Source organism: Phyllobacterium sp. OV277, assembly GCF_900104355.1.
GTDB lineage: Bacteria > Pseudomonadota > Alphaproteobacteria > Rhizobiales > Rhizobiaceae > Phyllobacterium.
The window spans coordinates 340,944-456,286 of sequence record NZ_FNIY01000002.1; the positions used below are offsets into that span (position 1 = coordinate 340,944).

A 115,343-nucleotide genomic window follows, 5' to 3' on the forward strand; every position below is an offset into this window, starting at 1 on the left:
GATCTATTCGGAAGTGTTCATCTCCACGGATCATGCCATCAGTGCCGGTCTGTCCCCTCGCGCCTATATCGAAGGGCTGGCGGAAGGTATGCGCCGCGCCAAAGCAGCCACCGGCATCGAATCACGGATGATCGCCACGGGCCTGCGGCATAAGGGGCCTGATGCTGTGATGCAGGCGGCAAATTATATCGCCGAGAACCCGCATCCGCTTGTAACAGGCTTTGGCATGGCGGGCGATGAGCGCATGCATCACCCCGAAGATTTCGCCAGGGCATTTAATGTTGCGCGCGATGCGGGGCTGGGGATCACCGTGCATGCGGGCGAACTCTCCGGATGGGAAAGTGTTGCCAGTGCGCTTGATGCTCTGAAGCCATCGCGTATCGGCCATGGTGTGCGGGCCATCGAGAATCCGGATCTGGTGCGGCGGCTGGCAGACGAACAAATTCTGCTGGAATGCTGCCCCGGATCGAATATTTCCCTGCAGGTTTACCCGGATTTCCCCTCCCATCCCTTTCCGGTTTTGGCCAAGGCGGGGGTGCCCGTAACGCTCAATTCTGACGATCCACCCTATTTCCATACGGACCTGACCCGGGAATATGAAATCGCCGCTGAGTTTTTCGGTTGTGATGATGAGACCCTGACTGAGATCACCAGAACGGCATTGAAAGCTGCCTATATCGACGAAACCACGCGAAACAGCCTGCTTGAACGCTTAAATACCGACAAAACTGTTAGTGCCTGAGTCACAGACTTTGCGGGATCGGTTGCAAGCCGTTAAGGTCGGATAAAATTTGAGTAGGAGTTTTCCCATGGGCGTTACGATCGTTTCCCACCCGCTTGTTCAGCACAAGCTTACCATCATGCGCGACAAGGATACGTCCACGGCCGGCTTCCGGCGGTTGCTCAAAGAGATTTCGCTGCTGCTCTGCTATGAGGTGACGCGCGATCTGGAATTGACCACAATCAAGATCCAGACGCCGATGATGGAAATGGAAGCGCCAGTGCTTGAGGGCAAAAAGCTGGTTTTCGCCTCCATCCTGCGGGCGGGTAATGGCCTGCTGGAGGGCATGCTTGATCTGGTGCCCGCAGCGCGTGTCGCGCATATTGGCCTCTACCGCGATCATGACACGTTGCAGCCGGTGGAATATTACTTCAAGGCGCCTGAGGATATCGTCAACCGGTTGATCATCGTGGTTGACCCAATGCTGGCAACTGCCAATTCAGCCATTGCGGCAATCCAGAAGCTGAAGGATCGCGGCGCTACAAACATTCGCTTCCTCTGCCTGCTTGCTGCGCCTGAAGGCATAGAGCGCTTCACCAAAGCCCACCCTGATGTGCCTGTATTCACGGCTGCCATCGACAGCCATCTGAATGAAAAGGGTTATATCATGCCGGGGCTTGGCGATGCCGGTGACCGGATGTACGGCACGAAGTAAGTTTGCATCATTATTGCATGAACATCGTGCGTGGTTCGACAAGCGCACCATGAGGGAGAGTGAGGATGCAACGCTAATCGCCTACGTTGCAGAATGAAATGCCCCTCATCCTGAGCTTGTCGAAGGGCCTCATGGTGAGCTTGTTGAACCACGCACGATGTTCATGCAAGGTGCTTTTTACCCACCAATGCGTCTTAGAATAGGTTTGATAGTCCTCGGCTTGCGGTCAGAAAAACCGTAAGCACCGAGGATCGCGCGGGCGGCGGTCTGTGCATCTGTTTCACCTCGGGCATGGATAAGGGCAATAGTATCGCCCTGTTCCATGCGCGCACCGATCGGCTGCAGGGCCGTGATACCAACCGCGTGATCAATCGGGTCCTGCGGGCGAATGCGCCCTCCGCCGAGCGTGACAACGGCAACACCAATCGCGCGGGTTTCTACCGATGACACATATCCTGTTTGCGGGGCTTTCACTTCCAATGTCACCGGCGCAACCGGCAGATAATGCCGGGCGCGCGATACGAAATCTGCCGGACCGCCAAGCCCTGTGACCATGCGGCCAAAGACTTCCGCTGCCTTGCCCGAGTTTAGTGCTTCCGTTGCCATATCCATCGCGGTTTTTGGGTTTGCAGCGAGCTTTGCCGAAACCAGCATTTCGGCGACCAGCGCCAGTGTTACTGCTTCAAGGCGGGAATCGCGGAGATCGCCGGTCAGGAAGTCGACTGCGTTCTGCACTTCGACGGCATTGCCCGCAGCCAGTGCCAGCGGCTCGTTCATGTCGGTAAGCAGAGCAGTCGTCGTCAGCCCGGCACCGCTGGCAACTGCAACAATGCTCTCGGCCAGAGCCACCGCATCGCGGCTGCGCGCCATGAATGCGCCATTGCCGGATTTCACATCGAGCACCAGTGCATTAAGCCCTGCAGATAATTTCTTCGACAGGATAGAGGCGGTGATCAACGGAATGGATTCCACCGTCGCTGTAACATCGCGGATGGAATAGAATCGCTTATCAGCAGGTGCGAGATTGGCGGTCTGGCCGATAATGGCACAGCCAACCTCATGCACGACTTTGCGAAACAGCGCATTGTCGGGCTGGCTGCGATAGCCCGGGATCGAATCCATCTTGTCGAGCGTGCCGCCCGTATGGCCAAGGCCACGTCCGGAGATCATCGGCACATAGGCACCGCATGCGGCGGCAATGGGGGCGAGCATCAGCGAGACATTATCGCCGACACCGCCGGTGGAATGTTTGTCGACAGCGGGACCCGGCAAATCCGACCAATCGAGAATGTCGCCGGAATCACGCATGGCAAGGGTCAAGGCAACCGCCTCATCACGCTTCATACCGTTAAAGAATACCGCCATGGCGAAGGCAGCAACCTGGCCTTCGGTGATGGCACCTGAACTCATCGCGTTGACAAAAGCCGTGATATCCGCAGCGTCGAGCGCATGACCGTCGCGTTTGCGACGAATGATTTCCTGAGGCAGCAACATGATCTAGCCGATCTCCCGAACCAGCGCCCGGATGATTTTCTGCAGGCGTGCACCGCCCTTCGGCGCAACATCCTTGGTCTCTTCATGTGAGAGCTCTGCCCCCGTCATACCAGCCCCGTAATTGGTAATTACCGAACAGGCCGCAACGCGCAGACCAAAGAAGCGCGCCAGAATAACCTCCGGCACGGTGGACATGCCCACCGCATCGGCACCAAGCGTGCGTGCCATGCGGATTTCCGCCGGTGTTTCGAATGACGGGCCGGAGAACCACATATAGACACCCATCGGCAGCTTTTCGCCGACTTCCCCCGCAGCAATGACAAAGGCGTCCTTGAGTTTTTTGTCATAGGCAGCCGTCATGCCGACAAAACGCTGGTCCGAAGCCTCGCCGATCAAGGGATTGAGCCCGGAATAATTGATGTGATCGTCAATCAGCATGACACTGCCGGGCGCCAGATCATGACGCACTGAACCAGCGGCATTGGTCAGAACAAGCATTTCAATGCCAAGATCCGCCAGCGCCGCCATAACAGGGCGCATAACCGCGGCATCGCCCATTTCATAATAATGGGCGCGGCCAGCCAGCATCAGCACAGGCTTGCCGGAAAGATATCCTGCAACCACTTCACCCGCATGGCCGGAAACACCACTATGGGGGAAGCCAGGCAAATCCGCATAGGGAATCCGGATAGCATCATCGACCGCATCAACAAGCGATCCAAGACCCGAGCCGAGGACCATTGCCACACGCGGCGCAAGGCCTTTCAATTTGTGGATGAGTGCTCCCGTGGCAGGCGCGATCATGCGGCGTTCCCTTTGCCAAGGACTTCCGCTTCGAAGCCATAGGGGAAAATGTCCCGCATGGTCAGCGTTTCGACAATGCCATCATTGTCACAAAGATGCAGGCGTGTATCGGGTCCGGCAAATTCGGCAAGCCGCTGGCGGCAGCCGCCGCAAGGGGTGCATTTTGCCTTCTTTTCCGCAACCACAACGATGTCTGTGATTGTACCGCCGCCGCCCATGACAAAATGCGACAGGGTTGTCGTTTCGGCGCACCAACCTTCCGGGTAGGAAATGACTTCAATGTTGCAACCGGAATAAATGCGGCCATCGCTGGTGCGCACCGCTGCACCCACCGGGAACTGCGAATAGGGCGCATGCGCTTTCTGCATTGCTGCAAATGCCGCGTCGAACAGGTCTTTACTCATTCTATCGCTCTTTCACATAAGCCACGCCGCCCGCCTTGGGCGGGATTGCCTTGCCGATGAAACCGGCAAGCAGCACGATGGTGAGAATGTAAGGCAGGGCCTGCATCAGCTGTACCGGAACTTCACCAATCAATGGCAAAGGATGGCCCTGATTGCGGATGGCAAAAGCATCAAGGAAACCGAAGAGCAGGCAGGCAAACATGGCCTGTACCGGACGCCACTTGGCAAAAATCAGCGCAGCCAGTGCGATGTAACCCTTGCCTGCGGTCATGTCCCGGCCAAACCCTGCGCCATCTGCCGTGGAGAGATAGGCACCGGCAATGCCACAAAGCAGGCCGCAGCAGATAACGGCCCGGTAGCGCAACCAAGGCACGGAAATACCGGCGGTATCAACGGCCGCAGGATTTTCGCCAACAGCGCGCAGACGCAGGCCAAAGCGCGTACGGTACAATACCCACCAGGTAAACGGGACAAGCAGGAAGGCCACATAAACAAGCAGGGGACGACCCGAAATGAACCCGGAATAGAACGGGCCAATCACGGGAATATCGCGCAATGCCTCTGCACCCGGAAGATCGATTGCATTGAATCTGGCCGCATCCGCAATCGGGGGTGTTCGCCCACCCTGCTTGAACCAGGCCTGCCCAAGCATCACTGTCGTTCCGGCGGCAATAAAATTGATGGCCATGCCGGATACAATCTGATTGCCGCGATGGGTGATCGAGGCAAAACCGTGTACCAGACCAAGCGCGACGGACACGAGCACGGCGGCAAGGAGACCAATATAGGCTGAGCCGGTATAGGCAGCAGTTGCAGCAGCAGCAAAAGCGCCTGCCAGCATCTTTCCTTCCAGGCCAATATCAAAAATACCGGCGCGTTCCGAATAAAGCCCGGCCAGACAGGCAAGCAAAAGCGGAACCGAAAGGCGGACTGTTGCATCCAATACCTGAGCCGTTGCTATCAAGAAGTCCATCATTGTCCCCCTCCTGTCGCTACCGCGGGTGTCGCTTGTTGTTTGGTCCGGGCCAAACGCTGGAAAAGACGCAACAGAGATGGCCGGAACATATGCTCCAACGCTCCGGCGAACAGAATGACCAGCCCCTGAATGATCACGATCATATCGCGGGAAATATTGGGCATGTCGAACGCGATTTCCGCGCCACCCTGATAGAGTACGCCAAAGAGGATTGCAGCCAGGACAATGCCCACCGGGTGCGAACGGCCCATAAGCGCGACGGCGATGCCAACGAAGCCGGCTCCGGCGACAAACTCAAGCTGCATACGATGCTGTGCACCCATGATCGGATTGATAGCCGCCATACCGGCAAGAGCACCCGAAATCAGCATTGTCACGATCGTGATGCGCACTTCACTGATACCAGCATAGCGCGCCGCCTTGGGACTGTGGCCCATGGTGCGGATTTCGTAGCCGAGCTTGGTCCGCCAGATCAGCAGCCAGACGACAAAGGCTGCGACCAAAGCCAAGAGAAAGCTGATATTGAGCGGCGCGGAGCGCATGTTGAGGCCGAACATACCGAGCAGCCAACCAAGATCCGGCAATTGACCGCCCGGACCAAAAACACGGGTTTCCGGCGCCTGTGTGCCCGGTGCTTTCAGAATGCCGACCAGCAGATAGACCATCAGGCTGGCACCGATAAAATTGAACATGATCGTGGTGATGACCACGTGCGAGCCACGCTTGGCCTGCAACCAAGCCGGAATGAAAGCCCAGAGCGCGCCAACAATAGCCGAGGCGATAATAGCCAGCGGAAAAGTCAGCCACCACGGCAGAACACTGCCAAGACCTAGCCCGACCAGAGCAACACCCAGCCCACCGACATAGGCCTGCCCTTCGCCGCCAATATTGAACAGGCCGCAATGGAAGGCCACGGCCACGCAAAGGCCGGTGAAAATGAAGTTGGTGGCGTAGTAAAGCGTGTAGCCAATACCATCGCCGGAGCCAAGCGCGCCCTTGACCATCAGGACGGCGGCATCGATTGGGCTTTCCCCGACCAGAAGAACAACAAGACCTGCAACGAAAAACGCCACGATCACATTGATCAACGGCAGGAGGCCGTAGTCAGCCCATGCGGGCAATTTGGCAAAAGGCTGGCTCATGGCAGGGCCTCAATGATGGCATCAGAAGTGGAAATTTTGGCATATTCGCCATCAAGAATGGAAAGCGTCAGGGCGTGGACATCTTCGGCAGACCAGTTTTTGCCTTGATGATCCTTGCGATCAATGCTCGCTACCGCATCCTCGGGGACGACCACCTCAAATCCGAGATTGGCGGCCATGCGCACAGTTGCGTCGACAGAATTCTCCAGCAAGACACCTGTGACCACCAAGCTACGCACCTGCAATTCATCAAGCACGTCCATCAGATCAGTACCGATAAAGGCATTATTGGTGCGCTTGTCGACAACCGGTTCTCCGACCTGCGGAGCGACTTCGGATTTGAACTCATTGCCCTCGGTTCCGGGACGATAGGGCGATTGCGGATCGGTGGAATCATGCTTGATGTGGACAATGGGCAGGCGGCGCTCGCGCCAGGCACCCAGCAGGCGGGCAATATGCTGTTCCGCTTCGGGCTGGCCACGGCGACCCCATTTGGGATCATCGATTGCATGTTGTACGTCAATCACAAGAAGCGCCTGGGTAACGCTCATTCTGCGGCCTCCTGCTGTTCGACACCTGCCATGAGGAGACCGAGTTCACCTTCGCTTGCATCCGAATCCCGCTCGCCGACGATGCGACCGGCGAACATCACCAGAATGCGATCCGACAATGAACGGATTTCATCCAGTTCCACGGAAACGAGCAGAACCGCCTTTCCCGCATCGCGCATTTCGATGATGCGCTTGTGGATGAACTCAATCGCACCCACGTCAACACCGCGCGTCGGCTGGCCAATAATCAGCACACCCGGATCGCGCTCGATCTCACGCGCCAAAACGATCTTCTGCTGATTGCCGCCGGAAAAATTGGCGGTTTTCAAACGCGGATCGCTGGGGCGGATATCGTATTTCTCAATCTTCTTGCGGGCATCGGCCTGTATGGCCTGAATGTCGAGAAATGGTCCATTGAGATAGAGCGGATCATCATGATAACCGAGAATGGAATTCTCATATTCTTCAAAGGCCAGAACGAGGCCCATATGGTGACGATCTTCAGGAACATGGGCGAGACCGCGATCGCGCAATTCACCCGGATCAGCAGCACCTGTTATATCGATGACCTGACCATCGAGAAGCACCCGGCCGGAGACCGCAGTGCGAATACCCGCAACCGTTTCGATGAGCTGCGACTGGCCATTGCCTGCCACCCCGGCGATGCCGACGATCTCACCGGCCCGGACGGTGAAGGATGCATTGTCCACCATGATAACGCCGCGACTGTCGCGCACGGTGAGATTTTCCACCGAGAGCTTCACCTCACCCGGCTTGGCTTCGCCCTTCTGCACACGCAGAAGCACCCGGCGGCCAACCATCAACTCAGCCAGTTCCTCGACCGTTGTTTCGGTTGTCTTGCGGGTTGCCACCATGGAGCCCTGCCGCATCACAGACACATTGTCGGTAACAGCCATGATCTCGCGCAATTTATGCGTGATGAGGACAATGGTTTTGCCCTGCGCCTTCAACTGCTCCAAAATCCGGAACAGGTGATCAGCTTCAGCGGGTGTCAAAACACCTGTTGGTTCATCCAGCACGAGAATTTCCGCGCCGCGATACAGCGCTTTCAAGATTTCCACACGCTGCTGCAAACCAACCGGCAATTCTTCAATCAGCGCGTCGGGATCGACATCAAGCTGATATTCCTGTTCCAGCCGTTTCAGTTCGGCACGGGCTTTGGCGATACCGCGCTTGAGGAGTGGCGCGCCTTCTACACCGAGCATGACATTTTCAAGCACAGTGAAATTTTCCACCAGCATGAAGTGCTGATGCACCATGCCAATGCCAAGCGCGATGGCGGTATTGGGATCGCTGATCCGGGCAGGCGCCCCATTAATGCGGATTTCTCCATTATCGGCTTGATAGAAGCCATAGAGAATGGACATCAGCGTGGACTTGCCAGCGCCATTCTCCCCAATGATGCCGTGAATAGTGCCTTTTTCAACGCGCAAATGGATATCACGATTGGCATGAACGGCACCAAAACGCTTATCAATCCCCACAAGTTCAATTGCCGATTCTGCCATGTCCCCATCCGCTGTTGATCAGCTTTTTACGTCTTTTCGAACTTTCGACCCTAACACGGGATTATTTTCTTTCCAGTCAAGAATTACACGATTCACATTCCATCGCGGCTCTCGACAAGCTTACCCCTGCTCTGGCAATCTCCTGATATGACCGACCAGATTGCTCCCTTTGCCTTCCATACCACGCCGCGCATCGTCTTTGCGGCTGGCGCCAGCGGTGATGTCGCCACCCATCTGCGCATACAGCCCAAAGACCGGCTGCTTATCGTCACAGACGCAACCATCCTTGCCTTGGGACTGGCGCAACCAGCCATCGCCAGTCTGCAAGCCGCCGGAGCGGATATCACGGTGTTCGGCGAGGTGGAAGCGGACCCATCGCTAAAAACACTGTTAAGTGCGGTCGAAATGGCCCGTGAGAACAGTGTGAACCATGTTCTCGGATTTGGCGGCGGTTCGTCGCTTGACGTGGCCAAACTGGTAGCGCTGCTGGCTGGCTCCAATGAGAATTTCGATGACGCCTGGGGCGTTGGAAACGCCAAGGGCCCGCGCCTGAAACTGACACTGATCCCAACCACGGCGGGAACGGGTTCCGAGGTGACACCCGTCTCCATTATTACCGTGAGCGGCAGCGAAAAACGCGGCGTGTCGTCACCGCTGATCCTGCCGGACGTGGCTTTGCTTGATCCTGATCTTACCCTCGGTCTTCCGCCGCATGTTACCGCAGCCACCGGTATTGATGCCATGGTGCATGCCATTGAGGCCTACGCGTCAAAGAATGCCAATAATAATCCTGTCTCACGCGCACTTGCTGTGGAAGCGCTGCGCCTGCTTGGGGCGAACATCGAAACGGCGGTCTTTAACGGCAAGGACAAGGCTGCGCGTTCAGCCATGCTGCTCGGTTCAATGCTGGCAGGACAAGCCTTTGCCAATTCGCCCGTCGCCGCCGTCCATGCCCTCGCCTATCCCATCGGTGGGACGTTCCATGTGCCGCATGGTTTGTCCAATGCCTTGGTTTTGCCCCATGTGCTGCGTTACAACGCCGCCGAATCCACAAACGGGGCGGCGGGGCTTTATGCAGCACTGGCACCTCATGCATTTGCAGATATCAATGTGAGCGGGGGAATACAGCTCATTTGCAACAGCTTTATTGATCGCTTGGCCGAACTCTCGGCAAAACTCGGGCTTCAGACCCGGTTGCGGGATGTTGGCATTGGCGAGGGCGATCTGGCCTTCATGGCTACTGATGCCATGAAACAGGGGCGGCTTCTGGTCAACAATCCACGCGACGTGACTGAGGCCGATGCCTTGGCGATCTATAGAACGGCCTGGTAACGGAGACAGGGATGACTGCTGATACGGACCGCGTCACCAAGCTTGAAATTCTTGTGACGGAACAGGAAAAGACCATTGAGGAGCTTTCCACCCAAATTGCCGAGCAATGGAGGGTGATCGAGGGTATGCGCCGCAAGCTTGATGCCTTGACGGACCGCTTCCTCGTTCTGGAAGAGCAAACTGCGCCGGACGTTCCGGTGACCAAACCACCCCACTGGTAGGCACAAATCCCAATGATCACTGTTGAACCTCTGGAAAATCGTCCCGAACTTGTTCCCGTGTGCGCACGCTGGAATTTCCATGAATGGGGGCAGGCCTATGGCAGGACCATGGAGCAGACGGTCGACGCCCTGATGCCCATGCTCGATCCGGATAGCCGGCAAAAGGCGTTTGTTGCACTCGTATCCGGGATACCATCAGGCCTTGTGCTTTTGATCGATAATGATCTGGACAGCCACGAACATCTGACGCCATGGCTTGCCAGCCTTTACGTTGCCCCCGCCTTCCGCAACAAAGGCATTGGAAAGCAATTGATAGCAGCCGCGGAAGAAGCCGCCAGAAGTCAGGGCCACGAAGAACTATACCTCTATACGGACAAACCCGATTATTACCGGTCCGTTGGCTGGCAACCGCATGAAGAGCTTGCCGGTGAAAATCAGGGTATGACGATTCTCAACCGCAATCTTTGATCAGATCCGGTGCGCCTTGAATGCTTCCACAATCAGCTTCAAGCCGAGCGCACCCATAACCGCCCCCGCACCACGATCAATCCACGCCTTGAAACCGGCATAGGTAGCGCGGGCTCTGGCCGTCGAAAACATGGTGGCGACGAACATGTACCAGCCCGTTTCAATGAGAAACACCATGGGCGGCAGGGCGAGCAAAAGCCAAAGGGGCGCATTGGCTGGTAAAAGTGCAGCAAACAGGCTGGCATAAACAATTGCCGTTTTTGGATTGCTCAGCTGTGTCATCAACGCAAACGAAAAAGACCGGGTCACGGACATCCGCGCGCCGGTTCCCGGCAGGGCCAAGGGCTCGGAAGCGCTGTTCCAGATGCGGATGGCGACATAAACCAGATAGGCTCCACCAGCCACTTTCAGGATCAGATAAAGCCATTCGACCTGCATCAACAAAGCAGTCAGCCCCAGAACGGCAAGACAGCTGAAGATCGTACCGCCAATGCCCATGCCAAGTGCTGCCGCAAGTCCATGCAGGCGCGGCGAGGTGATGGCGATACGGGAAACGAGAACAAAGCTCGGGCCGGGGCTCATGGCTCCCAGCAGCAGAACTCCAAGAATACTGAAGAAAACGGCTATCGCAGACATAGGGCATCCTCCTTGGATTGGAACAAGCTGCCCAGGCGCGCGGCATTTTAAATCTGCGCTTCCCGATGGTGCCCCATCTCAATGCGCCAGTTGCGCAGGTGGGCATAATCTCACAATCCGACGGGAAGACAAGCAGACGTTGGTGGCAAAAAACAAAGCCGCCGGTCATGCAACCGGCGGCTCGTCAAATAATTAGAGAATCAGCCCTTGTAAGGGCAGAAAAATCAGCCCTTGTAAGGGCAGGCATTGTCCGTGTTGTAGTTGTGAACCTTGACCTTGCCCGAGATAATGTCGGCCTTGGCGGTTTCCACTGCCTTCTTGACATCATCGGTCAGAAGTTTGGCGTTGTTTTCGTCTGCGGCATAGTCAACACCGCCTTCCTTGACGCCGAGAACATTGACGCCCGCTGTGAACTTGCCATCCGCGCCATCCTTGAAAGCATTATATGTGGCAACATCGACACGCTTCAACATGGAGGTCAGAACCTTGCCCGGATGCAGGCCGTTCTGGTTGGAGTCAACGCCAATGCTAAGCTTGTTCAAATCAGCAGCCTTTTGCAATACACCGATGCCGGTACCGCCAGCCGCAGCGAAGATTACGTCCGAACCCTGATCGATCTGAGACTTGGCAATTTCACCGCCCTTGGCAGGATCATTCCACGCAGCGGGTGTATCGCCAGTCATGTTCTGGATAACCTTGGCATCCGGATTGGTTGCCTTGACCCCGCCGACATAGCCGCAGGCGAAGTTGCGGATCAATGGAACGTCCATACCGCCAACGAAACTGACAGTGCCTGTTTTTGACGACTTGGCGGCGATGACGCCGACAAGATAAGAACCTTCATTGTCGTTGAAGACAACCGAGCGCACATTCGGCTTGTCAACGACAGCATCGATGATGACGAACTTGGTATCGGGAAATTCCGTCGATACTTTTTCAATCGCCGCAGCGGCGGAGAAACCGGCAATCACGATCGGTGAATTGCCATCGGAAGCGAATTTGCGCAGAGCCTGCTCGCGCTGTGCTTCATTCTGGATTTCGAACTCGCGGAATTTTACACCGGATTCCTTGGTGTATTTTTCCGCGCCGTGAAATGCAGCCTCATTGAAGGATTTATCGAATTTGCCGCCGAGATCAAAGATCAAGGCAGGTTTATTGTCCGCAGCATAGGCCGAAACGGACATGGCTGTGGCAGCCAGCAGACCAAGAACAATACGCTTCATTTGATACCAACCCTCTGGATTTTGTTAACGAGGACCAACATTCTGCTGGTTCCGGAATTCGTTGCGACCTATCCCATTATGGCCGCCCCAAAAAGCAATCTTGCACGGCTCCGGGCAAAATTCACGCGGAATTTTGCCTCCCGGTCAAATATCAAAGAATAATACAATTTTAACAGAGGCTTAAATGGATTTTACCTGTGGAATAGGACAGGAATATCCATCTTGGATAGACCCTAGCTCACCCCTGTCAACGGGCCGCAAAGCGCCCTACCCGGTTCTCGCGGCGATATCCCAGCGCATATAGAAGAAAAGCCAGAATGGCGAAAACAACGAAGGTTGGGGTTTCAAGCACCCAGAGCATCAGGGGATTCCACAAAATGGGATAAAGATGAGCGTTGAAGTAGGTTTCAACGAGGGTAAGCGATGAAGCGGACAGGGATTGCCAGCTTTCGCGCAAGGATGTGGTGACCAGATGGGACGCGCCGACAGACCGGGCAGCGTCGAGAACCGCCGCAATGATCGCCATGGCAAGAGCTATATAGGCAAAAAGCCTCAAAACGGGTCGGATCACATCACTCTCCAAAATCATGATTCAGCGTCGCGCCAGCAACGCAAAAATCGCATTCTAGCGCGGAACATTGCCCGATTGAATGCGGATTTGGCGATAGTCTGATCCCGGAATGTGAAATTTCCCTGAAAATTCCCAACAATTTCAGAGGCAAACACATGAAAATGCGTCAAAGCGCAATTATGTTGAAATAGGTGTTGAACAAGTGCTTGTTCTGACTATAGTGCGCGCCGCACAGGGTCGTTGTTGGCTAACCATCTTCAAGTGACTCGCGCAAATTCCAAAGACTGAGTGACCGATGGTTGACGGTGCTCCTGAGCCGGTTTTTCCGGCTGAGAATGACCAACCCGACCGGCCCCATGCCGGATGATCTGCGGAGAGGTGGCCGAGTGGTTGAAGGCGCACGCCTGGAAAGTGTGTTTACGTCAAAAGCGTAACGCGGGTTCGAATCCCGCTCTCTCCGCCAGTCCTTCTATAATTCCTTATTTCCATTGTGATTCAATGCCTTAAGTGCATTTGCACCTGCGCCAAATTTCGTGTTACGCGCCTATGCCGTTGCAGCGACCATCAAGCCAACGTAGCAAGGGAGCCGTACTGCTGTCATAGTGTTAATGTCCTTGACTTACGGGGCGAGGACTTTGCACACGCGCAACGGCACGGGAAAACCTCATGTTTGATCACGTTAAATTCGGAGTCAGAGACTTTGCGGCAAGCAAGGCGTTCTACCTTGAAGCACTCAAGCCGCTCGGCGTCGCTGTTATCGCTGAGGGCCCGCCAACCTATGGCGTCGAGCTTAGCCCAGAGGGTAAGGCTTCATTATGCCTGTATCAATCCGAGGAGAAGCCGGCGCATCTGCATCTAGCGTTTACAGCCGAGAATCGCCAGCAAGTCGATGCATTTTACCGCGCCGCTCTGGAGGCAGGTGGCAAAGACAATGGTGGTCCCGGTCTGCGCCCGCACTACCATGCCAACTACTATGCAGCCTTTGTGATTGACCCTGATGGCCATAACATCGAAGTGGTTTGCCACGTGCCCGCAGCGTAACGGGCCTTATCGGAAACGGTTCAAGTAACGCGTACCGCATCATTTGTGCCTTCGAGATTGGAGCATTCCAACAGCAGCTCACGGAACTCTTTGAAAGCGGGCGTTCCGAAGCCCGGCCGGCTGGCGACCCATGTGTCGACCCGCATCAACGGCTTGATTGTGAAACGTGCAGCATCGGGCACGAGATCGAGCACGCTGCGTGGCAAGATGGAGAAACACGACCCGGCCGCGGTACACGCTACCATGGCATGATAGGACCCCACTTCCTGTATCCGCAGCGCCGTCCTTTTTGAACCAAAGTCCATGGCCCACTCTTCGGCCAGCATGCGGTAGGTGCAACCGGGCGCGAAAGCGGCAAGGGCACGCGGCTTGATCTCTTGCGAATGCTGGATCTCGGGATGCCCCGGCGGCAGCAGCAATACCAATTCCTCACGAAATACCGGAACCTTATCCAAGACATTTGGCGCGAGCCACCACTCACCTTCAGGCACCGCGATCAGCGCACAGTCGATTTGGTGAGCAAGGAGCGCGTCGATGAGCTGCCGGGTTGGTGCTGTCGAAAGGTCGATGGTGACCTGCGGCCATCGCATGTTGAACGCGGCGAGCGGCATGGGCAAACGCGTGGCGGCGGTTGACTCCATCGAACCGAGGCGCAGGACACCGAGTGGTGCGAGAGGATTAACCGTTTGCTGCGCCTCATCAGCCAGATTCAGGAGGCGCTCTGCATAATCCAGATAGGTTGCACCTTCGGTGGTAAGATCCATACGCTTCTTGTCTCTCTGGAATAAAGGCACACCGATTTCCGCCTCCAGCTGCTGGATTCGGGTCGTGACATTTGAAGGCACGCGACCCAGTAATTCAGCCGCTCGGGTGACACTCTGCTCTCGGGCGACCGCGCGGAAAACAGCAAGCGATGCAAGGTCCATAAAATTCTCCATTGCAGAATAACTCTTAATATGTATTCTTTATATAAGAATTAAAGTCAATCATTCTCCAAATGAAATATGTTACACGAGGGATAAGCGCATGCTCAAAGCACTGGGAGTCCAGCTTCCTATTGTCCAGGCGCCTATGGCCGGGGTTTCCACTCCCGCTCTTGCTGCGGCAGTTTCCAATGCAGGCGGACTGGGATCACTCGGGATCGGAGCCAGCACGGTGGCACAGGCCCGTCAGGCGATGGAAGAAACGCGCGCGCTGACTTCCCGGCCCTTCAATGTGAATGTCTTTTGCCACGAGCCAGCCCGCCGGGATGCCGGGGTCGAAACCAATTGGCTGAAATATCTCGCCCCTCTTTTCATGGAATTCGGCATTGAGGCACCGGTTACGCTGGATGAAATCTATAAGACCGTCCTTGCGGACGAAGATGCGTTTCGCATGCTGCTCCATGAATGTCCGGCGGTCATAAGCTTTCATTTTGGCTTGCCTAGCCCCGACAAGATTTCTGCTTTCCGCAAAGCCGGTATCAAGATGCTGGCGACTGCGACCAGCCTGTCCGAAGCCAAAGCGATTGAGGGAGCCGGGATTGATGGAATAGTGGCGCAGGGAATTGAAGCTGGCGGCCATCGCGGCATTTTCGACCCGCAAGAGGTGGACGAGAGGCTGAGTACGTCGGTTCTCGTCCGATTGCTTGTCACCCGGACCAGCTTGCCCGTGATTGCGGCAGGCGGGATCATGGATGGCGCAGGCATCAGGGCATCGCTCGATCTGGGAGCGACTGCTGCACAGCTCGGAACAGCATTCATCCTATGCCCGGAATCCGCAGCAAATGCCAGTTATCGGGAATATCTCAAGAGTGACCGAGCCACTATCACGCGGTTGACGTCGGTTCTGTCAGGACGCCCGGCGCGGGGCATTGTCAACCGTTTCATTGCGCATTGCGAGGCGGCCGGAAGCCCGATACCCGCGCCCTATCCGGTAGCATATGACCTTGCAAAGCGGCTTCATGCTGGCGCGGCTAAACATGGCAACAACGAGTTTGCCGCCCAGTGGGCTGGCCAGGGAGCGCCAATGGCGCGCGAACTGCCCGCCGCACAGCTGGTAAAAGTTCTTGCCGATGAGTTGCAAGCTGCGGGTCATTGATTGCTTTGCCTCGATGGTCAAGTCGTTCTGTAGCCTGCATCTGCATCTCCCGGATGGTCATCCACTTGTCAGATAGTTGCGATAAGAAGGCGAAAAGGCGTTGGTGCGGCCGCGGATTTCGAGGTGCTCAGAGCCATGGCATCGGCAGGATTGGAGACGCGATCATGAAGTATATTCTCGCGGGTTCGAAAGTGCTGACCGGTTTCGCACTGTTGTGCTCGGTGGTTTTTGCGCTGAATACCCAGCGAGTGGCCGAGGCGCAAAGCGCTTCCGCTGCCGTGAGCCAAAAAAATTTCCCAACTCTGGATGGTAAGCCACCGCTGATTGTCGGACATCGGGGCCTACCTGGGTTAGTACCGGAAGAGACCGAGGCGTCGTATGATCTTGCTGCGGCTCTGGGAACAGACGCCCTCGAAGAGGACTTGCATCTGACCAAGGATTGCATGTTGGTTGCACGCCATAATCCATGGTTGAGCGACAATACCAACATCGCTGAGGTGGCAAAGAGCAATCCTGATGTTGCGGCCCGCAAGCGCACGGTGCCGGGTGTCCCGGTTAAGGTGAAGTGGGCGCAAACTCCGACCAGCGGGCCAGCAGAATATCTCACCGATCTCACCAATCCGGCGGATGCCAAATCGGTGCTGAAATCCCTGATCGTTGATGGCGAAGACCACACCAGTGATTGGTCGATTACCGATTTCACCATGGCGGAACTGAAGAACTGGATTGCCGGTACGACTTTTGATGCAGCCAATGAACGACCAAAGGTTTTCAATGGCAAATTCCCGGTCCTCAGCTTTCAGGAGATCATCGATATCGCCAAGGCAAAGGCCAAGGAAACCGGTCGCACGATCGCCGTCTATCCGGAAACCAAGAATCCGACATGGAACAATGCGCAGGCCATCGCCAATGGTTGCGGAGCGCCGGGTAGCCGCCCGCTTGAGGACGCCGTGATGAAGATCATCAAGGATAACGGCCTCGATTCAAAGGACGCACCGATTCTGGTGCAGAGTTTTGAACCAAGCAGTCTGAAATATATGCATGATCACGGACTGCAGACCAGACTGGTCCAGCTTATTGATGCCGACGGCGTTGATTTCAAAACCGGCAAGGTTCTCTATGACGACATCACCAATTCCCGCCCTTTCGACTGGACAGTCTCCGGCGATCCGCGCTGGTTTGATGCCATGCTGACCCCCGAAGGCCTCGCTGAGATCAAGTCCTATGCCGACGGCATCGGCCCGTGGAAACCTCAGATCGTGCCTCTCAAGATCTCGCCATGGAAAGAGACCAACGCAGATGGCACGCCTTTCAAGGGATCAACGCCCGAAGCCTCGACTCAAGATGCCACCAGCCTGATCGCCGATGCACATAAGGCTGGTCTGTTCGTGCATGTCTTCACCTTTCGCAACGAAAAGAAATATCTGGCCGTCGATTACCACGGTGATCCCAGCCTCGAATATCTCAAGTTCTTTCATTTGGGCGTGGATGGCGTCTTCACCGACTTCACACCCACCGGGGTGAGTGCGCGCGTCACTTACCTGCAGGAACCGGGATTGCAATAAGCAGCTTGACCAGGAATAGCGTCCATTTACAAATTATGAATTTCAACCTCCGAGCCACGTCAACCATCGTCAAGGGTTTGACAAAGCTACATCCAATAGGAGTTTAGCCTTGCGTATATTTAATTTATTCGTCATCAGCCTCGGGCTTGGTCTGGTATCTGCGACCCACGCGGAGGCTCAGACAGTATCCAATATTGCTGTCCTGAAAGGACTTTCGCCGCTGACCGTGCTGGGAAAATCGGCAAATGGCAAAGCAGCATTGTCTTCGAACTACGCTGTTACAGGCGGAATACAGACAGGCGACATTCGTCAGGCGACTTTGTTGCCCTTTACCGAACAACAACAACAAGCACTCAGAGACGCCTTCATCACCGATGGCAATCTGGCCCAACTGGCAGATGGACTTGGCACCACTTTGGGCGGGGCCTATGTGGCGCGCGCACATTATCAGGATCGTGAGCATTTTACGAATGTGTCGCAGGCCGTGGCAGATCTGATCGCCTACACCAACGCGACGACGGCCCCCGACTCCAATTCGGGAAAGTATTTCTTCGCGAACACCACGACGGATGGCAAGAATCCGGTCTCGGCGGAAGCCTTGGAAATCCTGCAGAAGATTGGCGGCAGCGTTGATGTTTTCGGCACCAATTACGGCCGCCCAGCCGGTAGTCCCGGAGCCGATGCCTTTGGTGATTCTCGTCCGTTCCAGACGCAGCCACAGACTCTCGCTATCATCGGCCGGGACTATCTTGGCGTACCGGCGAACAATACCGTCTACAATCGCGGACCGGTCATGAACCTGACCGACAGCCCTTCTTTCCCCAGCGGGCATACGACTTACGGCTATATGGGGTCCATTCTGCTGGCCGTACTGGTGCCGCAGAGATACCCGCAAATGATAACGCGCGCATCGGAATATGGTAATGACCGCATCCTCATGGGTGCGCATTATGCCATGGATGTTCTCGCAGGACGCACCCTCGCAACCTACGATTTGGCGCATCTGCTTGCCAATGACAGCGCCTATACAGGGCAAACTCTGAAGAATGCTCCTGTCATCAAGGACTATCAGGCGGCGGTGAAAACAGCGCAAGCCGAGTTGACCGAGGCACTCAAGGCGGGCTGCGGTGCCGAAATTCGCTCCTGTGCGCACGACGATACGAGCCGGTTCAGTGACCCTGCCATAAACCAGTCGGCCTATGATGCCACCCAGACCTATGGGCTGCCTGTCGTCTATCCGGAGAATTTTGGTGTGAAAGAGGACGTCAATAAACTGGCACCCGAGGCCGGCTACCTGCTGACCACGGCATTCCCGTCCCTGACACTCGAAGAAGCCAACCAGATCCTGACGGCCACTGAAGGTCCTGGCGGCGGTTTCCTGGATAATGGCTCGTCATTTGGCGTCTATTCGCGGCTCAATCTATATGCGGCATCTTTGGCTGCGATGGAGCTGTCTGAACGCAAAAAGGTACAGTAAGGTTAGTCGTTATTTTTCCAGGTGACGAATTTCGTCAAGCACCAACGGTCTTGATCGGACGTGCGTCATATCCCTGCATATCTGCCCCTTGATGCGCGACGCGTTCATCAAGGGGCAAACATTGTCTTATCCATTACATTGCCAGGTTTGCGGCGGGCATGTTTGGGACCATGCATTTGATACGGAGGATTGTCTCGCAGAAGACCATGAATGCCCCTCAGCGTCATCTCCCCAGCCGCACGCAGGCTTAGACTGAACGGCCGTAGAGTAGAGCCAGACGGTGCGAGCCCCGATCTCGAACAGGTAACGCGGCTCTTGTAAGTCGGCGAACCTCTGCTCTCCCCCGAGACCAAGTGCCGATCTAACCGCTCCATTGCATCGTTCCGTTCGATGAGGTTGACGGTCTATCGCTACGATGATTTAATTAACCGACCGAACGGTTTATTATATAGCATTTGCCATCGAACCGAGTTTTCACAACCTGAAAACGTTCTGGGAGGAACATACTGCGATGAAGACTGGCTACAACCTGCGCAAGCTTTTTCTGGCTTTCGGCCTCTCGGGCCTGTCTATGGCCCCGACATATGCACAATCTAATGTTGAGATTTTGCGCGATGACTGGGGTGTCCCACACGTATATTCAGCTGATGTATATGGATTATATGCCGGGTTTGGCTATGTCGTAGCGCAAGATCGCTTATTCCAAATGGAGATGGCAAAGCGCTCTGTGCTGGGGACCGTATCGGAAGTTCTCGGGATCGACCGTTTACCGTATGACATACAAACACGTGCCAATTTCAGTCATGCCGAGATTAAACAGCAGATTGAACAATTAAACCCGGAAGAGCGCGCAATCCTCAAGGGATATGCTGCTGGCTACAATCGTCGCGTCCACGAGGTATTGGCTTCCCCCGATACGTTGCTGCCAAAAGAGTTCTCCGATTTCGGCATCACCCCCACAACTTGGACCGATTTTGATGTGGCGATGATCTATGTCGGCACGATGGCCGGACGCTTCTCGCATTATAGCACAGAACTGGCGAACGCTAAGCTTCTGGCGGCGCTCGAGAAGCAGCACGGAAGTGAAAAAGCCAAGGCTCTTTTCGAGCAGATGTTCTGGCTTGAGGATCCGCTGGCGCCAACGACTGTTCCCAAAGGCGAACAGTACAAGAAGGCGGAAACTCTGAAACTGGACGGAATTCGCTTTGCAGACCTGCTCGACTCGACGGTTCCTGGTGGAGATGACATGCGGCCACGCGCCAGTAACATTTGGATTGTAGGTCCCAAAAAGACAATCGACGGCAGCACCATTCTGGTCAATGGTCCGCAGTTCGACAATTTCAATCCTTCTTATGTGTTTAGTATCGGACTCCATGGAGCCGGTTTCGATCTGACGGGAAACACGCCTTTTGCCGTGCCGAATGTGTTGTTTGGAACGAATGGTAAGATTGCATGGGGAGCCACCGCCGGACCGCTGGATGTAAACGATTACTTCAAGCTCGATTTGAATCCACAGAATTCAACGAAATACCGCGTCGGGCACAATTGGGTCGATATGCACCCACGCAAGGAGACGTTTCACGTCAAAGGCTCTCCGGATGTAGAGACGACGGTATATGAATCGGAATACGGGGTTGTCAGCCTCATCGATAAAAAGTCGAACTCAGCTTATGCCTTCAAGCGCAGTTGGAAAGGCAAGGAGATCCAGACCCTTTTTGCCTGGATCAATTCGACCAAAGCTCAAACATTCAATGAGTGGCTCGCTCAGGCACGGAAAGTTGCGACCACCATCAACTGGTACTACGCTGATCGTGAGGGCAACATCGGATATGTTTCCCCTGGGCTATTGCCGATCCGCTCGCCACAACAGGATATCAGGCTGCCCGCGAAAGGGGATGGCACCCAAGATTGGTCAGGTACTCAACCGTTCGCCAACGTTCCAAAGACCTACAACCCGAGCCAAAACTATATTGCCAATTGGAACAATCGATCAGCTCACGGCGCGGTTGCAACCGTTGAGGGTAGCGGCTGGGGATCGGCTGATCGTGTCCTTGAAATTACCACGCGGCTGGAAAGCAAAGACAAGCTCACGCCTCAAGAAGTTTGGGACATCAATCGACAGATCAGCTTTCTGGACGTCAACGCCCGCTATTTCCTCCCCTATATTTTGGATGCCACCAAGGACGTGGCTGACAATGACCCAAGGCAACCCATGATTGCAGCATTGAAGGCGTGGGACGGCCAGCAGCTTCGCGGTGCGGATGGGCGCGCGACGACACCCGCAGTGGCAATTTTCCGCCGTTGGCTGGAAACAATGGTCAGGGATGTGCTGCTGGATGACAGTCCCATCATTCCGGCAACTATCCAATATGGCCGCATTTCGCGAGCCGCGCAGATACTTCATAACGCGATGCTGGCCGACAAGGCTGGCGTGCCCCAGACCTATGATTTCTTCAATGGCGCGGATGCTAAAGGGCGTCAACAGATCATTCTTTCGGCGCTGGAGAAAACGGGCAACAGCCTCAAGGACGAATATTCCAGTGGCGATGTCAGCAATTGGCGTGTTCCTCTTCCCCAGCATGTATTCGAAACCTCGAACTATATGGGCATTCCTCAGGCTAATCCCGATGAGGGCAAGGCAATCGCTACGAGCATGAATCGCGGCACGCAAAGCGACATGGTCACGTTCCGCGATGGGAAAGTCAGTTTTTGCGCCGTCACCCCTCCGGGCCAAAGCGGCTTTATCGACCCAACCGGCAAACGGTCCCCACATTATGAAGATCAACTGGATCTTTATCAGCGCTTCGAGTGCCGTCCGCAGGCGTTCTTGCGAGCAGATGTGGAAAAGGCCGCTCGGGAGACCATCCGGTTTCGGATCGAATAAAGCGACGAAATTATTCTGCCGAGGAAGACCAGATGGGGAGCAGGTAATGCCAATCGAAAAATTGCGGGGAAAATCCTGCGATGGCCTTATCAGCGACTGAAAAGGCGATTGTATAGAAGAATGGTCTCCACTTGCTTGCCGGACGTCCTGCATATATATTGACGAAATGCTTGACCATCCGTCCCGACCATCTTCACCACCGCACATCCCGATGGATGCGCTCAGCGAAGTCCTGCAAGACTTTCGCATGAACGGCGTCAACTATGGGCGCTGTGAGCTGCGACATCCATGGAGCTTCGCCTTTCCGCAACAACAGCTGCTGCGTTTTTACTTTGTCAGCAAGGGTCCATGCTGGATTCATACAGAGGTGCAAGGCTGGCAGGAGTTGCACGATGGCGATCTGGTGTTGCTGCCGCAAGGCATCGCCCATCAGCTGGCCAGCGCGCCTGATGTTGTGGGCGACTCACTCGAGAGTTGCCAGGTAACCAAGTTGGGAAGCAATGTCAGCGAAGTGGTGCGGGAAGGAACGGGCGCGGCAAGCACCCTTTTCTGCGGCTCCATGGCCTTGGGCGCCTGTGCACTCAATCCCCTGATCACTTTGATGCCGCCAATCATCAAGGGCTGCGACGTGGCTGGCAATGACCCGATTGTTGGCCCCTTGCTCGCGGCTATGACGGTTGAGGCTGCACAACCCCAGATGGGTAGCGCCACTATCTTATCACGCATGGCGGACCTGCTCACAGCGCGACTCATCCGTTGCTGGGTCAATTGTACCGGAGCCCCGACCACCGGTTGGCTCGCCGCCATCCGTGACCCCCATATTGGCCGCGTTCTGGCAGCCATGCACCGGGACCCCGGCCATAACTGGACACTTGAAAACCTTGCTGGCCTTGCGGGCCAATCGCGCACGATTTTCGCTGAGCGCTTCAGTGCTGTTTTAGGAGAAGGCGCGGCACGTTATCTTGCCCGTCTGCGTATGCAGCTTGCCCGCGAGTTGCTGGGCCAAAGCGGCATGTCGGTTGCCGAGGTCGCTACCCGTTTGGGCTATGAATCCGAAGCATCCTTCGCACGCGCCTTCAAGCGCATCACCAGCGTCTCGCCAGGTGTTGTGCGCCGCACAATTTCCGGACGAACGGACATGGATTTCGGATTTTAAGATACATATCATCCGGGTCGACTCGTCTATAAAGTTCTCCAAACCTTGGAGATACTTCAATGACAGACACGACATTACAGCTTGAAGACGCGGCGATAGACCTTGATGCCGCTGCGCCAACCGCGTGGAGCCCGGCCACCTGGTTCGCGGTCCTTTCGATGGCAGCCGCCAGCTTTGCGCTGGTGTCAGCCGAATTTCTACCGGCAGGCCTGTTGACGCCAATGGCGCGCGATCTCGGCATCAGCGAGGGAACCGCCGGACAGGTCGTCACTGCTACCGCTTCGGTCGGCGCGGTGACGGCTATGCTGAGCAATGTTCTTATCGGCAAATTGAACCGCAAGACGGTGCTTGTTGGTCTGAGTGCCCTAGCGATTGGTTCCAATATTCTTGCGGCGGTAGCAACCGATTTCTGGCTGTTATTGTTAGGCCGGGCCGGGCTGGGCATCGCCCTCAGTGCGTTCTGGGCTCTTTCGGTTGCCGTCGTAGCACGGCTGGTTGGCGCCAATGCCACCGGTCGGGGCATGGCTATCGTCACCCTCGGCGTTTCCCTCGCCACCATTGCCGCACCGTCGATGGGTGCGTTGATCAGCGACTGGGTGGGTTGGCGCAGCGCTATGGCTATGACCGCAGGACTGGCCGCAATTGCCATGTTGCTGCAGTTTCTCAGCCTGCCAACCTTGCCTGCAACAACAAGCAACAGCCTTGCCGATGTCTTTCGGCTGACACGGCGGCGCGGCATTCAACTTGGTATGCTTGCTATCCTTTTGCTCATGACAGGCCATTTTGCTGGCTCGGTCTATGTGCGCCCTTTCCTTGAACACGTCACGCTCCTTGGAACCGGGCCGATTGCCCTGGCACTCCTCGGATTTGGTATCGCAGCTGTAATCGGTAACATCGCTGGCGGTCGCATGGCCGATGCCAATATCCATATGGCCCTCGCAGCCACCGCCGCCTTAATGGCCATTGCAGCACTCGCTTTGGTACTTGGAGGCGTGCACATTGGCGTTGCCTTCGGTTTCGTTACGCTGTGGGGCCTCGCCTTCGGCATGGCGCCTGTCGTGCTACCGACCAACCTGTCCCGCGCCGCACCTGACGCGCTGGAAGCGGCGGGCAGCCTGATGGTCACCTCTTTCCAGGTCGCCATTACCATTGGCGCGGTTGCCGGCGGCTATGTGGTGGATAATTATGGTGCGACGGCGCCCTTAACCCTTACGGCTATCCTTGCAGCATCGACAGCTGTGCTGGCACTGCTACAGCCCCGCAACTGATCTTTGCTGCAGTACGATAGGTCCGGAACAAAAGATGCGGCGGGAATTCGTCGCATCTTCAAAGTGACAGATGAGACCATGCCTAAGGCGTGAGCGCCGATCGTCTTTATGTGTGAAATCAGTTTCTTGCGCTACGGCCACTCCAGAACTCAGGCGTACCCCAGCGAGGTCAACAGGCTTCTCGCGTGGGGTGGCACATCTTCATCGGAAAACAGTGAGCCATAAGAGCGCGTATGGGCGAATGGATCTTCGGATACATAGTCGTCATTCGACACCTCATCTGCACCGAGCAGCACATAGCGGGCATGCTCGGCACTCATCAGACGAATGCCGCAATATCGCGCAATGTAAGCTGAAACCTCGGCAGGATATCGCAACAGGTCTTCCTGTTTGACGGCAAGATGATCAACATCCTTTTCCCAGGACTTCCACGCCTCTATGGCGTTAACCCACTGTTCAAAGCCGTGATTCAGATTATCCGCCATCCCCTTTCGCAACATGCTCGCTACAACGTCACGTCCGTCCCTGTAAATGTAGATGATTTTGGCATTGGGAAAGTGCTCCTTGATTTCCTTCACATGGAACACGTAGTCGGGCCATTTATCGCCCCACTTCCAGCGTGGCTTATTGCCATAGATAGAGTGAAGTGCCGCAGGGAAACCGCGCTCGGCTTCGTTTCCCTTCAAGTTCATTCTATAATTCCAATGCTGCAGCCAGTCGTTGGTCTCAACTTCCACATGCTTGTTGTGAAGCCAATCAGACAAGGAATACTCGTGTTGCCACGCGCTCCATGCAAACAAAGCCCACTCATTTGAAATAGTGATACCGTTTTCGTTCAGTATTCGAACGAGCGCCGTTGTGCCGCTCCTCTTACAACCACAGATTATAATTGGACTAAATTTCGAATCGTCTCCCATATCATCCTGCTTCATCGACCCCGAATGAAAATATATTCTTTTATTTTGTTCTTTACTGTCAAGACAGATCGCGCAGCGCAAAGTAGAAAATACAAAATTCTCCGCTTACTTTCCCCGAAAGAAAATAATATTTTGGAGAAAATAGGTAATGCCAACGGATTTCTGATCATTTTCATATGGAAGAACCGGCACTCCGGGGGTAGGCTTCGCCTCGAGATTCCCGTTCACTCCGCCGTTCAGGCCCATCAAAGACATCCGCTCATCATTCAATCATTTGACGTTTCGCTGTCATGGAGAACCATATGTCCACACCATCCGTTACGATTTCCGACCTTGCCGGCAAAGCCGTGCTGATCACCGGCGCATCAACGGGCATTGGCGCGGCACTTGCCCGGGCCTTTGCTGCACAGGGCGCATCTGTTGGCCTGCACTACAACTCCAGTGTCGATGCAGCCGAACGACTGGCCGGAGACATCAGCGATTCGGGCGGCAAGGTAGCGCTGGTGAAGGGTGATGCGTCGCGCTCAGGCGAGATGGCCCGCGTGGTGGAAGAAACCGCTGCGGCCTTTGGCCAGTTGAATGGCCTCATCAACAATGCGGGCGGCATGGTTGCGCGGCTTGCCTATCAGGAAATGACCGACAATCACTATGATGCAGTGATGGACCTCAACGCGCGCTCGGTACTTTCGGCCTCTACAGCGGCCATACCACATCTGAAAGCGCAGGGTGGTTTCATCATCAACACCACATCCATCGCCGCGCGAAATGGTGCAGGCAATGGTGCCGGGCTCTACGGCTCCTCCAAGGCATTCGTCTCCAATGTGACCCGCGGCATGGCCAAGGAGCTGATCCCGTTTGGCATTCGTGTCAATGCGGTCGCACCGGGCGTGATCGACACGCCGTTCCACGAACGTTACTCAACGCAAGCACAACTTGATGCCATGCTGGCAACAATTCCTCAGGGCCGTTTGGGTACCGCTGAGGATTGCGTTGGCGCTTATCTCTTTCTCGCCTCAGCCGCCCTCTCCGGCTATCTGATCGGGCAGACCATTGAAGTGAATGGCGGGCAGCTTATGCCGTAGGCAAGTCGCCGCTGGTGTGATTGAGAATTGCACCACTCTGTGGAAAGGTGCCGCCGGGAGAACTAGAGAACCTGTCGATTCGGCGTATTCGCCCACCGGCAGGTCAAGGTTGAGGGAGGCGCGCATTGCTTGGTTTGCCAGCATTGATCGGCATGATCGTTGTCGGGATTTCCGTGGGCGTGTTTGCCGTGCATCTGGCTGGCGGCAGCAAACGCCCGGCGCTTGCGGATGACCAGCAAGCCCAATCCATCTTTCTTCTCGATTACCCCGAAAGCCGGATCGGAACGATTATTTACACCCAAAGCCGCCGCACGGCTTTCCTTGAGCTTCCCGCCCATCGCACCGGCATTGTTCACGGCATGGGCAACAAGTTTCTGACGCGGAATATTTCTCTTGATGATGTGCATTCCGCTGAACCCGCAGGGGTTCTGGACCTGAAACTGCGGCTTCATGACATGACATGGCCCCGCCAGACATTTTCCTTTGCCAACGAAACGGATAGAAATACTGTTCGGCGCTGGCTTTCCGCGGGAGGAATTACCAATGAACGCACCCATGTTCTTTGACGTCACAAAACTGGCGGTTCCTTTCTACATCATCGCCATCCTGATTGAATTGGTGGCCATCCGCTACTGGCAGCGCAAAGGTGATTTTGAAACCCGCGATACATTGACCAGTCTGCTGATGGGAACGGGAAATGTTGCCGCCGGTCTGCTGCTGGGCTTTGTGTCGCTAACCGCGTTGATGTGGGTCTGGCAGTTCCGCTTCTTCGATCTGGGACTGCATTGGTGGGTTTTTATTGTGGCCTTTGTCTTTGATGATTTGCGCTATTACTGTTACCACCGCATCGCGCACCGGGTGCGCTGGGTCTGGGCTGAACATGTCAACCACCACTCCAGTCAGCACTATAATTTGTCCACTGCCCTGCGCCAGTCATGGACGGGTCAGATAACCGGCATGTTCATTCTTCAGGTGCCGATGGTCCTGCTCGGCTTCCACCCGACTGTTATCGCTTTTGTCTACGGTTTCAACCTTGTTTACCAGTTCTGGATTCACACGGAAGCGATTGGCAAGATGTGGCGGCCATTCGAATTCATCTTCAACACGCCGTCGCATCACCGGGTGCATCACGCAACCAATCCCCGTTATCTCGATGCCAATTATGCCGGCACGCTGATCATCTGGGACCGCATGTTCGGGACATTCGTGGCAGAGCTGGATGAGGATGTCCCGCGTTATGGCATCGTCAAGAATATTGGTACATTCAATCCTATACGTGTGGCCTTTCATGAATGGATGGGCATGTTGAAAGATACATTCTCGCCGGGCCTGACACTGCGCCAGCGCCTTCTCTATCTGGTGGCGCCGCCGGGTTGGAGCCATGACGGCAGCCGGAAAACTTCGGCAGACCTGAAAGCCGATTACGTCAGGCTTCATCCTGATGAAGCTGGTAAAGCCGGACTGCCCAAGGCGTAATATTGTCCTGAAATTTAGTGGGGTCATCATGACAGACGGAGCAGGGTCCAATATCCGCTCGGCATACAATGTGCTCTTTACCATAGCCGCAATCGCGGCCATAGTCAGCGCATTGCTGGGTGAGAATGCGCGTTGGCTGCATTACATCAGCAAACCGCTTGCAACCGCATTGCTTCTGTTCATCGTTGTGCAAACCGTCACACCGGTTTCAAAGCGCTATCAATGGGCGGTCGCGGTTGGTCTCGTCTTTTCGCTGTGCGGCGACATTTTTCTGATGCTGCCACAGGATATGTTCGTCGCCGGGCTGATCTGTTTCCTGATCACCCATTGCGCCTATATCATCGCGCTTACCAGCAATGTCCGTCTCGCTGCGATACCGGCCACTTTTGTAGCCTGCACCCTATTGGCTGTCGCGATTGTCTGGGGCCTATGGTCGAGCCTGCCTGCAGAACTCACGCTGCCGGTGACCGTCTATGCTCTGGTTCTGGCGCTGATGGGCGCACAGGCCATCAGCCGGGCACAGCACCTTGCAACACATTCTGCAAAGCTGGCCGCAATTGGCGGCGCGCTTTTTCTTGCCAGTGATACGCTGCTTGCCTATGGGAAATTCCGCTTCACCATACCGTTTGGCCCACTCTGGGTGCTTGGAACCTATTACGCCGCCCAATGGTTTATTGCCCGGTCCGTGGCCCAATCTAAATAGCAAGCCGCGACCATTTCACCCTCTCGCGCATTAGACGTTTGCGGGGTGGAGAATTGCGGGTAGATTTCCTGACTCACTGGGAGCTGTGACAGGTCTGATCAATATGCGGAATATGATAGCCTCACTCTTTCTTGTCGCCGTCTTGCCGGTCACTGCCGCATTTGCCGATGAGCTCAAGCCGATGGATATGAATTCCGTCGATCCTGATCTCCTCGAAAGCTTTTTTGGCCCATGGCAAATCCGCGATGAGGGTGGCGACAGGGTGTGCAAGGTAACACTGAAGCGGGAAGAGACGATCGGTGGTTCGCAGATCGATATTGATCCCGAATGCGTCAAAGCCTTTCCGGTCATGGGGGACATTACCGCCTGGCGCCTGAAGGAAAACTGGACTATTGAGCTTGTGGATGGGCTTCGCCACACGCGCGTGACCTTCGAAACGCCTGACGACAACTACGTCGCGGAACCACAAACCGATGGCATTTATACCATCGAACAACTTGCGGGCGATTGACGGGTAGCCGCTTCAGATTTCGGGACCGGATGCCGCCTGCATCATCCGCACAGCGTTGATCTTCCAGCTACCATCGGGCTGTTTTGTCAGTTGGTACAGGGCAGTCCAGTCCTTGCCGTCAGGACCACTGATCACCACTTCCTGCATGATCTCGCTGTCCGATACTTTATTGCGGCCAAAGGCAAAATTGCCCGGCCGGTAAACCGGCTGATAGGCTCGCTTCACCATATCGAAGAACACATCCTTATCGATAAACTTGCCCTGAATGCCAGGGGACGCGAAGGAATAGGCGGTCGTTGCATCATCGCTCAGAAATGCGGTGATCTGCTTTTTAATGATCGATTGTCCCGTGTCGAGCGGTTCATCGGCCGCCGCTGGAGCGGCAACCAGCAGCAGACTGACAATAACAGCAATTGGAAATGCTCTCGCCATGCCGTCTCCTTTCTTTACCCAGCGGAAAACCGGCCAGTGGGATAGACCTCTTGCCGGTGAAGTCCATCGCCGGATTGTCACTTATAGATACGCAGGGCCCGTCTCATTGGATCACTTTGCTGCGAGGCGGCCCGGGAATTGCGACTCGTTGCCACTACAGAGTGGTTGAGCGATTGCTATTGAACGGGTCTGGTGAAACAGTGAGGACAGTTTGATACCTGCAAGTGGCACGGCAAATTCCCCTGCCGCGGAAATATGTTCCCATGAATACAACTGATGAACATGATGGCACGGACGATACATCCGTGACCGATGCGCAGGTTATCGCAGCAGAACCCGCAACTGAATCCCGCTATTGGCGCCAAAATCTTGTTGTCTGCCTTCTCGGTTCCTTCACCACGATTGTGGCCATGACGCTGCTTCTGCCCTTCCTGCCGCTTTATGTCGAACAGCTGGGCGTGAAGGACCATGCGGCAATCGTGCAATGGTCAGGCGTTGCCTATGGCGCAACCTTTTTCACCGCCGCACTGGTCGCGCCACTCTGGGGCCGGCTTGCCGATCTCTATGGCCGCAAGCTGATGCTGATCCGTGCCAGTCTTGGGATGGCTGTCGCCATGTCATTGATCGGCATGGCAACCGATGTCTGGCAATTGGTGGCCTTGCGCCTTGTCGCGGGGCTGCTCGGCGGTTATGCCTCCGGCTCGACCGTATTGGTGGCAACCCAAACGCCGAAAGCCCGCACCGGCTGGGCGCTCGGCACGCTTTCATCGGGAATCATGGCAGGCAACCTTGTTGGTCCGCTGATCGGTGGCGGCTTGCCACCCCTCATCGGTATTCGCCAGACATTCTGGCTGGCTGGAGGCGTGATCTTTCTCACCTTTATTGCCACAAGTCTGTTCATCAAGGAAGAAAAGCGACCGCCGAAAAACAAAACCGCGAAAGCAAGCGGCGGATGGTCAGCCATTCCAGACAAGCGCCCGATCATTGCCATGCTGGCAACGGGCATGCTGCTGATGCTCGCCAATATGTCGATTGAACCGATTATCACAGTCTATGTGGCGCAGTTGGTCAACGACGTGAGCAAAGTTACCATCGTCTCCGGCATTGTCATGTCGGCGGCTGCACTCGGCAGCATCCTTTCCGCATCAAGGCTCGGCAAACTCGCTGATCGCATTGGCCATTGGAACGTAATTATCGCCGCCTTGGCCATATCATCGCTGCTGCTGATACCGCAGGCATTTGTCACGCAGGGCTGGCAGTTGATCGGGTTGCGATTCCTGATGGGGCTGTCGCTTGGCGGGCTCTTGCCCTGCATAACCAGCGTCATCCGGCACAATGTTCCCGATCGTATCGCGGGCGGCATTCTTGGCTATTCGACATCCTCGCAATATGCCGGACAGGTGGTGGGGCCATTGGCGGGCGGGTTCATTGGCGGGCATTTCGGCATGCGCGCCGTGTTTCTGGCAACCTGCGTGCTTATGGCCTGCGGCGCAGCCTATTGCTGGCTGGTGCGGCCACAGCGTTCTCAATGACCCCGGACTTTAAGAGTTACCGGCTTTCGCAGCCGCCGCGGCTAGCGCTTCGCCGTCCATACGATAGAAAAGCTTGTCGGGTATGGGCGAAGCATTGAAGCCGTCATAAAAGGCCAGAACTTTCGGATTGTTGCGATCAGCTGTCCAGTCAACGCGCTTGTATCCACGTTCAAGGGCCAGCTTGGCAAGTGCCTGCATCAAGCTGGTTCCCGCTCCGCTGCTGCGATAAGCCTTTGACACAAAAAGCTCCTTAAGAAACAGGCCAGACTGCAAGCCGGGTCCGGGATAGACGGAGGAAAACGCTGCAAACCCAACCAGTTCATCGGTACCAGCGACGAGAATTTCTGTCCCGTCGGGCATATCGCGCAATCCCCGCAATATCTCCTCGCGAGGTGGGCAAGGTACCTCGTAATGCGCCTGCATCTCTTCAAAAAGAGCCGCAAGCTGCAGATAATCCGACGGATTGGACAAACTGACCTTGATCAATCCCGCATTCCTTTCCATGCAAAGGCGGCTCTGATGCGCATCAGAACCGCCTTCCTTTGTCTCTCCAGCCTTACGCTTTATTCGCCTGCATTGATGGTTACCGGCGTCAGCTTGTTGGCCTTCAGACCGTATTTTTCCAAAAGCGCATCATAGGTACCATTCGCCTGCAGTTTTTCAAGCGCCACTTTGACCGCATCGCGCAGTTGAGTCTCGCTTTTCAGGACAGGAATACCCGCCAGAGACTGGCTGAATGCCTCGCCCAACGTAACGTAAGTGTCAGGTTCAAGTTTCTGGTTGTAGGGCAAAGTTTCATTGCCTTGCGCGGCGGCCTGCAGACGTTGGCTCTTGATCTGCGTGCGGGCATCAGCCGATCCCTCTGTGCCCATGACGGTGATCGCCGGTTTGCCCTTGGCGACGCAGTTGGCCTCGCTCCAGGCGGTGATCTGCGCTGGCCAATCGGTTGAACGGCTGGCGCCTACCGACTTACCGCAGAGATCTTCGACCGACTTGATTTCACCGGCCATGGTTTTGGACGTGTAAAACTGCGCGCCGGATTTCATGTAATCGACGAAATCAGCGGTTTCCTGACGGGCCTTCTTGTCACTCATACCGGCCATGGCAAGATCAACACGACCTGTTTGCAGGGACGGAAGCAACTGGGCAAAGGCAATTTCCTGCCACTCAACCTTCACACCGAGTTCCTTGCCGATGGCTTCGCCAAGCTCGATGTCAAAACCTTGCAACTCATTGGTGGCGGGGTCCTTGTAAGTAATCGGCGGATAGTTCGGCATGGTCGCGATAACCAGTTTCCCAGCATCTTTGATGCGGGCTGGAAGTTCCTGCGCGGTGGCGGAAAAGCTGAAAGCAAGCGCGCCGCCGAGAATTGCAAGCCGGGTTATGGTTTTCATTGTCTGGTTCCTCATATCTGTTCCCCTTTGGCCGGTTCTCCCGGCCTGTTCTCTGATCTTTGATCAGGACAAGACCGCTGCGATAAAGTCCTGAGTACGTTTTTCCTTCGGGCTCGTCAGCACTTCGTGCGGTGTTCCCGTTTCGACAATACGGCCGCGATCCATGAACACGACCCGGTGTGCGACCTCGCGGGCAAAACCAAGTTCGTGGGTAACAACGATCATGGTCATGCCACTGGTGGCAAGATCACGCATGACGCTCAGCACTTCGCTGACCAGTTCGGGATCCAGCGCCGATGTCGGTTCGTCGAACAGCATCAGTTTGGGCTTCATGGCGAGCGCGCGTGCAATGGCAATCCGCTGTTGCTGACCGCCGGAAAGTTCACTCGGATAGGCGTCTTTCTTATCGGCAAGGCCAACGCGCTCAAGCAATATCATTGCTTCCGGGATGACGCTGCTTTTCGCGCGTTTCTGGACGATAACCGGCCCTTCGATGATATTCTCCAGAACGGTCATGTGAGCGAAGAGGTTGAACCTCTGGAACACCATGCCGCTTGCCAGACGCTGGCGCGAAATCTCAGCATCGGTCAATTCATAGAGCTTGTTGCCGTCCTGACGAAAACCGATGAGTTCATCATCAATCCAGATGGCGCCGGAATCAATCCGCTCCAGTTGATTGATGCAACGCAGGAGCGTGCTTTTGCCGGAACCGGAAGGACCGATAATGCACAGGACTTCACCGTGATTGATTTCAAGCGAGACCTTCTGCAACGCCTGAAATGGCCCAAAATACTTATTGACGTCTACCGCTGCGACCATGACTGACATGTTCAGGCTCCTTCCACTGCGGCGGGTTCGGTGCGTTTGCCGGTCCGGCGTCCGAGGCTCTTCGAATAATGCTTCTCAAGCAGATGCTGACCAATGGAGAGAACAGTAACAACGACGAGATACCAGATGGCCGAGACGATCAGCAATTCCATGACCCGGTTATTGGCGTAATAAACGGCTTGGGCATTGCGCAGGATTTCCGCATATTGGATGACGCTGGCAACCGAAGTCAGCTTGACCATGCTGATAACTTCATTGCCCACAGGCGGGATGATCACACGCATGGCTTGCGGCAGCACGATGCGGCGCAGCATGGTAAGCCGCGTCATACCGATGACCTTAGCTGCTTCAATCTGACCATTATCGACGGAAAGGATACCGCCCCGCACGACCTCTGCCGTATAGGCGCCCTGATTGATACCGAGGCCCAAAAGCGTGGCCATGAACGGCGTCATGAAATCGACAGTGCGCATTTCGAAGAGGCCCGGAATGCCGAGCGTTGGGAAGATCAGAGCAAGGTTGAACCAGAGCAGCAATTGCAAGAGCAGCGGCGTGCCCCGGAAAAACCAGATGTAGAAAACAGCCACATATTTCAGCACCGGATTGGGTGACATGATCATGATGGCGAAGATAACGCCCAGCGCCAATCCGAGCGCCATCGCGCAGATTGTCATCAGGATGGTGTTCCAGAGACCCGCAAGGATAGCTGGCGCGGTGAAGAACTGGCCGACAACAGGCCAGGCAATCTGGCCTTGCGCAAAGGCTTTGACGATCAGCGCCAATGCCAGAATGATCAAGGCAGCGGCGAGCCAGCGGCCATAGTGGCGGCGCGGCTGATGCTTCAGATGCGCGATGGAATATTTGGCGGGCGGGATGGAAATCGTGTTTTCGATATTTGCCATTGTCCTCATCCTTTCAAGGCCGCTACAGGGCCCGAATAGGAGGATAGCCACTCCGTTTGCGATTCCAACACAGTTTTGAGCCGGGCAATCTGTTCACGCACGCGGTCAGGCGCCGTTCCGCCATAGCCCTTGCGGGCTTCCACCGCCGCTTGCGGCGACAGGCTTGATTTGATCGATGGCAGCAATCTGGCATCGACTGCGGCAAGATCATCATCACTCAAATCCTCAAGCCCGATATTCTTGTCCTCACAATAGCGCACCAAAGCGCCGGTGATTTCATGCGCCTCGGAAAATGGGACCCCGGTCTTTGCCAGCCAGTCGGCAACTTCGGTGGCAAGAGTAAAACCGTCAACCGACTGCTTACGCATGACATCGACATTGACCCGCATGGTGCGGATCAGCCCGGCCATGGCGGGTACAACCAGCGTCAGGGCGTCGATCGTATCGAAGGCAGCATGTTTGTCCTCGGCAAGATCGCGATTATAGGCAAAGGGCAATCCTTTGAGCGCTACAAGCATGGTCGTCAGGCTGCCGATCAGCCGTGAAGCACGACCGCGCGTCAGTTCGGCAATATCGCAATTCTTCTTCTGCGGCATGATCGAGGAACCGGTGGCATAGCTGTCATCCATCTCGATCCAACGAAACTGCCGCGACGACCAGAGGAACAGTTCCTCGGCCAAGCGCGACAGATGCACGCCAAACATGGCGGTGACAAAAAGAAACTCGGCGACATGATCACGGCTGCCCACCGCATCGATGGAGTTTTCGCAGGGCGCGTCATAGCCAAGTTCACGCGCTGAAAGCTCTGGTTGTACGGCGATGCTTGAGCCCGCCATGGCCGCTGCTCCCAGCGGCGAGCGCGCTGCGCGCTTGTCCCAGTCACGCAACCGATCCAGATCGCGGGTAAAGGTCTGCGCATGAGCAAGCAGTTGATGGGCAAAGCTAATGGGCTGCGCGGGCTGCAAATGGGTGAAGCCTGATGTGAGCGTTGCCACATGAGCCTCCGCTTGACCCACAAGTGCCTGCTGCAGGAGAAGAATATCCGAACCGATACCCCGCGCCATATCGCGCAGATAGAGCTTCAGATCATTGGCCGCCTGATCATTGCGCGAACGCCCGGCCCGCAGCTTTCCACCCAGAACCCCGATACGTTCACCGAGAACCCGTTCCAGAAATGTATGAATGTCTTCATCATCCGGCGTTGGCTCGATCTTGCCAGCGGCATAATCAGCGCCAATCCCCTTGATGGCAGCGAATACCGTTTCGGCTTCGGCTTCCGTCAGAATCCCGGCACGCACCAATTCGCGTGCATGGGACAGCGAAGACGTCAGATCATACGGGACAAGGCGGAAATAGCTGCTCTCCGAACGGGAAAGCGCTGTCAGCTCGGGCGATGGACTCGTCCTGAAACGAGCCCCCCACAGACGGACGGACTGCTCGGTCATTTCTTTCATTCCCCTTTTTCTTGTTATCTGAAGCTTATGGTTGCGTTTTGGAGAGGACAAACGAAATGAATTCCCATATCTATTCCAAAATGGAATACCCTCTGTTGTAAAAACCGGTGAGGCAAAAACGATGGTATCCGGCCGGATATACCCATCTACACGTGGATTGCAGGTCATTGCGGCAATTGCCGAACATGGCAGCACCACGGCATGTGCCAAGGCGCTGAACATGACGCAGAGCGCCGTGAGTAAGCAATTGCTTGCATTGGAGGCACTGGCTGGCGTTCCACTTTTTGTCCGCACGCCGTACGGGCTTTCAACCACAGAGGCAGGCAGGGTTTATGTGGCCGAAGCGCGGATTGCGCTGGGTGCCATGGAGAATGCGGCGCTACGGGTTGCGGCGCTGGGATCAGCGCCCAATGCGATCAAGCTGCATATTCTGCCCATCATGGGCGACCGTTGGCTGATCCCGCGCTTTGCCAGCTTTGCTGAAGCGCGCCCCGACATTGATGTGGAACTGTCGACCTTCGCCAACAATGATCTGATCAATCAGGCGGATGCCGCCTTCCGGTTTGGAGAGGGCGATTGGCCTGATCAAGACAACCACTACCTGTTCGGCCGGGAAGTTGCGCTGGTGGGTGCCCCGCAGTTTGTCGCACGGCTCGGCGGTGTGACAAGACCAGCTGATATCAGCAAATTTCCGCTGCTCGACCACAAGTTCACACCGCTGCGCTGGGAAGAGTTTGCCGAGGCACATCACATTGCCGATTTCGCTCCGGAACGCATCACGCATTTTGGCTTTTATGCGCTGGTCATCCGCGCGGCGATTGCCGGACAGGGCCTTGCTTTGGTACCACGCGGTTTGATCGCCGATGAACTTGCCAGCGGCAAACTCGTCAATCCGCACGGCTTTGGTTTTGTCAGTCGCCATGCCTATTGGCTGACGTGCCCGCAGGACCGTCCGCAACGTCCTGCCATGCGCATATTCCTTGACTGGCTGCTCGAGGAAGTCAGCTCCATGCCCTCGAATATGCGTTGATCCAACCGATCAAACCTTCGTGTTTTCGGGGCCTATTTCGTTCAAAAATATTTATTGAATTTGTCATGGAACCATACGGACTCCCGACGCATTTTTCCCGTTAGTCTGGCAATGCCCAACAGCATGCCATGCTCATCAGATACTCATGGAGGAAGTGATGAACGACAAGCGTTTTCCCATACCGGTTATGGTCAAACTGGGAGCTGCAGGTCAGTTGGCCATCAGCAGCGTCTGGGAAGCGATGGAATGCCTGCAGCGCTATTGGCCATCAAAAACTGGCCGAAGTTACCGCCGCGCGTTGCAAGCCTGTCTTGATGTTCTGGATGGTTGGAAACCTGCCCACAAGGCACGCCATGCCTTTGTCAGCGCTGCGCGTGATGCGGGGATCTTTCTTGACACAAGACTGCATCAGTAATCAGAAGCGAGCGGCGCTGAGACAAAATATATCTCGCGCCGCTCGCACTTTATCATCAGCGAATATCCGCCCGCGCCCGCGGGCGTTTTTCATTCATTTCATGGCTGAAGACGGTAGGCGGCAGCGGAGCCAGCTTGCGAATGATATCCGCTCCCTTTTCCCCCATCATGATTGTCGGCGCATTGGTGTTGCACGAGGGAACGCGCGGCATCACGGAACTGTCGCAGACGCGTAAGCCGTCCAGCCCATGTACCTTCAAATCCAGACCAACAACCGCCATAGAGCCGGTTCCCATCTTGCAAGTGCCAACCGGGTGATGATCGGTCTTGGCATTGGCGCAACCATACGCGAACAATTCCTCGTCGGAGTTGTATTTCGGCCCCGGCAATCGTTCCGCCATGACGAATGGTTTCAGCGCTGCCTGACTCATGATCTCGCGCGCAAGCTTCAATCCTTCGATCGACATTTTCCGGTCGTGCGGATCGCTCCAGTAATTGGGATCGATCAACGGTGCAGCCGTGGGATCAGAGGATTGCAGGCGCACAGTCCCACGTGAACGCGGATGCAGATAGGCCGAGTTCAGCGTCACACCGGCGTTTTTTAGCCGCTCGACACCCGCTTCAATGCCTGAACCCAGACCAAGGTGGAACTGAATATCCGGTGAGCGTGCATTGGCATCGGCATACCAGAAACCACCGGTTTCAAACAGGCTCGACGCCACAGGCCCAGACCGGAACATCACATATTGCAGACCAGCCCACAGGGTGCGGTGCAGCTTGGCAACCCCATCATAGGTGTGATCGCCGGTGCATTCGGAAATTACGAACAGATCCAGATGATCCTGCATGTTCTCGCCAACACCGGGCAGATTGTGTATGACGGGAACACCAATTTTGCGAAGATGATCCGATGGGCCAATCCCCGACTGCAGCAACAGTTTCGGCGAGCCAATCGCGCCGGAGCTGACAAGCACTTCCCTGTCCGCACGGATGATCTCGCGGGCGTTGCCCTTGATCACCTCGACACCAACGGCCCGGCCGTTCTCAACCACAATCCGGGTAACCTGCGCGCCCATGCGAACGGTAAGATTCCTGCGGTTCTTCACGGGAGCGAGATAGGCCATGGACGCTGATGAACGGCGGTGATCGCGCTGGGTCAGCTGATAAAACCCGACCCCCGCCTGCTGCTTGCCGTTGAAGTCGTGGTTGTAGGGAATGCCAAGCTCCTGCCCCGCCCGGATATAGGCATCGCAGATTGGCAAGGTCGCGGCGGGCATGGAGACGCCCAGCGGACCACCATAGGAATGATAATCGTCAGCAAAGCGCTGATTGTCTTCCGCGCGTTTGAAATAGGGCAGCACGTCGCGATAGCTCCAACCAGAACAGCCATCTTCTGACGCCCACAAGTCGTAGTCGGTTGCATTACCACGCGTATAAAGCTGCGCATTGATGCTGGAACCGCCGCCAATGACCTTTGCCTGCGTGTAACGCAGTACCCGGTTGTTCATGTGTTTCTGCGGGACGGTCGACCAGCCCCAGCTAGCAACACCCTTGGTCATCTTGGCGAAGCCCGCGGGCATGTGGAACAACGGGTTCCAGTCACTGCCACCAGCCTCAAGCAGCAGGACTTTTACCTCGGCGTCCTCGCTCAGGCGATTGGCAAGGACACAGCCCGCAGGGCCAGCACCGGTGATGATATAGTCGTATGAAGACGATCTCTTCGAAAGGTTTTGCATAGTTTAGACACCCCCCTCTGTCCTGTCGGACATCTCCCCCACAAGGGGGGAGATCACATTGGCATGAACGCCTTTGCACAGCAGGTAAGGTTTCAGATTGCGCAAAGACGATATTGTAGGCTGATCTCCCCTCTTGTGGGGGGGCCGAAGGACGGGCGAGACCCGTGGCTCGCCCCGGAGGGAGACAGGACAGAGGGGAGTGAAGGTCATTTTCAGCAACCTGCTAAAGCCTGTTAATGGATAGGGCACCGTCCGCATTGATGATCGAGCCGGTGGCAAAACTGAAATCGCCGCTGGCAAGTGCAGCAACGATGCGACCAAGATCATCCGGCTCGCCCCAGCGCTTCATCGGCACAAGGCCGTCAGCAATACGCTTGTCATATTTGGCGGCAGCAACCGCCGTCATATCCGACCGGATGATACCGGGCCGCACGTCAAAAACACTGACCCCCGCATCTGCAAGCAGCACCGCCAGGCCCTGCGTAAACGAGGCAAGCGCCGCTTTGGTCATGCAGTAATCAAGGCGCTCGGGCGAGGTCATCTCAGCGGAAACCGAGGTAATATTGACAATGGTGCGCGGCGTTCCGGTATCAGCCTGTTTGAGCAGGGCTTTCAATACGGCCTGCGTGAAGAACACTGTTCCCCGCACATTGATGTCAAAAATCGCATTATAATTTGCCGGATCAAGATCGAGGAAATCACCCCGTACTTTCGAACCGATCCCGGCATTGTTGACCAGGCAATCGATCCGGCCAAACGTCGTCATGATTGCACTGACCGTTTGTTCGTGAGTGGAAAGCTCGGCCAGATCAGCCTCGATAAACTGTATCTTGGCACCAAGCGCCTCCAGCGCAGAAATAGCAGCCTCGTCCCGCACCAAATCGGTGAGTGCGAGATCAAAACCCTTGGCGGCCAGTGCCTTGGCAATTCCAAGCCCAATGCCGCGACGCGCACCGGTGATGATAGCAAGGGGTTTCGCCAAATGTGCTGGTTGTTGTGTCATCACGCAAGATCCTTCGCAATGATATGATCAGCAACGCGCAAAGCCTGTGCGGCGATCGTCAGCGCGGGATTGACCGCAGCAGATGTCGGTAGGAATGCTGCATCAACGACGAACAGATTGGGATGATCGAAAGCGCGGCAATAGACATCGAGAGGTGCCTGCGCCGGGTCGCTTCCCATCCGAACAGTGCCGCATTGATGCGAGGGCGTCTTGCGATCAAAAGCCTTGGAGAGAACCAGCGGAAATCCGGCTACGCGCAAGACGGATTTGATCTGCGCGACCAGTTTCTGATGCGCAGGCCAGTTGCTGCGCACCCATTGCAGAATGATCCTGTCGCCATCGACGCGAACGCGACTTTCGGGCTTCGGCACATCCTCGCTCATGGCAAGAAAATCCACCGTATGATTACAGAACTGATTGAGCAGCCATTCAGGAACAAGTTTGAGGTCCGATTTCAGCACAGGCCCGCTGATGCGCCCGAGCAACTGAACATTGCCAAGCGGCGCACCGCCCTGCCCGTCGGACAGGTAAAAATCGTTGAAGCCAAAGGTTTTTTGATAGATCGAATCGTTGCGAAAGCGCGGATCAAACCCGATCACTGCCGACAGATTATGATTCATGAAATTTCGGCCAACCTGATCAGACCGGTTGGCAAGGCCAGCCGGATTATTACTGTTGGCAGAGCGCAAGAGAAGTACCGCCGACTGAACCGCCCCGGCAGAGAGGATCACCAGTTTCGGTTTGATGACAGTGGTCTTGCCGTCCCTCACGTAATGTACGCCGACAATCGATTTCCCATCGGTCGCCGTCTCCAGGCGCGTCACTCGCGAATTGGTTTGCAGGCGGATGTTGCCATGCTGCAAAGCTTCGGCAAGGGCGGTGGTTTCCGCATCCATCTTGCCGTTGAAACTGTTTGGATGCGCATCCCAAGGCGTCTTGCCATGCGACATCCATTTATCGATATCAACGCCGAGTGGCAGCGAAAACGGATGGACGCCTGCGCCATGCAATCGCTTGCGCAAGGCAGCAATCGGCTCCTCGTCGGGCACGGGTGGAAAGCCGTAGGGTGTGGAATGATGTGGTTCCGTCGGATCTTCGCCTGAGGTTCCACGCACCTGATAGAGCGCTTCCGCCTTGCCGTACCAGGGCTCCAGTTCCTCATAGGCAAATGGCCAGGCAGGCGATACACCTTCCAGATGTTGCATCTCGGCAAAATCCTCAGCGCGGTAGCGTGTCAGCACGGCACCATAGAACTTCGAATTGCCGCCTACGTTGTAGTAATTTCCGGGGTTGAATGCCTTACCATCAGCGTCATACCAGCTTTCATCGGGGCGGAAAAAACCCCGCTGGAAGATCGCCCGCGGATCGCGGTTCTCAGGGCGATCGGGCAGATGATCCCCGGCCTCCAAAATCAGGATTTGCGCTCCTGAACTGGCCAGACCGGCGGCAATAGTCGACCCGCCAATCCCCGAACCGATGATAACAATATCGGGTGATTGGCTTTGTGGTGATGCAACGTTCATGGCATGGTGATCGTCAGGCGCCGATGCGCAGTTGCGATTGCGGATCGAAGAACACGGCCTTGTCGAGATTGAATGCCAGCTGCGTCTTCTGCCCCGGCAGGATGTGAGCGTCGGCACGCAACCGTGCGACCACTTCCTTGCTGCCAAGTCTTGTCACCGCAAATGTATCGGAACCAGCAGGTTCAACCACGTCGATCAGGCATTCGCCTTCCACGAGCGAGATAGCATTACGATCCGCACCATCCGGATCGGTCAAGGCTTCCGGACGAATGCCGAAAATAACGTCCTTACCGGAATGGCCGATCAGCGCGCTGTTGGTTTTCTTGATCGGCAATCGCAGCGGCGAAGAATCGGGGCGGTCGAGCACGACGCTGAGATCAGACGCATTACCTTCGATCTTGGCCTTGAGCAGGTTCATCGCGGGTGATCCCATGAAATCGGCAACAAATAGGTTGGTCGGGTTGTTGTAAATTTCGGCCGGGGTGCCGAACTGCTGCAGGATACCGTCCTTGAGCACGGCGATCTTGGTCGCGAGCGTCATGGCCTCGATCTGATCATGGGTCACATAGACAATAGTCGTTTTCATGCGCTGGTGCAGGCGCTTGATTTCCGTGCGCATATCGACACGCAGCTTGGCATCGAGATTGGACAGCGGCTCGTCGAACAGGAACACCTGCGGATTGCGCACAAGGGCACGACCCATGGCAACACGCTGACGCTGACCGCCGGAAAGCTGGCTTGGCTTGCGGTCGAGCAAATGGCCGATCTGCAGCATATCGGCGACCTGCTTGATGGCCTTCTCGCGCTCGTCTTTCGGTACGCCGCGAATTTCCATGCCGAAGGCGATGTTTCCGCCAACGGTCATGTTGGGATAGAGCGCGTAGGACTGGAACACCATGGCGATATCACGCTTGGATGGATGCAGTCCGCTGATCGATTTGCCTTTGATGGAAATATCGCCGGAACTGATCGGCTCCAACCCAGCAATGGTGTTGAGCAAAGTGGACTTGCCACAGCCGGAAGGTCCAACGAGAACGAGAAAACCGCCTTCATCGATCTCGATATTGATGTCCTTCAAAATCGGGACATTGCCATAGGATTTATGCAGGTTCTTGATCTGTAGAAATGACATTTGATTATCCCTTCACGGCGCCGGACATAAGTCCACGGACGAAGTAGCGCCCGGAAACGATGTAGACGATAAGAGTTGGCAGTGCGGCGAGGATCGCGCCGGCGAAATGCACGTTATATTCCTTCACGCCTGTCGATGAGTTCACCAGATTGTTGAGCGCCACCGTCATTGGCGTGCTGCTGAATCCTGAGAAAGACGCACCGAAGAGAAAGTCGTTCCAGATATTGGTGAACTGCCAGATGACAGATACAACAATGATCGGCCCTGATGAGGGAAGAAGAATGCGCCAGAAAATCTGGAAGAAGCTCGCACCGTCAATCTGTGCAGCGCGAACGAGTTCGGTCGGGAACGCTTCATAGTAGTTGCGGAAATAGAGCGTGGTGAAGCCAAGGCCATAGATCACATGGACAAATATCAGGCCTTGAATAGTGCCCGCCATACCAAGCATGCCGAGTACCCGCGCCATCGGAATAAGAACGATCTGGAACGGAATGAAACAACCAAGCAGCAACATGCCGAACATGACGTTCGAGCCGCGAAATTTCCATTTGGTCAGGACATAACCATTCAACGCACCCATAACGGTTGAAATGGCAACGGCTGGAATGACCATGATAATCGAATTGAAGAAATAGGGTTTCAATCCGGTTGGCTGCACGCCAATCTGCGCCGTCGACCATGCGGCCAACCATGGCTCGATGGTCCACTCATGCGGCGGTGACAGCATCCCACCCTGACGTATCTCATCAAGGGTTTTCAGCGAGTTCACCACCATAACGTAAAGTGGCAGCAGGTAGTAAAAGGCAAAGACAAGCAGCGCGATATAGATCAGGACGCGGGTCAGCTTGCCGCTGGAGATGGCATTATCGGGGTTCTGGGCGCTCATTTATTGCCTCCCCTTACTTCGGAATAGAGATAGGGGATGATGATCGCGAAAATCGTGATCAACATGATGATCGCCGAAGAAGCACCGATGCCCATGGAATTACGTGTAAACGTATAGGAGTACATGAATGTTGCGGGCAATTCAGTTGCCTGTCCGGGGCCGCCGCCTGTCAATGCGATCACAAGATCATAGGCCTTGATGGCAAGGTGGGCGAGAACGACGAAGGCAGACAGGAAAACCGGGCGCATCAGCGGAATGATGATACGGCGATAGATCATCGTGGTGGACGCCCCGTCGATCTGGGCCGCCTTGATGATCTCGTTATCGACGCCGCGCAGACCCGCAAGGAACATCGCCATGACAAAACCTGAGGATTGCCAGACGGCGGCAATCACCACCGTATAGATCGCCATCTTGGAATCCTTGATCCAGTTGAAGGCGAAGCTGGTCCAGCCCCATTGGTGCATGGTGTTTTCGAGGCCGATACCCGGATCGAGAAACCATTTCCATGCAACGCCGGTTACGATGAACGAAAGCGCCATGGGGTAGAGGTAGATCGGGCGCAGGAAGCCTTCAATGCGGATTTTCTGATCCAGCAGAATGGCAAGGCCTAGACCGATAACCGTGCAGATAATGATATAGAGCGAGGCAAAAATACCCAGATTGCTGATGGCACGCCACCAATGCGGCAGAGCCCACAGCTTGCGGTAGTTCTCCAGTCCGACAAAACCAAATGACGGCAGCATCTTGCTATCGGTGAACGACAGGACGCCCGTATAAATGATAAAGCCATAGACGAAGATCAGGACAATCAGAAAGCTTGGTGCCAACACCAACTTGGGTATCAAGTCCTGTATGCGGCTGCGGGTATCCATAGCCTCACCCCTTCAACTTTTTAAATTCTTGTCATTGCCGTGCATATTCACGGGAAACCTGTCCGGGGCGGTAACACCCCGGACAGAATGGGAGCGCTTACTTGGCAGCGTCCACGGCGGAAACGAGTTCCTTGACAGCCGCGTCGGATGTCAATTCACCGTTGAATTCGCGGGTAACAACGTCATAGATCGCGTTCTTGATGGCTGCAGGAACAGCATAACCATGGGCCATGGAACCATAGAGTGTTCCGGCCTTGTTGGCTTCAGCCAGATCCTTGATTGCCTTCTTGCCGCAAGCATCAAAAGCCGCATCGGAAACGTCGGTACGAGCCGGAGCCGAACCCTTCACAACGTTGAAAGCTGACTGGAATGTCGGGCTTTCAATGGATGATGCCATAACCAGCTGCGACTTGTGTTCTGCTTCGCTCTTCTTGAAGAACAGGAACTGGTCGGAGTTGAAGGTTACAGAACCCTGAGTGCCCGGGAAGCGCATGCAAACGAAATCCTTGCCTGGCTCCTTCTTGGCCTTGACGAATTCGCCCTTGGCCCAGTCACCCATGAACTGCACGCCAGCCTTGCCTTCGATAACCATGGTGGAAGCAAGGTTCCAGTCGCGACCGGAGAAGTTGTCATCCACATAGGAACGCAGCTTGGTCATGCGGTCGAAAGCTTCCTTCATCTTCGCGCCGCCCAAAGCCTTGGGGTCGAGATCAATGAAAGCCGCCTTATAGAAATCATTGCCGAGCGAGAGCACAACCGCATCAAAAATGGTTGCGTCCTGCCATGGCTGACCGCCGTGGGCGATCGGCGTGATGCCCTGCTTCTTGAAATTATCGAGAAGAGCAATCAATTCATCCCAGTTCTTGGGCTCCTTGCCGCCAGCCTTGTCGAGAGCCGCCTTGTTGATCCACATCCAGTTGGTGGAGTGAACGTTGACAGGTGCAGCAATCCAATGACCGTCATATTTGGAGAAATTCTGCAACGCGCCAGGAATGACGTCAGCCCACTTTTCCTTCGTTGCAACGTCATCAAGGTTGGCAAGAACGCCCTGCTTTGCCCAGTCGGTGATGTCGAAGCCGAGTGCCTGTACGGCTGTCGGAGGATTGCCACCGGTTACACGAGCACGCAGAACGGTCATGGCTTCCGTACCGCCACCGCCAGCCACAGGCATATCCGACCAGGTGATGCCCTTCTTTTCCAGATCCTTTTTCAGGACTTCCAACGCTGTCGCTTCACCGCCGGATGTCCACCAATGCAGGACTTCGACGTTTTCCGCAGCGCGGGCCATTGTCGCCGTGCCGAGCAGCATGGCTGTCGCGGCAACCGTATTCATCAGCTTGTTCATTTCATTCCTCCCAAGGAAAAAAGATAAAACTTCCCACTACCCTAGACTGCAGATATCCCTCAGCCTGATGCATTCATACAATAAGCGGAACGACGAATACAATCGATTTAATTCGACGCCCAAAGTAATGCCCTGCGTCCCATATGCATGTTCAGAGTCTTGGTCTCCGTATAATCCTCAACCGCATGGCGTCCCAATTCGCGACCCAATCCCGACTGACGATAACCGCCGAACGGCAGTTCCGAAGCGCCATCCATAAACGTATTCATCCAGATGGTTCCGGCACGCACCCGGCGGCCAACGGTCAGGCATGTATCGAAGTCGCGACTCCACACACCTGCCGACAGGCCGTAATCGATGGAGTTGGCAATCCGGATCGCGTCGTCCATGGTTTCGAATGTTAGCACGGAAAGCACAGGACCAAACACTTCTTCACGGGCAACAGCCATGTCAGGTTGCACAGCGGACAAAATGGTCGGGCTCATATATTGACCCAGCCCCAGATCAAGCGGCGTGCCACCATGGGAAATGGCAGCACCAGCAGACGCAGCATTGCGCACATACGTATCGATCTTGGTCAAATGCTCCGGTGTGATGATCGCGCCGACCTTGGTTAGCGGATCAAGCGGGTCACCAACCCTAACCTTGGCCGAGAGGGCCGCAACACGTTGCGTCACTTCATCGGCAATATCGCGGTGAACGATCAGGCGCGAACCGGCATTGCAGCATTCACCAGCGTTGAAATAGGCACCAAAGACGGCGGCATCGATGAAATCATCCAGATTGGCATCCGGAAAAACGATCTGCGGGTTCTTGCCACCCAGTTCCAGCGAGACTTTCTTCAAGGTCTGGGCCGCATTGGCCATTGTCAGTTTGCCAATAAGGGTCGAACCGGTGAAGGAAACCATGTCGACATCCGGATGGGTGGTCATCGGCGCGCCGACTTCCGCACCGGTTCCGGCGAGGATATTGACGACACCAGCGGGAACGCCAGCCTCCATCAGGATTTCACCGAGAACCAGAGTCGAGCCCGATGTCAGCTCGGACGGTTTGACAACGGCGGTACAGCCGGCAGCCAAGGCAAAAGGCAGCTTCTGGCTGACGATCAGGAACGGGAAATTCCACGGGGTGATGATGGATATGACGCCTATCGCCTCGCGCAAGACCACGCCGAGTGTGCCATCGCCCAACGTATTGTAGCTTTCGCCATGCAGATCGCGGCCAAGCGCGGCGGCATAACGCCAGATATCGACGGCACCACCGAGTTCGCCTTTGGCCTGTGAAATTGGTTTGCCGGATTCGATGCAATCGAGATAGGCCAGTTCGTCAGAACGCGCTGCAATCAGGTCTGCCGCTTTCAACAGGATATTCGAGCGTTCGGCACCGGTCATGCGCGACCATGGGCCATTATCGAAGGCATTGCGCGCAGCGCGGATTGCCCGTTCCGCGTCGGCCTTTGTGCCTGCCTGATAGCGCGAGACAACAACACCATGGCCGGGACTCTTGCGTTCAATCACGCCGCCTTCCGCGCCATTGGTCCATTTGCCATCGATCAGCATCTGGAATTCGCGGACTTTGAAATTGTCGAGCGCTTGTGGCCGCATCAGAACCGTCATTACCATTCTCCCTTGAACACGGGCTCGCGCTTTTCGGCAAAGGCCGAAACACCTTCTTTCAGGTCCGCTGTTTTTGCGACGAGGATCGAGCCAAGAGCTTCAACCGCCGTGCCATTGTCTTCGCCGTTTGCCGACGCAATCATCAATTTTGCCACTTCCACAGCGGCAGGTCCGCGCTTGGCGATCCGTTCCGCATAGGCCTGCGCTGCAGTGACCGCTGCTCCGGTTTCCACCACATGATCAACGATCCCGAGCGATGCGGCTTCGGTAGCACTGAAAATCTCACCCCCCAGCGCCATGCGCCTGATCACCTGCGCACCGAACCGGCGAACAAGGCGCTGTGTTCCTGACCAGCCCGGCACCATGCCCAAACCGGTTTCCGGCAGGCCGATACGGATGTGGGTTTCGGCAATGCGGATATCGGCAGCGGCAGCAAGCTCCAGCCCGCCACCCAGTGCATGGCCATTGAGGGCAGCAATCAGCGGCACGCGCAATGTCGCCAAACGTTCGAATACACGGTGCCCGAAACGCACCCAGGCATGGCCGAATTCATTCGGGGTCATGGCAGCCCAGGCCTTGATATCGCCACCCGCCGAGAAGGCTTTGCCAGCGCCGGTTAGAATGGCCACACGAATATCGGCATTGGCTTCCAGCTCATCGCAGACAGCCGAAAGCTCTTTCAGCATGCCTATATCAAATGCATTGAGTTTTTCCGGACGCGACACGGTGATCGTCGCAACAGGCCCATCGAAACTGACAGTAATGCGAGGCTCAGCCATGGAGCGTCCTTTCCGGTTTCTGCGGCAGCTTCAAACCGAAAGGGCCTTCGGCAAAAAGTTCTGCTGCCATCAACTTCAGGTCACGGGCAACGATGAGCGGGAATTCCGATTGGTCGAGAATTTGGGTCTGAAGGTCGACGCCCGGTGCAATCTCCGTGAGGATAATACCTTCAGGACGCAGAACCATCACGCAGCGCTCAGTCACATAGGTGATATCCTGCCTCTGCTCAACGGCGCGGCGGCCGGAGAATGTGACGTGCTCCACTTCATTGACGAGTTTCTTGAGCTTGCCCTCCTTCTCGATGACAAGCTTGCCATCGGCCACATGAACCTTGGCACCCGCATTGAACATGCCGGAGAAGACGATCTTGCGAGCGCGGGCGGTGATATCGACAAACCCACCTGCGCCTGCGGTGACATGCGGGCGGAAGCTGAGTTTTGAAACGTTCACCGAACCTGTTTTGTCGATCTCGAGGAAGGACAGCAGCGATGCGTCAAAACCCGCACCCTGAAAATAAGTAAACTGGTGCGGCGACGGCACAAAGGCTTCTGCGTTGGAGGCGCAGCCGAAGGCAAAATCCAGCAGCGGAATACCGCCGACCGGCCCCTGCTCGATCACCCATGTCACGGCTCCATGCAATCCTTCTTCAAGCAGGATGCGCGGCACATTAGCCGAGATGCCAAAGCCGAGATTGACAGCACTGCCTGCCTCCAGCTCTGTTGCCACACGGCGGGCGATGACCTTCTGGATATTGAAATCCGGCAAAGCAAAATCCTCCAGAGGATGGAAGATTTCGCCTGATATAGCCGGGTCATAAACCGTCTGTGTCGTCTGCTTCTGATCGGGATCAACAACCACATAATCAACAAGGATACCGGGCACGCGGACATCATGCGGTTTCAGCGAGCCGCTCTTGGTGATGCGTTTGACCTGGGCAATGACGATGCCGCCATTATTGCGCACAGCCAGCGCCTGATCGAAGCCACCGAGATAAGCGCCTTCATGCTCATAAGTCAGGTTGCCGCGTTCATCCGCCGTCGTCGCACGGATGATGGCGACTTGCGGGATAACGGGTTTGAAGAACAGCCATTCCTCGCCCTCGAATTCGATCTTGCGGACAATCGGGTCCTTAGCGGCGGAGGTGTTCATGGCACAACCCTGACGATCCGGATCGACGAATGTATCAAGCCCGACTTTGGTCAACACACCCGGCCGTTTGGCCGCCGCCTCGCGGTGCATGTCGAACAGGATACCCGATGGAATATTGTAGGCAGCGACTTCGTCATTGCCGATCATCTGCCAGATCAGTGGCGGTTCCGCCGTTGATGGGCCGGAAGGGTAGGAACCACCGAGAATACGTTTGAGCAAGCCTTTTTTAGCGATATAATCGATACCCTTGATCCCGCTCATATCACCAGCTGCGATAGGGTGCAGCGTCGTCAGATCACGCGGATGTCCTGTCGCATCAAACCGCGCGCCGATGGCTTTCAGCATCAGATCGGGACAGCCAAGACCGCTCGACGAGGAGACCGAGACGATCGCCGCGTCAGGGATGAGGTTTGCGGCCTCTTCAGGGGTTATGTGCTTGCTCATTCTGGAATGTCGTTCTCTTAAAGACCTGGGTTGATTTTCTGGACGGTGCCTGTGCTGGCCGCCTCCACCACCGCGAGACCGGTGGCCAACGACCAAACGCCATCTTCACCTGTTGCGGGTGGCTGCCCCTTGCCGAGGATGGCCGCATGAAATTTCGCAATACCTGTCTCATAGAGATTCTTGTGATCGAGCTTCAGCTCAGTCTCACCATCGGCATTGCGCAGGGTGACTGTGCCAACTGGCTTCTGGCTCATGACGTTGCGACCAACAAGGGAACCTTCAGTACCATGCACCTCAAACCCCGTTTCCGCGTATTTGGTGGTAAAACCATCATGGAACTGCGCAATGAGACCCGATTTGAAACGCATGACGCCCATGACACCATCAGCAAGACCAGCCTTGCCAAGACCGCCCTGCTGGGAGGCAGCGACAACTTCCACGGGATCATCGCCCAGCACATAGCGCAGCGTATCCGTGTCGTGCACGGTGATATCAAGAATCACACCGCCACCAGCTTCCGGCTTGTCGAGCCGCCAACCCTGCAGATGCGGCGGAAGATACACGGCGTGAAAGACCCGGGCGGCCAGCGGCTTGCCGATCTTGCCCGCAGCGATTGCATCGCGCATGGCCGTATGGCTGGCGGCATTGCGCAGGTGATGATTTGTGCCCAGCACAACGCCCGCCGCGCGGCAGGCGTCAACCATCGCCTTCGCATCACCAAGGCTCATCGCCAGCGGCTTTTCGCACAGCACATGCTTTCCGGCAGCCGCAGCGCGGAGCACCTGATCCCTGTGCAGTTCATTCGTTGTCGAGATATAGACGGCATCGACATCCTGATCACTGACCAGCGCATCAACAGAGGTAACAGATTTGGCAATGCCATGGTCCGCAGCATATTTTTGACCACGCTCGGAACTGGTGCTCATCACGGAGACGATTTCGCCGCCCTCGGCGCGGATCGCATCGATAACCCACTCATGCGCAATCGTGCTTGCTCCGATCAAACCCCAACGTGTCATGCCATTTTCTCCAGATGATTGTTCTTCACCGGCGCACCGCAACTCTGCCGCACCACGAGACGCACCGATGTCACCAGTGATTCCTGTTCGCTTCCACCCGCATTGATCTGCTTGAGCAAAAGCTGCGCCGCGCGCTGCCCCATGCCCTGCGGGTCGACCGAAACCGTTGTCAGAGCCGGGACAGCAGTCTTTGCCTCGATCACATCATCAAAACCGATGACGCCGAACCCCTTGCCGGGCTCAATGCCAACCGACCGCAAACCGTCGCAGACACCGAAGGCCACCGCATCGTTCAGGCACAGCGCGGCCGTTGCCCTATCGGCAAGCAGCATCATGCGCTCCACAGCAGCAACACCGCCAGCACGGGATGGTGCAGAATGAATGATGAGCGCCTCATCAACAGCAAGACCTGCCTCCTGCAAGGCATCGCGGTAGCCGCGAAGCCGCTCGGCAAAAACCGCTGTATCAAGAAAGCCGCCCATGAAGCCGATACGGCTATGCCCAAGCGAAATCAGATGACGCACGGCGGCCTTGGCGCCCGTATAATTATCGGACAGTAGCGTTGAGACTTTGGCGCCGGGCAGATTGCGAACGACGATCACGACGGGAATGCCGCTATCAATCAATGGCTTGAGGTCGGCAGCCTCCGTACCGCGTGCCGGCGACAGGATCAGACCGGCGATACCGTTTTCGCGCATGGATGCGATGACTTCGCGCTGACGGTCGACGCTTTCACCACTATGGGCGAGAAATTGCACATAGCCTGCGGATTGGACAACCATATCCATCCCCACAGCAAGCTCAGCGAAGAAACTGTTGGTGAGGTCATTGACCACGATGCCGACGATTTTTGAGCGTGACTGCCGCAGATTGGCGGCACCGCGGTTGTAGACATAGCCCAGATCGGCAATGACACTATTGACCTTTTCGCGGGTCTTTTCATTGACCAATGGGCTGCCTTGCAGAACCAGCGACACGGTGGATTTCGACACGCCAGCGGCGTGCGCAATATCCACAACGGTTGTCCGGCTTCGGTTCACAGGCATCCTCCACAATCAGAATATCGATATAATTGGAACGTTCCAAATTTGTCAAGAGAGAATACCAAGAGATATAATCGCGCCAAACAGCGCATTTTTCGTGGGTAATAGTGCATTTTCCAATGATACCACGTGAAGTACGTACAATTTCAACGAAAATAGCCGTCCAATCGGCCAATTTTTCCTACTTGTTTTTTGGAACGTTCCAAATTACAAAGCTCATCGTGTTGAATGGGAGCGATATGATGACCCTTGTTCTGGACCTGCCCACCGCAGATGGTAAGCTTTCAGCCTATCGCCTTTCAGGTGAGCCAACCGCCCGGCCAGCCTCCCCACCAGTCTTCAATCGTATCGCCTATGCAGCCGCCCATGTGGTATCCGATCCGCTAAAGGACAGGACACCATGGGGCTCTCCGGCCATAGATTGGGATGCGACCATGGCGTTTCGCCACCATCTCTGGTCCCTCGGATTCAAGATCGCCGAAGCGATGGACACAGCCCAGCGTGGCATGGGGCTGGACTGGGCTGGCGCGCAGGAACTGATACGTCGTTCGCTTACCGAAGCACGCAGTGTTTCGGGTGCCGATCTTGCTTGTGGTGCTGGAACCGATCAACTGCTACCCGAAAATACCAGCACCCTTGGGGATGTTATTTCTGCTTATGAAACGCAGATCGGTTTTGTTGAAGCGCATGGTGGCCGCGCTGTCATGATGGCAAGCAGGGCTCTCGCCAAAGTGGCAAAATCCGGGGATGATTATCGAAGCGTCTATGGCGAAATCCTGCGCCAGACACAGAATAAGGTCGTGCTGCATTGGCTCGGCGATATGTTTGACGCACAGCTTTCGGGTTATTGGGGCTCCCATGCCTTTGAGGAAGCGCTGGAAACGGTGCTCGCCATAATCACCGACAACAAAGACAAGGTTGAGGGCATCAAGATTTCCCTGCTCGACAACGAAAGAGAGATTGCTTTACGCAAGCGTCTGCCCGAGGGCGTTCTGTGTTTCACTGGCGATGATTTCAACTATGCGGAACTGATTGAAGGGGACGGCGAGAAATATAGCCATGCCCTGCTTGGCATTTTCGATGCAGTCGCGCCGCACGCATCCAAAGCATTGGCTCATTTGGCCAATGGACAAACGCAAGCGTTCCGCGATGTGATCGAGCCCACTGTGCCACTGTCGCGCAAAATCTTTGAAGCACCCACCCAATATTACAAGGCGGGTGTGGTTTTCCTTGCTTGGCTCAACGGTCACCAGAACCATTTCACCATGCCCGCAGGCATGCAGTCGGCGCGCGGTATCGTGCATTACGCCGATATTTTCCGACTGGCCGACCAGGCCAATGTTCTGGACAGGCCAGAGCTTGCGACAGGCCGTATGAAGAGCTTGCTGCAAATCTACGGACTTTAAGTTTTCCGGGCACTTGATCGAAGGAGCCTGCCGGGCGATTGTCTGCGCCGACTCATCCGATCAGGCAGGATTTCCCATGAAGCTTCTTTATCAGACGCACTCGCCCTATGCGCGTAAAGTGCTGGTTGCCATTCATGAGATCGGCCTCGCGGATAGTGTTGAGGTGATCCACCATGAAACCAGCCCGACCCGGCGCAATGAAGACGTCTACGCGCTCAACCCATTGGGCAAGGTCCCGGTGCTCATCGACAATGACGGTCTTGCGCTCTTTGACTCAGTCGTTATCGCTGATTATCTCAGCACGCTGCCCGGTGGAAACGCACTCATCCCCGCAACAGGCAAAGCGCGCTGGGATACTTTGCGGCTGCAGGCAGCGGCGCAGGGTATTGCCGATTCCGGGATTGTGGTGCGATGGGAGACCGAGCGGCGGCCGGAACCCGTACGCTGGGCAACCATGCGCGATGCTCAACTGCAAAAAATTATCGCGGCCTGCGACTTTGCCGAAAAGGAAGCAGCGCTTGAGGGTCTGCCGCTTATTGGTGAGATCGCGTTGGCAACAACTTTGAACTGGGTCGAATTCCGCGGCATTTATCCGTTCATAGAGAAGCGTCCACGCCTTGCCGCATGGTATGCGGAATTCTGCCAGCGACCATCCATGCAGGCGACATCTTTCTCCGGCGAAACCCACGACTGATAGAAAAGCGTTCAGCCACCAAGAAAAGAAGCAAGCTTGTTCAACGTGGAACGGCACCCGGTTTCATTGTCTTCGGGCCGGATACCCCGGGGAATATCGTTACACGCTATGGTAATCTGCGAGCCACCGTCCGTCGGCTCCATCGTCGTTGTCATCAGCATTTCGCCCGCATAGGCCGGATCATCCGATTCAAACCGGACCGCCCATACGATCTTGCTGGCAGGTACCAGAGCCACAAAGCGGACGTCAAAAGTATCAATATTGTCCAACGTCTTGCCGCGTGGCAGCCCCTCATCCTCGGGGTAAACGAGTGACATACGTAGAGACCCGCCTTCGCGCCCATCAAAATCATGGACAATGCCATGCATGGAGCCGGGCGGAAGCCATACGGCAAGGGCGTCAGGATCTGTGAAAGCACCGTAAACGGCCTCACAGGACGCCTTCATTGCCTTGGATACAACTGTGCTCGAAGTATCGCTCATGTCCCCATCATAGCCGATTGGCGGTAAAATTCCAATCTGGCTCTATCGATGCGGTTGCTCAAAGAAAAAGGGGATGGCGCGCGAGCACCATCCCCTTTTTCATCGGATAGCAAAGCTTACTTGTTCCAGCTCTTGACCAGCTCATCATAATTGATGGTCTGGGGCTTTTCCTTTTCATTGGCGATCTTCAGCTGAGGTGCGAGATGACCGTTCTTGACGGCATCGGCATTCCAGTAGGCAAGATCATGCTCTTCGGCCAGTTTCGGACCGATATCGCCCTGCACGCCCGACTTTTCGATGCGGCCCATGACCTTTTCCTGCTCGGCGCAGAGAGAGTCCATGGCGGCCTGCGCCGTCTTGGCACCGGATGATGCATCGCCAACAGCCTGCCACCAAAGCTGTGCCAGCTTCGGATAATCAGGAACATTGGTACCTGTCGGTGACCACTGAACACGGGCTGGCGAGCGATAGAACTCGATCAGACCGCCGAGCTGCGGCGCACGCTTGGTGAAGCTCTTGTCCTTGATCGTCGATTCACGAATGAAGGTGAGGCCGATCTGGCTCTTCTTCACGTCAACCGTCTTCGAAGTGACGAACTGTGCGTAGAGCCAGGCGGCCTTGGCACGGTCTGTTGGTGTCGACTTCATCAGGGTCCATGAACCCACGTCCTGATAGCCGAGCTTCATGCCGTCTTTCCAGTAAACGCCATGCGGCGAAGGAGCCATGCGCCACTTTGGCGTGCCGTCGTCGTTCATGACAGGCAGACCCGGCTTGACCATGTCGGCGGTGAAAGCGGTGTACCAGAAAATCTGCTGCGCGACATTGCCCTGCGCCGGTACGGGACCGGATTCAGAGAAGGTCATGCCCTGTGCTTCCGGCGGTGCATAGGCCTTCAACCAGTCGAGATATTTCTGGATTGAGTAAACCGCTGCTGGTCCGTTGGTATCGCCGCCACGGGCCACGCAGGAACCGACTGGCTGGGACTTCTCGTTGACCTTGATGCCCCATTCATCCACAGGCAGACCGTTTGGCAGGCCCTTATCGCCATTGCCGGCCATGGAGAGCCAAGCATCAGTAAAGCGCCAACCGAGTGACGGGTCTTTTTTGCCATAGTCCATATGGCCGTAAACCTTCTTGCCGCCGACGTCGCGGCCAGTGAAGAACTCAGCAATATCCTCATAGGCAGACCAGTTGACCGGAACACCGAGTTCGTAGCCATATTTCGCCTTGAAGTCGGCCTTGTTCTTTTCGTCGTTGAACCAGTCGTAGCGGAACCAGTAAAGGTTGGCGAACTGCTGATCAGGAAGCTGATAAAGCTTCTTGTCCGGCGCTGTCGTGAACTTGGTGCCGATGAAGTCATCAATGTCGAGACCGGGATTGGTCACGTCCTTGCCTTCGCTTGCCATAAAGTCGGTCAGGTTGCGGACCTGCTGATAGCGCCAGTGGGTGCCGATCAGATCGCTATCATTGACCCAGCCGTCATAAAGGTTCTGGCCGGTCTGCATCTGCGTCTGGATCTTTTCAACAACGTCACCTTCCTGGATCACGTCATGCGTGACCTTGATGCCGGTGATAGCCGTGAACGCCGGTGCAAGCACCTGCGATTCATACTGGTGCGTGGTCAGCGATTCCGAGACGACCTTGATTTCCATGCCTGCAAAAGGCTTGGCCGCGTCGATGAACCACTGCATTTCCTTTTCCTGACCAGCGCGGTCAAGCGTGGAAACATCGCCAATTTCCTTGTCGAGGAATTTCTTGGCGTCATCGATCCCGGCATAGGCAGAGCCTGCACCGAGCAACAGCGCCAGTGCTGTTGTTGTCGTTAGTATTCGCGTTCGCATTGAAGTCCTCCCAGAGTTGCGATTGCTGGAACAACCGGATGATACCGGCTGTCCTGTTTCAACATGGCGTTTTGCCCGGAATTGTCCTTCGATTCCGGCGCCATATCATTTCCTACACGAAGCGGAATACGCCGACGGCGTAGACCACGGAGAGAGCCAAAGCCCACCACAGGTTGGGACCAACCAGCCCCAGCCAGGCGAGATGAATGAATGCGCTGCCAAGCAACGACACAAACAGGCGGTCGCCGCGCGTGGTTTCAAAGCGCAGGATGCCAACACGCGGATTGCCACCGGGAGAGACATATTCCCACACGGCCATGCCGATCAGCAGTGCCAGAATTGTCAGGAAGAACAGCGCTGTCGGCAGCGTCCATGCCATCCACGAGAAGTTCATGATATTTTCCTTGAAGCCGGAGCGACAAGCGCTCCGCGCAAATCTGCATAGGCCACGGTTTTCATCAGCCCTGCCAGATGGTGAAAGGCATGCCAGTGGGCAATGCCGGAGGGGTCATTGAGTTCGGCTTTCAAATCGTCCCAATCCTCTCCCACACTGGATTGAACGGGTTCAGGCTTCTCGTCGTTAAAGACATCATGGAAGTACACCCGCCAATACTGTTCCTTCTCAAGCGGTATTTCCGAAACACCCTGCGCGATAAGGGAAGCGAACAGCTTCGCGGTCGCTTCCTGCAACTCGACGATTGGAATACTCTTGAGTTCTGCCATTACACGCTCTCCCGGGCGGAACACTTCGCCGTGATCTTGCGCAGGGCATATTGCTGCATAGTCGTGCTAAGCAGCAACGTCGTCACAAATATGTAAATCGTCCAGAAAGGGTTCATGACAAGTCCCTCGCCGCGATGAAACTACCTTGCAGATCAGCGTAAGCCACCGCCTTCATCAATCCGGATAGATGATCAAAAGCATGCCAAAAAATGGTTGTTGTCTCTGGTATTTGACCCGCAACCTCTGAACGCAGGTCCTCCCAATCATCCCACACGTCACCCATCGTGGGGCTTGGTGGGCCATCAAGGGCAAACGCGTCCGCAGCAAAAACAGACCAATACTGATTCTGTGTCACAGGAATCCGCTCAATACGAGCTTGCTCGAGAAGGTCGAACAACCTGTTGGTCAACCCCTTCAATTCACTCAACTCGATCGAGTTTCCAGCATTCATCACACCCTCCCCAGGGCAAAGCCCTTGGCGATATAATTGCGCACGAAATAGATAACGATAGCGCCGGGGATCAGGGTCAATACACCTGCCGCCGCTAGAAGACCCCAGTCCATGCCCGATGCGGAAACAGTGCGGGTCATGGTTGCTGCGATTGGCTTGGCATCTGTTGTGGTCAGGGTGCGGGCAATCAGCAGTTCCACCCATGAGAACATGAAGCAGAAGAAGGCTGCCACACCGATACCGCTCGCGATCATCGGGATAAAAATCTTCACGAAAAAGCGTGGGAAGGAATAGCCGTCAATATAGGCTGTTTCATCGATTTCTTTCGGCACGCCCGACATGAAACCTTCCAGAATCCAGACAGCGAGCGGCACGTTAAACAGACAGTGGGCCAACGCAACGGCGATATGCGTGTCGATCAATCCGAAGGCGGAATAGAGCTGGAAGAATGGCAGGGCAAACACCGCTGGCGGTGCCATGCGATTGGTGAGCAGCCAGAAGAACAGATGCTTGTCGCCAAGGAAACGATAACGCGAGAAGGCATAGGCCGCAGGAAGCGCCACCAGCACTGAAATCACCATGTTCATCACCACGTAGATGATGGAATTGATGTAGCCGCGATACCATGCCGGATCGGTGAAGATGATGGCGTAATTGTTCAGTGTCGGGTTCTGTGGCCACAGGGTGAAACTGTTGAGAATCTCCTGATTGGTCTTGAAGCTCATATTGACGAGCCAATAGATCGGCAGCAGCAGGAAGATGATATAGATCGTTGGTATCAGCCACCAGAATTTGGATTCATCGCCGCGCTTGCGCATCTTGCGCGCCAATGCCTTGTCAATCTTTGCCTGTTCGGGGCTGGCCGTTGCCGTGCGGGCGAGTGTTTCGTTTTGCACGCTCATATCAGCGCTCCGCATCATAGTTGGTCATGATCGTATAGAAGACCCATGACAGAAGAAGAATGATCAGGAAGTAGACAATGGACATGGCCGCTGCCGGTCCAAGATCGAACTGGCCAATAGCAATTTTTACAAGATCGATGGACAGGAACGTGGTGGAGTTGCCTGGACCGCCGCCCGTTACCACGAATGGCTCGGTATAGATCATGAAGCTGTCCATAAAGCGCAGAAGCACGGCGATCAGCAGAACGCGGTTCATCTTTGGCAGCTGGATGTAACGGAACACGGCCCAGCGCGATGCGCCATCAATCTTCGCAGCCTGATAGAAAGCATCGGGGATCGAGACAAGACCGGCATAGCAAAGCAGCACGACAAGACTTGTCCAGTGCCAGACATCCATCAGGATGACCGTGAACCACGCATGCAGCGGGTTTTGCACGTAGTTGTAGTTGATCCCGAGGCTTTCAAGCGTATGACCGAGAAGACCAATATCAACGCGGCCAAACACCTGCCAGATCGTGCCAACCACATTCCACGGAATGAGCAACGGCAGCGCCATCAGCACGAGACATACCGGAACACCAAGACCCTTGCGCGGCATATTCAGCGCAATGATGATGCCAAGCGGAATCTCAATGGCGAGAATAATAAATGAGAATACCAGATTGCGGAAAAGCGCCGAGTGAAAGCGCTCTGACTGCAGGATTTCCGTGAACCATTCTGTACCGGCCCAGAAGAACTGGTTGTTGCCGAACGTATCCTGCACCGAATAGTTGACCACGGTCATCAGCGGGATGACGGCTGAAAAAGCCACAAGCAGAAGCATGGGCAGAACCATGAACCATGCTTTGTTGTTCCATGTTTTTTCCATGGTTCAGTTTCCCCCGACGCGCCAGGAATCGGCGTAGATGTTGATGCCCTTCGGATCGAATGCAATATGCGGATCGGCAGGAATGGATTCGCCCTCAGCAACGATGACCGCGATGTCCTGATTTTCCAGCTTGGTACGCACGATCTTGTGGCGACCAATATCCTCGACCTTGGCGATGGTGACAGGCATGCCCTCGCGGCCGAGCCTGATATATTCAGGGCGGATACCGAGTTCGATCTTCTTGGCGTCCGCAGGCATAGCCGGTGATGGCAATGCAATCTTGTGGCTACCCACCTGCGCGGTATCACCGGCCAGTTGAACCGGCATGACATTCATGCCGGGCGAGCCGATGAAATAGCCGACGAATGTATGTTTTGGCCGCTCAAACAGCTCTTCCGGTGTGCCGATCTGCACGATCTCACCGTCATACATGACGACAACTTTCTGGGCGAAGGTGAGCGCCTCGGTCTGATCGTGGGTAACGTAAACCATGGTGTAGCCAAAACGCTGATGCAACTGCTTCAGCTGCGAGCGCAACACCCATTTCATGTGCGGGTCGATAACTGTCAAAGGTTCGTCAAACAGAATGGCATTGACGTCGGAACGCACAAGACCGCGTCCCAGCGAAATCTTCTGTTTCTGGTCAGCCGTGAGGCCGCGTGCCTTCTTGTTGGTCCAGCTGGCGAGATCGATCATCTCCAGCGTCTCGCGCACCTTGCGGTCAATCTCGGCCTCCGGCACGCCGCGATTGCGCAGCGGAAAGGCCAGATTGTCGTAAACCGTCATGGTGTCGTAAATAACAGGGAACTGGAAGACCTGCGCAATATTGCGTTCCTGCGTCGACAGGTTGGTCACATCCTGCCCGTTGAACAGCAATTGGCCGTGCGATGGATGGATCAGGCCGGAAATGATGTTGAGCAGTGTGGTCTTGCCACAGCCTGAAGGGCCGAGCAGCGCATAGGCACCGCCATCCTCCCAGGAATGATGCACCTCACGCAAGGCATAGTCCTTATCCGACTTCGGATTGGGACCATAGGCGTGGCGAATATGGTTGAGATCAATGCGCGCCATGATTTTCCCCTATGCCGCCAGCTTCTGGCGACGGGTAACAGATTGCCCACTCGCGTCGAAGATCATCAGGTTGCGCGGATCGATGAAGATATCGATGACTTCATCGGGTGTGTAGATGTGGATGCCGTGGGTCAGCATGGTCCAGCGTGCATCGGCAAAGGACAGGTGCACAAAGCTTTCAGAACCGGTGATCTCCGTAGCGGTGACGATGGCCTTGAGCGCAATTTCATCGGCATTGCGCCGGCTGGTTCCCACATGGTGCGGCTGGAACCCAACCGTATAGGTGCCATCGGCAATCTCGCCGAGATTGGACGGAACCGGCATGGCCACACCGCCTTCCAGCTGGAATGCCTTGCCGATCTTGGCAAGTGCAATGGTATTGAGCGGCGGATCGGCAAAAGTCTGTGCGGTGATCAGATCATCCGGTTTACGGAATACATCGATGGTCGGGCCAAACTGGGTGATACGGCCTTCTGAGAGCGTCGCCGTGTTGCCGCCGAGAAGCAGCGCCTCGTGCGGCTCCGTGGTCGCATAGACAAAGATCGTACCGGCTTCGGCAAAAATCTTCGGTAGTTCCTGCCGCAACTCTTCGCGCAGCTTGTAATCGAGATTGGCAAGCGGCTCATCAAGCAGCACAAGCTTGGCATTTTTGACGATGGCACGAGCCAATGCGGTGCGCTGCTGCTGCCCGCCCGAAAGGCTAAGCGGCGTACGGTCAAGATAGGGTGTCAGCTTGAGAAGCTCAGCAGCTTTGCGCACTTCCCGGTCAATCGTTGCCTTGTCGACACCGGCAACGCGCATGGGCGAAGCAATGTTCTCATAAACAGTGAAGGCCGGATAATTGATGAACTGCTGATAGACCATGGCGACCGAGCGCTTTTGCACGGGAACGCCGGTGACATCCTTGCCATCGAACCAGATGGAGCCTGAGGTTGGAACATCAAGACCCGCCATGATGCGCATGAGACTGGTTTTCCCTGATAGGGTCGGTCCCAGCAGAACATTCAGCGTGGCGTGTTGAAGCTCAAGCGAAATATTGTCGAGATGGGTTTTACCACCCACCACCTTGGACACATTCCGCAGTTCCAGCATCTCAATCCTCCCTGGGGCAAAAGGCCTCCTGCCTCTTTGTCCCGCCTTCCCAATCACTTCATTACCCTGCCGGAGCAGTGCAATGTCTATTCAGCCGCCACCTTGCCCCGCCGATCAACTGCGCCGTCCATGAAACGGTCGAGCGCAGCAGCTTCGTCGGCGGAAAGATGCAATCCCATTTTCGTCCGGCGCCAGAGCACATCCTGTGCATTGACCGCCCACTCATGCGCGATCTGGTAGCGCACTTCGGCCTCGTACAAATCCGCACCGAAAAGCTGGCCAAGATCAGCCAATGACGTCGCTTTGCCCAATAGAATACGCGCCTTGGTGCCATAAAGCCGGAACAGGCGACGAGCATGACGCGCATCTAGGAACGGATAATCCGCCTTCAGCTTTTGCAATTCGGTGTCGAATGCAGTTGCCGGAAAGTCACCGCCCGGAAGCGTTCCGGTGGCCGTCCAGGGCTTACCCTTCTTGCCGATCTGTTCTTCGATCTTTTCCAGCATGTGTTCGGACAACCGGCGATATGTGGTGATCTTGCCGCCGAATATATTGAGAAGCGGTGCCTTGCCATCTGGCGCATCCGTTTTCAAAACGTAATCGCGGGTGGCTTCCTGTGCCTTCGATGCGCCGTCATCATAGAGGGGACGCACGCCGGAATAGGTCCAGACCACATCGTCGCGCTTCACCGGCTCTACGAAATATTCGCTGGCGGCAGCGCAGAGATAATCAATCTCGGCATCAGTGATTTTCACCTCGGCCGGATTGCCGTGATAATCCTGATCCGTCGTGCCGATGAGCGTGAAATCCTGCTCATAGGGAATGGCAAAGATGATACGGCCATCGGTGTTCTGGAAGAAATAGGCGCGGGGATCGTCAAACTTCTTGCGCACAACGATATGGCTGCCCTGAACAAGGCGGACATTATGGGCATCATTAATGCCCACGACTCCAGTCAGAACTTCATCAACCCAAGGGCCAGCCGCATTGACAACAAGGCGCGAGCGAACCTCTTCGGTAGCACCCGTCAGCATATCCTGAACTGTCAATGTCCAGCTATCAGCGTCACGATGCGCTGATATAACCTTCGAACGCGTATGAATGACAGCACCGCGATCGGCGGCATCACGGGCATTCAGCGCAACGAAGCGCGCATCATTGACCCAGCAATCGGAATATTCAAAAGCCTTGGTATAGAGTGACTTCAGTGGCTTGGCTGCCGGATCGCGGGTCATATCAAGGGTGCGGGTCGCAGGCAGTTTCTTGCGGCCGCCAATGTGATCATAAAGAAACAGACCGAGGCGAAGCAGCCAGGCCGGGCGCAGCCCCGCATGGTGCGGCAGGACAAAGCGCATCGGCCAGATAATGTGCGGCGCAGCAGCCCACAGCACCTCGCGCTCCATCAGCGATTCACGGACCAGACGGAACTCGTAATATTCGAGATATCGCAGACCGCCATGAATAAGCTTGGTGGAACCGGATGACGTGCCACTGGCCAGATCATTCATCTCTGCGAGGAAAACGGAATAGCCACGGCCAACCGCATCCCGGGCAATGCCGCATCCATTGATGCCGCCGCCGATCACGAAGACGTCGTAGATCTTGTCCGTTGCCAATGCCCATGCTCCCCATTTCGCAACGCACCATTTCCTCGCAATTGCGAAAGAGATATGGATTAATTACGAAAGCAATACGAAACTAAAAGGAACTATAACGCGCATCACCCGACGACACAAGAGGCAGATCAGACCGAAGTTTCGATCAGCCTGACGTCCGCTTCCGCACAAATAGCGCGGATGGCTTCGCTTTCGCATCGGTCTGTGATGAAGGTGTTGACCTGCGACAGATGCCCCATACGGACCGGCGCTGTCCGCTCGAATTTGGTGGAATCAGAAACCAGAATCACATGCCGGGCATTGGCCATAATCGCCTGCGCCACCTTGACCTCGCGGAAATCGAAATCGAGCAACGCCCCGTCATGATCGATTGCGGACGTACCGATGACAGCGAAATCCACTTTGAACTGGCGGATGAAATCCACTGCAGCCTCACCCACAATTCCGCCGTCTGACCCACGCACAACCCCGCCCGCGATGACCACCTCAATATCGGGGTAAACACGTAACCGATTGGCAACATTGATATTATTCGTAATAACCATCAAGCCTTTGCGATCCAGCAACGCCTGCCCCACCGCCTCGGTCGTCGTCCCGATATTAACGAACAGCGAGGCATTATCAGGGATAAGGGCAGCGGCGGCGCGGCCAATGGCTTCCTTCTCGCTGGCTGCAATCAGACGTCGTGCCTCATATTCAAGATTCTGGATGCCCGAAGGAAACAGCGCACCCCCATGGATGCGGCTCAGAAGCCGCTGATCACACAGATCATTCAGATCCTTACGGATGGTCTGGGGTGTAACGTTGAAATGAACGGCAAGATCATCCACCAGCACGCGGCCATGTTCTTTGGCCATTTCCAGAATTTCGGCGTGTCTGGGCGGCAGGAACATGGACGTAGCTTTCATTTTCGTTTTTCTGCACGCTATACGAAAACGAAAATGAACATATGTCAATCAGCGAAAAACGAAGCTGGCTTAAATACCGGATATTTGAATGGTCTTGGACGTCAACGGCGGGCGGCAATTCTTGCGTTTTGTGGTGGGCTGATTTTCAACTTGCAAACGACAGGCAGAAAATTTTCTGACAACTGTGTCGGTATCGGTGATTCCGGTTCGTCCTAGCAACAATCATCAGGCACAAGGGGTGCCGGACTTACAGGGGACATGATTATGGAAACGACAGGACAGGCAACAGTGATCTCGAACAAGGCATTATGGGGAGGCTGGATTCTCAGTGGCCTTGTTATCGCATTTCTGATTTTCGACTTTGGCATCAAGCTGGTACCGTTCGATATCGTGCTCAAATCTTTGGCGGAACTGGGTTATCCCGACACAGCAGCCATGGGACGCGGGCTGGGTATTCTGCTGATGATCTGCACGGTGCTTTACGCCATTCCGCGCACCTCAATTCTCGGTGCCATTTTGCTGACTGGTTATCTTGGGGGAGCCATTGCCACACAATTGCGTGTCGGCAACCCACTGTTCAGCCATTTGCTGTTCGGCGTGTATCTCGGCCTCATGGTCTGGGGCGGGCTCTATCTGCGCGATCCGCGCGTTCGCGCCCTCATTCCGTTCCGCGCATCGGATGATTAAACGAATACAGTGATCTGACCGCCGGAAACCGGCGGTCAGAAAGCCGTTACTAGCGGGTGGAACGCAGCGACAACTGCGTTGCACCGGCAGCAACGTTGAGGCCCTGGGTCGCTTCGGCGCTGAAAGGTTGGAGGCCAAAATTCTTCGACGTTCCGCCAACAAGAGCATTAGCGCCTAATCCAACGCCGATGGAGGCACCAGCCGTCACACCCACGTAATTGCCCGCAAGGGCACCGTCGCCTGCCCGGTTACCGGCGGCTGTGTAAACAATCCACTGCAGGTAGGATTTCTTGGTGATGCCGATATCCACCCCCAGCTTGCCGATACGCCCGGTATATTTATCAACGGAACCATTGGTCCGCGTGAACTTGCATTGCACCGCCTTACTTGAACCTATGAGCATTCCGACGCCGCCATCAACCGCGCAGGACAGGGTACCGAGACGCGTCTTGGGGCCGCTCGCGGTGTGAGCCTGCTGTTTGCTCTTATGATGAGGCGCTGCGTAAGCAGTTGCACCAAAAGCCATCGAAATGGCAGCGGCCATCAGAATCAGTTTTTTCATGATATGTCCTTGTTTCGTTACGGCCCGGCTCTCTGAAATTGCCGTCGAAGCCTGCAAAGAAACGTGTGCCGACTTGAATGGTTCCGGAAAGTCAATTCATAGGGCGGTCGGCTACGAAATCCAGAAAGGCGCGCAGAGCAGGAGCCATCTGACGGCGGCTTGGATAATAAAGATAGAATCCGGGGAATGTTGGCGTCCACTCCTGCAACAGTTGGACCAGTTTGCCGCTGGCGACCAGATCCCTGATATCATGAGCGAAGAGATAGCCAATACCCACCCCGTCGGCGACAATGCGAGGTGTCATTCCGGGCTCGTTCACCATCAATGGGCCATTGACCGCAATCTGTAATTTCTCATCGCCGCGCTCGAACTCCCAGCGATACAGGCTGCCATCCGTGGGCCAGCGATAATTCAGACACCGGTGCTGCAAGAGATCGCGCGGCGTCAGCGGCGTTCCGAACCGCTCCAGATAATCAGGGGTCGCCACGACCATCATTTCCTGATCAGCGCTCAACCTGACCGCGATCATGTCCATCTCCAGCTTTTCGCCGAGCCTGACGCCCGCATCGAAGCCCTCAGCAACGATATCCACCAGACGTTCATCGACCACAATATCCATGACAATATCGGGAAAGGCCGCAAGGAACGGACCAACCAACGGCGCAAGATAGTGGATGGCGGCCAGACGCATTGTGTTGATCCGCAATGTACCTGAGGGAACATCTTTTGCAGCCACCAGTTCCGCAACGGCTGTATCGAGCGCTGTCAGTGCAGGAAGAAGTCGTATCAAGAATTTCTCGCCGGCTTCACTCGGCCGGACGCTGCGCGTTGTTCGATGCAGTAAACGGATGCCGAGACGTTCCTCCATGTTGCGGATTGTCTGGCTAAGGGCAGAGGCCGATACACCAAGATGGGCAGCGGCGCGCGCAAAACTGCCGTGCTCGACGATGGCGGCGAACGCCCGCAATTCAGCATGCTCATTTCCACGCATTATACCACCTTTCCTAAACAACCCCTTCAGAAATTACCGCATTCTGAGCTTCATTACGAAGTGAGATTGTACAATCTAGCTCTTCAATCTTTAAAAGGTGGATCATGGGTCGATTTTCGGGAAAGCGAATTCTCATCACGGGCGGCACCAGCGGCATGGGACTTGCCGGTGCCAGGCGCATTGTAGCGGAAGGCGGTCAGGTGATTGTCACCGGCATGAGCAAGGAACATCTCGACGAAACAAAGCAGGCGCTGCCGGGGGCGCTGATTTTGCGCAATGACGCCGGAGACCCTGTTGCTGCCGATGCGCTTGCTGAAAAGGTGCGTGAATTGGGAAGCCTCGACGGGCTTTGGCTCAATGCAGGTTATGCCGCAGTGGCAGCAATCGAGGACATTGACGCTGCGTTCTTCGATCGCATGATGAATGCCAATGTGCGCGGTCCGGTGCTTCAGCTTGCCAAACTTTCCAGTTATTTGAACAAAGGTTCCTCGGTTGTTCTGACCTCATCGACTGCGACCTATGAGGGCGCGCCAATTGCCAGCACTTACGCGGCCACCAAGGGGGCGATGATTGCCATGGCGCGCTCCTGGGCTTCTGCCCTTGGCGAAAGACAGATACGCGTTAATGTGGTTGTTCCCGGACCGATCGAAACCAATTTTCGCAATTTCATGGCTGATGATTTCCGTAGGAAATTTGAGGCGGATGTGGTCGGACATCTGGCGCTTGCCCGTGTCGGAACAGCCGAAGAAGCCGCTGCGGTCGCGCTGTTTCTGCTGTCAGACGATGCATCCTACGTCACCGGCAGCCAATATGCCGTTGATGGCGGTCTGATCATGCAATGAGCGACGATTGAAGCTCTGGCTGTTGGATACGTAAGGCACCAATGAAAGCGACTTATAAGCCGTTATCACACCTTGTCAGCCAAATCTTGAAAGCCGGAAAGGCGTGAGCCTTTCCTCGGGCTTGTCTGACAGGATTTCTCTGGAAAGGAGCAAGCCAACGGCGGGAGCAAGTGTAACGCCAGAATGCATGACGGCAACAGAAAGCCCTTCATGGGTTTCAGCCTTGCCGATGATTGGAAACCCGTCTTTTGGGGTTGGCCGATAGCCGACCGTAAAAAAATCCAGCGCCAGATCATCAGCGCCCTTCAGCATTGTTCTCAGTTTGGTAAAGAGCCGGTCCGCCGCTGCCTGCTGGTCTTCGCCGGGGTCACGTCCACCGAAATCGGCACCCGCAATGATCCGGCCTTCCGCCGTCTGCCGCATATGCAGTTCCGGCGCGAGGACGAGGCCATTCAGCCGTTTTTCCGTGGGTCTGGAATGCACGATCAGCCCCGGCGGCGTCTCGACGGGGAGCGTAACGCCCGCTGTTTTTGCCAGCACAGCCGCCCCTGCTCCCGCTGCAAGCACCACATGATCGGCTTGCAATGCGCCAAATGTTGTGGCGACCCCGGTAATTCTGTTGCCTTCCTGTAGAAGCCCTTGGGCATTTGCTCCATAAAGCAATCGCGCTCCACGCGCCTGCGCGCCCGCCAACATGCGTTGAGCAGCCGCGACAGGTTCGACCACCCCTTCTTCAGCAATGCGCAGCGCAATGGCGGGCACCTGAGAAAGATAAGGCTCCAGCGCTGCAACATCGTCGCGATTGATGCGCCTGATACCATACCCCCAACGCCCATACTGCGTCGTATAGGTTTCCATGTCCTCGAGCGACATATCCCAGCAAATACTGCCGCACCAATTGACCCCGATATCAGGCAGTTCTTTTGCCAGACGCTGCCATCCCTCCATCGCGTAACGACGAAAGCGGAAATAGAATTCAGGATTACCCCAGCTGGCATTGATCCATGCGAAGGAAGCAGGCGTGGCCACACCGCCACTTTTCTCAGCGACAACTGTTACAGCAGCACCCTGCCGCGCCAGATGCCAGGCAATGGAGGCGCCGATAATTCCAGCACCAACCACAACTACATTCTTTGGTTTTGCCACGCGTTTGCTTCTTTCACTAAGACCGGGAATCTGCCTGCGCCTTGTTGGACGACGGTATCATTTCCGGATCAACGCCCCGCCAAGACGGCTATGCTGATTCACCTTGACGATCAACGTCAATCCCTGTTCGCTTTAATCATCATACAAATGCAGCAAATGAGGTATCCCTGTGCAACTGCTTCTCGAGCTTTTTGTCGATGATCTCCAGCGATCACGCGATTTCTTCACTGGCGTGCTCGGCTTTGAAGTGCGCGCTGAACAAGCGAGCGGTTACACCAGCCTGAGCAACGGCGACGCGCTGATATCGCTCAATGATCGCAAACTGTTGGGTGACGATCATCCGATACAGGCGCACGCTGGAGAGCGACTGGGACGCGGTATCGAAATCGTGCTGAGTGTTGCCGATATCGACGCGGCCTTTGAGAAGGTGACTGCCAGCGGTTGGCCTGATGTCAGTGAACTGGGCGAACGGCCATGGGGACTTAGAGATTTCCGCCTTGCCGACCCGGATGGCTATTACCTCAGAATTTCGTCTATGCGCACTTGAGGCGAAATGCGGCAAGCTCGTCAGGATTTGTGACAATACAAGTCCGATGGTAGATGTATCCGATGGAAAAGGGCCAGTTCAAGATCTTTCGGTGTAGCGTCGCAGGCATTGATGCCGTCGCGGCTGCAACGAAACACAGTTTTCCACGCCACACGCATGAGCAGTATGGCATCGGCGTCATTCATCAGGGTGCGCAAAAGTCCCTTAGCGGCCGCGGCATGGTGGAGGCTGGTTCTGGTGATGTGATTACCGTCAATCCCGGCGAGGTGCATGACGGAACGCCAATCGGCGATGACGGACGCTCCTGGAAGATGCTCTACTTCGATCCGCATGTGATTAATGAGGTGGCCAAGGAGAGGGATGAGTTCCCCCGACCAGTCATCCGTGACGTACGTTTGGCAAGTGCATTCGAACAGCTTTTTACTGTAATGACCGATGACCGAACCACCGCATCCGCCCTTCATCGCGAAGAACTGCTGCTTGAGCTATTGGCAGGCGTGTTTCGCGAAATAGATGACCCGCTCCTGTTTCAGGCAATACCAAAAGCCATTCGTCGCGCCCGGAACCTGATCGATGATCAGCCGACGCTTCCGGTGACGTTAGCCGATTTGGCGGAAGAAACCGGGCTGAGTCGCTTTCAAGTGCTGCGCGGTTTTACCCGTGCCACGGGCCTGACGCCCCACGCCTATCTGACGCAGCGCCGGATTGATCTTGCACGCCGGATGATTGCGGAGGGATCCTCGCTTGCAGAAGCAGCCATTGCCAGCGGCTTTGCCGACCAAAGCCATATGACAAGAACCTTCGTGCGCAAATACGGCGTATCGCCCGGCGCCTATGCTGCGGCAATAATCTGATCCTTTTTATCGCCTGCAATTTCGTTCAAGACGATCCATCCGCGATAAGGCTCTATGCGCCTTTCCAACATGGAGAGGATGGCGCATGTCGAAGCAGGTTCAGGGTTATGTTTTTTTGGCGCTGGCCATGGTGCTCGTGGGAAGTACCGTGATTGCCAGCAAAATCATCGCGGCGGGTTTGCCGCCCTTTACTGCAACTGCCCTTCGTTTTGCGATTGCTTTCCCCGTGTTCCTGATGCTCATGCGGATGACCGGAGCAACATGGCCCAAGCTTGATCGATCTACCTGGATATTACTTGTGCTGCAGGCAGGTGCGGGCAGCGTTGGCTACACAACCCTCTTGATATCAGGCCTGAAACTGACATCGGCAACGGATGCCGGTGTGATTATCGGGACATTGCCCGTTGTATCAGCGGCCATTGCTATTCTCATTCTGGGTGAACGGCCGCATCGCTTTACCCTCATTGCCATTGTGTTGGCGACAGCAGGTGTGGTTTCCATCGCCTTTCGACCGGGAGAAAACGGAATGCATTCGCTTGTTGGTAATGCCCTGATCTTTGCCGCCGTTATCTGCGAGGGTCTGTTTATCCTGCTCAACAAACGCCTCAGGACACCCATTCCACCATTGGCCCTCTCGACCCTGATGACCGGTCTTGGACTGGCTGTGGCCGTCGTACCAGCTGTCTTCGAGACGCCGTTGGCGGGCGGGATGAGCACTGCTTCATTTTGGGCGGTGATCTATTATGCCATCGTCCCGACGGTGGGCGGCTTTCTTCTCTGGTACGCAGGCGCCGCGCGGGTTAGCGGTGCCGAAGCCTCGCTCTTTACCGCCGTGGCACCTGTCTCGGCTGTACTTTTCGCTGTTATATTGCTCGCAGAGCCCGTCAGCCGAAACCAGATCATCGGTATTGCCTGTGTGCTTCTGGCGGTTATGGGCCTCGGCCTGCAATCCTTGAAAGCCGTCAAATCCGTTTGAGCGCGGCGACCTGATCTGATGTGAGTGGACGGATTCGATGGCCATGCAGAAGCAGGAAGAGCTTGGCCGTCTCTTCCAGTTCCTCAATAGCATATTGCGCATCCTGCAGCGTCTTTCCAGCTACAACCGGTCCGTGGTTGGCGAGAAGAACCGCATGATGTTCTTTGGCCTTCTCGCTTACGGCAAGGGCCAGTGCCTCATCGCCGGGTGGATAGTAGGGAACAAGAGGCAGGACACCGATGCGCATGACGTAATAGGCAGTCAGGGGCGGCAATACGTCGTTCGGATTAAGGTGAGCAAGGATACTGACCGCCACCGAATGGGTGGAGTGAAGATGCACCACCGCATTGGCCTGCGCCTGTTCGCAATACATGCAGCGATGCAGGAAGGCTTCCTTCGTCGGCTTATCACCATCGACATGCACGCCTGCGGCGGTGAAGCGGGAGAGCCGCGCGGGATCAAGTATGCCCAGCGAAACATTGGTGGGTGTCATCAGCAATTCGCCGTTCGAAAGCCGAGCACTGATATTGCCTGTTGAACCCGATGTAAGACCACGATTGAACAGAGACGCACCGACCGAAACGATCTCATCGCGCAGTCTGGTCTGTTCTGACAGGATCGCGGTCATGCGGTCGCTCCTTCTATGATGTCATAGCCGGTATTGATAATGGTCTTTTCCGCCGGACGTTCGCGGCTTTCCAGAAGTTTCTCCGCCGCAGTCTTGCCGATCAGAAAGCGTTTGGAAAGGATCGTCGACAATGGCATCGGCATTGCCTGCCCAATATCAAGACCGTTGAAGCCGAAAATGCCCAGCTGCTCCTTTGGTGTGATACCCGCATGGATGCAATGGAAGATGCCACCCATCGCCATGTCGTCATTTGGAAATACAACCACATCAAGACCAACTGCCTTGCGCAGAATTGTTTCCAGCAGATGACGGCCAGCCATGGTCGAGCTTGGTCCCAGAACACGCTCCTCGGCAATCAACAACAGGCCAGCGTCTTTCAGTGCTGCTCGCAAGCCATTGTAACGGGCGCGGGCGCGGTCATCCCCGGCAATGGTATGACCAACATAGCCAAAGCGTCTGTAACCACGCTGAACCAGATGCTTTCCGGTATCATAGCCTGCCTGCCAGTGTGACATGCCCACGGCAATATCGACCGGATCACCGTCGATATCCATGAGTTCGGCAACACGGAACCGCCCATGCTCCAGATGGCGCCGCGCTGTCGCCGTGTGGTGCAGCCCCGCAAGGATCACCGCCGCCGGTTGCCACGCCAGAAAGGAAAGAAGAATACGCTCTTCGATCATCGGGTCATAATCGGTAACACCAATGACCGGCTGAAATGCCGTCTCGGTCAGAGCCGTGTGAATGCCGCGCAGCACATCGGGAAACACAATGTTGGACAGCGAAGGCAGAAGCACACTCATCAGAGTGGATGCCGACGAGGCAAGGCTGCCTGCAGCGCGGTTCGGGATATAGCCAAGTTCGGCAATGGCAGCGAGAACCCTGGCTCGGGTTGCATCGGCGATAGGCCCCTTGCTGCGCACCACCCGCGAGGCGGTGATGTCGCTGACACCTGCAAGGCGCGCCACATCCGCCAATGTCGGTGTGTCGGGGTTCCGGTGCGCGTTGCGTTTGCGTGGCATATCATGATCCCGGTGGGATTGTGCAGAATAATGATAGCGCTACCATAAATCACTTGATGAACGCTAGTGAGTGTGCAAAAGTTTATGTTAGCGCTGTCATAAACCCATCAAAGGGGCAGGCGAATGAACCTATCGGGAGGATAGTTTTTGAGTTCAGCAGCAAGGATTGCAGTGATAGGTCTTGGCTCGATGGGCCTTGGCATGGCGCGCTCGGCGCTGCGTGCCGGACATATTGTTGTCGGTTGTGATGTCAATCCGGCTTCCTTGCAGACGCTTGCCGCCGCTGGCGGTAAAATCGCCGCAACACCCGCACTTGCAGCAGTGGATGCCGATATTGTTGCGGTGGTTGTCGTCAATGCAGAGCAGACAAAAACTGTCCTGTTCGGAGAAAACGGCGCAATCCATGCGTTGAAACCGGGCAGCGTCATCATATCATCCGCAACGCTTTCCCCCACGGACGCCAAGGATTTTGCTGCCCGCGCAGCCGAACATCAGGTGCTTTATCTCGACGCGCCCATCAGCGGCGGTGCGGCAAAGGCCGGTGATGGTCGTCTGACTGTCATGGCCTCCGGTTCTGCTGATGCGTTCCAAGCCGCCCGCCCCGCCCTCGACGCCATGGCCGAGACTGTCTACGAACTTGGCAATGAGGCCGGGATTGGCTCTTCCTTCAAGATCGTCAACCAGTTGCTTGCCGGTGTGCATATTGCGGCTGCCTGCGAGGCGATTACCTTTGCCAAGCGGCTCGATCTCGACATCAGTAAAGTGTTCGAGGTGATCTCGAAATCCGCAGGAAATTCCTGGATGTTCGAGAACCGCATTCCGCATGTGCTCGCCGGTGATTATTCACCAAAAAGCGCTGTCGATATTTTCACCAAGGATTTGGGTATTGTCTCGGATATCGGCCGCCAGCAAAAGTTTCCCCTGCCGGTGGCAAGCGCGGCTCTCCAATTATTCCTGATGACTTCGGCGTCGGGTATGGGGCGGGATGATGATGCATCCGTGGCACGGCTTTATGCCAACATTACCGGACTGGAGCTTCCGGCTCCAGCACCCCAACAGACTGAAGTCACTGCTGTTTGAACAATGAGGGCTGAAGCCCGCACGACAAAGAGGTTGATTGCATATGCATGTACTGGTCATTGGCGCTGCTGGCATGGTGGGCCGCAAACTGCTTGATAGAATTGCGGCCGAAGATGGCATCCTTGGCGGTGGTATTGACAAGCTGACACTCGTCGATGTGATCGAACCGGCAGCACCCGCCGTACTGGCAGGCATTTCCACATCCAGAGCCGCTGACCTTTCTGATCCGGGTGTCGCGGAACAGCTGATCGCCAGCCGTCCTGATCTGATCTTCCACCTTGCCGCTATTGTTTCCGGCGAAGCGGAAGCGGATTTCGAGAAGGGCTACAAGGTCAATCTGGATGGCACGCGCTCACTATTCGAGGCAATCCGGCTGGAAAGCGCCAAGGCAACCTATCGTCCGCGTGTGATTTTTGCCTCGTCGATCGCCGTGTTTGGCACGCCGTTTCCCGATAAGATCGGCGATGAGTTTTTCACGACTCCGCTCACAAGTTACGGCACGCAGAAGGCGATTTCCGAACTGCTCCTGTCGGATTACAGCCGCCGCGGCTTTTTCGATGGTATCGGCATCCGCCTGCCTACCATCTGTATTCGCCCCGGCAAGCCCAACAAGGCCGCATCCGGTTTCTTCTCCAACATTCTGCGCGAGCCACTTGCGGGACAAGAGGCAATTCTGCCCGTAGACGAGAACGTGCGTCACTGGTTCGCCAGCCCGCGCTCGGCTGTCGGTTTCTTTGTGCATGCGGCGACGCTCGATCTGGAAAAGGTCGGGCCGCGCCGCAACCTTTCCATGCCCGGCCTTTCGGCTCTCGTCGGTGAAGAGATTGCTGCCTTGAAGCGTGTGGCAGGCGAAAAGGCTGTCAAACTGATCCGGCACGAACCTGATCCCACGATCCAGAAGATTGTTGCGGGGTGGGCGACAGATTTCGACACACGGCGCGCGGCAGCACTCGGCTTCAAGGCAGAGACAGTTTTTGACGACATCATCAAGGCGCATATTGAAGACGAACTGGGCGGAAACATATGACCAATTATCAGGATTCAGGCAAAGGCAAGATCGCGCTCGTCACCGGAGGCGGTACGGGCGTTGGCAAGGCGATTTCAACAGCGCTGCTCGCTGTTGGCTGGACCGTTGTCATTACCGGTCGGCGCAAAGAGGTGCTTGATGAGGCGGCGAAAACATTGGCTGCCGAAACCAAAGGCACGGTCAAAACTATCGCCGCCGATGTCAGCGATCCTAAATCCGTAACGGCGCTTTTCGATGCAATCAAAGCCGATTTCGGACGGCTCGACCTTCTTATCAACAATGCTGGTATCAATGTGCCGAATGTTGCCATAGAAGAGGTGACGTTCGAACAGTGGAACGCCATTCTGGGCGCCAATCTGACAGGCGCGTTCCTGTGTACACAACAGGCATTGAAACTGATGAAGGCGCAGACACCGCGCGGCGGGCGCATCATCAATAATGGTTCGATTTCCGCGACGACACCGCGTCCGAATTCTGCACCCTATACGGCAACGAAGCACGCCATAACCGGCCTGACCAAATCCACAGCACTGGATGGGCGGCCCTTCGACATTGCCTGCGGCCAGATCGACATCGGCAATGCCACCACCGAAATGACATCGCGAATGGCCGGTGGCGTTTTGCAGGCCAATGGCGAAACCGCGAGCGAACCGACGATACCTGCGCATTATATCGGCGATGCTGTTGTCTATATGGCGGGTCTGCCGCTGGAAGCCAACGTGCTGTCGCTGACGGTCATGGCAACAAAAATGCCGCTGGTCGGGCGTGGATAGCAATTCAAGGCGGCGTTTTGGGAGAAGCACCGTTCGATAAAACAATAGGGAGGAACTGGCATGGCATCAGTCGAATTCGCCAATGTAAGAAAATCATTCGGGACGCATCCGGTTATCAAGGGCGTTGATATCGAGATCGCCGATGGCGAGTTCGTCATTCTGGTTGGGCCATCGGGCTGCGGCAAGTCCACGCTTCTGCGCATGCTGGCGGGGCTTGAGAACATTTCCGCCGGTGAAATCCGTATCGGCGGCCAGGTGGTCAACGGCCTTGCACCAAAGGAACGCGACATTGCCATGGTGTTCCAGAATTATGCGCTCTATCCGCACATGACTGTCGCCGACAATATGGCCTTCTCGTTGACACTAAAGGGTGCTTCCAAAGCCGAGATCGACAAGCGTGTAAAACCGGCAGCGGAGATACTGGGGCTTACTCATCTGCTCGACCGCTTCCCCCGGCAGTTATCCGGCGGTCAGCGTCAGCGCGTTGCCATGGGCCGCGCCATTGTGCGTGACCCTCAGGTGTTCCTGTTTGACGAACCGCTCTCCAACCTCGATGCGAAATTGCGTGTCGCCATGCGGGCTGAGATCAAGGAACTGCACCAGCGGCTGAAGACGACTACCGTCTATGTGACTCACGATCAGATCGAAGCCATGACCATGGCTGACAAGATCGTGGTCATGCATGACGGGATTGTCGAACAGATCGGCGCACCGCTGGAACTCTATGACCAGCCGGCCAATCTGTTTGTCGCCAGCTTCATCGGCTCGCCCGCCATGAACATGATCAAGGGTACGCTCGATCAAGACAGTAATTTGAAGTTCAAAACCAATAATGGCATCGAACTGCCCGTTGCAAAGGCGCCGGAGAGCGCGAAAGGGCGCGCGCTGATCTATGGCCTGCGGCCCGAACACATGACAATTGCTGCTGGCGGCATTCCGGCCGAAGTTGTGGTCATCGAGCCGACAGGTTCTGAAACGCAAATGATCATGCGGGTTGGCGGCGATCTGGTTACCGGTGTGTTCCACCAGCGCATCAATGCCAAGCCCGGTGAAACCGTCGGCCTGTCGATCCATGCGGAGGCCACATATCTTTTCGACGCAGAGACCGGCAAGCGGCTGGTCTGAAATTTACCAAACGGCACCTGCCAATCGGGGAGCAGTGCCAGTCATAAAGCCCCCGAAAAGCATGAGCCGGAAGCGGGAGACGTTCCGGACATGCCTGTGAAACCCAAAGGAGGAGCATCCATGACCATCAACAGACGACATCTTCTCGGCGCTTCTGCCGGACTAGTGGCCGCAGCCGGATTGAACCGGTTCGGTCTTACCCCTGCCTTTGCGCAGGCCGCCCCCACGTACAAACCCGAAGCCGGTGCTAAACTGCGTCTGCTCCGCTGGGTACCGTTTGTACCTGCCGAAGAAGCTGCCTGGCTTGCCAATACCAAGAAATTTTCCGACGCCACCGGCGTTGAGGTGCGCATCGACAAGGAAAGCTGGGAGGACGTACGACCGAAAGCGGCTGTTGCTGCCAATGTCGGCTCCGGCCCTGATATGGTGATGAGCTGGTTCGATGATCCGCAGCAATATCCTGACAAACTGCTTGATGTAACAGAGCTTGGCACCTATCTCGGCGGCGCGCATGGCGGCTGGTATCCCGGCCTTGAGGGCTATGCCAAGCGCGACGGCAAATTCATTGCCCTACCGCTTTGCGCTATCGGCAATGCCATCGTCTATCGCGATAGCCACATGAAGGCCGCTGGCTTCAGCGAATTCCCGAAGGATACAGCTGGCTTCCTTGAGCTTTGCAAGGCTTTGCATGCCAAGGGTACACCGGCGGGCTTCCCGCACGGCAAGGCTGTGGGTGACGGCAACAATTATGCGCATTGGCTGCTCTGGAGCCATGGTGGCAAGATGGTCGACGAGAGTGGCAAGGTTGTCATCAACAGCCCTGAAACGCTCGCTTCGGTCAAATATGCACAGGAACTCTACAAGACGTTCATTCCCGGCACGGAAAGCTGGCAGGACGTCAACAACAACCGCGCTTTCCTCGCCGGTCAGGTCTCGCTGACCGCTAACGGCGTGTCTGTCTATTATGCGGCGAAGAAAGATCCATCAATGGCGGCCATCGCCGAGGATATGCGCTCGGTCAACCTGCCCATCGGACCTATCGGCCAATCGGTAGAGCTGCATCAGGCGTCGACGCTCTCCATCTTCAAACACACGAAGTTCCCGGAAGCGGCCAAGGCCTATCTGCAGTTCATGTATCAGGCTGACAATATGAATGCGTGGATCGAGGGCGCCAGCGCCTATTGCTGCCAGCCGTTGAAGGAATTTGCTGCCAATCCCGTCTGGAAATCCAACCCCATCCATGAAGCCTATGCCAAGGCTTCGGGAAGCCTGCGGCCAAACGGCTATGCCGGACCGCTCGGAACAGCCTCTGCAGGTGTGATGGCCGACTACGTGCTCGTCGACATGTATGCCACCGCCGTGACGGCTCAGATGACGCCTGAGGACGCCATCGCCCAAGCCGAAAAACGCGCCAACCGTTACTACAACGTTTAGCTAGAGGTGGAGACCGGCAGGATGATGATCACAGGATTGAACGTGAAGGGGGGAGTTTCTCACCCCCCTCTGCCCTGTCGGGCATCTCCCCCACAAGGGGGGAGATCACATTGGCATAAACGCCTTTGCACAACCGGAAACCTTTCAAGTTTCGCAAAGGCGATACTGAAGGCTGATCTCCCCCCTTGTGGGGGAGATGTCCGACAGGACAGAGGGGGGTGCTCTTCATGACGGCGACAACCAAACCACCTTCGGCGCTTGTCGCCCTTACCCGGAACAATACCTTTCTTGGTTTCATGTTCCTCCTGCCGGCTGCCGTCTTCCTGTTGTGCTTTTTGACCTACCCACTCGGGCTTGGTGTCTGGCTTGGTTTCACCGATGCCAAGATCGGGCGGGACGGCGTCTTCATCGGCCTTGATAATTACAAGGCATTGGCCAGCGATTCCGTTTTCTGGATGGCCGTCTATAATACGGTTCTCTACACCTTCATTGCCTCTGTCTTGAAATTTGGGCTGGGCCTATGGCTGGCGCTGATCCTCAACGAGAACCTGCCATTCAAATCATTCTTTCGCGCCATTATCCTCCTGCCGTGGGTTGTTCCGACCGTACTGTCGGCGCTTGCCTTCTGGTGGATCTACGATGCGCAGTTTTCGATCCTTTCCTGGTCGCTGATCAAACTCGGCCTGATCGACACGCCCATCAATTTCCTCGGTGATCCCAACAATGCACGTGCTTCGGTGATTGCCGCCAATGTCTGGCGCGGCATCCCCTTCGTCGCCATCTCGCTGCTTGCGGGCCTTCAGACCATACCGCAATCATTGCATGAGGCCGCCTCGCTTGATGGTGCAACCGGCTGGCAGCGTTTCCGCTTCATCACCTTGCCGATGCTCACCCCGATTATCGCCGTGGTGATGACTTTCTCGGTGCTCTTTACCTTCACCGATTTCCAGCTGATCTATGTGCTGACCAAGGGCGGGCCGGTGAATGCGACCCACCTCATGGCCACACTTTCGTTCCAGCGCGGTATTCCCGGCGGGCAGCTCGGCGAAGGCGCGGCAATTGCCGTTGCCATGATCCCGTTCCTCCTTGCCTCGATCCTGTTCTCGTTCTTCGGCCTTCAGCGCCGGAAATGGCAACAGGGCGGACAGGATTGATAGGGGAGAATGATCATGAGCATTTCCGAACAGACAAACACACAGACCCTGACCGACGATGCGCAGGGCATGAGCTATCTCAACCGGTTGCCGCGGCGCATTGTCGTGCTTTATTTGCCGCTTGCCGTATTCATCATTGTCCTGCTGTTCCCGTTCTACTGGATGGCGATTACGGCGGTGAAACCAAATTCACAGCTAACGGATTATAACAATTACAGTCCCTTCTGGGTGGTGGGTCCAACTCTCGACCATATCAAATATCTGCTGTTCGAGACCTCCTATCCCGGCTGGCTGTGGAACACGCTTGTCGTATCGGTCTGCGCCACCGTCCTGTCGCTCGCAGCCTCGGTTTTCGCCGCCTATGCCATCGAGCGCATCCGTTTCAAGGGTTCGCGTTCCGTCGGACTTCTGATCTTCCTTGCCTATCTCGTGCCGCCTTCGATCCTGTTCATTCCGCTGGCTGTGATCGTCTTCAAGTTCGGTATCTATGACAGCAAGCTCGCGCTGATTTTTACCTACCCGACATTCCTCATTCCGTTCTGCACATGGCTGCTGATGGGGTACTTCCGTTCAATCCCGTTCGAACTGGAAGAAAGCGCGCTCGTCGATGGTGCATCGCGCTGGCAAATCCTCGTCAGGGTCATATTGCCGCTGGCAGTGCCAGGGCTGATCTCTGCGGGTATTTTCGCCTTCACTTTGTCGTGGAATGAGTTCATCTATGCGCTGACCTTTATCCAGTCCTCGGAGAACAAGACTGTCCCGGTCGGTGTCCTGACGGAACTGGTGCGAGGAGACGTTTTCGAGTGGGGTTCGCTGATGGCAGGTGCGCTGTTTGGCTCGCTGCCCGTCGTGATCCTCTACTCATTCTTTGTCGATTATTACGTGTCCTCAATGACCGGGGCGGTCAAAGAGTAGCTGGGGCTAAAGCCCTTCCAGGAGTATACTATGACGACCACCAAAACCCCGAAAAAGCTTCGCTCGCAGGAATGGTTCGACAATCCTGATAATCCGGGGATGACAGCGCTCTATCTTGAGCGCTATCTCAATTACGGCCTGACCCGCGAAGAATTGCAGTCGGGCAAGCCGATCATCGGGATCGCCCAGACGGGCTCTGATCTTTCTCCGTGCAACCGTCATCACATCGAACTGGCGAAGCGGGTGCGCGACGGGATTATCGCTGCTGGCGGCATTCCCTTTGAGTTTCCGGTGCACCCCATTCAGGAAACCGGCAAACGGCCCGGCGCAGCGCTTGATCGTAATCTGGCCTATCTCGGACTGGTGGAAGTGCTGTTCGGTTATCCACTCGATGGTGTTGTGCTCACCATCGGCTGTGACAAGACCACTCCAGCCATGCTGATGGGTGCTGCGACGGTCAATATTCCGGCCATCGCGCTGTCCGTCGGTCCGATGCTGAACGGCTGGCATCGCGGCGAGCGCACCGGCTCCGGCACAATCGTCTGGAAGTCGCGCGAAAAGCTGACATCGGGCGAAATTAATTATGACGAGTTCATGGATATCGTTGCATCCTCGGCTCCATCGGTCGGCTATTGCAACACCATGGGCACAGCAACCACGATGAATTCGCTGGCCGAGGCACTCGGTATGGAACTACCCGGTGGTGCGGCTATTCCTGCGCCTTACCGCGAGCGTGGCCAGATTTCCTATGATACCGGCAAACGCATCGTCGAGATGGTACGCGAAGACCTGAAACCTTCCGATATCATGACGCGCGAAGCCTTCGAAAACGCCATTGTCATCAATTCGGCCATTGGTGGCTCCACCAATGCGCCCATTCATCTCAATGCGATTGCGCGGCACCTTGATATTGCGCTCGACAATGACGACTGGCAGACCATCGGCCATGACGTGCCGCTTTTGGTCAACCTGCAACCGGCCGGCGAATATCTCGGAGAAGATTACCACCGCGCGGGCGGCGTTCCCGCTGTGGTGGCGGAACTGCTGAAAGCGAAACGGCTGCCGCATCCAACGGCGCTTACTGTCAACGGCAAGAGCATCGGCACCAATTGCGAGGGGGTTGAAAACCTCAACACTGATGTCATCCGCCCCTTCGAAACGCCGCTGAAGAAGAAGGCCGGTTTCATCAACCTGCGGGGCAACCTCTTCGATAGCGCCATTATGAAAACCAGCGTGATCTCGGAAGAATTCCGTGAACGCTATCTTTCCGATCCTGATGATCCGGAAGCGTTTGAGGGCATTGCCGAAGTCTTCGAAGGTCCGGAAGATTATCATGCCCGAATCGATGACCCGAAGCTTGGCCTTGACGAGCACAGCATCCTGATCATGCGCGGTACCGGTCCAATTGGTTATCCCGGTGCGGCTGAGGTCGTCAACATGCAGCCTCCGGGCTATCTGCTCAAGAAGGGCATCCATGCCTTGCCGTGTCTTGGCGATGGCCGCCAGTCCGGCACATCAGGCTCGCCGTCCATTCTGAACGCATCACCGGAAGCTGCTGTCAATGGTGGTTTGGCGCTGGTGCGTTCCGGCGACCACCTGCGCATCGATTTGAGGAAGGGCACAGCCAATATTCTCATCGACGATGAGGAGTTGCAGAAACGCAGGGATGATCTTCTGGCAGCAGGTGGCTTCAAATATCCGGCCAGCCAGACACCATGGCAGGAAATCCAGCGCAGCATGGTCGACCAACTGGCGCAGGGCATGGTGCTGAAACCTGCCGTCAAATACCAGCGCATTGCCCAGACCAAGGGATTGCCGCGCGACAACCACTGACGCCAGATATTCGGGAGGAACCATGGCGAATGCTATCAGGCGCTATGAAGGGCGGCACGCGGTTATCACCGGCGGCGCTTCCGGCATAGGCTACAGGACTGCAGAGCGGATCGTGTCGGAAGGTGGCACGGTCAGTCTCTGGGACATGGATGCAGCGCGGATCGAGGAAGCAAGGGCAAAGCTCGGCGCTACAGCCAGCGGCATCGCTCTTGACGTCTCCGATCCGGCTCAGGTGGAAAAGGCAGCACAGGATACGGCTGATGATTTCGGCAAGATCGATATTCTGATCTGCTCTGCCGGTATTACCGGACCCAATGCCAAGGTCGCGGATTATCCCATCGCCGAGTGGAAGCGGGTCTTTGACATCAACCTCAACGGCCTTTTCTACTGTAACCGCTTTGTCGTTCCGATCATGCAGAAGAACGGTTATGGGCGCATCGTCAATGTTGCGTCCATCGCAGGTAAGGAAGGCAACCCCAATGCCTCCGCTTACAGTGCATCAAAAGCTGCTGTTATCGGCCTGACGAAATCACTGGGCAAGGAGCTGGTGCATGATGGGATCACCGTCAACGCCATTACACCGGCGACGGTAGACACTCCCATCCTGCAGCAATTGAAGCCGGAATTCATCGACTACATGCTGTCGAAGATTCCAATGCAGCGCTTTGGCAAAGTCGAAGAGCTGGCATCGCTGATTACATGGATTGCCAGTGAAGAATGTTCGTTCACCACAGGCGCCGTTTTCGATATTTCCGGTGGCCGCGCCACCTATTGACCACCTCCCAATCAGAAAGGTTATCCCATGAAACTCGTGCGTTATGGCCCTGCCGGTCAGGAAAAGCCGGGGCTTGTCGACAAGGATGGCAAGGTCCGCGATCTCTCCGCTCACGTCAAGGATATTGCCGGTGAAGCGATCTCCCCTGAGGGTTTGAAGACGCTTGCGGGCATTGATCCAGCTTCGCTGCCAGAGGTTGCTGTGGAACGCTATGGCGCCTGCGTGGCGGGAACAGGAAAATTCATCTGCATCGGCCTCAACTATTCCGATCATGCGGCGGAAACCGGGGCGACCGTACCGCCGGAGCCAATCATTTTCATGAAAGCGACCTCGGCCATTGTTGGCCCGAATGATAATGTGGAGATACCGCGCGGCTCACTCAAGACCGACTGGGAAGTCGAACTTGGGGTCGTTATCGGCAAACACGCCAAATATGTCGGTGAAGAAGAAGCGCTCGATCACGTGGCGGGCTATTGCCTCATCAATGACGTGTCGGAACGCGCCTTTCAGGCGGAGCGCCAGGGCCAATGGACCAAGGGCAAGAGCAGCGACACGTTCGGCCCAACGGGTCCGTGGCTGGTCACCAAGGACGAAATTGCCGACCCGCAAAAACTGAAAATGTGGCTCGAAGTCAATGGTCACCGCTACCAGAACGGCTCGACCGAGACGATGGTTTACGGTGTCAAATACCTCGTTTCCTATTTGTCGCAATTCATGAGCCTGCATCCGGGTGATATCATCTCTACAGGTACACCACCCGGTGTCGGCCTTGGCCAGAAGCCGAATATCTTCCTGAAAGCCGGAGATGTCATGACACTGGGTATCGAAGGTCTGGGTGAGCAAAAGCAGACTGTTATTCAGGGTTGACCTGAAAACCAAGTGTGCGTGATTGACTGAGCTATAAGCGGCAAAGGGAGTTCCAAACAATGCCATCAACTACAAAAGCCCATCCGCCTCAAAAAGCCCCTGCGGGCGCCAGCAAGGTCCGCTACATCATTCTCGCCATGTGCTTCCTCGGCATTACGATGAATTATCTGGACCGCGCCAATCTGAGCGTGGCCTTGCCCTACATTGATGCCGAACTTAACCTCCAGCTGACCAATGCGGAGAAGGGTCTGATCCTCGGTGCCTTTTTCTGGGCCTATGATGGCATGATGCTGATCGCGGGTTGGTTCACCGATAAAGTTGGTTCACGCCGGTCATTCACCATTGCCGCTGTGTGGTGGTCGGCCTTCACGGCGCTTACCCCGCTTGCTACCAGTTTCTGGGGTTTCTTTGCCGTTCGCTTTGCCCTTGGTGCCGGTGAGGCTCCCGCCTATCCCAGCGCCACCAAGGCCGCATCACGCTGGTTCCCCAAAAGCGAGCGCGCCTTTGCCACTGCGGTTATTGACTCCGGTTCGCGTGTCGGCACCGTGCTTGCGCTGCCTATCGTAACCGGCATTATTGCCTTGGCGACCTGGCATTACTCCTTTGCGATCCTTGGCGCACTTGGTCTGGTCTGGGCGTTTTTCTGGTATGTGATGTATCGCGACCCCGCCGAACACAGCGGTGCCAATGATCTTGAGCGCCAGTACATTACTGATAATGGCGGACGCACTGACGCGACCGATGATGCGGAGGCGGTGAAAATTCGCTGGGTTGACCTTTTCCGCTATCGCACTGTCTGGGGCATGATGATCGGCTTCTTCTGCCTGAACTTCGTTATTTACTTCTTCTTGACCTGGTTCCCGGACTATCTCAAAAATGCACGCGGCCTGAACCTAGCTGAGCTTGGTACATTCGGCATGATTCCAGGCCTGACAGCTGTTGTTGCCGCATGGAGCGCCGGTGCCTGGGCTGACAGGGCCATTCGCGGCGGCGCCGATGTGACAACTGTCCGCAAGATCGTCATGGTTGGCGGATTGTTCGGCGGTGCCGCCATCCTTCCAGCGGCACTGGTGTCATCGCTTTATATGGCTCTTATCTTCCTGGCGATTTCCTATAGCAGCCTCGCCGTTGCGGCCACTGCCATCTGGTCCCTGCCTGCCGATGTGGCACCCAGCTCGCATCATGTAGCGTCAATCGGAGGTATCCAGAACTTCGCTTCAAACATTGCCGGTATTATCAGCCCGTTCCTGTTTGGCGCATTGCTTGATCGCTTCCACGGCAACTATACGCCTTCCTTTGCCATGGCAGCGGTTATGGCGCTGGTTGGTGCGTTTACTTACGCATTCATTGTAGGGCGTGCAGAGCCTCTGCCGGTGCTTCCACCCCGGAAGTGAGGCGTTGAATCCGATGGTGCGTGGTTCAATACGCGCACCATCGTCATTGCAAGCAGGCAATCAATAGTCTTTTTCGAAGAACACGCCGGCGCCCGAGTCGCCATCACTGCCGACAGAGCCCTTGGCTTTCAATTGCGGGGTTACATCAAGATTGATCGTGCCCTTCGTCTTGCCTGCCGCACCCGCTTCCACCCCGAGATAGACGTTATCACGGATATAGCGACCGGCTTTGACACCGGCATTGCCTTCGCTGTCGGTCACCACATCAAGATCGTCAAGGCCGGTGCTTTTGCGCAAGCTGTCGATCAGGGACGAATTTGATCCGCCCGCCAACTCCGCAGCGGCTGCAGCCAATCGAGCAATCTGCAACGGCGACAGTTCCGTGATGGAGCGGTTGAAGATCAGGCGCGCGAGCACCTCGTCCTGAGGCAATTCCGGCTGTGAGGAAAAGGTAATCTTCAGATCGGAAACCCGGCCCTTGACGCCAACATTCACCGTAATGTCACTGCTTTGCGTGCTGGCAACAAAGTTAAGTTCCGGATCAAGATCGCCGACCAATGTAACCTGACCCTCGGTGAAAGTGATGCGCTGGCCCAGAATCTCCAAACGCCCGCGGATCATGTCAAAGCCACCAACGGGCTGGATATTGGTAGCGGGGCCTGTCAGGCGCACCGAACCGCCAAGTTCCGTATCGAGACCGCGACCGCGCACGAAAATCTTGCTGGGCGCTGTCACATTGACGTCAAGTCTGACTACGCTCGGCCGTGCGGTGGACTTTGCGGTGGTCGGCTGATCGGCCTTGGCGCGTTTCAGCGTCCTGGCAACAGCCTTTGGCGTTTTCTTGTGCTTGACATCAATAACGGCAGACGAGCCGCCAAAGCTTTCGGGAACGCTGATTTCCGCACGATCGATGTTGATGGTACCTGCAATCAGTGGATCACGCGTCAATGAACCGTTGATACCGAGCGCGCCGGTCAGCGTGGCGACGACCATATTGCCATCGGCATAGCGCGCCTTGTCGAGCTTGATCTGGATATTGGCAGGGAAATTGGCGGCTGCGTCAGTGGAAATAGTGCCGGTTGCACTGACCGTGCCGCCTGTGGAAAGCCCTGCATTGAGCGTCCGGATCGTCACCGTCTGCCCTTCCATGCTGCCAAGCAGAGTAATGCGTTGCAGGCGCAGATTGGTCTCCGGGTCCACGATCTCAGCGCCATTGGCGGAGAACATGCCGCGGATCAACGGTTGCTGGAAACTGCCGGAAACCGAAGCGGTTACATCAATATTGCCTTTGGCCTGTGTGCCGCGATCAGCAAGGAACCGGTTGGCAAGCGCCAGCGGAATATTACCGGTTACATTGATGCCAAGCCCGGAGCCGGACACCGGCACATTGCCGCTTGCGGAAACTGTCAGACCCTGCGGGCCATCGACCTTGGCAGAAGAAAGCGTCAACATGTCATTGGCAAAGCGCCCTGCGGCTGCGAGTTGCAGCGGTGAAAGGCCAGCCTCCTGCAAGGGCTTGGCGGACAGGCCAGAACCCTTGAGGTCGAACTCGGCATTGGGCTTTTGCAGCGTGCCGGTGATGCGGCCACGACCGGTGACATTACCGGCCAGATTCTGATCCTTCACCACACCGTTAAGAGCGCGAAGCGGCAGATTGCCAAGCGTCAGATCAACAGCAAGTTGTCCGGGCGTCAGGGGCACAGAACCTTTCGCCGAAGCATCGAGCCCATTGGCCCCCGTCAGATGTGCATCGACATTGAGCTGATCGGTGGTGGACGTTCCCTTGGCGTCAAGATTGAGGCCATCAAGTCCGGCTTTTTTCAACATTGCGGCGGTGATGGCACGGGCCTGCATATTGAAATTGACATCGGGTTTTTCGCGCGTGCCGCCAATCTTTGCCGTGCCGTTGATCTCGCCGCCCAAACCCAGATCGGGCTTGACCGTGTTGGCAATATCGAGAGGCAGCTTGTCAATGGCAACCGACAGATCAAGCGTTTCGGCCACGTCACCACGAACGGTCACCTTGCCCTTGCCAATATCGAGAATAATATCGCCAAAGGAAACGTTGCTGCCAGCAACATTGATCGCGGCTGGCTGCACCAGCCGGGCGGCAAGCGCGCCTTTGGTCAGATCCATATTGGCCAGCGACAGCAGAAAACCCTTCTCGGTCGGTTCAAGCGAACCGCCAACAGACGTTTTAGCACCATTCTTCAAAGCAGCATTCAGCTTGAAATCGGTGGTCTTACCTTCCTGTGTTGCCTGAGCATCCAGATTGGAAATCTCAATGCCAGCAGCTGAAACAGTGGTTGCCGTCACCGTGCCGTTGGCAGAGGGCACCTTGAAAATATTCTGGGCCGCCAGTGCTATCGCTGCCTTGCCGACAACAACATTGCTTGCCTTCAGGCCATCAATGTCGCCCTTGATATCGACATTCTGTTGCTCGTCATCGTGAGTGAGCGCAATGGCAGCATTGGCCTTGCCTGTTGCTTCCAGGAGGAATAGCGCTGCGGCTGTCGATACATCGCTGGAGGCGAGGGTCAGGTTGCCCTGAAGCAGACCCTTCTTGTCCTGGGTGACGTCACCGCGCAGACGCGTTCCACCGGCAATGAACTGCACATTGCTCAGACGTTTTTCATCGTCGTGAAGCGCAAATTCCGTGGCAAGATCGGCACGTACACCGTCAAGGAAAGCGAGGCCCGATACCCTGCCATCAAGCGCATCCTTGAGGAGTAATCCATTGAACGAGAATGCGCCTTCGCTGAGCTTGCGTCCTGAAAGCTTGCCATCCGGCACGCCCGCATTGAAAGCCAGACCGATGATGCCGTCACTGCCACGCGCACTGCCTTTGACCTTCAGCGCACCACTGGCCTTCTCAGAAAGGAGTGCAAGATTGGTGAGGTCGAGACCGAAATCGAAATTGGCGGCGCCGGTTGCAAAAGTGCCATTGGCGGTAACGAGCGTTTGCGCGTTTTCAACCCGGAAATTCTTGGCGCTGAGCCCCGCTTGCCCGCGGGCAAGACCGCCAGTGATGCGGGTTTCGCCTTCAAGCACACGGTCTGCGGATTCAATACCGAGCTTCATGCCGGTGGCATGACCATCCAGCATCAGATCAAAGCCGCCTGTCAGCGCTTCGACGGCACCGTTCGCTTTCAAATCCAGAGAGCCCGCGAGATCACGTCCGGCCAATTCCGAAAACGGCGCAATGCTCGACGCCTTGACCAGTATGTCACCGTGATAGATGAACTTGTCGATGGTCCCTGCAAGGGAGGTGCTGAACCCGTTGGCGGCGACCAGCGCCTGTTTGAGATTGACCGGCGTGCCGGCCTTCCAGTCGCCGTTTATCTTCAACTGGATCAACTCGCCTAGCGCCTTGGCAACATCGGCACGCTTTGCCGTGATGCCCGATATATCGCCGGTTACATCATAGGTCAGCGAGCGAGCTGCTGGATTGTCGAGGTTTTCCGCCAACCCTTTGGCAACCAGATTGACCGATTTGGAAGCAAAACTATTGGTTGTCAGATTGGTCACGTCAACCGTGCTCGACCAGTCATTATTGGCACTCGTGCCAAAGGCAACCGCCAGCACAGCCCTGTCGACAGTCGTCTGACCACCCGCGACAGGCAGAATGACTTTCTTGCCTGTCGGATCAGCAATGGATGCGTCGACTTTCAGACGTCGCAGGAAGCCATCATTGGTGGTATCGCCCGTCGCATCGACCGACAGGGCGGCGCTCTTGATATTCAAACGATCAAGCGACACACCGCCTGCATCACGCACGACACCATTGACCACAAGCGCAGTGTCGTTACCAAAGAAATCCCGGAAAAGCGGCGGCACCAGCATAGCGATCTGGCCATCGACCGTGGTCTTGAAACCAAGTCCCTCACCCTGCCGGTTGATCTGTGTATTGCCTGTTAGCACGCGCTTGCCCGCAGCATCCAATGTCAATTGCAATGCGATATCGCTGAGCGGTCCCGAACCTTTGAATGACAGCGCGACCGGAGGTCTGCCCTCGATGTTGAGTAAGTTGGCAGCGATGCCGTTCGCCGGTTCATTGAGCGAAAGGTCGAGATCGATCTTCTGGGTTGCCTTGGCATAGGCGGCCTTGATGGCAAACTGGCCTCCCGGCCCGTCGAGGCGTTGCACCTTGAGGTTTGAATCCAGTGATCCGCCGTCAAGCGTGACATTACCCGCAAGCGAAATCTCGGATTTCAACCCGAAGATATTTTCGCCAAAGGCCATGCGCCCGATCTGCAAATCCTGCAGGATAACCGCCAGCGGCAATTCCGGCAGGCTGAAACCCTTGGTCTCTGGCGAAGGCAGGCTGTTGTCAGGCAATGGCTTGCGAATAACATCAATCCGCTCAGCACCAAGACTGTTGATATCAAGGCGGCCACGCAGCAACGCCAACCTGCTCCAGACAATCTTGGCATTGGTGATGCGCAGCCAGATGCCCTCGCGATCGGCGATGGTGATACTGCCAATGCTGGCTTCGGACGACAGCACGCCCTGAATGTCTGAAATCACAATCTGCCGATTGGGAGTCGACAGCTGATTTTCGACGAAGCTGAGGAAATAGGATTTCTCCGCCTCGGCGCTATCCTGCGCCAAAGCCGGTGCTGCAAAAAGCAGAAGGAATATGACTGCGAAAATCCGGGTCAAAACGCCTGTCCTATACCAACGTAGAAAGCAAAACTGGGATCATCTGCCTGCCGATCAAGCGGCATCGCCACATCAAGGCGGATCGGGCCGAGACCTGTATTATAGCGGATGCCGGCACCAACGCCGACCCGCAATTGCTGGGCGAAATCCGGGAATGATTCCTCACCAACATAGCCCGCATCAACAAAGGCGACGGCACCGATCGTGTTCGTCAGCTTGGCGCGCGCTTCAACGGAACCTTCAACGAGTGATCGTCCACCGATGACATAATTGTCGCCATTGCGCCGTGCATTCACGCCGATGTTGCGATAGGCATAGCCACGTACCGAACCGCCACCACCAGCGAAGAACAACTCATCCGAGGGCAACTCGGCAATCTCTGCGCCGACAATCGAGCCAAGTTTCAGACGGCTGGCCAGCACAAACCGGTCATCGGTGCCAAAACCGAAATAGGTACGACCTTCTGCTGTGAGCTTGGTAGCAAAGTTGCCATACTCGACTTCGTAAAATGGTGAGAGCAAGCCTTCAAGATAATAGCCGCGCGCCGGGTCGACCTTGCTGTTGCGGCTGTCATAGGTGAGACCACCGATCAGACCGACAGTCAGGAAATTACGCGTGCCGAAGTAATCATCCTTGAACTGCGATTTGGCAACATTGGCCGTGAGCTTGCCGGACAACTCATCAGAGAAAATCTGGGTGAAACCGGCATTAGCGGTAATGGATGTTTGCGTATAGGCGTCGAGCACCTTGCGCTCACCGATCAACGACGCGATGAAATCCGTATCGGGTGTGTAGACGCCGGGCTTTGTGAAGCTTGCACCGAGCAAATAACTGTATTCCGAGGGATCATAGGACTGGCTGCCAATACCGCCGATCTTGGCGTCAATGCGCAGGCGTTCCGCCCGGCCAAAAAGATTGCGCTGTAGCCAGTATGTCTCAAGCCCAACGCCATCAAGCGTCGAATAACTGCCACCGACGCCGAAGCGACGCAGCTTCTGCTCCTGCACCGCTACCGTGATCGGTAGCAAGCCATCTTTGCCAATGGCATCGCCTTCCTCAATCCGTGCCGAACGGAAGACCTCAAGGCGCGACAGGCGCTTCTTGGCCCTTTCGATCTCGTCCGGATCGTATTCCTGACCGGGTTGCAGACCAGTGATGAACGCGACGAACTCCGGGTCCATGCGCTCGGTGCCCTTGACCTGAACCGGCGCAAAACCAGCTTTCGCACCGGGATCCGCATCAATGGTCGCATCAATCCGGTTGTTCTCGTGATCGGCCACTACCTCGCGGCTTACAATCTTCGCCTTGGGATGCCCCTGCTGGCGCCAGGCATCGACCACAAGGCGCTCGGCCTTGACGATGGCGGTGGAGCGGGCAATCTCACCAGCGATATAGCCTTCCTTTTCGGGGCTTTCGACAAAATCCTTTGGGTCGAGCGTCGGCGGCGCCATGTTTTTGACGCGGGCAGATGCAAACAGGAATTGTGCGCCGGGATCAACCGAGATAACCACCTTGGCAGGATCGGACAGCACAGCATCGGGCGGAATATCGCTGGCTTCCTTGCCGTCGACCTGAATGCTGATGGTTCCACCATAGCGGCCATCCGCATAAAGAGCGCCGAGAATGCGCCGGTAGTCACCCCGCGCCTTGGCGAGCAGTCCCGCCGCGCCGGAGGCTGGTTTTTCCTTGTCGGCAAAAAGGCCGGACGCGCCTTCCACAAGCGTTTTGGTCTGATCATTTGTGGAGGCGGCGGTTTCAACCGTGTATTTCTGAGGATCGGCGATCACCGAATCGGCATCGTCTTCCTTTTTGGCACCCCAGAGATGAACGCCGAAAAGATCAAAGGCCTGGGCAGGCGAGACAAAAGCCGTAAGGGCCAGCAATGCGGCACCGAAACAACTGGCCTGTGGGCGCTTGAAGTCCATCAACCAGCAAATTCCCTACACATTAAAACACAAAGACACACTGCAGGAAACGCGCGCACGCCGCCTGCAATTGCTAAAATTCGCCCTTCGAGCTTAAGAAAACGATAACATGTCGGGAAAAGCGGGCCAACCCGCAATGGCGCCCGATGGGCCATGCAACCCAGCATTAGTGGCTATATGGCCACAAAACCGCGATACAAGCAGGATTGGCCTTGCAATCACTTTTTATGTGGTGCGTGCAATAGTTTGCCCAATACCTCTGCTGATAAAAATATTCATGTTTCATCCCATTCGCGCGCACTTGATATTGAGTGCACATTGCGCACTATTTATTGACAAAGTGCATGCAATGCACTATTTTATCGAAAGATATTTTGAATGCCGACCATCGCCAGAATCGGAAATATCAAAATTCAAATTTATGCCGAAGATCATAACCCGCCCCACTTTCACGTCATCACACCTGATCGTGAGGCTATCGTTGCCTTGGCGGATCTATCAATTTTGCAGGGTTCGCTTCGCAATGGCGATTACCGGGTTGTACGTGAATGGGCATTCCAGCACAGGAGATTCCTTGAAGATGAATGGAACAGCAGTAATGGATGATGATATTATATCTGTTGGCGCGCCTCTACCTCGTATTGACGAAGCAATTGCTCTCAATGAGCGAAAGGTTCAAATCAGGTGGCGGACCGGCGAAACGCAGATTATCGACACAATGCCCGCCCTCGCAAGCAAACGCATTTTCATTACCCTGCGAACGAATGATGCCCTCTTCTTAACACTCAAAGTCAACGAAGATGGAAATGCGATCGAATGGGAGGATGGCGCAGAACTCTCCGCTATATGGCTTGAGCGCCTCGCCCCGGCCATGTTCGACAATGGTCAGTTCAGAGAGGCCATGGATGAGCTTGGCATGAGCCTTGATGGCATGGCGGCGGCGCTGGAAATCTCGCGTCGCCTCATTGCAGATTTCCGCAAGGACAAGCCTATCCCCCGGCACATCGCACTCGCCACGCGCTATCTCGTCGAGCACAATAGAAAGAGCGCCTGAAATGACAGGCGCTCTTTGAAATATCTACTCTGCAGCGGCGAGCCAGCCGGTCTGCGGCTTGGCGTCAACCGGCATGGCTGCGCTGATATGGTCTGCAACGATTTCCGCCGTAGCGGCCGAAAGAGTCCAGCCCAGATGACCATGGCCGGTGTTGTAGAAAACACCCGGACGCTTGCCCGCACCAACGCGCGGCAGCATGTTCGGCATCATCGGACGCAAGCCGGCCCATGGCACGACATTTGACGTATCCATGCCCGGGAAGAGATCACGGCTCCAATCAACCAACGGTTTAACGCGGTCGTGACGGATATCGCGGTTTTCGCCATTATATTCGGCAGTACCGGCGACGCGCAGTCGGCCAGCGCCAAGACGGCTGGTGACAATCTTTGCATCATCATCCAGCAGGCTGACCCATGGCGCTGACTTCTGGCTTTCGGCATCGTCAAGATTAACGGTGATCGAGTAGCCCTTGACCGGATAGATGTTGACACGGTCGCCCAATTGGGCAGCAAACTTGCGGCTGGCAATACCGGCGCAGATAACGATGGCGTCAAAGCGCGCGGTCTCGGTTTCCGCATTGGCAATCGACGCCTTGCCCCATTCGACCACAACGCCGTCGGTGCCATGCTTCAACGCCGAGACATCGGCATCGCCTATAAAGCGAACACCGTGGCGGATGGCAGCAGCGGCAAGACCGCGTGTGAATTTGTGGATGTCACCGGTCGAATCGGATGGTGTAAAGAAACCGCCATAAAAAGAACCGTTCAGCGTTGGCTCAATGCTGCGGATTTCCTCATTGGTGACGGCACGGCGGTCGAGGCCCCCGGCTTCCAGCAGCTTGTTGACCTTGACGGCGTGATCATAGCCATATTTTGAGCGGTAAATATGCAGGATGCCGCGCTTTTCCAGATCGAAGTCGATCTTTTCATCGGCGGCAATCTCGAACATGCGCTTGCGGGCTTCGATGGCAAGTTTGGTCGTGGCAATGGTGTTTTCTTCGTAATGCGGAATGTTCATCACGAATTCCGCCATCCAGGAATATTTGTGCCAGGAAGGCTTCGGGTTCATCAGGAGCGGCGCATCCTTGCGCAACATCCACTTCATACCCTTGAGTACCGTCGACCAACTGTTCCACACTTCCGCATTGGAGGCCGACAACTGACCACCATTGGCGAAGGACGTTTCCATGGCCGCATAACGGTTGCGATCAAAAACGGTGACGGAATAGCCCTGACGGGCGAGCGCATAGGCGGTCGTTACGCCGGTGATACCGGCGCCGATAATGGCAATATGGGTCATGATATAGCGGTCCTCAAGCAACACATGGTTTCAGTTTCGCCGTTCAAAACGGCACGAAACCCCATCTGTCACGGAACCTGAGAGCTTGGCCCTTTGAGCGCCCGCCGGGTGTTTGCCACCCGTGTCGTCGGCACCGTTTTCCGGTCATTCGACCGGGCAGGGCTTTCTCCTTCGGTGGGTACAACCTTTGCAGGGCATACCTCTCTCCAGATGTTCTAGACTATTCTGGTCCTTTTGCCTGAGAGTTTCCGGGGCGGTTGCTCCATCGGCGCCGGTTTTACCGGTCTCTCCCAGATAGTCTGTGCGAACGCGAGATATATATCGCAGTTGCGAGAAGAGAACAACTGGCTAAGAAGCGTTACAGCAATTATGCTTGATAAAAGCGGCATACCCATCTGGAGGAACTCATGAAGCCTGTCTTTCTGCAACTGCAATGCGCACCCGGCAAGACGTACGAGGTTGCAAAAACGCTATTCGAGCGGGAGATCGTCTCGGAACTTTATTCGACCAGTGGCGAGTTTGATCTTTTGGCCAAAGTCTACATTCCCGAGGATCAGGATATCGGCAAGTTCATCAATGAGAACGTGCTCGACATTGCGGGTATTGCCCGTTCGCTGACAACGCTGACCTTCACCGCGTTCTGACCGGAGTGGGCGCGAGGCGAGACATTACGTCTCGTTTCATGCGCTCCGCATCTGCATTATGTAATCAATGCAATAAAACTTGTCTTTTCAGGCAATAAAATTCCATTCTTTGCAGGAGAGCGCTTTTTCTATAGAGATGCTCCCTCGCCCGTTCTCAGCAGGATTTCGACTATGCCTCCTTATCGTTCACGCACAACCACACATGGCCGCAACATGGCAGGTGCCCGCGGGCTCTGGCGCGCGACCGGCATGAAGGATGAGGATTTCGGCAAGCCGATTATTGCTGTGGTCAATTCCTTTACACAGTTCGTTCCGGGCCACGTCCATTTGAAAGATCTCGGCCAGCTTGTCGCGCGCGAAATCGAAAGCGCTGGCGGCGTTGCCAAGGAATTCAACACGATTGCTGTCGATGATGGCATCGCCATGGGCCATGACGGCATGCTGTATTCGCTGCCATCACGCGAAATCATCGCCGACAGCGTCGAATATATGGTCAACGCCCATTGCGCCGACGCTATGGTCTGCATTTCCAATTGCGACAAGATCACACCCGGCATGCTGATGGCCGCGCTGCGCCTCAACATTCCCGTTGTTTTCGTTTCCGGCGGCCCCATGGAAGCGGGCAAGGTTGTTTGGGATGACAAGGAAAAGAAGCTTGATCTGGTTGATGCCATGGTGGCTGCCGCCGATGACCGCATTTCCGACGAGGAAGTGAAGGCCATCGAGCGTTCCGCTTGCCCAACCTGCGGCTCCTGCTCCGGCATGTTCACCGCTAATTCCATGAACTGCCTGACCGAAGCGCTCGGCCTGTCCCTGCCCGGCAATGGATCGACACTGGCGACCCATGCGGATCGCCGCCGCCTGTTTGTCGAAGCTGGTCATCTGGTGGTTGATCTTGCCCGCCGCTACTACGAGCAGGATGATGAAACGGCTCTGCCGCGCTCCATTGCCTCGTTCGCAGCATTTGAAAATGCCATGACGCTTGATATTGCCATGGGTGGCTCAACCAATACGGTGCTGCATTTGCTGGCCGCTGCCCATGAGGGCGAGGTTGATTTCACCATGAGTGACATTGATCGTCTGTCGCGCCGCGTGCCTGTTCTCTGCAAGGTTGCGCCTGCCGTTGCCAATGTGCACATGGAAGATGTGCATCATGCGGGTGGCGTCATGGGTATTCTTGGCGAACTTGACCGTGCCGGTCTGCTCGACACATCAGTCTATTCAGTGCATGCGGCCAACCTCGGCGCGGCACTCGACCGCTGGGATGTGGTGCGCAGCAACAACAAGTCGGTGCATGATTTCTTCATGGCTGCGCCGGGCGGTGTTCCGACACAGGTCGCATTCAGTCAGGAACGCCGCTTCGCCGATGTTGATCTCGACCGCGAAAAGGGTGTGATCCGCAATCTTGAGCACGCCTATTCCAAGGATGGCGGTCTTGCTGTTCTCTATGGCAATCTGGCGGAAGATGGCTGCATCGTCAAAACCGCCGGTGTCGACGATTCGATCCTGAAATTCTCTGGCCCCGCCCGCATTTTCGAAAGTCAGGACAGCGCTGTTCTGGGCATTCTCAATGGCGGCATCAAGCCCGGTGATATCGTGCTGATCCGCTATGAAGGTCCGCGCGGCGGACCCGGCATGCAGGAAATGCTCTATCCAACCAGCTATCTGAAATCAAAGGGCCTTGGCAAAGCCTGCGCCCTGATTACCGACGGTCGTTTCTCCGGCGGTTCGTCAGGTCTTTCCATTGGCCACGTTTCCCCTGAGGCGGCTGAAGGCGGTCTGATCGGTCTGGTGCAGGAAGGCGATATTATTGATATCGACATTCCGAACCGCGGGATTCATCTGGCTGTTGACGATGCTGTTCTGGCCGAACGCCGCGCCCAGATGGAAGCCAAGGGCACTGCCGCATGGAAGCCTGAGGAAAAGCGCAAGCGCAAGATCACAACGGCATTGCGCGCTTATGGCGCCATGGCAACCAGCGCCGCCAAGGGTGCCGTGCGTCAGATTCCGGATGACTGGAACTAACCTGGATCAAACCGACCTACTGGAAGCGCGCTTCCAGTAGGTCGATATCCCTGACCATCTTCGTGGCAATGGTGCTTTCGAGCCGTCTTGCCCTGACAAGGCGATGGATTTCCTGCCGCTCTGCCCTCAGCGCCGTGATGCGCAGCAGTTTCTCGATCTCTTCACTGCGCGCCACTTCTTCGCGCTCCTCGCCCAGATGCATACGCCCATCAATGCGCTTGCGATAAAGCTCCATGATGTGGTTGGCGACATCCGTATAAATGTCAGCATCGGCGCGCCCTGACGCGAGATCGTGCTGGGCGCGCTCGATTGCCATGATGGCCGCTTCCGCCGCCGCAATACGCGCATAATCCTCTTCACGCTGGTTCGAGTCCTCGACTGGCAGATCAATGTTGCGCAGAAGCCGGGGCAGACCGATACTCGCCATAATGAGCGACAGGATGATCACCCCCGTTGCAAGAAAGATGACGAGATCACGGGCCGGAAACAACGAGCCATCATAAAGAAACAGCGGCAACGTCAGAATACCCGCCAGAGTGATTGCGCCACGCACACCGGCAAAGGACATGGTCGCGATGAGTTTCCAGCTCGGTTTGACCACGGCTTCACCCTGTGCGCTGCGCTTTGCCATGGTGACGCGCCATGACCCCCAGACCCAAAGAAACCGCAAGGTAGCGAGAACCGCATAGATCACCACGACATAGACGAGTAGCCACCAGGGACTGGATTCGCCCGCCTCCTGCACGTTTTTGACTGCGCCGGAGAAGATGCTGGGAAGTTGCTCGCCCAGCAGCACAAAGATGGCACCATTTGCGGCAAACTGCGCTGTGTCCCACACCGCCGTGCGGCGCACCCGGGTTAATGCCATGGATTGCGTGGTGTTCTCGGCATAGCTCATGGTGATACCGGCAGCGACAGCAGCAAGAATGCCTGAAGCGTGCACATGTTCTGCCAGAAGATAGGCGCCGAACGGAATGAGCAGACTGATAAGGATTTGCGAGCCGCTTTCCTCGCCCAATTTACGCGCCAGAAAAGCCTTGCCGCGCGTGACGCCAAGGGTGACACCAATACCGATGGCAATGCCGGCAAAAGCGAGCCACAGGAAGGTGAAGAAGGCTTCGGTGATTGAGAAACTGCCTGTCAGCATCGCAGCGACCGCGAAGCGCATGCATACGAGACCGGACGCGTCGTTGAGAAGAGATTCCCCTTCAAGAATATGCATCATGCGTGAGGGGATCGGCACACGGGCGGCAATGGCTGACACCGCAATTGGATCTGTTGGCGAGACGATTGCAGCCAAGGCAAACGCCACGGGCAGCGGCACGGACGGGATCATCCAATGTACGAAGAAACCAACGCCGATGACAGTAAAGATGACAAGGCCAAGCGCCATTTCCAGAATGATACCCTTATCCCGGAAAAGCCCCTCTTTGGGTATACGCCAGCCGTCAAGAAACAGCAGCGGCGGCAGGAACAACAGGAAGAAAATGTCCGGATCAAGCTGAACGCGAATGGTGGTAACCGAAGCAATCGCCGCGCCAAGACCGATCTGCACCAACGGCAGCGGGACAGCCAAAGGCAGTATGCGCACGATGGAGTCGCTGACCACAACGGCCAATAGCATCAGCAGGACGATGGTGATTGTTTCCACGGCGAATCCATTTTGATTGTCGGAATAGGATGAAGGAAAGGCCGGTGCTTTGTCGAGGCGAACCTTGGCAACTTTGCGCCCAGATCGTGCCTATTGGGTGAAATGGCGCCGTGACCAGACATTTTCGTGACAATCAATTTTACGTTTACGTCAATGTAATACTTGCAAGCGTGCCGCCTCTCGCCATAGATAGGATTGTTGAGTAGCATGGCAGAGGTTGGAGGACCGAAGGCCAGCTACAAGGAAACCATCAGGGGAGGTTAATGTGGCAAAAGAGACAACGCCGGTAAAAACATCCGTGACAGCCAAGCGCGCCGGTACAAAGGCAGCGCCAGCCAAAACGGCGAAACCCGCCGTCACGACTGTAAAAGCCGCCGCGAAAAAACCCGTCGGCGAGGTCAAGACAGCAGCAAAGGCCGTCAAACCGGTAGGAGCAAAACCAGCTGCCAAAACGACACCAGCAAAATCAGTTTCGAATACAAAGACCGCAGCGCCTGCTATTGCTAAAACGGCCAAGCCCGCACCGAAGCCACGAGCAGCCGCTGAGCCAGTGGCAAAAGCTGCATCTGCCAAACCTGCCGCCATAAAGAAAGCCACAAAGGCAACCGCACCTGCTATCAGCGAAGTCAAACCTGCGGCGAAGGCAACAGCCAAGGCAAAGAGCACAGGGCCTGCAAAGGTGACCGCGAAGGCGGCGACCAAAGCAGCATCGGCACCAAGCTCCGCACCCGTCGCAACAACAAAGCCGGCTGCACAGAAAGCACCTGCAAAGAAGACACCGGCACCTGCGGCATTGAAAGCTGCTGCGCCAGTTGCACAGGAAGCCAAACCTGCCGCAAAATCCAAACCTGTCACAAAATCCAAGGCTGCACCAAAGACTGCAACCGAGGCAAAGAGCGCAGAACCTGCAAAGGTGACCGCGAAAGCCTCGGCTAAAGCAGCACCGGCACCAAGCCCGACACCTGTGGCAGTAACAAAGCCTGCCGCGAAGAAAACAGCGATAAAGGCCAAAACTGCTGCACCCGCCGCTGCCAAGGCTGCGCCCGCAAAAGCCGCATCTCTGGCAAAAATGCCCGCGCCGAAATTATGGGTCAAATCCTATCCTGATGGCGTTCCCGCCGAGATCGGACCGCTGCCTTACGAGAATATCAACGAACTCTTCGCGGCAGCCTATAAGAAGTACGCCAACCGGCCAGCCTTCACATGCATGGGCAAAGCCATGTCCTATGCGGAAATGGATCGTCATTCCCGCGATCTGGGCGCGTGGCTGCAGTCACGCGGACTGGTCAAGGGTGATCGCGTTGCCGTTATGATGCCGAACATCCTGCAATACCCGGTGGCCATTGCGGCGATCCTGCGTGCGGGCCTGACGGTCGTCAACATCAACCCGCTTTATACGCCGCGCGAGCTTGAGCACCAGTTGAAAGACAGTGGCGCCAAGGCCATTATCATTCTGGAAAACTTTGCGATAACGCTGCAAAAAGTTCTGACGGCAACGCCGATCAAGCATGTTGTCGTGGCAACCATGGGCGACATGCTGGGTCTCAAGGGCCACATCGTCAATCTGGTGGTGCGCCGCGTCAAAAAGATGGTGCCAGCCTGGACCCTGCCCGGCCATACACCTTTCAAGACAGCCCTTTCGCAGGGCGCAGGCCTTACGCTGAAGCCGGTCGAAATCAAAAGCAACGATGTTGCCTTCCTGCAATATACTGGCGGTACGACAGGTGTGTCCAAGGGCGCTGTCCTGATGCACAGCAACATTGTGGCCAATGTCACGCAGATGCGCTTTTGGGTTGAGGTCGGTTTCAAAAAGAAGGGTCGCCCTGATAATCTGACCTTCATTTGCGCACTGCCGCTCTATCATATTTTCGGCCTCACCGTGAATGCGATGATCAGCATGGAGCTTGGCGGCAACAATATCCTGATCCCCAATCCGCGTGACATTCCCGCCTTCGTCAAGGAATTGCAGAAGGTGCCGATCCACGTCTTCCCCGGTCTCAACACGTTGTTCAACGGCCTTCTCAACAATGAGGATTTCCGCAAGCTGAATTTCACGGGTCTTGTCCTGTCGCTGGGCGGCGGTATGGCCGTGCAAAGGCCGGTTGCGGATCGCTGGTATGAAGTGACCGGCAACCTGATCACGGAAGGTTTCGGTCTTTCCGAAACCTCGCCTGTTGCCTCGGCCAACCGGCTGGATGCGACGGAATTCTCCGGCACGATCGGTACACCGCTTCCGTCCACGGATTTCTCCATTCGCGACGATGATGGCAAGGAATTGCCACTGCTGGAAGTCGGGGAAATCTGTATTCGCGGACCTCAGGTCATGGCCGGCTACTGGAACCGTCCGGATGAAACAGCCAAGGTGATGACATCGGACGGCTTCTTCCGTTCCGGCGATATGGGCTATATGGATGAACGCGGCTACACCAAGATTGTTGACCGCAAGAAGGACATGATCCTGGTCTCCGGTTTCAACGTCTATCCGAATGAAATCGAAGAAGTGGCCATGGAACACCCCGGCGTGCGCGAAGCGGCGGCGATTGGTGTTCCCAACGAGCATTCCGGCGAAGTGGTCAAACTCTTCATCGTGCGCAAAGATCCGCTGTTGACCGAAGATGCGATCAAGGCGTTCTGTGCCGAGCGACTAACCAACTATAAGCGTCCCCGAACCATTGAGTTCCGTGATGAACTGCCGAAAAGCAATGTCGGCAAAATCCTGCGGCGCGAGTTGCGCGGCTGACAAACACCAGAAAGCCGCCCCGTGCGGCTTTCTTCTTTTTTAATGTATCCCGATTTTTAAATGGGTTGCCCGACATCAATCCGGTTGCCGTCAAGGCCCTCGAAAACAAAGGCCCGTAAACCATAGTCCTTGTCCTTGAAGCCCTTGATGATACGCAATCCCTGCGCCTGACAGATCGCATGCAATGCTAATCGCCAACTTTACAGATCACAAAGGATGCAGAACCTGACTCCCTTGCATCACCCCTCTCCCTCATGGTGAGCTTGTCGAACCACGCACCACGGGCATCAACTTGTCACATCAATCAGAACTATTGTGATTTAGCCCGCCCAGCCAGAAAATCCGGGAGATCGGCAATCGAACCCAGTATGACATCGCTTAACGAAGCAAGATCATCAAGCGTGCTGTTGCCGGAGAGCACACCCACGGCAAGCCCTGCACCGGCGGCGTGGGCCATTTCCAGATCGTGCCCATTGTCACCGACCATGGCGATGGCACTGGCCGGAAACCCCGTCTTTGCTGCAAACAGCTCCAACTGGTCAGCATGGGGTTTTGCTCGCGCCACGGAATCATAACCAATGATGACCGAAAAGAGAGAGGTCAGCCCCAAGGCTTCGGCGGTTGCGCGTGCGCCGGCCTCGGAATCATTCGTGGCGATGCCAAGGACAAAACCCTGCGCGGCCAACCGTTCCAGCGTCTCACGCAATCCGTCAATGCCTACAGCGCGGCGCGATCCCTCACGCACCGCATATTCATCATAGGCACGAATGCGCTCGCGCTTTTCTTCGAGCGTCAATTCGGGGTGCCAGAGATCGACAATGTCGTTGATCGTTCCGGCAGCCACAACAGAGCCACCACGGAAACGCTCCATCTCCCAGTCATAGCCACCAGCTTCAACAAGGGCGCGCGCACGACCCTCGTCCCCGCCTGCGGCCTTGTGGGCGAGTTCCATGGTGATGCCGAACCATGTGCGATTGAAATCAACCAGCGTGCCGTCCTTGTCGAATAGGATGGCGCGGATTTCCGAAGGTTGAGCGCGGGCCATCAGGCTTCCAGTGACCCGGGCCGCGCCTGTTCGGAACGCTTGGCGCCCAGCAGCTTGAGGAGATCATCGCCCCGGCGTGTGTACCTATGGCTGCGGCGCGTGAGGATGCGGCCTGCCTGCGGTGCTATCAGCGTGATATCGCCCGAAGGATCGCCCGGAACTGTGACAATCGTGACCAGTTTTGCGCCTGCCTCGACTTCATCGCCGATATCAACATGAAACAGGATCATACCACCCTGCGGCGCGCGGATCATTTCAACGTTCTCGAGTGGCGTGACCGGCCCCTTGAAATCGACAATCAGCTTGACGGCAGGATCAGTGACCACACCGCGATGCACGAGGAAACGATAAAGGCCTTCCGCATCGGCTTTGCCGGTAGTGATATCGACATCGCTCAACCCGCGAAACTCAACAGTCGTAACAGCGCGACGTTTTACGTCGCGCTTGGCTTCCGGCAGTTGCAGAACCGGATGGGCGCATGCTTCTTCAAAGGCGGCATCGGCAGTGCTGTTCCATGACAGAATAGCTGTTGAGCCCAGCGCCGCAGCGAGATCATACATCTCGGGCAGGAAAGCCTGATGGATATAGAGATAATTCTCGCTCTCATCATCGCAGTGCAGGTCGAGCACGATTTCATGGGGTAGCGCCAGACGCAGCAATTGTGCCTTCAACCGTTCCGCCAGAGATTTCGGGCCATCAATGGGAACAAGCCTTGAAGTATCGAACGTATCGAGCAGCGGGAATGAACGATTGAAATTGACGCTGGAAAAGAATTCAAACCGGCCTAGATGTTGATGCGACTGCCACTGCGCCGATCCAACCGGATTGGCCTGCGGCACCACTGTGATATCGCCTGATATCCGACCTTCCCTGTCAGCTTTTTCCAGCATGGGAATGAGAAAATGCAAGGCAGCCTGGCCGGGCAGTTCGGAGCCATGGAGGGAGGATTGCAGATAGGCGCTGACCGCCTTTTCATCCTTGCCCGCAAAACGCAGCACGCGCAGTTCAATATGGTTGCCCGGCACATCGCCAGCCAGCTGAATAGTCTCGGTTTTCATCAATGCTTTCCCGGTTCCTCAAATCCGGCCCTGGAGCAAAGGCCGGAAACCCATTCTGTTTGTTATTGGGCCATTATAGCCTATTTGGCGCGGCGTTTTCGCAAGTGCGCGACAAGACCTTGCGTGGACGCGTCCTTGTCCTTTGGCTTGACCTCGCCGGAGACGATCGGGAGAAGTTCCGTCGCCAGTTCCTTGCCCAACTCAACACCCCATTGGTCAAAAGCATTGATGCCGAAAAGCTGCGCCTCGACAAACACCCGGTGTTCGTAGAGTGCAATCAGGCGGCCAAGCGCAAAAGGATCGAGCTTGTCGTAGACGATGGTGATCGATGGACGATTGCCGGTGAAAACGCGGTGCGGTGCAATCCGTTTCACTTCGGACTTCGGCAGATTTTTCGCAGCAAGCTGCGCCTTGGCCTCGTCAAGCGTGCGGCCTTTCATCAAGGCTTCCGACTGGGCAAGGCAATTGGCAAGCAGCATCTCGTGCTGATTGTCCAGATGCGGTTCATGCCCCTTCGCCGCGACAATAAACTCCAGCGGGATCGTGTCTGTGCCCTGATGCAGGAGCTGGAAGAAAGCATGTTGGCCATTGGTGCCGGGCTCGCCCCAGACGACAGGACCAGTTGGCCCGGAGACAGGCTTGCCATCAACGGTGACGCCCTTGCCATTCGATTCCATATCGAGTTGTTGCAAGTAAGCGGGCAGACGGGCCAGACGCTGATCGTAGGGAATAACGGCGCGGCTGGTATAGCCGGAGATGGCACGATGCCAGTAGCCCACCAGACCGAGCATCATCGGCAGATTTTTATGAAGTGCAGCTTTACGGAAATGTTCGTCCATTGAATGGGCGCCGTCGAGGAAACGGCCAAAATTTTCAGGCCCGATAGCAATCATCAGAGGCAGACCAATGGCCGACCAGATGGAATAGCGGCCGCCAACCCAATCCCAGAAACCAAAGATCCGGTCTTCTGGAATACCAAAGGCGTCGACCTTGTCGAGTGCGGTCGAAACCGCTGCAAAATGCTGGCCAACGGCCTTCTCGCCCAATGCATCGGCGATCCATTTGCGCGCTGCCTTGGCATTGGTCATGGTTTCAATGGTGGTAAATGTCTTCGAGGCCACGATAATCAGCGTTGTCGCCGGGTCAAGGTCTTTCAACGTATCAGCGATATGTGCGCCATCAACATTGGAGACGAAGTGCGTCTTCGGGCCATCATGATAGGGTGACAGCGCAAGCGTTGCCATGGCCGGCCCAAGATCGGAACCGCCAATACCAATATTGATCACGTCAGTAATCGGCTTGTTCTTGGAACCTTTGATCGCTCCCGAGCGCAGACCATCCGCATAGGCACCCATGCGCTTGAGCACATCATTCACGCCGGGCATAACATCCACACCATCAACCTTCACAGGCTTGTTGGAGCGGTTGCGCAGCGCTGTGTGCAGAACGGCCCGGCCTTCCGTATTGTTGATTGGTTCGCCGGCAAACATTGCATCGCGCCGGGCTTCGACATTGGCAACTTTTGCCAGATCGCCAAGAAGAGACAATGTCTTGTCATTGACGAGACATTTCGACCAGTCGAGAAGAAGATCATCAAGATGAAGCGAATAGCGGTCGAAGCGTTTGGGATCTTCTGCAAAGGTCGCACGCATATTTTTCGGTGCGCCGCTTTTGAAATGTGCTTTCAATGCCTGAACGGAACCACGCAGGTCGTTCGCTTTCACCTTCGCCATATCTCTCTCCTGAAGTCACGCCTTGAACCTGTCGGGCAGGAACCTGCCATCGGAATCATTTTGTTTCAATCGGTCAAAAGCAGAATCTCTTCCGATTTAACGTCAGGCCGATTTAACATCAGGAGTGTGCGCCGCAAATCCGGGCGGAACTGCGGCGCAAAAGTCTATCAGCCCTTGATGGCTGTCAGAACTTCATCATACGCCTTGCAGGCGTCTTTCAGATCGGTCTGGCCCTGATACTTGGTCGCCAGTTCCTGCATCTTGGTAACAATTCCCTGTGCCTTGGATGGGTCCTTGGTAACGACCTGCTGTACGGCAGCGGTGATTTCACCGGCCTTTTTGGTCAGCTCTTCCTGGGTGCAGGTAGGGGCTTTCGAGCAACCAACGAGAGCGACAGCCAGCAGCGAAATGCCGGCGACCATTTTCAATTTCATTTGCAGTCTCCCTTGATGAGATGAGTGAAGTAGAGAAGTGAAACACTTCTCCGATATTGCCCTGTGATGCGTCATCCCTACGGAATCACAAAGTCTTAACCCTGTTATTACACTGCCTCTGTTCGGTCCAGAGCCATCATCGCCAGTATCATGATGTTTTGTGACAGGATTTAATACATTGGCAAAAATATTGAACTTTATAAATTGTGGACAGGCTGAGTCGTCTATTTTAGCCTTCTCTTTGCAAAGAGGATTTGAAATATGGACATAACAGGCGAAGAGCGCATCGCTGCACCACGCGATGCAGTCTGGAAAGCATTGAATGATCCGGACATCCTGAAAGCCTGTATTCCCGGCTTCGAGAGGCTTGAATGGATTTCAGATACGGAACTTGAAGCGACAGTCGTCGTGAAACTCAGCCTCATAAAAGCGCGCTTCAGCGGCAGGATTGAACTCAGCAATCTCAATCCCCCGCACTCATACACCATCACCGCCGAGGGCAAGGGCGGTATTGCCGGATTTGCCAAAGGCGCAGCAGATGTCAACCTGATCGAGGAAGGCAACGAGACTGTGCTTGTCTATAAGGTTCATGCCGATGTGAGTGGCAGAATTGCCCAAATCGGCGGCCGACTGGTATCGTCCTGGGCCACAAAACTTGCCGCCCGGTTTTTCGAAAGCCTTGGTCAGATTGCCGCCAGCACCTGAGGCCTTCTAGAAATCGACCGGCCTGTCGCATTTTCCATAAGCCATGGCGGAATGACGTTTGGGTCTGATGCAATGAAGCCGGATATCCTGCCCGCAGATAAAGATTGCATTCAGGCTGGAATTCATGCGCGCATTTGATTTCATCATTGTTGGTTCAGGCTCAGCCGGATCGGTTGTTGCCGAGCGCCTGTCCGCCAGCGGCCGTCATTCTGTGCTTGTGCTGGAAGCAGGCGGTTCGGACCGGCGGTTTTTCGTGCAGATGCCGCTTGGTTATGGCAAAACCTTTTATGACAAATCCGTCAACTGGATGTACCGCGCCGAATCCGATCCGGGACTTGGCGGCAATGCTGATTACTGGCCGCGCGGCAAGGTACTCGGCGGATCAAGCTCGATCAACGCCATGGTCTATGTGCGTGGTGCAAGGGAAGATTTCGACGAATGGCGCGACCGGGGCAATCCCGGCTGGGGCCATGATGACCTGCTCCCCCTATTCCGGGCGCTGGAAGATCATGACGGACCAGCGAAAAGCCTTGGCCACGGCGGCCCCGTTCATGTCACCGACTGCTCGGGCCTGTTTCATCCGCTTGCCAACCAAATTCTGAAAGCCGCACAGGAGGCGGGCCTGCCCTATAATGCTGATTTTAATGGCGCTACACAGGAAGGCACAGGACCGTTTCAGCTGACCACCAAGAACGGGCGGCGCATGTCCGCCGCGCGGGCTTTCCTGCGCCCGGCGATGAAGCGCGCCAATGTGACTGTACTCACAGGCGCAATGGTGCAGCGTGTCACTTTCGAGGGCAAGCGTGCCACCGGCGTCACGTTTGTCCGCAATGGCCAAACCGAGACAGTCAACGCGGGGCGCGAAGTCATTCTGTGCGGGGGTTCCGTCAACTCACCACAGCTGCTTGAACTATCGGGTATTGGCGATGCAACGCGATTGCAGCAACTCGGCATCCCCGTCGTACAAGCCAATAGTCAGGTCGGAGAAAACCTGCAGGATCATCTAGGCATCAATTACACCTACCGCGCCAATGTCGCCTCACTTAATCAGGTGCTGCGGCCATGGTGGGGGAAGATGCTGGTCGGCATCGAATATCTGTTGCTGCGAACAGGGCCGCTATCGATCAGCATGAATCAGGGCGGGGGCTTTTTTCGCACCGATCCATCCCGCTCACGCCCAAACATGCAGCTTTATTTTCAAGCGTTCTCAACAGTGCGCCCCAAGGAGGGCGAGCGGCCAATCCTGACACCTGATCCGTGGCCGGGCTTTTCCATTGGTCTGTCCAATTGCCGTCCGACCAGCGTCGGCTCCATCCATATTCGCTCTGGCAATCCGCTTGAAGCACCGAGAATTGTGCCGAATGCTTTTTCAACCGAGCATGATGTGGCTGAGATGCTCGATGCGGTCAAATTCCTGCGAAAGATTGCAGGCACACCAACCCTGTCAAAACTGATTGTCGAGGAATTGCTGCCGGGTCCGGATTGCCGGAGCGATGAGGATCTTATCGCTGACTTCCGCAAACGCAGCGGTACGGTCTATCATCCCGTTTCCACCTGCCGCATGGGGCCAGACCCCGCTCAGTCGGTGGTCGATCCGCGCTTGCGCGTTCACGGCGTCGAGGGTCTGCGCGTTATCGATTGTTCGATTTTTCCCAACATCATATCCGGCAACACCAATGCCGCTGCCATGATGGTGGGTGCCAAGGGCGCAAGCCTTGTTCTGGAAGAACGTGCATAAATTTCATTTCGTTCAATAGCCCCGTTCAATCCTTCCTTCGCGAGCGCCAGAGGATGGAACACATCTTTTTTGCATTTTCTTGACCGTTTGATAAAAAATTTGACCTTTTGTGAAAATCTGGCATTCTTTCCCTCAACAGGCGCCGGACATACCGGCCCACCACCAAATTGCAGGCGCTTCCCAAGGGAACGGGACGCCGCAATTTCAGAAATGGAGAGGCGATTTCATGGGATCGATTGATTCTGGAATCCGTGATGTGAGGGCCGGGCGGCTTGAGTCTGAGGCCTACACCGATGTTTTTTCCGATCTGCATCCGGCACTGACACGGCATGAGGCCTTTGTTGAGTCCGACCGCTGCTACTTCTGCTACGATGCGCCATGCATGAATGCCTGTCCCACGGGCATCGACATTCCGCTGTTCATTCGCCAGATTGCCGCTGACAATCCTACCGGTTCGGCAAAGACCATTCTCGCAGAAAACATTCTGGGCGGCATGTGCGCCCGTGTCTGCCCGACGGAAACTCTGTGCGAACAGGCCTGCGTGCGCGAAACGGCTGAAGGCAAGCCGGTCAAGATCGGGCTCCTGCAACGCTATGCCACCGATCACCTGATGGAAAAAGGCCAGCACCCATTCAAACGGGCTGAACCGACAGGCAAAAGCGTCGCCGTTGTCGGTGCTGGTCCTGCCGGATTATCCGCCGCGCACCGCCTTGCCAAGCACGGGCACAATGTCACGATCTTCGAGGCGCGGCCCAAGGCTGGCGGTCTCAATGAATATGGTATCGCCGCCTATAAGAGCGTCGATAACTTCGCCCAGCAGGAACTCGATTTCATTCTGGAAATCGGCGGAATCACCATCGAGAATGATAAGGCGCTTGGCCGCGATATCAGTATCGACGCGCTGAAAGCGGGTTTTGATGCGGTGTTCCTCGGCATGGGCTTGCCGGGTGTTAATGAACTTGGCCTTGAAGGGGAAGACGCCGCAGGCTGCATCGATGCGGTTGATTACATCTCCGTGCTGCGCCAGAGCGAAGACCTGTCGCAAATATCCGTCGGGCGCGACGTTGTCGTCATTGGTGGTGGCATGACCGCCATCGACGTAGCCGTCCAGACGAAACTGCTTGGTGCGGAGAATGTCATCATCGCCTACCGGCGCGGGCCGGAAAGCATGAATGCCAGCCCTTATGAACAGGAACTGGCGCTGAAAACCGGCGTCATCATCCGTCATTGGTTGCAGCCGCGCGCGCTTACCCGCAACGCGGCAGGCGAAGTCTGCGGTATCACGCTTGACTATACGGCCATGGTCGATGGCAGGCTTGCCGGGACAGGCGAGAGCATCACGCTTGCCAGTGACCAGATTTTCAAAGCCATCGGCCAGACGCCAGCGGAGAGCATTCTAGCTGAATCCGGCTTGGCTTTGGCGAAGGGACGCATCAGCGTCGATGATGATCGCCGTACATCCGTTCCCGGCATATGGGCGGGCGGTGACTGCATTGCCGGTGGTCAGGATTTGACCGTGGCAGCGGTTCAGGATGGCAAGCTTGCCGCTGAATCAATCCATCGCTCCTTGACGCAGCAACCGGAGAAAATCAGCGGTTTTGTTGAAGCCGTCATGGCCGAGAATCCGGATGGCACGTCAGCTGCGGCCCAGCATCCCACCCATTCAAACCACATTGCTGGTTGAAGGAGATATCGACATGGCTGATCTTTCATCGAATTTCCTCGGCATCAAATCCCCTAACCCCTTCTGGCTGGCTTCTGCACCGCCAACGGATAAGGCCTACAATGTCGAGCGCGCCTTCAAGGCGGGCTGGGGCGGAGTAGTCTGGAAGACATTGGGGGAAGAGGGCCCACCTGTCGTCAACGTCAACGGTCCACGCTATGGCGCAATCCACGGCCCTGACCGGCGGTTGCTTGGCCTGAACAATATCGAGCTTATCACCGACCGTCCGCTGGAAGTGAACTTGCGGGAAATGACCGAGGTGAAGAAGAAGTGGCCCGACCGGGCGCTGATTGCCTCTATCATGGTGCCCTGCGAGGAGAATGCCTGGAAAGCCATTCTGCCCTTGGTTGAGGCTACCGGTGCTGACGGTATCGAGCTTAACTTCGGCTGCCCGCACGGCATGTCCGAGCGCGGCATGGGTGCCGCTGTCGGTCAGGTACCTGAATATATCGAAATGGTTGTCCGCTGGTGCAAGCAGTATACGCGTATGCCTGTCATCACCAAGCTGACGCCGAATATCGCCGATATTCGCAAGCCAGCACGGGCGGCAAAAGCTGGCGGTACGGACGCCGTGTCACTGATCAACACCATCAACTCCATTGTATCTGTTGATCTTGATACATTTGCACCTAATCCGTCGATTGATGGCCGCGGTTCACATGGCGGCTATTGCGGCCCGGCGGTCAAGCCAATCGCGCTGAACATGGTGGCGGAAATTGCGCGTGATGCGGAAACCCGCGGCCTGCCGATTTCGGGCATTGGCGGCATCACCACATGGCGCGATGCGGCTGAATTCATCGCGCTCGGTTGCGGCAATGTGCAGGTCTGCACTGCCGCCATGACCTACGGCTTCAAGGTCGTGCAGGAGATGATCGACGGATTGTCCGATTGGATGGATTCACGCGGGTTCAGCTCCATCGAAGACTTCCGTGGTTTGGCCGTGCCGAATGTTTCGGACTGGCAATATCTCAACCTCAACTACATCACCAAGGCGCAGATCGATCAGGACCTCTGCATCAAATGCGGTCGTTGTCACATCGCCTGTGAGGACACATCACATCAGGCCATCACAGCGATGGTTGATGGTGCGCGGCATTTCGAGGTGATTGATGAGGAATGCGTTGGCTGTAATCTGTGCGTCAATGTCTGCCCGGTTGATAACTGCATCACCATGGTGCCGATGACGTCGGGCGTTGATCCGCGCACCAAGACACCAATCCAGCCTGATTACGCCAACTGGACGACACACCCGAACAATCCGATGGCCAAGGCGGCAGCGGAATAACAAACTCAAAACCCGCCCTTCGAGGCGGGTTTTTGTGAGTTGTTTGGTTCGTGGTGCGTGGTTCGACAAGCTCACCATGAGGGAGAGTGTGGATGCAACGCTAATCGCAAACGTTGCAGAATAAAGCTCCCCTCACCCTGAGCCCGTCGAAGGGCCTCATGGTGAGCTTGTCGAACCACGAACCACACACCTCGATTTGCACAACCAACAGTGGCTATTCAGTCATATAGTCGTGCACCACTTCCCCAAGTCCCAATGTCAGATCAGCAATGAAATGCGAAGCTGACAGAACTTCCAGAACCGGCAGACGCGAGACATCAGCCATGACATGCGCATGGAGTTCCAGCGCGGCAGGGGCAGTCCATGCGCCCTTCAGATCAATATCCTGCAGGTGATACTGAACCAGTTCGCAGATGCGTGCCGTGCCGTCCACATGCGGAATAATCTTGATGAGATAATTCGGCAGCAATAGCGATTTCAGCACGGCATCATGATCGGCCGCTTTGTGCTTGTAGCCCATGGTGCCGGTGGCACAGAGGACACTGCCATAGTGCAGGGTACCAAGGATGGTCTCGCCCTCATGGGTGATTTTCGGGCTGGCCAGTTTCTTCGGAAAGCCCCAGATTTCGCGCCCGCCCGCAATCGGGGCGTCATCGTCGAGATACATGGAATGAACATAGACGCCATCCTTGCCGTTGAAGCGGACCGGGATGACCTGACCGGACTCGGTATAGTCACCAAAACCAGTGGAGTCGGGCATGCGGATGAACTCGAATTTGACGACCGGTTCCGTGATCTCAAGCGGTTCCGGCACGACAGCCCTCAGTGCTTCCGGATCGGTGCGATAGGTGATGACCACATATTCGCGGTTGATGAAGCGATAGGGTCCCGGCGGATAGGACGGGTTGGTAAGCGGCATGGCATAGGCGGAACGAACATCGGATATTTTCACGGGTTATCTCCGGATATCAGGGGCGGCCTTGCTGACAAGACAGGCGCTACAACCAATATTGCAGCGCGATGTGACAATAGTGCAATGCACAATTTCTGTCTGTCAATTTGCTGTGAAATCATGTGATTGGTGATTTGCATTAACATTGTGCGCCCTTCGACAGGCTCAGGATGAGGGATATGGGTGGGTTGCAGGGAGCTATATTCTGCAACGTTTCCGATTAGCTTTGCAGCCACTCCTCTGCCTCATCCTGAGCCTGTCGAAGGGCGCACAATGTTAATGCAAATCACCAATCACAGCCTAGGGCGAATGCCATTGAGAATAATGCTTAAAACCGCCTGCGCTGTCTGCTCGCGGAAACCCGGACGGCCAACCTGATTGCCCATAATGGCGCGGACCTGCACGTCGAAATCCGCATAGTGCTGGGTGGTGGCCCAGATCATGAAAATAAGGTGATAGGGATCAACCGGTGCAAGCTTGCCCTCGCCCACCCAGCGGCGGATAACCGCCGCCTTGTCATCCACCAGCGGCTTCAGATGTTTGCTCAGAAATTCGCTGATAGCCGGTGCGCCATGCAGCACTTCATTGGCAAAAAGCCGTGATGCCTCCGGGTGGCTTTCCGACATGCGGATTTTCACCGTAATGTATTTGCGCAATTGCTCGATCGGATCGCCCTCGGGATCAATCTCTGCAAGCGGTGCAAGCCATTCCTCCAGCGTCTCCTCCAGCAGCGTCACATAGATATTCTGCTTGCGTGGAAAATAGTAGAGCAGGTTCGGCTTGGACATCCCCGCCTTGTCAGCGATCTGATCAATGGTGGTGCCGCGAAAACCATAGGTGGAAAAAACATCAAGGGCGGCGTCAAGGATGAGACGGCGGTTGATTTCCTGAATCCGCGTTGTCTTTTCCGGCGCTTCGCTGGTCTTTTTCTTCGTTGCCCTTGCCATGCTCCTCACCCCTTCTTGGTACTGGACACAACGGCTTTTTCGTCGCATCCCGGAACCACCCTTATTTCCCATAAAGCGCTTGACCGGCTTCCTATGCTCTTCTAGCCTGCATTTTGACCAACTAGTCAAGTTTTTGATTGCACCACAGGTTCAATCATTCGGGAACACAAAACAAGCGGCAATGTCCGCAAATCAGGAGGCGTACGTCACATGTCGAAATCGGCATTGGGATTGGGCACCAACAATCTCGAGGCGTTCTGGATGCCGTTTTCGGCAAACAGGCAATTCAAGCAAAATCCGCGTCTTCTGGTCAGTGCCAAGGACATGCATTTCAAGTCAGCCGATGGCCGCGAAATCCTCGATGGAACCGCCGGTCTGTGGTGCTGCAATGCCGGTCACTCACGCCCGAAGATTGTCGAAGCTGTGCAGAAGCAGGTTGCCGAACTCGACTATGCGCCCGCCTTCCAGATGGGCCATCCCAAAGTCTTCGAACTGGCCGCACGCCTCGCCGCCATGCTGCCCTCGCCAATTGATCATGTATTCTTCACCAATTCAGGTTCGGAATCGGTCGATACGGCACTCAAGATCGCCCTCGCCTATCACCGCGCCAAAGGCAATGGCACCAAGACAAAACTGATCGGACGCGAGCGCGGTTATCACGGCGTCGGTTTCGGTGGTATTTCCGTTGGCGGCATTTCCGGCAACCGCAAGGCGTTCGGCAATGCACTTGGCGGGGTCGATCACATCCGCCACACGCACGACCTTGCACGCAACGCCTTTACCCGCGGCGAACCTGAGTATGGCGCGGAATTTGCCGATGATCTGGAAAAGGTCATCGCTCTGCATGACGCCTCGAACATTGCCGCTGTCATCGTTGAGCCGGTCGCAGGATCAACAGGCGTTCTCATCCCGCCAAAGGGTTATCTGAAGCGCCTGCGTGAAATCTGCACCAAGAATGATATCCTGCTGATCTTCGATGAAGTCATCACCGGTTTTGGCCGTCTTGGTACGCCGTTTGCCGTTGACTATTTCGGCGTGGTTCCCGATCTCATCACCACGGCCAAAGGCATCACCAGCGGCGTGATTCCGATGGGCGCAGTCTTTGCTTCCAAGCAAATCTACGATGCTTTCATGACTGCTCCTGAGAACACCATCGAGCTGTTCCATGGCTATACCTATTCCGGGCACCCGGTCGCCTGTGCGGCGGCACTGGCAACACTCGACACCTATGAGGAAGAGGGCTTGCTCACTCGCGCAGCCGAGCTTTCGGATTACTGGGCAGATGCGCTGCATGCCTTGAAGGGTTTGCCGCACGTCATCGATATCCGCAATCTTGGTCTGATCGGCGCGATCGAACTGGAACCTATTCCCGGTGCGCCGACAAAACGCGCCTTCCAGGCATTCCTTGACGCCTATGAGAAGGGCGTTCTCATCCGCACGACAGGCGATATCATTGCGCTGTCGCCACCACTGATCATCACCAAGGGCCAGATCGAACATCTCTTCGATACATTGGCCGATGTTCTCAAGAACCTCGCATAATCGAAAGGCTGTCACATGGCGCTCACTGGAAATCTAAGGATCAACGGCGACCGTCTCTGGGACAGCCTGATGGATATGGCAAAGATCGGGCCGGGTCTGCGCGGCGGCAATAACCGCCAGACCCTGACCGATGAGGATGCCGAAGGCAGGCGTCTGTTCCAGAGCTGGTGTGAAAAGGCTGGCCTGACCATGGGCGTCGACACCATGGGCAATATGTTCTTCCATCGCGAGGGTACAGACCCGGATGCCCTGCCCGTTTACGTCGGCAGCCATCTCGACACCCAACCGACCGGCGGCAAATATGACGGCGTTCTCGGTGTGCTTGGGGGGCTGGAACTGATCCGCACGCTCAATGATCTCAACATCAAAACCAAGCATCCCATCGTCGTGGTCAACTGGACCAATGAGGAAGGCACACGCTTTGCTCCGGCCATGCTGGCATCGGGTGTGTTTGCTGGCATTCACACGCAGGACTGGGCCTATGCGCGCGAAGATGCCAAGGGCAAGACATTCGGCGACGAGTTGGAGCGTATCGGTTGGAAGGGCGATGAAAACGTCGGTGCCCGCAAGATGCACGCATTGTTCGAATTGCACATCGAGCAGGGTCCTATCCTTGAAATCGAAGGCAAGGATATTGGCGTTGTCACCCATGGACAGGGATTGTGGTGGCTACAGATTACGCTGACCGGCAAAGACAGCCATACGGGCTCTACCCCCATGCCCATGCGCCGGAATGCCGGGCTGGGCATGGCGCGCATCACCGAACTCGTCCACACCATCGCCATGGCCCATCAGCCAAGCGCTGTCGGTGCCATCGGCCATTGCGATGTCTATCCGAATTCGCGCAATGTCATTCCCGGCAAGGTGATTTTCACCGTCGATTTCCGCTCGCCAGATATCAAGACATTGAACGCGATGAAGGCCGAGCTTGAGGAAAAGGCGCCGAAGATCGCCAAGGAACTGGGGCTGGAAATCGAGATCGAAGAAGCCGGGCATTTTGATCCCGTCACCTTCGACGAGGGCTGCGTGACCGCCGTGCGCAATGCAGCCGAGCGGCTTGGTTATAGCCATCGCAACATGATTTCCGGTGCCGGGCATGATGCCTGCTGGGTCAACCGGGTTGCCCCGACAGCGATGGTCATGTGCCCCTGCGTCGGCGGACTCAGCCACAATGAAGATGAAGAAATTTCGAAGGAATGGGCGGCCGCCGGTGCGGATGTCCTTCTGCATGCTGTTCTGGAAACGGCGGTGATTGAAACCTGACCGGATAACCGTTCATACAGAGCAACATGTTCGACAAAAGACCAATAAGGGGAACGAACACATGGCTACGAAAGTGATCAAAGGCGGGACAATCATTGCCGCCGACCGCACATACAAAGCGGATGTGCTGATTGAAGGCGATATCATCGCCCGGATCGGCGCTGATCTTTCCGGCGATGAGATTATCGATGCGACGGGCTGCTATCTGATGCCGGGTGGCATCGATCCGCATACCCATCTCGAAATGCCCTTTATGGGCACACATTCTTCCGACGATTTCGATACTGGCACCGCTGCAGCATTGGCAGGCGGAACGACAATGGTGGTCGATTTCGTTCTCCCAGGTACAGACGGCTTGCTTGCGGCCTTGCAGGACTGGTTCCAGAAGGCAGGCAAGGCGCGCACCGACTATTCCTTCCACATGGCCATCACCGGCTGGAACAAACAAATTTTTGACGAGATGCCAAAGGTGGTTGAGCGCGGCATCAATACGTTCAAGCACTTCATGGCCTATAAGGGCGCACTGATGGTGGATGACGACGAAATGTTCGCCTCGTTCACGCGCTGTGCCGAAATCGGTGCCATGCCGCTGGTTCATGCGGAAAATGGTGATGTGGTCGCCCATCTCCAGCAGAAGCTTCTGTCTGAAGGCAATAACGGACCGGAGGCTCATGGCTATTCCCGCCCGCCTGAGATTGAGGGTGAAGCGGCCAACCGCGCCATCATGATTGCCGATCAGGCCGGTGTAC

106 protein-coding genes, 1 tRNA gene, 1 pseudogene and 2 riboswitches (2 of these 110 cut by a window edge) are annotated in these 115,343 nt (G+C 55.8%); of the genes and pseudogenes, 51 read left to right on the forward strand and 57 right to left on the reverse strand.

The features are described from left to right. Both BLU05_RS07610 and upp read left to right on the forward strand, forming a co-directional pair. Positions 1-742: the 3' portion of an adenosine deaminase gene (locus BLU05_RS07610; protein ID WP_091879001.1), read on the forward strand. Its footprint begins 242 nt before the window's first position; only the last 742 of its 984 coding nucleotides appear in the window; its start codon lies off the left edge, out of view; it ends in the stop codon at positions 740-742. 67 nt (positions 743-809) lie between these two features. Next, positions 810-1,436 (forward strand): uracil phosphoribosyltransferase, encoded by a 627-nt coding sequence (upp, locus tag BLU05_RS07615; RefSeq protein WP_091879003.1) that lies wholly within the window; start codon positions 810-812, stop codon positions 1,434-1,436. Positions 1,437-1,613: 177 nt separating this feature from the next. On the opposite strand, the gene deoA is transcribed toward upp, so the two are convergent. The 7 genes from deoA to BLU05_RS07650 are packed head-to-tail and all read right to left on the reverse strand — an operon-like array spanning position 1,614 to position 8,336. Further along, positions 1,614-2,927: a thymidine phosphorylase gene (gene deoA / locus BLU05_RS07620; protein ID WP_091880147.1), complete on the reverse strand. Its 1,314-nt coding sequence runs from the start codon at positions 2,925-2,927 to the stop codon at positions 1,614-1,616. A 6-nt stretch (positions 2,928-2,933) separates the two neighbouring features. Continuing rightward, positions 2,934-3,734, reverse strand: coding sequence for a purine-nucleoside phosphorylase (locus BLU05_RS07625; RefSeq protein ID WP_091879004.1), 801 nt, complete (start codon positions 3,732-3,734; stop codon positions 2,934-2,936). Then, positions 3,731-4,138 carry a cytidine deaminase gene (locus BLU05_RS07630; RefSeq protein WP_091879006.1) on the reverse strand — a complete coding sequence of 136 codons (408 nt, stop codon included), beginning with the start codon at positions 4,136-4,138 and terminating at the stop codon, positions 3,731-3,733. Before BLU05_RS07630 ends, BLU05_RS07625 begins: the two co-directional genes overlap by 4 nt. A 1-nt stretch (position 4,139) precedes the next feature. After that, positions 4,140-5,111 carry an ABC transporter permease gene (locus BLU05_RS07635; protein WP_091880149.1) on the reverse strand — a complete coding sequence of 324 codons (972 nt, stop codon included), beginning with the start codon at positions 5,109-5,111 and terminating at the stop codon, positions 4,140-4,142. Continuing rightward, complete coding sequence (locus tag BLU05_RS07640) at positions 5,111-6,256, reverse strand: ABC transporter permease (protein WP_091879007.1); 1,146 nt, start codon at positions 6,254-6,256, stop codon at positions 5,111-5,113. The genes BLU05_RS07635 and BLU05_RS07640 overlap by 1 nt, the downstream gene beginning before the upstream one ends. After that, entirely contained in the window at positions 6,253-6,807 is a 555-nt protein-coding gene (locus BLU05_RS07645; protein WP_091879009.1) for a cysteine hydrolase family protein, read from the reverse strand. Before BLU05_RS07645 ends, BLU05_RS07640 begins: the two co-directional genes overlap by 4 nt. Next, positions 6,804-8,336, reverse strand: coding sequence for an ABC transporter ATP-binding protein (locus BLU05_RS07650; protein ID WP_091879010.1), 1,533 nt, complete (start codon positions 8,334-8,336; stop codon positions 6,804-6,806). The genes BLU05_RS07645 and BLU05_RS07650 overlap by 4 nt, the downstream gene beginning before the upstream one ends. Positions 8,337-8,495: 159 nt before the next feature. On the opposite strand from BLU05_RS07650, the gene BLU05_RS07655 reads away from it, so the two are divergent. The 3 genes from BLU05_RS07655 to BLU05_RS07665 are packed head-to-tail and all read left to right on the forward strand — an operon-like array spanning position 8,496 to position 10,357. Then, the gene (locus BLU05_RS07655) at positions 8,496-9,668 is read left to right on the forward strand and encodes an iron-containing alcohol dehydrogenase (protein ID WP_091880150.1); all 1,173 of its coding nucleotides are present in this window, start codon (positions 8,496-8,498) and stop codon (positions 9,666-9,668) included. A gap of 11 nt (positions 9,669-9,679) precedes the next feature. Continuing rightward, the gene (locus BLU05_RS07660; protein ID WP_091879011.1) at positions 9,680-9,889 is read left to right on the forward strand and encodes a SlyX family protein; all 210 of its coding nucleotides are present in this window, start codon (positions 9,680-9,682) and stop codon (positions 9,887-9,889) included. Between the two features lie 12 nt (positions 9,890-9,901). After that, a complete protein-coding gene (locus BLU05_RS07665) occupies positions 9,902-10,357 on the forward strand; it encodes a GNAT family N-acetyltransferase (RefSeq protein WP_091879013.1) in 456 nt (151 codons plus the stop codon). On the opposite strand, the gene BLU05_RS07670 is transcribed toward BLU05_RS07665, so the two are convergent. From BLU05_RS07670 to BLU05_RS07680, 3 genes are all read right to left on the reverse strand, one after another. Further along, on the reverse strand, positions 10,358-10,993 hold the full coding sequence (locus BLU05_RS07670) for a LysE family translocator (RefSeq protein ID WP_091879014.1): 636 nt from the start codon (positions 10,991-10,993) through the stop codon (positions 10,358-10,360). It lies immediately after the preceding gene. A 22-nt stretch (positions 10,994-11,015) separates the two neighbouring features. Then, a riboswitch (ZMP/ZTP riboswitch) is annotated at positions 11,016-11,097 on the reverse strand. Between the two features lie 120 nt (positions 11,098-11,217). Beyond that, a complete protein-coding gene (locus BLU05_RS07675) occupies positions 11,218-12,216 on the reverse strand; it encodes a BMP family lipoprotein (RefSeq protein ID WP_091879016.1) in 999 nt (332 codons plus the stop codon). Positions 12,217-12,463: 247 nt separating this feature from the next. Then, positions 12,464-12,787, reverse strand: coding sequence for a hypothetical protein (locus BLU05_RS07680; protein ID WP_091879017.1), 324 nt, complete (start codon positions 12,785-12,787; stop codon positions 12,464-12,466). Between the two features lie 372 nt (positions 12,788-13,159). On the opposite strand from BLU05_RS07680, the gene BLU05_RS07685 reads away from it, so the two are divergent. Continuing rightward, positions 13,160-13,250, forward strand: a tRNA-Ser gene (locus BLU05_RS07685). 203 nt (positions 13,251-13,453) lie between these two features. Next, the gene (locus BLU05_RS07690; protein WP_091879019.1) at positions 13,454-13,828 is read left to right on the forward strand and encodes a VOC family protein; all 375 of its coding nucleotides are present in this window, start codon (positions 13,454-13,456) and stop codon (positions 13,826-13,828) included. A 20-nt stretch (positions 13,829-13,848) separates the two neighbouring features. Here BLU05_RS07690 and BLU05_RS07695 read toward each other — a convergent pair whose 3' ends face one another. After that, entirely contained in the window at positions 13,849-14,754 is a 906-nt protein-coding gene (locus tag BLU05_RS07695) for a LysR family transcriptional regulator (RefSeq protein ID WP_091879020.1), read from the reverse strand. Between the two features lie 100 nt (positions 14,755-14,854). Here BLU05_RS07695 and BLU05_RS07700 point away from each other — a divergent pair, with 100 nt between their 5' ends. From BLU05_RS07700 to BLU05_RS07725, 6 genes are all read left to right on the forward strand, one after another. Then, positions 14,855-15,907: an NAD(P)H-dependent flavin oxidoreductase gene (locus tag BLU05_RS07700; RefSeq protein WP_091879022.1), complete on the forward strand. Its 1,053-nt coding sequence runs from the start codon at positions 14,855-14,857 to the stop codon at positions 15,905-15,907. 164 nt (positions 15,908-16,071) lie between these two features. Then, positions 16,072-17,472 (forward strand): glycerophosphodiester phosphodiesterase family protein, encoded by a 1,401-nt coding sequence (locus BLU05_RS07705; RefSeq protein ID WP_091879023.1) that lies wholly within the window; start codon positions 16,072-16,074, stop codon positions 17,470-17,472. 109 nt (positions 17,473-17,581) lie between these two features. After that, a complete protein-coding gene (locus tag BLU05_RS07710) occupies positions 17,582-18,949 on the forward strand; it encodes a phosphatase PAP2 family protein (RefSeq protein WP_244518233.1) in 1,368 nt (455 codons plus the stop codon). 511 nt (positions 18,950-19,460) lie between these two features. Then, a complete protein-coding gene (locus BLU05_RS07715; protein ID WP_091879024.1) occupies positions 19,461-21,833 on the forward strand; it encodes a penicillin acylase family protein in 2,373 nt (790 codons plus the stop codon). A 166-nt stretch (positions 21,834-21,999) separates the two neighbouring features. Beyond that, entirely contained in the window at positions 22,000-22,989 is a 990-nt protein-coding gene (locus BLU05_RS07720) for an AraC family transcriptional regulator (RefSeq protein WP_091879026.1), read from the forward strand. 59 nt (positions 22,990-23,048) lie between these two features. Next, a complete protein-coding gene (locus tag BLU05_RS07725; protein WP_091879027.1) occupies positions 23,049-24,257 on the forward strand; it encodes an MFS transporter in 1,209 nt (402 codons plus the stop codon). A gap of 149 nt (positions 24,258-24,406) precedes the next feature. Here the strand turns inward: BLU05_RS07725 and BLU05_RS07730 are convergent, their stop codons facing one another. Beyond that, positions 24,407-25,189 carry a sulfotransferase gene (locus tag BLU05_RS07730; RefSeq protein WP_139210414.1) on the reverse strand — a complete coding sequence of 261 codons (783 nt, stop codon included), beginning with the start codon at positions 25,187-25,189 and terminating at the stop codon, positions 24,407-24,409. A gap of 287 nt (positions 25,190-25,476) precedes the next feature. Here BLU05_RS07730 and BLU05_RS07735 point away from each other — a divergent pair, with 287 nt between their 5' ends. From BLU05_RS07735 to BLU05_RS07755, 5 genes are all read left to right on the forward strand, one after another. Further along, complete coding sequence (locus BLU05_RS07735) at positions 25,477-26,256, forward strand: SDR family NAD(P)-dependent oxidoreductase (protein ID WP_091879030.1); 780 nt, start codon at positions 25,477-25,479, stop codon at positions 26,254-26,256. A gap of 125 nt (positions 26,257-26,381) precedes the next feature. Then, positions 26,382-26,822, forward strand: a complete 441-nt coding sequence (locus tag BLU05_RS07740) for a hypothetical protein (protein WP_091879032.1) — start codon at positions 26,382-26,384, stop codon at positions 26,820-26,822. Beyond that, on the forward strand, positions 26,800-27,732 hold the full coding sequence (locus tag BLU05_RS07745) for a sterol desaturase family protein (RefSeq protein WP_091879033.1): 933 nt from the start codon (positions 26,800-26,802) through the stop codon (positions 27,730-27,732). Before BLU05_RS07740 ends, BLU05_RS07745 begins: the two co-directional genes overlap by 23 nt. 28 nt (positions 27,733-27,760) lie before the next feature. Next, complete coding sequence (locus BLU05_RS07750; RefSeq protein WP_175540548.1) at positions 27,761-28,435, forward strand: lysoplasmalogenase; 675 nt, start codon at positions 27,761-27,763, stop codon at positions 28,433-28,435. A gap of 103 nt (positions 28,436-28,538) precedes the next feature. After that, the gene (locus BLU05_RS07755) at positions 28,539-28,946 is read left to right on the forward strand and encodes an AprI/Inh family metalloprotease inhibitor (RefSeq protein WP_139210415.1); all 408 of its coding nucleotides are present in this window, start codon (positions 28,539-28,541) and stop codon (positions 28,944-28,946) included. A 12-nt stretch (positions 28,947-28,958) separates the two neighbouring features. Here BLU05_RS07755 and BLU05_RS07760 read toward each other — a convergent pair whose 3' ends face one another. After that, positions 28,959-29,378: a DUF4864 domain-containing protein gene (locus BLU05_RS07760; RefSeq protein ID WP_091879038.1), complete on the reverse strand. Its 420-nt coding sequence runs from the start codon at positions 29,376-29,378 to the stop codon at positions 28,959-28,961. Positions 29,379-29,641: 263 nt separating this feature from the next. Between BLU05_RS07760 and BLU05_RS07765 the strand changes: the two genes are divergently transcribed. Beyond that, complete coding sequence (locus BLU05_RS07765) at positions 29,642-30,910, forward strand: multidrug efflux MFS transporter (protein ID WP_091879039.1); 1,269 nt, start codon at positions 29,642-29,644, stop codon at positions 30,908-30,910. 9 nt (positions 30,911-30,919) lie between these two features. Here the strand turns inward: BLU05_RS07765 and BLU05_RS07770 are convergent, their stop codons facing one another. From BLU05_RS07770 to argH, 5 genes are all read right to left on the reverse strand, one after another. After that, positions 30,920-31,396, reverse strand: coding sequence for a GNAT family N-acetyltransferase (locus BLU05_RS07770; protein ID WP_348271756.1), 477 nt, complete (start codon positions 31,394-31,396; stop codon positions 30,920-30,922). A 77-nt stretch (positions 31,397-31,473) separates the two neighbouring features. Continuing rightward, positions 31,474-32,304 carry an ABC transporter substrate-binding protein gene (locus BLU05_RS07775; RefSeq protein ID WP_091879042.1) on the reverse strand — a complete coding sequence of 277 codons (831 nt, stop codon included), beginning with the start codon at positions 32,302-32,304 and terminating at the stop codon, positions 31,474-31,476. A gap of 63 nt (positions 32,305-32,367) precedes the next feature. Then, on the reverse strand, positions 32,368-33,132 hold the full coding sequence (locus BLU05_RS07780; protein WP_091879044.1) for an amino acid ABC transporter ATP-binding protein: 765 nt from the start codon (positions 33,130-33,132) through the stop codon (positions 32,368-32,370). A 2-nt stretch (positions 33,133-33,134) separates the two neighbouring features. Beyond that, entirely contained in the window at positions 33,135-34,034 is a 900-nt protein-coding gene (locus tag BLU05_RS07785) for an amino acid ABC transporter permease (RefSeq protein ID WP_091879045.1), read from the reverse strand. A gap of 5 nt (positions 34,035-34,039) precedes the next feature. Next, the gene (gene argH, locus BLU05_RS07790) at positions 34,040-35,479 is read right to left on the reverse strand and encodes an argininosuccinate lyase (protein WP_091880153.1); all 1,440 of its coding nucleotides are present in this window, start codon (positions 35,477-35,479) and stop codon (positions 34,040-34,042) included. Between the two features lie 130 nt (positions 35,480-35,609). On the opposite strand from argH, the gene BLU05_RS07795 reads away from it, so the two are divergent. After that, complete coding sequence (locus tag BLU05_RS07795; protein WP_091879046.1) at positions 35,610-36,518, forward strand: LysR substrate-binding domain-containing protein; 909 nt, start codon at positions 35,610-35,612, stop codon at positions 36,516-36,518. A gap of 157 nt (positions 36,519-36,675) precedes the next feature. Beyond that, a complete protein-coding gene (locus BLU05_RS07800) occupies positions 36,676-36,933 on the forward strand; it encodes a DUF982 domain-containing protein (RefSeq protein ID WP_091879048.1) in 258 nt (85 codons plus the stop codon). Positions 36,934-36,988: 55 nt separating this feature from the next. Here the strand turns inward: BLU05_RS07800 and BLU05_RS07805 are convergent, their stop codons facing one another. The 12 genes from BLU05_RS07805 to BLU05_RS07860 all read right to left on the reverse strand — a co-directional run bounded on the left by BLU05_RS07805 (position 36,989) and on the right by BLU05_RS07860 (position 51,480). Next, positions 36,989-38,668, reverse strand: a complete 1,680-nt coding sequence (locus BLU05_RS07805; RefSeq protein ID WP_091879049.1) for a GMC family oxidoreductase — start codon at positions 38,666-38,668, stop codon at positions 36,989-36,991. Between the two features lie 223 nt (positions 38,669-38,891). Then, a complete protein-coding gene (locus tag BLU05_RS07810; protein WP_091879051.1) occupies positions 38,892-39,671 on the reverse strand; it encodes a 3-ketoacyl-ACP reductase in 780 nt (259 codons plus the stop codon). Next, positions 39,671-41,194, reverse strand: coding sequence for a GMC oxidoreductase (locus BLU05_RS07815; RefSeq protein WP_091879052.1), 1,524 nt, complete (start codon positions 41,192-41,194; stop codon positions 39,671-39,673). Before BLU05_RS07815 ends, BLU05_RS07810 begins: the two co-directional genes overlap by 1 nt. A gap of 13 nt (positions 41,195-41,207) precedes the next feature. Beyond that, entirely contained in the window at positions 41,208-42,326 is a 1,119-nt protein-coding gene (locus BLU05_RS07820; protein WP_091879054.1) for an ABC transporter ATP-binding protein, read from the reverse strand. Positions 42,327-42,330: 4 nt separating this feature from the next. Then, complete coding sequence (locus BLU05_RS07825; RefSeq protein WP_091879056.1) at positions 42,331-43,212, reverse strand: carbohydrate ABC transporter permease; 882 nt, start codon at positions 43,210-43,212, stop codon at positions 42,331-42,333. Beyond that, positions 43,209-44,087, reverse strand: coding sequence for a carbohydrate ABC transporter permease (locus BLU05_RS07830; protein ID WP_091879058.1), 879 nt, complete (start codon positions 44,085-44,087; stop codon positions 43,209-43,211). The genes BLU05_RS07825 and BLU05_RS07830 overlap by 4 nt, the downstream gene beginning before the upstream one ends. A 97-nt stretch (positions 44,088-44,184) precedes the next feature. Beyond that, the gene (locus BLU05_RS07835; RefSeq protein ID WP_091879059.1) at positions 44,185-45,432 is read right to left on the reverse strand and encodes an ABC transporter substrate-binding protein; all 1,248 of its coding nucleotides are present in this window, start codon (positions 45,430-45,432) and stop codon (positions 44,185-44,187) included. 107 nt (positions 45,433-45,539) lie between these two features. Further along, positions 45,540-47,048 carry an aldehyde dehydrogenase family protein gene (locus BLU05_RS07840; RefSeq protein ID WP_091879061.1) on the reverse strand — a complete coding sequence of 503 codons (1,509 nt, stop codon included), beginning with the start codon at positions 47,046-47,048 and terminating at the stop codon, positions 45,540-45,542. Beyond that, on the reverse strand, positions 47,048-47,827 hold the full coding sequence (locus tag BLU05_RS07845; RefSeq protein WP_091879062.1) for an enoyl-CoA hydratase/isomerase family protein: 780 nt from the start codon (positions 47,825-47,827) through the stop codon (positions 47,048-47,050). The genes BLU05_RS07840 and BLU05_RS07845 overlap by 1 nt, the downstream gene beginning before the upstream one ends. Further along, positions 47,820-49,421 (reverse strand): acyl CoA:acetate/3-ketoacid CoA transferase, encoded by a 1,602-nt coding sequence (locus BLU05_RS07850; RefSeq protein ID WP_091879064.1) that lies wholly within the window; start codon positions 49,419-49,421, stop codon positions 47,820-47,822. The genes BLU05_RS07845 and BLU05_RS07850 overlap by 8 nt, the downstream gene beginning before the upstream one ends. A gap of 17 nt (positions 49,422-49,438) precedes the next feature. Further along, entirely contained in the window at positions 49,439-50,440 is a 1,002-nt protein-coding gene (locus BLU05_RS07855; protein ID WP_091879065.1) for a Gfo/Idh/MocA family protein, read from the reverse strand. Then, positions 50,437-51,480: a LacI family DNA-binding transcriptional regulator gene (locus BLU05_RS07860; RefSeq protein ID WP_091880155.1), complete on the reverse strand. Its 1,044-nt coding sequence runs from the start codon at positions 51,478-51,480 to the stop codon at positions 50,437-50,439. Before BLU05_RS07860 ends, BLU05_RS07855 begins: the two co-directional genes overlap by 4 nt. 245 nt (positions 51,481-51,725) lie before the next feature. On the opposite strand from BLU05_RS07860, the gene BLU05_RS07865 reads away from it, so the two are divergent. Then, the gene (locus BLU05_RS07865) at positions 51,726-52,889 is read left to right on the forward strand and encodes a dihydrodipicolinate synthase family protein (RefSeq protein ID WP_091879067.1); all 1,164 of its coding nucleotides are present in this window, start codon (positions 51,726-51,728) and stop codon (positions 52,887-52,889) included. Positions 52,890-52,965: 76 nt separating this feature from the next. Further along, positions 52,966-53,583, forward strand: a complete 618-nt coding sequence (locus BLU05_RS07870; RefSeq protein WP_091879068.1) for a glutathione S-transferase family protein — start codon at positions 52,966-52,968, stop codon at positions 53,581-53,583. An 11-nt stretch (positions 53,584-53,594) separates the two neighbouring features. On the opposite strand, the gene BLU05_RS07875 is transcribed toward BLU05_RS07870, so the two are convergent. From BLU05_RS07875 to BLU05_RS07925, 11 genes are all read right to left on the reverse strand, one after another. Next, positions 53,595-54,065 carry an SRPBCC domain-containing protein gene (locus BLU05_RS07875; protein ID WP_091879069.1) on the reverse strand — a complete coding sequence of 157 codons (471 nt, stop codon included), beginning with the start codon at positions 54,063-54,065 and terminating at the stop codon, positions 53,595-53,597. Between the two features lie 116 nt (positions 54,066-54,181). Then, positions 54,182-55,906, reverse strand: coding sequence for an ABC transporter substrate-binding protein (locus BLU05_RS07880; RefSeq protein ID WP_091879071.1), 1,725 nt, complete (start codon positions 55,904-55,906; stop codon positions 54,182-54,184). Positions 55,907-56,018: 112 nt separating this feature from the next. Continuing rightward, the gene (locus BLU05_RS07885; protein WP_091879073.1) at positions 56,019-56,300 is read right to left on the reverse strand and encodes a DUF2160 domain-containing protein; all 282 of its coding nucleotides are present in this window, start codon (positions 56,298-56,300) and stop codon (positions 56,019-56,021) included. Next, on the reverse strand, positions 56,297-56,629 hold the full coding sequence (locus BLU05_RS07890; RefSeq protein WP_091879074.1) for a hypothetical protein: 333 nt from the start codon (positions 56,627-56,629) through the stop codon (positions 56,297-56,299). Before BLU05_RS07890 ends, BLU05_RS07885 begins: the two co-directional genes overlap by 4 nt. A 112-nt stretch (positions 56,630-56,741) precedes the next feature. After that, positions 56,742-57,080, reverse strand: coding sequence for a hypothetical protein (locus BLU05_RS07895; RefSeq protein ID WP_091879076.1), 339 nt, complete (start codon positions 57,078-57,080; stop codon positions 56,742-56,744). Beyond that, positions 57,080-57,898 (reverse strand): carbohydrate ABC transporter permease, encoded by an 819-nt coding sequence (locus BLU05_RS07900; protein ID WP_091880156.1) that lies wholly within the window; start codon positions 57,896-57,898, stop codon positions 57,080-57,082. Before BLU05_RS07900 ends, BLU05_RS07895 begins: the two co-directional genes overlap by 1 nt. 85 nt (positions 57,899-57,983) lie before the next feature. Further along, complete coding sequence (locus BLU05_RS07905; RefSeq protein WP_091879077.1) at positions 57,984-58,850, reverse strand: carbohydrate ABC transporter permease; 867 nt, start codon at positions 58,848-58,850, stop codon at positions 57,984-57,986. A gap of 3 nt (positions 58,851-58,853) precedes the next feature. Then, complete coding sequence (locus tag BLU05_RS07910) at positions 58,854-59,921, reverse strand: ABC transporter ATP-binding protein (protein ID WP_091879079.1); 1,068 nt, start codon at positions 59,919-59,921, stop codon at positions 58,854-58,856. Between the two features lie 9 nt (positions 59,922-59,930). After that, the gene (locus tag BLU05_RS07915) at positions 59,931-61,013 is read right to left on the reverse strand and encodes an ABC transporter ATP-binding protein (RefSeq protein ID WP_091879080.1); all 1,083 of its coding nucleotides are present in this window, start codon (positions 61,011-61,013) and stop codon (positions 59,931-59,933) included. Between the two features lie 86 nt (positions 61,014-61,099). Beyond that, positions 61,100-62,629 (reverse strand): glycerol-3-phosphate dehydrogenase, encoded by a 1,530-nt coding sequence (glpD, locus tag BLU05_RS07920; RefSeq protein ID WP_091879082.1) that lies wholly within the window; start codon positions 62,627-62,629, stop codon positions 61,100-61,102. A 128-nt stretch (positions 62,630-62,757) separates the two neighbouring features. Beyond that, positions 62,758-63,522: a DeoR/GlpR family DNA-binding transcription regulator gene (locus tag BLU05_RS07925; protein ID WP_091879083.1), complete on the reverse strand. Its 765-nt coding sequence runs from the start codon at positions 63,520-63,522 to the stop codon at positions 62,758-62,760. 279 nt (positions 63,523-63,801) lie between these two features. On the opposite strand from BLU05_RS07925, the gene BLU05_RS07930 reads away from it, so the two are divergent. Beyond that, positions 63,802-64,224 (forward strand): DoxX family protein, encoded by a 423-nt coding sequence (locus BLU05_RS07930; RefSeq protein WP_091880158.1) that lies wholly within the window; start codon positions 63,802-63,804, stop codon positions 64,222-64,224. A gap of 49 nt (positions 64,225-64,273) precedes the next feature. Here the strand turns inward: BLU05_RS07930 and BLU05_RS07935 are convergent, their stop codons facing one another. Together BLU05_RS07935 and BLU05_RS07940 are read right to left on the reverse strand one after the other, a co-directional pair. Then, a complete protein-coding gene (locus BLU05_RS07935; RefSeq protein ID WP_091879085.1) occupies positions 64,274-64,786 on the reverse strand; it encodes a DUF992 domain-containing protein in 513 nt (170 codons plus the stop codon). A 91-nt stretch (positions 64,787-64,877) separates the two neighbouring features. Further along, a complete protein-coding gene (locus tag BLU05_RS07940) occupies positions 64,878-65,777 on the reverse strand; it encodes a LysR family transcriptional regulator (protein WP_091879086.1) in 900 nt (299 codons plus the stop codon). A 104-nt stretch (positions 65,778-65,881) separates the two neighbouring features. Between BLU05_RS07940 and BLU05_RS07945 the strand changes: the two genes are divergently transcribed. Further along, positions 65,882-66,619 carry an SDR family oxidoreductase gene (locus BLU05_RS07945; RefSeq protein WP_091879088.1) on the forward strand — a complete coding sequence of 246 codons (738 nt, stop codon included), beginning with the start codon at positions 65,882-65,884 and terminating at the stop codon, positions 66,617-66,619. Positions 66,620-66,694: 75 nt separating this feature from the next. Here the strand turns inward: BLU05_RS07945 and BLU05_RS07950 are convergent, their stop codons facing one another. Beyond that, positions 66,695-67,765: an NAD(P)/FAD-dependent oxidoreductase gene (locus BLU05_RS07950; protein ID WP_091879090.1), complete on the reverse strand. Its 1,071-nt coding sequence runs from the start codon at positions 67,763-67,765 to the stop codon at positions 66,695-66,697. A gap of 169 nt (positions 67,766-67,934) precedes the next feature. On the opposite strand from BLU05_RS07950, the gene BLU05_RS07955 reads away from it, so the two are divergent. The 3 genes from BLU05_RS07955 (at position 67,935) to BLU05_RS07965 (ending at position 70,142) form a co-directional block, all read left to right on the forward strand. Then, positions 67,935-68,312 (forward strand): VOC family protein, encoded by a 378-nt coding sequence (locus tag BLU05_RS07955; protein WP_091879091.1) that lies wholly within the window; start codon positions 67,935-67,937, stop codon positions 68,310-68,312. Between the two features lie 62 nt (positions 68,313-68,374). Beyond that, positions 68,375-69,166, forward strand: coding sequence for a helix-turn-helix transcriptional regulator (locus BLU05_RS07960; RefSeq protein ID WP_091880159.1), 792 nt, complete (start codon positions 68,375-68,377; stop codon positions 69,164-69,166). 85 nt (positions 69,167-69,251) lie between these two features. Continuing rightward, positions 69,252-70,142, forward strand: coding sequence for a DMT family transporter (locus BLU05_RS07965; RefSeq protein WP_091879092.1), 891 nt, complete (start codon positions 69,252-69,254; stop codon positions 70,140-70,142). On the opposite strand, the gene otnC is transcribed toward BLU05_RS07965, so the two are convergent. Both otnC and BLU05_RS07975 read right to left on the reverse strand, forming a co-directional pair. Continuing rightward, positions 70,129-70,770 (reverse strand): 3-oxo-tetronate 4-phosphate decarboxylase, encoded by a 642-nt coding sequence (gene otnC, locus BLU05_RS07970; RefSeq protein ID WP_091879094.1) that lies wholly within the window; start codon positions 70,768-70,770, stop codon positions 70,129-70,131. The two genes, BLU05_RS07965 and otnC, sit on opposite strands and share 14 nt — an antisense overlap. Beyond that, complete coding sequence (locus BLU05_RS07975) at positions 70,767-71,792, reverse strand: LacI family DNA-binding transcriptional regulator (protein WP_091879096.1); 1,026 nt, start codon at positions 71,790-71,792, stop codon at positions 70,767-70,769. The genes otnC and BLU05_RS07975 overlap by 4 nt, the downstream gene beginning before the upstream one ends. A 147-nt stretch (positions 71,793-71,939) precedes the next feature. Between BLU05_RS07975 and ltnD the strand changes: the two genes are divergently transcribed. The 11 genes from ltnD (at position 71,940) to BLU05_RS08035 (ending at position 84,169) form a co-directional block, all read left to right on the forward strand. Beyond that, the gene (ltnD, locus tag BLU05_RS07980; protein ID WP_091879098.1) at positions 71,940-72,872 is read left to right on the forward strand and encodes an L-threonate dehydrogenase; all 933 of its coding nucleotides are present in this window, start codon (positions 71,940-71,942) and stop codon (positions 72,870-72,872) included. Positions 72,873-72,915: 43 nt separating this feature from the next. Next, positions 72,916-73,899: a D-erythronate dehydrogenase gene (gene denD, locus BLU05_RS07985; protein WP_091879099.1), complete on the forward strand. Its 984-nt coding sequence runs from the start codon at positions 72,916-72,918 to the stop codon at positions 73,897-73,899. Beyond that, positions 73,896-74,672 carry an SDR family oxidoreductase gene (locus BLU05_RS07990; protein ID WP_091879101.1) on the forward strand — a complete coding sequence of 259 codons (777 nt, stop codon included), beginning with the start codon at positions 73,896-73,898 and terminating at the stop codon, positions 74,670-74,672. The genes denD and BLU05_RS07990 overlap by 4 nt, the downstream gene beginning before the upstream one ends. 60 nt (positions 74,673-74,732) lie before the next feature. After that, positions 74,733-75,797 (forward strand): ABC transporter ATP-binding protein, encoded by a 1,065-nt coding sequence (ugpC, locus tag BLU05_RS07995; RefSeq protein WP_091879102.1) that lies wholly within the window; start codon positions 74,733-74,735, stop codon positions 75,795-75,797. A gap of 120 nt (positions 75,798-75,917) precedes the next feature. Continuing rightward, entirely contained in the window at positions 75,918-77,231 is a 1,314-nt protein-coding gene (locus BLU05_RS08000) for an ABC transporter substrate-binding protein (RefSeq protein ID WP_091879104.1), read from the forward strand. A gap of 227 nt (positions 77,232-77,458) precedes the next feature. After that, a complete protein-coding gene (locus BLU05_RS08010) occupies positions 77,459-78,385 on the forward strand; it encodes a carbohydrate ABC transporter permease (protein WP_091879107.1) in 927 nt (308 codons plus the stop codon). 15 nt (positions 78,386-78,400) lie between these two features. After that, a complete protein-coding gene (locus BLU05_RS08015) occupies positions 78,401-79,300 on the forward strand; it encodes a carbohydrate ABC transporter permease (RefSeq protein ID WP_091879109.1) in 900 nt (299 codons plus the stop codon). A 30-nt stretch (positions 79,301-79,330) separates the two neighbouring features. Further along, a complete protein-coding gene (locus tag BLU05_RS08020) occupies positions 79,331-81,133 on the forward strand; it encodes an IlvD/Edd family dehydratase (protein ID WP_091879110.1) in 1,803 nt (600 codons plus the stop codon). A 22-nt stretch (positions 81,134-81,155) separates the two neighbouring features. After that, a complete protein-coding gene (locus BLU05_RS08025; RefSeq protein WP_091879112.1) occupies positions 81,156-81,908 on the forward strand; it encodes an SDR family NAD(P)-dependent oxidoreductase in 753 nt (250 codons plus the stop codon). A gap of 27 nt (positions 81,909-81,935) precedes the next feature. Further along, on the forward strand, positions 81,936-82,775 hold the full coding sequence (locus BLU05_RS08030) for a fumarylacetoacetate hydrolase family protein (RefSeq protein WP_091879113.1): 840 nt from the start codon (positions 81,936-81,938) through the stop codon (positions 82,773-82,775). A 59-nt stretch (positions 82,776-82,834) separates the two neighbouring features. Beyond that, positions 82,835-84,169 carry an MFS transporter gene (locus tag BLU05_RS08035; protein WP_091879115.1) on the forward strand — a complete coding sequence of 445 codons (1,335 nt, stop codon included), beginning with the start codon at positions 82,835-82,837 and terminating at the stop codon, positions 84,167-84,169. Positions 84,170-84,229: 60 nt separating this feature from the next. Here BLU05_RS08035 and BLU05_RS08040 read toward each other — a convergent pair whose 3' ends face one another. Both BLU05_RS08040 and BLU05_RS08045 read right to left on the reverse strand, forming a co-directional pair. Continuing rightward, positions 84,230-88,831 carry a translocation/assembly module TamB domain-containing protein gene (locus BLU05_RS08040; RefSeq protein WP_091879116.1) on the reverse strand — a complete coding sequence of 1,534 codons (4,602 nt, stop codon included), beginning with the start codon at positions 88,829-88,831 and terminating at the stop codon, positions 84,230-84,232. Continuing rightward, entirely contained in the window at positions 88,828-90,756 is a 1,929-nt protein-coding gene (locus BLU05_RS08045) for an autotransporter assembly complex protein TamA (protein WP_091879118.1), read from the reverse strand. The genes BLU05_RS08040 and BLU05_RS08045 overlap by 4 nt, the downstream gene beginning before the upstream one ends. A 378-nt stretch (positions 90,757-91,134) precedes the next feature. Here BLU05_RS08045 and BLU05_RS08050 point away from each other — a divergent pair, with 378 nt between their 5' ends. After that, positions 91,135-91,362: a DUF4160 domain-containing protein gene (locus BLU05_RS08050; RefSeq protein ID WP_091879120.1), complete on the forward strand. Its 228-nt coding sequence runs from the start codon at positions 91,135-91,137 to the stop codon at positions 91,360-91,362. Continuing rightward, positions 91,355-91,810, forward strand: a complete 456-nt coding sequence (locus tag BLU05_RS08055) for a DUF2442 domain-containing protein (protein WP_091879121.1) — start codon at positions 91,355-91,357, stop codon at positions 91,808-91,810. Before BLU05_RS08050 ends, BLU05_RS08055 begins: the two co-directional genes overlap by 8 nt. A gap of 24 nt (positions 91,811-91,834) precedes the next feature. Here the strand turns inward: BLU05_RS08055 and BLU05_RS08060 are convergent, their stop codons facing one another. Next, positions 91,835-93,109, reverse strand: a complete 1,275-nt coding sequence (locus tag BLU05_RS08060) for a D-amino acid dehydrogenase (protein WP_091880160.1) — start codon at positions 93,107-93,109, stop codon at positions 91,835-91,837. A gap of 216 nt (positions 93,110-93,325) precedes the next feature. Then, positions 93,326-93,412: riboswitch (glycine riboswitch) on the reverse strand. A gap of 104 nt (positions 93,413-93,516) precedes the next feature. Between BLU05_RS08060 and BLU05_RS08065 the strand changes: the two genes are divergently transcribed. After that, complete coding sequence (locus BLU05_RS08065; protein WP_091879122.1) at positions 93,517-93,753, forward strand: Lrp/AsnC ligand binding domain-containing protein; 237 nt, start codon at positions 93,517-93,519, stop codon at positions 93,751-93,753. A gap of 171 nt (positions 93,754-93,924) precedes the next feature. Beyond that, on the forward strand, positions 93,925-95,778 hold the full coding sequence (gene ilvD / locus BLU05_RS08070) for a dihydroxy-acid dehydratase (protein ID WP_091879124.1): 1,854 nt from the start codon (positions 93,925-93,927) through the stop codon (positions 95,776-95,778). A 16-nt stretch (positions 95,779-95,794) separates the two neighbouring features. On the opposite strand, the gene BLU05_RS08075 is transcribed toward ilvD, so the two are convergent. Further along, positions 95,795-97,429: a Na+/H+ antiporter gene (locus BLU05_RS08075; RefSeq protein WP_091879125.1), complete on the reverse strand. Its 1,635-nt coding sequence runs from the start codon at positions 97,427-97,429 to the stop codon at positions 95,795-95,797. Between the two features lie 964 nt (positions 97,430-98,393). On the opposite strand from BLU05_RS08075, the gene BLU05_RS08080 reads away from it, so the two are divergent. Further along, complete coding sequence (locus BLU05_RS08080; protein ID WP_348271759.1) at positions 98,394-100,169, forward strand: long-chain fatty acid--CoA ligase; 1,776 nt, start codon at positions 98,394-98,396, stop codon at positions 100,167-100,169. 56 nt (positions 100,170-100,225) lie between these two features. Here BLU05_RS08080 and BLU05_RS08085 read toward each other — a convergent pair. From BLU05_RS08085 to BLU05_RS08105, 5 genes and pseudogenes are all read right to left on the reverse strand, one after another. Continuing rightward, positions 100,226-100,357: pseudogene (locus BLU05_RS08085) on the reverse strand (VOC family protein); the annotation flags it as partial. A gap of 122 nt (positions 100,358-100,479) precedes the next feature. Further along, the gene (locus BLU05_RS08090; protein WP_091879127.1) at positions 100,480-101,214 is read right to left on the reverse strand and encodes an HAD family hydrolase; all 735 of its coding nucleotides are present in this window, start codon (positions 101,212-101,214) and stop codon (positions 100,480-100,482) included. Continuing rightward, positions 101,214-102,272, reverse strand: a complete 1,059-nt coding sequence (locus BLU05_RS08095) for a M14 family metallopeptidase (RefSeq protein WP_091879128.1) — start codon at positions 102,270-102,272, stop codon at positions 101,214-101,216. The genes BLU05_RS08090 and BLU05_RS08095 overlap by 1 nt, the downstream gene beginning before the upstream one ends. 80 nt (positions 102,273-102,352) lie before the next feature. Continuing rightward, positions 102,353-104,005 carry a glucose-6-phosphate isomerase gene (gene pgi / locus BLU05_RS08100; RefSeq protein WP_091879130.1) on the reverse strand — a complete coding sequence of 551 codons (1,653 nt, stop codon included), beginning with the start codon at positions 104,003-104,005 and terminating at the stop codon, positions 102,353-102,355. A gap of 167 nt (positions 104,006-104,172) precedes the next feature. Further along, positions 104,173-104,439: a hypothetical protein gene (locus tag BLU05_RS08105; protein WP_091879131.1), complete on the reverse strand. Its 267-nt coding sequence runs from the start codon at positions 104,437-104,439 to the stop codon at positions 104,173-104,175. Between the two features lie 261 nt (positions 104,440-104,700). Between BLU05_RS08105 and BLU05_RS08110 the strand changes: the two genes are divergently transcribed. The 4 genes from BLU05_RS08110 (at position 104,701) to preA (ending at position 109,890) form a co-directional block, all read left to right on the forward strand. Further along, a complete protein-coding gene (locus tag BLU05_RS08110; RefSeq protein WP_091879133.1) occupies positions 104,701-105,144 on the forward strand; it encodes a CoxG family protein in 444 nt (147 codons plus the stop codon). A 124-nt stretch (positions 105,145-105,268) separates the two neighbouring features. Further along, positions 105,269-106,882 carry a GMC family oxidoreductase gene (locus BLU05_RS08115; RefSeq protein WP_091879134.1) on the forward strand — a complete coding sequence of 538 codons (1,614 nt, stop codon included), beginning with the start codon at positions 105,269-105,271 and terminating at the stop codon, positions 106,880-106,882. Positions 106,883-107,108: 226 nt separating this feature from the next. Next, on the forward strand, positions 107,109-108,566 hold the full coding sequence (locus BLU05_RS08120) for an NAD(P)-dependent oxidoreductase (protein ID WP_091879136.1): 1,458 nt from the start codon (positions 107,109-107,111) through the stop codon (positions 108,564-108,566). 13 nt (positions 108,567-108,579) lie between these two features. Further along, the gene (gene preA, locus BLU05_RS08125; RefSeq protein WP_091880163.1) at positions 108,580-109,890 is read left to right on the forward strand and encodes an NAD-dependent dihydropyrimidine dehydrogenase subunit PreA; all 1,311 of its coding nucleotides are present in this window, start codon (positions 108,580-108,582) and stop codon (positions 109,888-109,890) included. Positions 109,891-110,104: 214 nt separating this feature from the next. Here the strand turns inward: preA and BLU05_RS08130 are convergent, their stop codons facing one another. Both BLU05_RS08130 and rutR read right to left on the reverse strand, forming a co-directional pair. Beyond that, the gene (locus BLU05_RS08130) at positions 110,105-110,842 is read right to left on the reverse strand and encodes an acetoacetate decarboxylase (protein ID WP_091879137.1); all 738 of its coding nucleotides are present in this window, start codon (positions 110,840-110,842) and stop codon (positions 110,105-110,107) included. 293 nt (positions 110,843-111,135) lie between these two features. Next, the gene (rutR, locus tag BLU05_RS08135; RefSeq protein ID WP_091879139.1) at positions 111,136-111,789 is read right to left on the reverse strand and encodes an HTH-type transcriptional regulator RutR; all 654 of its coding nucleotides are present in this window, start codon (positions 111,787-111,789) and stop codon (positions 111,136-111,138) included. 210 nt (positions 111,790-111,999) lie between these two features. On the opposite strand from rutR, the gene BLU05_RS08140 reads away from it, so the two are divergent. From BLU05_RS08140 to hydA, 3 genes are all read left to right on the forward strand, one after another. Further along, positions 112,000-113,331: an omega-aminotransferase AptA gene (locus BLU05_RS08140; RefSeq protein ID WP_091879140.1), complete on the forward strand. Its 1,332-nt coding sequence runs from the start codon at positions 112,000-112,002 to the stop codon at positions 113,329-113,331. 15 nt (positions 113,332-113,346) lie between these two features. After that, positions 113,347-114,594 carry a Zn-dependent hydrolase gene (locus BLU05_RS08145; RefSeq protein WP_091879142.1) on the forward strand — a complete coding sequence of 416 codons (1,248 nt, stop codon included), beginning with the start codon at positions 113,347-113,349 and terminating at the stop codon, positions 114,592-114,594. 61 nt (positions 114,595-114,655) lie between these two features. Beyond that, positions 114,656-115,343, forward strand: the 5' end (the start) of a protein-coding gene (gene hydA, locus BLU05_RS08150; protein ID WP_091879143.1) for a dihydropyrimidinase. The gene runs 767 nt beyond the window's last position; 688 of the gene's 1,455 nt are visible here — the first part of the coding sequence; the start codon lies at positions 114,656-114,658; its stop codon lies beyond the right edge, outside the window.

Excerpts from the sequence above, each read along its gene's own strand:
- BLU05_RS08110 (WP_091879133.1), top strand. The coding sequence starts at position 104,701 with ATGGACATAACAGGCGAAGAGCGCATCGCTGCACCACGCGATGCAGTC.
- BLU05_RS07715 (WP_091879024.1), top strand. The coding sequence starts at position 19,461 with ATGAAGACTGGCTACAACCTGCGCAAGCTTTTTCTGGCTTTCGGCCTC.
- BLU05_RS07990 (WP_091879101.1), top strand. The coding sequence starts at position 73,896 with ATGACCAATTATCAGGATTCAGGCAAAGGCAAGATCGCGCTCGTCACC.
- BLU05_RS07780 (WP_091879044.1), bottom strand. The coding sequence starts at position 33,132 with ATGTCAGTCATGGTCGCAGCGGTAGACGTCAATAAGTATTTTGGGCCA.
- rutR (WP_091879139.1), bottom strand. The coding sequence starts at position 111,789 with ATGGCAAGGGCAACGAAGAAAAAGACCAGCGAAGCGCCGGAAAAGACA.
- BLU05_RS08000 (WP_091879104.1), top strand. The coding sequence starts at position 75,918 with ATGACCATCAACAGACGACATCTTCTCGGCGCTTCTGCCGGACTAGTG.
- upp (WP_091879003.1), top strand. The coding sequence starts at position 810 with ATGGGCGTTACGATCGTTTCCCACCCGCTTGTTCAGCACAAGCTTACC.
- BLU05_RS07675 (WP_091879016.1), bottom strand. The coding sequence starts at position 12,216 with ATGAAGCGTATTGTTCTTGGTCTGCTGGCTGCCACAGCCATGTCCGTT.
- BLU05_RS08090 (WP_091879127.1), bottom strand. The coding sequence starts at position 101,214 with ATGGCCCGCGCTCAACCTTCGGAAATCCGCGCCATCCTATTCGACAAG.
- BLU05_RS08050 (WP_091879120.1), top strand. The coding sequence starts at position 91,135 with ATGCCGACCATCGCCAGAATCGGAAATATCAAAATTCAAATTTATGCC.
- BLU05_RS07665 (WP_091879013.1), top strand. The coding sequence starts at position 9,902 with ATGATCACTGTTGAACCTCTGGAAAATCGTCCCGAACTTGTTCCCGTG.
- BLU05_RS07750 (WP_175540548.1), top strand. The coding sequence starts at position 27,761 with ATGACAGACGGAGCAGGGTCCAATATCCGCTCGGCATACAATGTGCTC.
- pgi (WP_091879130.1), bottom strand. The coding sequence starts at position 104,005 with ATGGCGAAGGTGAAAGCGAACGACCTGCGTGGTTCCGTTCAGGCATTG.
- BLU05_RS08025 (WP_091879112.1), top strand. The coding sequence starts at position 81,156 with ATGGCGAATGCTATCAGGCGCTATGAAGGGCGGCACGCGGTTATCACC.
- BLU05_RS07820 (WP_091879054.1), bottom strand. The coding sequence starts at position 42,326 with ATGTCATTTCTACAGATCAAGAACCTGCATAAATCCTATGGCAATGTC.
- BLU05_RS07840 (WP_091879061.1), bottom strand. The coding sequence starts at position 47,048 with ATGACGGTTCTGATGCGGCCACAAGCGCTCGACAATTTCAAAGTCCGC.
- BLU05_RS07745 (WP_091879033.1), top strand. The coding sequence starts at position 26,800 with ATGAACGCACCCATGTTCTTTGACGTCACAAAACTGGCGGTTCCTTTC.
- BLU05_RS07915 (WP_091879080.1), bottom strand. The coding sequence starts at position 61,013 with ATGCTGGAACTGCGGAATGTGTCCAAGGTGGTGGGTGGTAAAACCCAT.
- BLU05_RS07885 (WP_091879073.1), bottom strand. The coding sequence starts at position 56,300 with ATGAACTTCTCGTGGATGGCATGGACGCTGCCGACAGCGCTGTTCTTC.
- BLU05_RS07905 (WP_091879077.1), bottom strand. The coding sequence starts at position 58,850 with ATGGAAAAAACATGGAACAACAAAGCATGGTTCATGGTTCTGCCCATG.
- BLU05_RS07800 (WP_091879048.1), top strand. The coding sequence starts at position 36,676 with ATGAACGACAAGCGTTTTCCCATACCGGTTATGGTCAAACTGGGAGCT.
- ugpC (WP_091879102.1), top strand. The coding sequence starts at position 74,733 with ATGGCATCAGTCGAATTCGCCAATGTAAGAAAATCATTCGGGACGCAT.
- BLU05_RS07730 (WP_139210414.1), bottom strand. The coding sequence starts at position 25,189 with ATGAAGCAGGATGATATGGGAGACGATTCGAAATTTAGTCCAATTATA.
- BLU05_RS07875 (WP_091879069.1), bottom strand. The coding sequence starts at position 54,065 with ATGAGCGATACTTCGAGCACAGTTGTATCCAAGGCAATGAAGGCGTCC.
- BLU05_RS08115 (WP_091879134.1), top strand. The coding sequence starts at position 105,269 with ATGCGCGCATTTGATTTCATCATTGTTGGTTCAGGCTCAGCCGGATCG.
- BLU05_RS07930 (WP_091880158.1), top strand. The coding sequence starts at position 63,802 with ATGGAAACGACAGGACAGGCAACAGTGATCTCGAACAAGGCATTATGG.
- argH (WP_091880153.1), bottom strand. The coding sequence starts at position 35,479 with ATGACCGAGCAGTCCGTCCGTCTGTGGGGGGCTCGTTTCAGGACGAGT.
- BLU05_RS08095 (WP_091879128.1), bottom strand. The coding sequence starts at position 102,272 with ATGAAAACCGAGACTATTCAGCTGGCTGGCGATGTGCCGGGCAACCAT.
- BLU05_RS07650 (WP_091879010.1), bottom strand. The coding sequence starts at position 8,336 with ATGGCAGAATCGGCAATTGAACTTGTGGGGATTGATAAGCGTTTTGGT.
- BLU05_RS08035 (WP_091879115.1), top strand. The coding sequence starts at position 82,835 with ATGCCATCAACTACAAAAGCCCATCCGCCTCAAAAAGCCCCTGCGGGC.
- BLU05_RS08015 (WP_091879109.1), top strand. The coding sequence starts at position 78,401 with ATGAGCATTTCCGAACAGACAAACACACAGACCCTGACCGACGATGCG.
- BLU05_RS08020 (WP_091879110.1), top strand. The coding sequence starts at position 79,331 with ATGACGACCACCAAAACCCCGAAAAAGCTTCGCTCGCAGGAATGGTTC.
- denD (WP_091879099.1), top strand. The coding sequence starts at position 72,916 with ATGCATGTACTGGTCATTGGCGCTGCTGGCATGGTGGGCCGCAAACTG.
- BLU05_RS08120 (WP_091879136.1), top strand. The coding sequence starts at position 107,109 with ATGGGATCGATTGATTCTGGAATCCGTGATGTGAGGGCCGGGCGGCTT.
- BLU05_RS07925 (WP_091879083.1), bottom strand. The coding sequence starts at position 63,522 with ATGTTCCTGCCGCCCAGACACGCCGAAATTCTGGAAATGGCCAAAGAA.
- BLU05_RS07845 (WP_091879062.1), bottom strand. The coding sequence starts at position 47,827 with ATGGCTGAGCCTCGCATTACTGTCAGTTTCGATGGGCCTGTTGCGACG.
- BLU05_RS07810 (WP_091879051.1), bottom strand. The coding sequence starts at position 39,671 with ATGACACAACAACCAGCACATTTGGCGAAACCCCTTGCTATCATCACC.
- BLU05_RS07755 (WP_139210415.1), top strand. The coding sequence starts at position 28,539 with ATGCGGAATATGATAGCCTCACTCTTTCTTGTCGCCGTCTTGCCGGTC.
- ilvD (WP_091879124.1), top strand. The coding sequence starts at position 93,925 with ATGCCTCCTTATCGTTCACGCACAACCACACATGGCCGCAACATGGCA.
- BLU05_RS08010 (WP_091879107.1), top strand. The coding sequence starts at position 77,459 with ATGACGGCGACAACCAAACCACCTTCGGCGCTTGTCGCCCTTACCCGG.
- preA (WP_091880163.1), top strand. The coding sequence starts at position 108,580 with ATGGCTGATCTTTCATCGAATTTCCTCGGCATCAAATCCCCTAACCCC.
- BLU05_RS07660 (WP_091879011.1), top strand. The coding sequence starts at position 9,680 with ATGACTGCTGATACGGACCGCGTCACCAAGCTTGAAATTCTTGTGACG.
- BLU05_RS07835 (WP_091879059.1), bottom strand. The coding sequence starts at position 45,432 with ATGAACAAGCTGATGAATACGGTTGCCGCGACAGCCATGCTGCTCGGC.
- BLU05_RS07975 (WP_091879096.1), bottom strand. The coding sequence starts at position 71,792 with ATGCCACGCAAACGCAACGCGCACCGGAACCCCGACACACCGACATTG.
- BLU05_RS07940 (WP_091879086.1), bottom strand. The coding sequence starts at position 65,777 with ATGCGTGGAAATGAGCATGCTGAATTGCGGGCGTTCGCCGCCATCGTC.
- BLU05_RS07765 (WP_091879039.1), top strand. The coding sequence starts at position 29,642 with ATGAATACAACTGATGAACATGATGGCACGGACGATACATCCGTGACC.
- BLU05_RS07865 (WP_091879067.1), top strand. The coding sequence starts at position 51,726 with ATGACCCTTGTTCTGGACCTGCCCACCGCAGATGGTAAGCTTTCAGCC.
- BLU05_RS07725 (WP_091879027.1), top strand. The coding sequence starts at position 23,049 with ATGACAGACACGACATTACAGCTTGAAGACGCGGCGATAGACCTTGAT.
- BLU05_RS07735 (WP_091879030.1), top strand. The coding sequence starts at position 25,477 with ATGTCCACACCATCCGTTACGATTTCCGACCTTGCCGGCAAAGCCGTG.
- BLU05_RS07935 (WP_091879085.1), bottom strand. The coding sequence starts at position 64,786 with ATGAAAAAACTGATTCTGATGGCCGCTGCCATTTCGATGGCTTTTGGT.
- BLU05_RS07695 (WP_091879020.1), bottom strand. The coding sequence starts at position 14,754 with ATGGACCTTGCATCGCTTGCTGTTTTCCGCGCGGTCGCCCGAGAGCAG.
- BLU05_RS07890 (WP_091879074.1), bottom strand. The coding sequence starts at position 56,629 with ATGGCAGAACTCAAGAGTATTCCAATCGTCGAGTTGCAGGAAGCGACC.
- BLU05_RS08140 (WP_091879140.1), top strand. The coding sequence starts at position 112,000 with ATGTCGAAATCGGCATTGGGATTGGGCACCAACAATCTCGAGGCGTTC.
- BLU05_RS07625 (WP_091879004.1), bottom strand. The coding sequence starts at position 3,734 with ATGATCGCGCCTGCCACGGGAGCACTCATCCACAAATTGAAAGGCCTT.
- BLU05_RS07795 (WP_091879046.1), top strand. The coding sequence starts at position 35,610 with ATGGTATCCGGCCGGATATACCCATCTACACGTGGATTGCAGGTCATT.
- BLU05_RS07830 (WP_091879058.1), bottom strand. The coding sequence starts at position 44,087 with ATGGATACCCGCAGCCGCATACAGGACTTGATACCCAAGTTGGTGTTG.
- BLU05_RS08060 (WP_091880160.1), bottom strand. The coding sequence starts at position 93,109 with ATGACCCATATTGCCATTATCGGCGCCGGTATCACCGGCGTAACGACC.
- BLU05_RS07815 (WP_091879052.1), bottom strand. The coding sequence starts at position 41,194 with ATGAACGTTGCATCACCACAAAGCCAATCACCCGATATTGTTATCATC.
- BLU05_RS07965 (WP_091879092.1), top strand. The coding sequence starts at position 69,252 with ATGTCGAAGCAGGTTCAGGGTTATGTTTTTTTGGCGCTGGCCATGGTG.
- BLU05_RS07895 (WP_091879076.1), bottom strand. The coding sequence starts at position 57,080 with ATGAATGCTGGAAACTCGATCGAGTTGAGTGAATTGAAGGGGTTGACC.
- BLU05_RS08045 (WP_091879118.1), bottom strand. The coding sequence starts at position 90,756 with ATGGACTTCAAGCGCCCACAGGCCAGTTGTTTCGGTGCCGCATTGCTG.
- BLU05_RS07870 (WP_091879068.1), top strand. The coding sequence starts at position 52,966 with ATGAAGCTTCTTTATCAGACGCACTCGCCCTATGCGCGTAAAGTGCTG.
- otnC (WP_091879094.1), bottom strand. The coding sequence starts at position 70,770 with ATGACCGCGATCCTGTCAGAACAGACCAGACTGCGCGATGAGATCGTT.
- BLU05_RS07945 (WP_091879088.1), top strand. The coding sequence starts at position 65,882 with ATGGGTCGATTTTCGGGAAAGCGAATTCTCATCACGGGCGGCACCAGC.
- BLU05_RS08145 (WP_091879142.1), top strand. The coding sequence starts at position 113,347 with ATGGCGCTCACTGGAAATCTAAGGATCAACGGCGACCGTCTCTGGGAC.
- BLU05_RS07720 (WP_091879026.1), top strand. The coding sequence starts at position 22,000 with ATGCTTGACCATCCGTCCCGACCATCTTCACCACCGCACATCCCGATG.
- BLU05_RS07705 (WP_091879023.1), top strand. The coding sequence starts at position 16,072 with ATGAAGTATATTCTCGCGGGTTCGAAAGTGCTGACCGGTTTCGCACTG.
- BLU05_RS07670 (WP_091879014.1), bottom strand. The coding sequence starts at position 10,993 with ATGTCTGCGATAGCCGTTTTCTTCAGTATTCTTGGAGTTCTGCTGCTG.
- BLU05_RS07630 (WP_091879006.1), bottom strand. The coding sequence starts at position 4,138 with ATGAGTAAAGACCTGTTCGACGCGGCATTTGCAGCAATGCAGAAAGCG.
- BLU05_RS08105 (WP_091879131.1), bottom strand. The coding sequence starts at position 104,439 with ATGAAATTGAAAATGGTCGCCGGCATTTCGCTGCTGGCTGTCGCTCTC.
- BLU05_RS07855 (WP_091879065.1), bottom strand. The coding sequence starts at position 50,440 with ATGACACGTTGGGGTTTGATCGGAGCAAGCACGATTGCGCATGAGTGG.
- BLU05_RS07690 (WP_091879019.1), top strand. The coding sequence starts at position 13,454 with ATGTTTGATCACGTTAAATTCGGAGTCAGAGACTTTGCGGCAAGCAAG.
- BLU05_RS08030 (WP_091879113.1), top strand. The coding sequence starts at position 81,936 with ATGAAACTCGTGCGTTATGGCCCTGCCGGTCAGGAAAAGCCGGGGCTT.
- BLU05_RS07880 (WP_091879071.1), bottom strand. The coding sequence starts at position 55,906 with ATGCGAACGCGAATACTAACGACAACAACAGCACTGGCGCTGTTGCTC.
- BLU05_RS07645 (WP_091879009.1), bottom strand. The coding sequence starts at position 6,807 with ATGAGCGTTACCCAGGCGCTTCTTGTGATTGACGTACAACATGCAATC.
- BLU05_RS07960 (WP_091880159.1), top strand. The coding sequence starts at position 68,375 with ATGGAAAAGGGCCAGTTCAAGATCTTTCGGTGTAGCGTCGCAGGCATT.
- BLU05_RS07785 (WP_091879045.1), bottom strand. The coding sequence starts at position 34,034 with ATGGCAAATATCGAAAACACGATTTCCATCCCGCCCGCCAAATATTCC.
- BLU05_RS07640 (WP_091879007.1), bottom strand. The coding sequence starts at position 6,256 with ATGAGCCAGCCTTTTGCCAAATTGCCCGCATGGGCTGACTACGGCCTC.
- BLU05_RS08065 (WP_091879122.1), top strand. The coding sequence starts at position 93,517 with ATGAAGCCTGTCTTTCTGCAACTGCAATGCGCACCCGGCAAGACGTAC.
- BLU05_RS07805 (WP_091879049.1), bottom strand. The coding sequence starts at position 38,668 with ATGCAAAACCTTTCGAAGAGATCGTCTTCATACGACTATATCATCACC.
- BLU05_RS07850 (WP_091879064.1), bottom strand. The coding sequence starts at position 49,421 with ATGAGCAAGCACATAACCCCTGAAGAGGCCGCAAACCTCATCCCTGAC.
- BLU05_RS08055 (WP_091879121.1), top strand. The coding sequence starts at position 91,355 with ATGGATGATGATATTATATCTGTTGGCGCGCCTCTACCTCGTATTGAC.
- BLU05_RS07900 (WP_091880156.1), bottom strand. The coding sequence starts at position 57,898 with ATGCGCAAGCGCGGCGATGAATCCAAATTCTGGTGGCTGATACCAACG.
- BLU05_RS07825 (WP_091879056.1), bottom strand. The coding sequence starts at position 43,212 with ATGAGCGCCCAGAACCCCGATAATGCCATCTCCAGCGGCAAGCTGACC.
- BLU05_RS07635 (WP_091880149.1), bottom strand. The coding sequence starts at position 5,111 with ATGGACTTCTTGATAGCAACGGCTCAGGTATTGGATGCAACAGTCCGC.
- BLU05_RS07760 (WP_091879038.1), bottom strand. The coding sequence starts at position 29,378 with ATGGCGAGAGCATTTCCAATTGCTGTTATTGTCAGTCTGCTGCTGGTT.
- BLU05_RS07700 (WP_091879022.1), top strand. The coding sequence starts at position 14,855 with ATGCTCAAAGCACTGGGAGTCCAGCTTCCTATTGTCCAGGCGCCTATG.
- BLU05_RS07910 (WP_091879079.1), bottom strand. The coding sequence starts at position 59,921 with ATGGCGCGCATTGATCTCAACCATATTCGCCACGCCTATGGTCCCAAT.
- BLU05_RS07775 (WP_091879042.1), bottom strand. The coding sequence starts at position 32,304 with ATGAAAACCATAACCCGGCTTGCAATTCTCGGCGGCGCGCTTGCTTTC.